The organism is Neobacillus soli NBRC 102451 (assembly GCF_001591665.1).
GTDB classification, from domain to species: Bacteria; Bacillota; Bacilli; order Bacillales; family Cytobacillaceae; genus Neobacillus; species Neobacillus soli.
This window is the reverse complement of the sequence record NZ_BCVI01000059.1, coordinates 1-80,950: the sequence shown is the minus strand read 5'-3', so window position 1 is coordinate 80,950 and position 80,950 is coordinate 1. Positions and strand designations below refer to the sequence as shown.

Genomic DNA, 80,950 nt, shown 5'->3' with positions numbered 1-80,950 from the left:
GGGCGCTGGAGCTAGACAGTTTTCAAAGCTGAAAACTTTATTTTGAAGAGCTAACATTTTTTATTCAAAAATGGTATTCTAGGCAGGAAGATATAATTTAGATAGAGAATAAGTAATAGGGAGTTTCCGTAAAGGTGGTGTTGGGGATGAAGCAATCGTTTACCCGCTTTTTTGGCCTCGGCGACAAGGGAGAACAAGAGGTTGAGCTTGAAAAAGAACTAAATATAGAAAAAAATGAGGAAATAAAAAAAATACCTATAGATCATATTGTAGCAAACCGTTTCCAACCTCGAACGGTATTTGATGAAGAGAAAATTGAAGAATTGGCGCGAACCATTCACATACATGGAATCATTCAACCGATCGTGGTTCGGGAGTTTGCTGTCGATCAATATGAAATTATTGCGGGGGAACGCCGCTGGAGGGCCATGAAAAGGCTCGGATGGGCTGAGGCGCCGGCAATCATCAAAAATTTATCGGATACCGAAACTGCATCTGTTGCTTTGATTGAGAATTTACAACGGGAAGAGCTATCTCCGATTGAAGAAGCAATTGCCTATGGAAAACTGCTTGAATTGCATAATTTGACGCAAGAGGCTCTGGCTCAACGGCTTGGTAAAGGGCAGTCTACGGTTGCAAACAAGCTGCGTTTACTTAAATTACCACAGCAAATCCAAGAGGCCTTATTAAATAAAATTATTACGGAACGGCATGCACGCGCTCTTATTCCTCTAAAACATCCAGAAAAACAAGTGGCAATGTTAGCGGAAATCATTGAAAGAAATTTCAATGTCAAGCAAACAGAGGAACGTGTCGTTAAGCTGCTTGAACAAAGGAATGAAAAGCCCAAACCGAAGCGAAAGGCATTCAGTAAAGACATGCGAATTGCCGTGAATACCATTCGCCAATCCTTAACAATGGTCACGGACAGCGGCATCAAGCTTGATGCTGCTGAAGAGGAATTTGACGAATTTTACCAATTTACGATTCGAATTCCGAAAAAAAGTAAATGATGAATAGAAAAATAGATTCTGGAACCAGACGTCCCTTCGTTTGGTTCTTTTTTTCCTTTCAGTCATAAAAAAAATTAATTGTGCCTGCAATTCATGTTAAAATAGAACAATGGAATTTTACTTTCCATGATGAATGAAAGATAATGACAAAATAGACGGAATTATTTTACTTAATAGATTTTGAGAATAAAATTTTTATAGAAATAAAGGGTAGGTGACATCGTGGGCAAAATTCTTGCAATCGCGAATCAAAAAGGCGGAGTCGGCAAAACGACTACCTCTGTCAACCTAGGTGCCTGCTTAGCATATATAGGCAAACGTGTCTTATTAGTTGACACTGATCCGCAGGGAAATGCAACAAGCGGAATTGGAATTGAAAAGGCAGAAGTTGAACAGTGTATCTATGATGTATTAGTAGACGATGTAGAAGCAAAGGATGTTATTAAACCGACATCTGTTGAAAATTTGTATGCTATACCAGCGACAATTCAACTCGCAGGGGCAGAGATTGAATTGGTTCCGACTATTTCAAGAGAGGTTCGCTTAAAGCGTGCGCTTGGAGAGGTCAAGGATCAATTCGACTATATTATTATCGATTGTCCGCCATCTTTAGGCTTATTAACGATCAATGCCTTAACGGCTTCGGATGCCGTGTTGATTCCTGTCCAATGCGAGTATTATGCCTTGGAAGGCTTAAGCCAATTATTAAATACGGTCAGGCTTGTCCAAAAGCATTTAAATCAAGATTTAAAAATTGAAGGTGTGCTCTTAACGATGCTTGATGCAAGAACAAATCTAGGCATCCAGGTAATCGAAGAAGTAAAGAAATATTTTCAAGATAAAGTCTATAAAACCATTATTCCAAGAAATGTGCGTCTAAGTGAAGCTCCGAGCCATGGTGAACCAATCATTACATATGATTCAAAATCCCGTGGGGCTGAAGTGTATTTAGATTTAGCAAAGGAAGTGGTCTCGAATGGCTAAAGGTTTAGGAAAAGGGCTTAACGCATTTTTTAATGAAGTAGGTAAGGAAGAGACAGTCCAAGAGGTCAAAATCAAGGATCTGCGCCCAAACCCTTACCAGCCTCGGAAAACCTTCCAACAAGAGACAATAGACGAATTAAAGGCTTCAATTATTGAACATGGAATCCTCCAGCCTCTTGTTGTTAGAAAAAGCATTAAAGGCTATGAAATTGTTGTGGGTGAAAGGCGTTGTCGTGCTGCTAAGGAAGCAAATCTTGAAACAGTGCCTGCTGTAGTGCGTGAGCTCTCAGAACAGCAAATGATGGAATTGGCCGTCCTCGAAAACCTACAAAGAGAAGATCTGAATCCCATTGAAGAGGGAATTGCCTATCAAATGTTAATGGAAAAGTTAAAGCTGACACAGGAAGAGGTGGCAAGGCGTCTAGGTAAAAGCCGACCGCATATTGCCAACCATATCCGGCTCCTTTCTCTCCCGCCGAAAATTCAGGAATTAATTTCAACAGGAAAAATAACGATGGGTCATGGACGTGCATTATTAGGACTCCGCCAAAAAGCAAAATTACCAATGGTAGTTGAAAAAATTATTAATGATGGCCTCAATGTTCGTCAATTGGAAAGGCTTATTCAACAATTAAATGAAAATGTTTCACGTGAAACAAAAAAGCCAGAGGTTAAAAGAGATGTATTCATAAAAGAACGGGAGCATTTCCTTCGGGAGCGATTTGGAACGAATGTAAATATTAAACAGAATAAAGACAAAGGCAAAATTGAGATTGAATTTTTCTCCAAAGAAGACCTAGAACGGATCCTAGAAATGCTAGATAAAGAAGAATCTATGTAAACCATCCTCTCGATGGTTTATTTTTTTACAGAAATTCCTTTTCAATGAAAATAAAACATGATAGGTTATAACTATTACTATTTCGAGAGGCGAAAAAAGGGTGAAATAACATGTTTTTATTAGGGACACTTGTTAATGGGCTGTTAATTATTATTGGAACTTTATTGGGGAAGCTCCTCCATCGTATCCCGGAAGGTATGAAAGTAACGGTTATGTATGCAATTGGCTTGTCTGTCATGGTTTTAGGCCTGCAAATGGGTTTAAAAAGTGAAAATTTTCCAATTGTTATTATTAGCTTAGTCGTTGGTGCAGTCGCAGGAGAGCTGCTAAAATTAGAGAATAAATTAAATGATTTGGGGCAATGGCTTGAAAGAAAAGTTGGCTCTAAAGGAGAACGCAGCATTTCAGAAGGCTTTGTGAACGCCACCTTAATCTTTGTCATTGGGGCAATGGCCATTATTGGTGCACTTAAGAGTGGAATTCACGGTGACCATCAAGTATTGTACACCAAATCATTGATAGATGGGTTTACCGCATTATTCCTAACAACCACATTAGGAATTGGTGTCATCTTTTCTGCTGTCCCTGTTGTTCTTTATGAAGGATTAATTGCCATGTTTGCCACCCAGATTGACCGCTTTGTTCCACAGGCATTAATGAACCAGTTTATTGTCGAAATGACAGCAACGGGTGGAATTATGATCTTTGCAATCGGCTTGAACTTAACAGGAATAACCAAAATTAAAGTGGCCAACCTGCTTCCGGGCATAGTCGTAATTGGAGTTATTGTAACCGCTATTTATATGTACCATCAATTCATACAATAAATAGGAAAACAAAAGAGCTAACGCTGCCGTTTGCTCTTTTAGTTTGTCTTCTCATCTTCTATCCAATTTAATTCCTTCCAATTTTGCTTTGGATAGCGCAGGCTTGCCTGATAAATCCCATTTGCTATTGTTTTAGCCATCCTCATGACAAGGTTAAGACGTGTATTTTGTAAGACAAAAAATTCCATAAAACCGCTCACGTTGACGATGCCTGTGATATGTATATCGCCCACGGCGGGAAGTTCCTTGTTTACCCCTGCTCCCGGCTTGACTGGGCCACTACCCACTTGAATGACACCGACGTTTTTGATCCTACCTAAGCAGGCATCAATACCAATCATAAAGGGATCCATATGCTTTGTTCTGATTTCCTTTAGCCGTTCGGCAAGATTAACTGCATGGATCGGCTCATCCAGAGTTCCGTACACATAAAACGATTGAAGGCCCCTTTCCTCCAATAAGGTTCCAATAAGCGGTCCTAATGAATCTCCTGTGGAGCGGTCGGTACCAATACAAATAAACACAATCGGGCGGCTTGTTAACCTAGGGATATTCGCCAGTAATTCCTCGGCGAGATTTTCCACCGCAAAGGCATCATCATGGATGATTCGTGTCTTGGTCCTCCTATCAAAAATGCTGGTCTTCAGATTCATTAAGCCCACTCCTTAACCGTAGTAAGTCTTAACATTATACGGAAAATTCAGGGAATCTATACATAAGTATGCAGAAAAGAAAAAATACACAATGCTATTATCTATATTGAAAAGTTGCTAAAATAGGTTTGAGGAAGGTGTAAAAATGAACCCTACTGAAAAGGAAATTCAAACAGGTCTTAGTAAATTTCAAAACGAAGATACATGGTTGCACCTTGGCGAAGGTCTGCTAAAAATTATTGCCATACTGGTTATTGCCAATATCCTCATTCGGATTGGCAAAGTAGCGATTCACAACATTTTTAAAATTAGAAACTTCTCTCCTCTTAGTACCTCGGTGCGCCGGGAAGAGACACTTTCAAAGCTGCTTGATAGTGTTCTTGTTTATGTCGTTTATTTCATTACGATTATGATGGTTCTTTCTGTTTTAGGAATTAATGTCCAGGCACTTATTGCCGGGGCTGGAGTTGTCGGCCTGGCAGTAGGATTTGGTGCACAAAGCCTAGTAAAGGATATTATTTCTGGCTTTTTTATCATTTTTGAGGATCAGTTCTCAGTCGGTGATCATATTCGGGTAGGACTATTTGAGGGGAATGTCGAAACAATAGGGTTAAGAACGACAAAGATTAAAAGTTGGACAGGTGAAGTCCATATTTTACCAAATGGGAGTATTACTCAGGTGACTAATTTTTCGCTAAATAATAGTCTGGCGATTATTGATATTGCCATTTCCTATGGAGAGGATATTGAAAAGGCGGAAAGGGTCATTGAAGAAGCCCTTAAAACGATGCCAAGTCAATATGAACAGTTAACAAAGGCCCCAGATTATTTAGGGATCCAATCAATGGGGACAACTGAGATTGTTTTACGGGTGGTTGCTGAAACATTACCGATGCAGCAATCAGGAGTTTCCCGTGCTATTCGGAAGGATATCAAGCTGTTATTAGATGAGAATGGAATAAAGGCTCCAGATCCAAGATTGTTTATGTACCAAGGTGGTTCTGACCAACCTAAATAATATGTATGGGAGGGGTAAAGATGGAAGAAAAGGATTTTGCCTTAAATGATGTCGTTGAAATGAAAAAGCAGCATCCATGCGGAACGAATCGCTGGAAGATCATTCGTCTTGGGATGGATATAAGGATAAAGTGTGAAGGCTGCGGTCATAGCGTCCTCATTCCAAGGAGAGAATTCTCAAGGAAAATGAAGAAGGTTTTGGTGAAGCATGAAGAATAATTTCATGCTTTTTATTTGAAAGGCGGAAGCGACCGTAGAAAGTAGATATAAAGTTTTGCATCTTGGGGGTGGACATTTTGGCACATGTACGAAAGACGGCTTGCCCGTTAAATTGCTGGGATAGCTGTGGATTCAATGTAACGATAGAGAATGACAAGGTTACGAAGGTAGAAGGAGACCCCACCCATCCAATTACACTAGGGAAAATTTGTGGTCGGGGCCGGATGCTTGAAACGAGAGCAAACTCATCAAAGCGGCTATTGCACCCTTTAAAAAAGGTTAACGGCAGCTTCGAGCAAATCACTTGGGAGCAGGCTCTTGATGAAATCGCCGCAAGATTACAAGAAGTTAAGGAACAACACGGATCTACAGCCGTTTTGCACAGTCATGATTATGCAAATAACGGGATATTGAAAAACCTCGACCAGCGATTTTTTAATAGCTATGGAGGAGTAACGGAGCTTTACGGATCTCTCTGCTGGGGGGCGGGAATTGAAGCACAAAAGTGGGACTTTGGTGAGGCTTGGAGTCATGAACCAAATGATATTTATAATAGTAAAAATATCATTGTTTGGGGTAGAAATGTTGCCCGGACAAATATGCACTTTTATGAAAAGTTGCTTGAGGCAAAAAAACAAGGGGCAAAATTAGTTGTCATCGATCCGCTTTATAATGCGACGGCAAAAATTGCTGATGAATATATAACGATTAAGCCGGGAATGGACGGATTACTAGCTGCTGGGATTATCAAGGAAATGTTCCGTTTAGGGTTAGAGGACCGGGAATTTATTGAGCAATTTACCCATGGTGTTGCTGATTTATCACAGCTTCTTGAGGAAATTTCCTTAGCTGAAATTAGTGAAATCACCGAAGTATCCTGTGAGGTCATGACGAAATTAGCGGTTGTATATGCGGATAAACCAACGGCAACTTATATGGGTTTAGGGATGCAGCGCTATAAAAACGGCGGAAATACGATTCGTTTCATTGATGCCCTTGTCGCCATCAGTGGAAATATCGGTATTGCTGGCGGCGGCGCCAACTATGCCAATCTCCAAGTAGGCCAAAGCTTTGCTTTCGAAGAGTTGACACTTTCCAAGCGCAAACAAAACCACAGACAATTTTCAATCATGAAGCAGGCAGAAGAAGTCTTAGCAGCAACGGACCCAGAAATAAAGATGATTGTCGTAACCTGCGGGAACCCGCTTACCCAGGTGCCTGACACCGAAGTGGTAGAAAAAGCCTTCACTAAGGTTCCAACACTGGTGGTCATCGAGCAATTTATGACGGATACAGCGATGCTCGCTGATTATGTTTTGCCGACAACGACAGCTTTTGAGGAAGAGGATTTTTATTATTCCTCAATGTATCATCATTATGTCAATTATGGTCCAAAGCTCGTCGCCTCTCCTGGTGAAACAAAGTCAGATTTATGGATATGGACACAATTGGCGAACAGGCTGGGTTTTGGTGAGGATTTTGATTTTACTAGAGAAGAATGGCTACAGATGACCTTGAAGCCATTGGAAGACAAAGGGATTACCCTTGAAAAATTACAGGCATTGCATACCATGGAACTGCCTGTGGAAAAAGTCCCGTGGTCTGACCGGAAGTTTAAAACACCAACGGGTAAGTTTGAGTTTACTTCCTTCGCTGTTCAACAAAAGGGCGATAATGGGAGATTAACATTAGCGGTTCCGGATGAATCGAAATGGAATAGCCCTAAGCTTGCAGAAAAATATCCCTACAGCCTGCTAACGATTCATCCCTTACGCTCCAATCACTCGCAGAACTATCATCTTTTAGGAGCGAATCTCAAGCTAAAGGTTGAGGTTGCACAGAATATTGCTGAGGAACAGGGATTGAAGAATGGGGATTACGTCAAGGTATGGAATGACCGCGGTGAAGTTAAAGGCTATATTTTTATTTTAGCAAAGGCCCACCCAAATACGATTAATATCGATGAAGGGATTTGGAAGCAGTTTGGCGGGTCTGTAAATAACCTGACCTCAAGCAGGGAATCCGATAACGGGCTAGGGAGTACCTTGTACGATTGTCTTGTGAATCTTGAAAAAGTAAACTAACTGCCGCTGCAAAAGCGGCAGTTGTCTTTTTTTAGATAAATGCCTATAATTGTGAAAGGCTTGCCACTTTGATGAATATAGAACTAATTTTTTTATTTAAACATAGATCAATTTTTTTAGAGGAGTGAAATAAATGGCTTTAACAGCTGGGATTGTAGGATTACCGAATGTTGGTAAGTCTACATTATTTAATGCAATTACACAGGCGGGGGCGGAATCGGCAAATTACCCGTTCTGTACAATCGACCCGAATGTCGGAATTGTCGAAGTACCTGACCACCGACTTCAAAAATTAACGGAGCTTGTCCAGCCGAAGAAAACCGTACCAACGGCGTTTGAATTTACGGATATTGCTGGAATTGTGAAAGGTGCAAGTAAGGGTGAAGGGCTTGGAAACAAGTTTCTGTCCCACATTCGCCAAGTGGATGCGATATGTCAAGTAGTTCGCTGCTTTGCAGACGATAATATTACCCATGTATCCGGTAAAGTGGACCCCATCGATGATATTGAAGTCATCAATCTGGAGTTAATTCTTGCTGATATGGAATCCGTCGAAAAGCGAATTGGCCGTGTTGAAAAATTAGCCAAACAGAAAGACAAAGATTCCGTTGCTGAATTTGAAATCCTTTCGATGCTGCGTGATGCATTTGAAGCAGAAAAACCTGCTCGTACGGTTGATTTCACGGAAGAACAAATGAAATTAGTTAAAGGATTGCATCTGTTAACCATCAAGCCTGTCCTTTATGTCGCAAACGTTAGCGAAGATGATATTGCGAATCCAACTGAAAACGAATATGTTCAAAAGGTTCGTGAATTTGCTGCTGCAGATAACGCTGAAGTTATCGTTATTTGTGCAAAGATTGAAGAGGAAATTTCGGAGCTTGAAGGGGAAGAAAAGCAAATGTTCCTTTCAGAGCTTGGGATTGAAGAGTCCGGCCTTGATCAATTAATTCGGGCAGCCTATAACTTACTTGGATTAGCTACTTACTTCACTGCCGGGGTTCAGGAAGTTCGTGCCTGGACATTCAGAAATGGCATGAAGGCGCCGCAATGTGCGGGAGTCATTCATTCCGATTTTGAACGTGGCTTTATACGTGCAGAAACAGTCTCCTATGAGGATTTACTAGCCGCTGGCAGCCATACTGCTGCTAAGGAAGCCGGCAAAGTTCGTTTAGAAGGCAAAGAATATGAAGTAAAAGACGGCGACGTCATCCATTTCCGTTTTAATGTTTAATTAGTTGGAGCTGACTCTGTAGTCAGTTTCCTTTTTATTAGTGGCTCTATTAAAGCCCAGCGTTGATTTTTGCCACTATGTTGATTGGAGCGGAAGGCACGAAGACTCCTGCGGGAGTACGGGGCCGAGGAGTCTCCCCGGCACGCCCGCGGAAAGCGAAGCTTCTTGAGCGCAAATCAACATACAAGTTTAACAGAGCTAATTTTTTTTAAAAGAGTAATTTACGGAATGAAATATGGCATTCATGTGAAGGACATTGCAATTCCATTCCAACTATGCTATACTTTCAACTTGTGAGTAATGAATAATTGCTCCTTGCCCAATAGGGCCGTTTAGACCAAAAGGAGGTGACTGTGATGAAAAAGTACGAAATTATGTACATCATCCGCCCAACGATTGAAGATGAAGCAAAGAAGGCTCTTGTAGAGCGTTTTAATACGATTCTTCTTGATAACGGTGCGGAGACTGCTGAAACAAAGGATTGGGGAAAACGCCGTCTTGCTTATGAAATCAACGATTTCCGTGACGGATACTACCAAATCGCTAAAACAACATCTTCAGCTGCTGCAGTACAAGAATTTTCTCGTCTTGCAAAGATCAGCGAAGATATCATTCGCCATATCGTAATTAAAGAAGAAGAATAAAAATAGATAAAAAAGTTTTTCTGGAGTAAATGTTTCACATGAAACATTTCTAGGAGAAAGGGAGTTGATTCTGATGATGAATCGTGTCGTGCTTGTTGGACGGTTAACGAAGGATCCTGATCTGCGTTATACACCAAATGGTGTTCCTGTGGCTACTTTTTCTTTAGCGGTTAATCGCCCATTTTCAAATCAGCAAGGTGAAAAAGAAACAGATTTTATTAATTGTGTTGTTTGGCGCCGTCCTGCTGAAAATGTGGCAAACTTTTTGAAAAAGGGCAGCCTGGCAGGCGTTGATGGTCGTGTTCAAACCCGCAACTATGAAGGACAAGATGGTAAACGTGTTTACGTTACAGAGGTTTTGGCAGAAAGTGTACAATTCCTAGAACCGAAAAGTTCATCTGGCGGCGGAAGAAGCGACAACGATCATCAATTCGGTGCTCCACCACGGGAACCGCAAGGCAGTTCTTATGGACAGAGCAATCAGAATCAACGCCCGAATCAGAACCAGAATCCAAATAAAGGTTTTACAAAAGTGGATGAAGATCCATTCGCGGGAAATGGCCAAATTGACATCTCTGATGATGATCTGCCATTTTAAAAAAACCTTTCTGAACATATAAATAAAAAAATATCAAAAAGGAGGGAATTTTCATGGCAGGAGGACGTAAAGGCGGTCGCGCAAAACGCCGTAAAGTGTGTTATTTCACATCCAATGGTATCACTCGCATCGACTATAAAGATGTGGATTTACTTAAAAAGTTTATCTCTGAGCGTGGAAAGATTTTACCACGTCGTGTAACTGGTACAAGCGCTAAATATCAGCGTAAATTGACAGTTGCTATCAAACGTTCACGTCAAATGGCATTATTACCATTTGTATCTGGAGAATAATATTAAGAAAGGCAGTAAGGGTTCGCCCCTGCTGCCTTTTTCTTATACTCTACAGTTGAATCGGACCACATATCTAGATAAAATAAGAGAGAGCTTTGAAAAACTTAGGGGTGAAGTAGTGAAGAATGTCAACAAACTAACAGAAGGTGCCATCCTATTGGCAGTTTTAGCTGCTCTTATCTTTATAACGATTTATGTTCCAGTTATTGGATCTATCCTTAACCTTGCCCTGCCGTTACCATTTATCATGTTTGCTGCAAAGAATAACGTAAAAAATATCTCAGCGTTCTTCCTAGCTGGCATATTTATCTCGTTTATTGCTGGCTCTTTTATAGGAATTGGATTAATGCTGATTTACGGCGCCGCAGGTGTGGTAATCGGCTATTTACTGCAGAAAAACAAGAGTCGGACCGCGATTTTTATTTCTAGCTCGCTCACATACATGGCTGGGTTTGTTATTTTTTATATTGTTGTGGTTGCCTTTTTAAAAATGGATATTATTCATGAGTTTACACTGATGTTAAATGAATCGTTCAAGAGTTCTCAAGTTTTGCTTAAAGCAATGGGGAATGAAGAGCAATTAAAACAATTGCAAGCGCAAAATGCAGCACTTATAAAAACAATTGAGACACTCGCGCCGAGCGCTTTGATTATGGCATCCTTTTTCGCTACCTTTCTCACCCAGTGGATCTGTTTTCCAATTGCCAAAAGATTCGGTGTCAAGGTTGAGCCGTGGGGCAATATCCGAAATATGATCCTGCCAAGAAGCCTTTTATGGTACTATTTAATTGTCATTGTGGCGAATATGCTGTTTCATCCTCAAGAAGGTACATATATATATACCGCCTTAATTAATCTTAAATCCATTTTAGAAATGTTTCTGATTGTTCAAGGCCTTTCCTTTTTGTTTTATATTTTCCATCAAAGGTCAGTTTCAAAGGGACTTCGTGCATTTATTGTAATTCTAGCTTTCATCATACCCATTTTTCGTACTATAATATTGATATTAGGTATTACTGATATGGGCTTTGAGTTTAGAAAGCGTATTGAAAAGAAAGAGTAGACTTCCGTTTAGGAGCTGAAAATCTTGCCTGCATTTCTAGAAAAGCGGTCAATTCGTTACCCCTTTTACGGGTTAATAGGCGTGACAGTGGTCCTGCTCATTGTCCTGTTTTTATATAATTGGATAGTAAGTGCAGCCGGGCTGTTATTAATGCTTTTTCCTATTTACTATATGTTTGTCATTGACCATCGCCAAAGGAAAGAGATGGAGGAGTATATCTCAACCCTTTCTTACCGGGTAAAAAAGGTCGGTGAAGAGGCCCTAATGGAGATGCCAATCGGGATTATGCTCATCAATGATGAGTATTATATTGAATGGACAAATCCCTATTTGTCTTCATGCTTCGATGAGGATACATTGGTCGGCAAATCGCTTTATGATGTGGCGGATACCCTGATTCCATTAATTAAGCAGGAAGTTGAAACAGAAATTATTAAGCTGCATGGGCGGAAGTTCCGTGTTATTCATAAACGTGAAGAGCGGCTGATCTACTTCTTCGATGTCACCGAACAAAAGGAAATCGAGAAAATGTATCAGGATGAACGGACGGTCATTTCTATTATCTTTTTAGATAATTATGATGATCTTACACAGGGGATGGATGATCAGATGCGTGGCAGCATCAATAATTTAGTAACGTCACTCCTGAATAAGTGGGCCCAGGATAATGGTATTTTTTTAAAAAGAATATCCTCGGAACGGTTTATTGCTGTTTTCAGCGAAGGGATTCTGCAAATGTTAGAAAAAGAGAAATTTTCTATCCTCGATGTGGTCAGGGAAATGACTTCAAAGCAAAATGTGGCGTTTACCTTGAGTATCGGCGTCGGAACAGGTGCTACCTCCTTACCTGAATTAGGAGCTTTAGCTCAATCAAGCCTTGATTTGGCCTTAGGCAGGGGTGGCGATCAAGTGGCCATTAAATTACCAAGCGGGAAGGTAAAATTCTTTGGCGGCAAAACAAATCCGGTTGAAAAACGGACAAGAGTCAGGGCTAGGGTCATCTCCCATGCATTAAGGGATTTAATTACGGCTAGTGATAAAGTAATCATTATGGGCCATAAAAACCCTGACATGGATTCGATTGGTTCAAGTATCGGCATTTATAAAGTCGCACAAATGAATCAGAAGGAAGCCTATATCGTATTGAACATGCAGGAAATTGACAACGGTGTGAAACGGCTTATGGATGAAATCCGCCAGCACGAACAGTTATTTTTGCATTTTATCGGGCCTGAGGAGGCACTTGAAATCTCCACGGACAAGACCTTGCTCGTCGTTGTTGATACCCATAAACCATCCATGGTCATGGAAGAACGACTGCTTAATAAAATTGATCATGTGGTTGTGATTGACCATCATCGCCGCGGTGAGGAATTTATTAGCAACCCATTACTTGTCTATATGGAGCCCTATGCGTCATCGACTGCGGAGCTTGTCACTGAATTTCTTGAATATCAGCCCAAGCGGGGGAAAATAGAAATGATTGAGGCTACCGCCCTGTTAGCGGGAATCATTGTCGATACCAAGAGTTTTTCATTAAGAACTGGCTCAAGGACATTTGATGCCGCCTCCTACCTTCGGGCCCATGGAGCCGATACCATTCTCGTCCAAAAGTTTCTCAAAGAAGATGTTGATACATATATAAAGAGAGCCAAGCTGATTGAGTCAGTTGCTTTTTACCGTGACGGGATTGCCATCGCAAAAGGAATGGAAGACGACCTTAATGACCAAGTCATTATTGCCCAAGCCGCAGATACGCTGTTAACTATGGATGGTGTGCTTGCTTCCTTTGTCATCTCAAAACGGAGCGAAGGAATCATTGGAATCAGTGCAAGGTCACTCGGGAATATCAATGTCCAAGTGATTATGGAAAGCTTAAAAGGCGGGGGTCACCTGACAAATGCAGCCACCCAATTAACTGGTTTATCGATAGCAGAAACAGAAGACAAATTAAAGTTAGCGATTGATGAATTTTTTGAAGGAGTGAAAAAGGAATGAAGGTTATTTTCTTAAAGGACGTTAAAGGTAAAGGAAAAAAAGGCGATGTGAAGAATGTAGCGGATGGTTATGCACATAACTTCTTAATCAAGCAGGGTTTAGCGATGGAAGCAAATAATGCCAGTATCAGTACATTGGATGCGCAAAAGAAGAAAGAAGAAAAGGCTGCGGCTGAAGAACTTGCCGAAGCGAAAAAGCTGAAAGAAACCTTGGATAAAATTACGGTTGAGTTATTTGCTAAAGCCGGTGAAGGCGGAAGACTGTTTGGTTCAATCACCACAAAGCAAATTGCCGAGGAACTGCAAAAGAAACACGGAATTAAAATTGATAAACGCAAAATGGAAATAGTGGATGCGATTCGTACGCTGGGCCACACAAAGGTTCCAGTCAAGCTTCATCATGAGGTTACTGCGATACTGACTGTTTCAGTGGTAGAGGTAAAATAAATACTGCTTTTGAATACTGGATAAAACTTTCCAGTACGAAATGGTTACAAAACATGATAAGATATAAAAGTTGTTAATGATGTGATCAGGTGTAACTGATCACTTTTTTCTTTATGGGATATGATATGATAATTAAAATGACCTTTGCTAAATTACCCTCTTCATGATAGGAGGTTTTTGATAGATGAATGATTTATACGCAGATCGCATGCCGCCGCAAAATATTGAAGCCGAACAGGCCGTTTTAGGGGCAATCTTTTTAGAGCCATCCGCACTCACCTTAGCTTCAGAAATACTAATTCCTGAGGATTTTTATCGTGCTTCGCATCAGAAAATTTTTAATGTGATGCAAAAGCTAAACGATGGAGGTAAAGCGGTTGACCTTGTTACCGTAACGGAGGAGCTGGCTGCAGCTAAACTGATTGAAGATACTGGCGGCGTCAGTTATTTAAGTGAGTTGGCGGGGTCTGTTCCGACGGCTGCCAATATTGAGTATTATGCGAGAATAGTAGAAGAAAAATCATTACTTAGAAGATTAATTCGCACGGCTACTGAGATTGCCTCTGATGGTTATTCCCGTGAGGATGAGGTCGAAGCACTCTTAAGCGAGGCGGAAAAAAATATTATGGCGGTGGCTCAAAGAAAGAATGCCGGAGCCTTCCATAATATTAAAGATGTCCTTGTCCGAACGTATGACAATATTGAGGAAATGCACAACCGCGTCGGCGATATAACGGGTATTTCCACAGGATTTGCTGAACTGGACCGAATGACGGCTGGATTCCAGCGTAATGATTTAATCATTGTCGGTGCCCGTCCTTCCGTGGGTAAAACAGCCTTTGCCTTGAATATTGCTGCAAATGTTGCCACGAAAACGAATGAAAATGTGGCGATTTTCAGTCTTGAGATGGGTGCGGAACAGCTTGTTATGCGGATGCTTTGTTCGGAAGGGAATATCGATGCGCAAAGGCTTCGGACCGGTTCCCTTACGGATGATGACTGGGGCAAGCTGACAATGGCGATGGGAAGTCTTTCGAATTCTGGGATCTTTATCGACGATACTCCTGGTGTTAGAGTCAATGAAATTCGTTCAAAATGCCGGCGTTTGCAGCAAGAGCACGGTTTAGGAATGATTTTAATTGATTATTTGCAGCTTATCTTAGGAAACGGCAGATCTGGCGAGAATCGTCAGCAGGAAGTATCGGAAATCTCACGTTCTCTTAAGCAGTTAGCTCGTGAGCTTAAAGTTCCGGTTATTGCCCTTTCACAGCTTTCCCGTGGTGTTGAGCAGCGTCAGGATAAGCGACCGATGATGTCTGATATTCGTGAATCAGGTAGTATTGAGCAGGATGCCGATATCGTCGCCTTCTTGTATCGTGATGATTACTATGATAAAGAATCAGAGAATAAGAATATTATCGAAATCATTATTGCAAAGCAGCGTAATGGTCCAACGGGGACGGTTTCGTTAGCCTTTGTAAAGGAATATAATAAATTCGTAAATTTAGAGACTCGGTATAATGATGCGCCGGGTGCATAATTTTTGGAGTCAGCCAGACTATTTGGCTGACTCTTTTTATATAGTTAGAGTTTGCTATTTATACGAACAAATACTATATTTTAATATAAAATGTTCGTGTTTAATTGATTTTTCGAGGCGTAATTGGTAAACTGAATTAGTGATGAATAAGTATTTACGGGAAGTTAAAAATTTTGGAGGTGCCTTTTATGTCATCAGTAGTGGTTGTTGGTACGCAATGGGGAGACGAAGGAAAAGGAAAAATTACGGACTTTCTTTCTGAAAATGCAGAGGTAATTGCACGTTATCAAGGTGGAAACAATGCAGGGCACACCATTAAATTTAACGGAGAAACCTACAAATTACATTTAATTCCTTCAGGGATTTTTAATAAAGAAAAAATTAGTGTCATCGGTAATGGCATGGTGGTTGATCCTAAAGCGCTTGTAACTGAGCTTGCTTACTTACATGAAAAAGGAGTTACTACCGAGAATCTTCGGATTAGTAATCGTGCCCATGTGATCCTTCCCTACCATTTGAAATTGGATGAAGTGGAAGAAGAAAGTAAGGGTGCTAATAAGATTGGTACCACGAAAAAGGGTATTGGCCCTGCCTATATGGACAAAGCTGCGCGTGTTGGGATTCGAATTGCCGATTTGCTAGAGCACGATGTGTTTGAGGAAAAATTGGAGCGGAACCTTGCTGAGAAAAACCGCTTATTTGAACGGATTTATGAGACTACCGGCTTTAAGAAGGAAGAAATATTAGATGAATACTTTGAGTATGGACAGCAGATTAAGCAATATGTCTGCGATACATCTGTAGTGTTGAATGATGCCCTGGATGACGGTAAGCGGGTCCTTTTTGAAGGTGCCCAGGGTGTTATGTTAGATATTGACCAAGGTACGTATCCGTTTGTTACATCATCTAACCCAGTTGCCGGAGGAGTAACGATTGGTTCAGGAGTTGGTCCATCTAAAATCACCCATGCCGTTGGCGTTTGTAAGGCCTACACTTCCCGTGTCGGTGACGGACCGTTCCCTACTGAATTACATGATGAAACAGGAAATCGCATTCGTGAGGTTGGGCGTGAATACGGTACTACAACAGGACGTCCGCGCCGTGTCGGCTGGTTTGATAGCGTCGTCGTGCGCCATGCCCGCCGTGTCAGCGGGTTAACGGATCTTTCTCTTAATTCAATTGACGTCTTAACCGGTATTGAAAGCTTGAAAATATGTACGGCCTATCGCTATAAAGGCGAACTCATTACAGAGTATCCGGCGAGCTTAAAGGTATTAGCGGAGTGTGAACCTGTATATGAAGAACTGCCAGGCTGGACTGAGGATATTACAGGCGTTAAATCATTAGACGAGCTGCCTGCCAATGCCCGCCATTATATTGAGCGCGTCACCCAGCTGACTGGAGTTCCGTTGACAACCTTCTCGGTCGGCCCTGACCGTAATCAAACAAATGTCGTTCGCAGCCCGTGGAGGCAAATCTAAATTATTTATGAGAAGCCCGTATTTTGGCGGGCTTTTCTCTTTGAACATGTAAGGTTTGCGAGGGATGGAAAGTGTTTGTTTTGACGATTCGCAAATAAAACGGAGTAATTCGCAAATAAAAGGCTTGGATTCGCAAATAAAACCAGGTAATTCGCAAATAAAGTGGATTTTTTCGCAAATAAAACTAGAATGCGTCCTTAAATAAGTGCTTATGACAGAACTTCTTGCCCCGAAGATGCATTTTCATATGCCGTTTTCCTGTTTTATCCGATAATCCGAACAAAATATCAACGAAAAGCGCATGTTTATTGGCAAAATGGGATCAAATTAAGTGGAAGTTTAAATAGAAACTATATTTTAATAACTATTTTTAAAAAAGGTATTGCTTAATGGGTATTAACCATGCTATTATAAAAAGCGTCGTCACAATACGACAAATTAAGTGCGAGCAATTAGCTCGATTAGTGAATCATCTTATGTACGAGCCATTAGCTCAGTTGGTAGAGCACGATCGAATAAGCTTCTTCGAAACAGCATCAGGGCACACGCCGAGCTGCTGCTTGCTTAAGCTTCCTGAGGCGTGGGCATCCGACGAAATAAAAGATTAGTGAATCATCTTATGTACGAGCCATTAGCTCAGTTGGTAGAGCATCTGACTTTTAATCAGAGGGTCGAAGGTTCGAGTCCTTCATGGCTCACCATTTATTTTTTTGTGGCCCCTTGGTCAAGCGGTTAAGACACCTCCCTTTCACGGAGGTAACACGGGTTCGAATCCCGTAGGGGTCACCATAGTTTGGTCTGGTAGTTCAGTTGGTTAGAATGCCTGCCTGTCACGCAGGAGGTCGCGGGTTCGAGTCCCGTCCAGACCGCCATTAGTTGGCTCAGTAGCTCAGTCGGTAGAGCAAAGGACTGAAAATCCTTGTGTCGGCGGTTCGATTCCGTCCTGAGCCATTCTATAAAAAAGGAAGCTTGCGTTTGCAAGCTTCCTTTTTTGTTATTGTAAAATTACTCTTGCCATCCCATTGAAATAAAGGTTCCTCCTTTTTACAAAAAAAGCATAAATAGTTTGTCCTATTTTGTAAAATAAAAGTCTACTACGCTAGAACTATTAAAAACCCTGTTTTAATAGGAATTTCCCCCTAATTTAAAAAACAAATAAGGGAAAAAACGACTAGAATATTTCAGTTAAATGTAGGGAAATGTCAGCTATTATACATTTTTGTTACATTATAAAGACTATTCCTCCATTTTCTAAATATTATGGTAAGGTAAAGAAGGTTAAAAAACTAGGGAATTCTTAGTAGTCAAAAGTACTAGATAAATAGAGTTTTATCGTGATTTGGGAGGAAGAAATGTTATTTTTGAATAGAATATCTAAATCAAAAAAGTTCTTAATACTGAAAACGACGGCGATTACTACTGTGGCTGCATCTGTCATTGCCTTTAGTAATGGTCCTGCAGCGTTTGCCGCTTCAGCAAAATCATCAACCATTTATCATGTCTATCTTAACGGTACATATATTGGCAACGTAACAAATAAAGATGTAGCCAATAAAATCATTGCTGAAAAAGCGGACGCTACGAAAGGCTCCTTCAAGGCAATGGATTTAAAAATTGGCCCGAAGGATCAATATATTTCTGAGCAGGCTCTCAGAACAGCATCAACAACTGAAGAAACCATCCCGACGATTAAGGACACCTTCTATATCGAAGCGGAGGCGACTGCCATTGTTATCGATGGCAAGCCGGTTGTTTACGTGGAAAACAAAGAGACTGCGGAAGAAGTCATGAAGAAGCTTAAACTGCGCTATGTCTCTCAGGATCAATTAAACGACCTTGAGGCAAGAAAAGCTTCAGAAAACATGTCATTACCGGAATTAAAAGAAAATGAGTCACGTCTATTAGACGTTCGCTTATCGAAAAATATTTCAATCGAAGCAGAAAATATTGCTCCGGAAAGAATCATGTCTGCTAACGAAGCAGTCACCTTTTTACAAAAAGGTACGTTAGAAGAAAAGAAATATGTCATTCAAGCGGGTGATGTGCTTGAAACCATTGCTAATAGCCACCATTTGAAGATGGTTGATATTTTGGCAATCAATCCGGGTTTAACAAAGGATACACTCTTAATGATTGGTCAAGAAATAAATATTACCGTTCCAAAACCATTTATTGAAGTGATTGTCGATAAAGAAGTAAAGAAAAAAGAGAAAATTGCCTTCACGAATGAAGTAATTAAAAACTCATCAATGCCAAAAGGCGAGACAAAAGAAAAACAAAAGGGTCAAAACGGCTCCCGATTGGTCACCTATTCCATTTCAGAACAAAATGGTGTATCCGTTAAGAAGGAGCAATTGAATGAACAAATTCAAAAGCAAGCTGTCAATCATATCGTCATAAAAGGAACAAAGGTTATTCCTTCTCGTGGTGATGGAAGCTTTGCTTGGCCAACAGTGGGCGGTTATATCTCTAGTAAACAAGGTCCGCGCTGGGGCAGAATGCACAAGGGGATTGATATTGCTGGACCAAATAACAGGTCAATAATGGCCGCTGATAATGGCGTTGTTGTCTTTGCCGGCTGGGGCGGCGGTTATGGGAACAAAATCATCATTGACCACCATAATGGTTATCGTACGCTCTATGGTCACATGTCATCGCTTAAGGTAAAAGCAGGCCAAACCGTTTCAAAGGGCACTAGTATTGGTGTTATGGGCGCTACAGGGGATGCAACAGGGATCCATTTACATTTTGAAGTATATAAAAATAGCGGCTTGGTCAATCCGCTTTCCTATCTAAGATAATAACATCTATCTAAGAGGTCTCTAGTCCAGCACTAGGGGCTTTTTCCTTTTGAAAGAAACAATTGGCTAAAAAGATAGTTATTCCAATCCTGCCAACTAGTTTTAGGTGAATTTAAGCGGATAAAATGGTACAGTAAACTAGTATAGTTATGACTTTAAGGAAAAGGGCGGAGCCACGCAAAAACGAATTAGTCTATCTATTTGCAGCGAAAATATACATTTTTCACTTTGTATTGGTGAAGCTTAGCACTAATCACACCCGCCTTTATTTTATATTGAATAGATCATCTTATTTATAAGGAGTGATGATATGGAGAAGAAAATTCTCGTTGTCGATGATGAAAAACCGATTGCAGATATCCTGCAGTTTAATCTTAAAAAAGAGGGCTATGTTGTCTATTGTGCCTATGATGGAAACGAAGCGCTAAGTCTGGTTGAAGAAATCCAGCCTGATTTAATCCTTTTAGATATTATGCTCCCATTAAGGGATGGTATGGAAGTTTGCCGCGAGGTCCGAAAGAAACATGAAATGCCAATTATTATGTTGACGGCCAAGGACTCTGAGATTGATAAAGTGTTAGGACTTGAGCTGGGTGCCGATGATTATGTGACGAAGCCATTCAGCACAAGAGAATTAATTGCCCGCGTAAAAGCCAACTTACGGCGTCACCAACAAATCTTGGCACAGCCAGATGCAGAGAACGAAACAAATGAAATAGAAATTGGTTCACTAACGATTCATCCCGATGCCTATGTTGTCTCAAAACGGGGTGAGACGATTGAATTGACACACCGCGAGTTTGAACTCCTCTACTATTTGGCCAAGCATATTGGTCAGGTAATGACGAGAGAACATTTATTGCAAACCGTCTGGGGTTATGACTATTACGGGGACGTAAGAACAGTGGATGTAACAGTCAGACGCCTGCGTGAAAAAATTGAGGATAGCCCCAGTCATCCAACTTGGATTGTTACGCGCCGCGGGGTTGGATATTATTTGCGGAATCCTGAACAGGAGTAATCTAATTGATTAAAAAAGTTGGTTTCTTTCGCTCAATACACGTAAAATTTGTTCTTATCTATGTCCTGCTTATTTTAGTGGCCATGCAAATTATCGGTGTATATTTTGTCAAACAGCTTGAGGAAACATTGAGGACAAATTTCCAGACATCATTAAAAGCCCGTGTTAATCTGCTGGCCTACAACATTGTTGAAGAAATGAAAAAAGAGAGAACGCCTGAAGATCCAACACTTGAAGATGATATTAAGAAAATCCTGAGGGATTTTGAAGCGGGTGATATTTCTGAAGTGCGGGTGATTGAAGGCAGATCCCTTAAAATTCTCGGGACTTCTCAACAAAATAATCAGGGTGTAGTCGGTCAAAGGACAACAGAGCTGCGGATCAAACAATCGATGGTTTTAGAAGAGGATCAAAGTGCAATAAAAATTGACCGGCAAACAGGCCATCGAATTTGGGTCCTCTCTACTCCGATTAAATCTGGGAAAAAGGTAATTGGTTCCATCGATCTTGTTGCAAAAATAGAAAATGTCTTTGAGCAAATGAAAACCATCAATGGAATCTTTGCAACAGGAACAGCGATTGCCTTATCGATTACGGCTCTTTTAGGTATTTTGTTGGCCCAAACAATCACCAGGCCGATTGCTGACATGAAAAAACAGGCCCTTGCGATGGCAAAGGGGAATTTTTCACGGAAAGTGAAAGTGTATGGCTATGATGAAATTGGGACGCTCGCCATTACCTTTAACAATTTAACAAAAAAACTGCAGGAAGCACAGGCAATGACAGAAGGAGAACGGCGAAAACTGTCATCGGTGTTGTCGTATATGACGGATGGAGTCATTGCTACTGACAGAAAGGGGCGGGTGATCTTAATCAATGAGCCCGCTGCGGAAATGCTGAATGTTTCACGTGAAACAGTCCTGACTCAGCCAATTGTATCCTTATTAGGTTTAGACGATACGAATTCATTTGAGGACTTACTTGAGGAAAAGGATTCGTTAATCTTAGATTATAGTACGAAAAAAGAGCGCTATTTCCTTCGTGCTAATTTTTCCGTCATTCAAAAAGAGACCGGCTTTGTTAATGGTTTAATTGCGGTCCTTCATGATATTACCGATCAGGAAAAAATTGATGTGGAAAGAAGAGAGTTTGTTGCCAATGTCTCGCATGAACTGAGGACCCCGTTAACCACGATGAGGAGTTACCTGGAGGCTCTCGCTGATGGCGCATGGCAGGACGCAGAAATTGCCCCTAATTTTTTAGAGGTCACACGGACGGAAACAGAAAGAATGATTCGTCTAGTCAATGATCTGCTCCAGCTATCAAAGATGGATAGTACCGATTACCGGCTTTCGATGGAGTGGGTAAATTTCGTTGATTTCTATCACCGTATCATCGATCGGTTCGAGATGTCGAAGGAGCAGAATGTATCCTTCAAAAGAATGCTGCCTGTCAATAAGATATTCGTAGAAATTGATGAAGATAAAATGACGCAGGTCTTATACAATATTATTTCCAACGCCTTGAAGTACTCTCCAGAAGGCGGCCAAGTCACTTTTTCGATGAAAGAAGAGGAAGATAAAATTATTGTTAGTGTTTCGGACCAAGGTGTGGGGATTCCAAAAGAGAATATTGGAAAAATCTTTGACCGTTTTTATCGTGTCGATAAGGCAAGAACCCGTAAATTGGGCGGGACAGGCCTAGGCCTTGCCATCGCAATGGAAATGGTCAAAGCTCACGGCGGGGCTATATGGGCATCAAGTAAAGAAGGAAAAGGAACGAAGATTTCCTTTTCACTTCCCTATGAGCGTTCGGAAGAGGATGAATGGTTATGAGATACGAAAATATTAAATCAGCAATTTTAACTATATTAGTGTTGGTTAGTATTCTTTTAACATGGAACCTTTGGACCTACCAGCCCAATTACGACACAATGGAAAAGAGTAAAACTGTCAAGGAAGTCGCTCTAAGTGAGAAACAGGAGGTTCAGAAAATTGTTCGACCTGATCGGGTCTTGTTTCATGTGAAGGGTGCGCATTACGGAACCAACAATACAGAAGACCTTGAAAAGATGATCAAGGAATTAAGCCAGTGGGCTTTTTATGATGTAAAGAAGTATCCCTATGATATGGATAACATCAAGGAATTAACTCATGGAAGCGGCAATGCTGAAATCACTTTCCCGGGGGAAGTTCCGATTGAGTTATTTCGCAGTGTTTTAACGATTGAAGGGAAAAAGGTCCCCTCTTTCGACTTCAATCAAATAATTATCAATGTGGAAGATTCAGAAAAGGAAAATGGAATTGTTTACTTTGTTTCCTCTGAAAATCAGCAAGTGTATATTAGCCATATCTCATCAATCAATTTAAGTGCGTTTAATCATAAATTTTATAAGAATGCAGCCCGTTATCCTCGCTTCTTTGCTTTTGAGTCCAATCAAAAGCGAACCATCTTTCTTCCAGAAGGGGAAACGGAAATGGTTTCTTATAAGTATATACCTGTTCCCCTTAATTCGGAGGAATTTAAAGAGGCACTCTTCAACGATCCTAGTTTTGTTCAAAAAAGCTTTATCCCACAAGGAGAAGAGTATACAAACGGTTCTAGTAAAATGACTGTAAATTATAATAGCAATATCCTTCTTTATGTCAACCCGACCGTGGAAGACACGTATAGTAACAGCTCCTATGATTTAGTGAAAAGAAGCATTGACTTTGTCAATGACCATGGTGGCTGGACGGATCCCTATCGCTTTGTTTCTAAAAATGAATATAGCCAATCCGTCACCTTCCGTTTATACAGTATGGATGGTTATCCGGTCTTTAACGATCGAGGCCTTTCGGAAATCGTTGAATTTTGGGGCCGAGATGAAATCAGTAAATATGTGCGCCCGAACATGGCCTTAGAGCTGCCTTTAACAACGGAAATGCAAAAGGTCACACGTCCATCGGGTCACAAGGCATTAGAGTTTTTAAAAAGTAAACAGAACTTTAAGCCAGCGCTTCTTGAAGAATTATTCTTGGGCTATCGAATGGAAAGGGATTCGGAGGAGAATAAAATAATTCTCTTAGAACCTGCCTGGTTCTATCGTTATGATAAATCATGGGGCCAGATTACGATGGACGACCTGGGAGGGTTGAAGCATGGACTGGAGTAAAATTAAAACTATTTTTATCTTAACGTTCTTAATTTTAGATGTTTATCTTTTATTTCAATTCATGAAGATCCGCGATGCCAATAAATTTGAAGTCACTACAGAGGTCAAGTTTGAAGATAAACTGAAGGCAGATGAAATTGAGTATAATGACCTCCCAAAGGCGCCCATTAAGGATCAATACCTTAGTGCGAGGCCAAAAATGTTTATGAAAGCGGATATTACCAAACTCAAAGGAAAGCCGGCAGCTTTTAAGGAACCCTCCGCAACGCTGCAAATAGTGCTTGAGAAGCCGTTCCAGTTAAGTTCCAAGTTTGAACCAGCGGAACTGTCGGCCTTTTTAAAGGAAAATGTTCTTTTCGGTGAACAGTATCAATTTTGGGAGAAGGACGACAAAAATAATACGATTACCTACTTTCAGCAATATGAGAATTTTACCTTGTTTCAAAATACTAAAGGGATGATTATCTTTAATTTGAATGCGGAACATCAAATTGTTTCTTATCAACAAACCTATCTTGAAGGTATTGAAATATTAACGGCTAAGGAAGAGATTCTCGCACCGTTAAAGGCGATTGAAACCTTGCATCAAAAAGGTGTGCTGAAGCCGAAGAGCAAAATCACCAAGATTGAGCTTGGCTATTCGACATTGATCCAGCTTGGCGCATCATCTCAAGTTTTAGCGCCAACCTGGCGCTTTGTAGTTAATGATAAGGAAAGTCTTTTTGTGAATGCATTTGAGGGACAGATTATTCAATTTAACAGCGATGAAAAAGATAAGGTGGAGTGAAATAGTATGTCATTGAGATTTAGTATCCTAGCGAGCGGCAGTACCGGGAATGCTCTGTACGTTGAGTCTGATGAACATTCCTTTCTAGTGGATGCTGGGTTTAGCGGCAAGCAGATGGAGTCTCTTTTTGGAGAAATTGACCGTGATATTAGTAAACTCTCCGGGATCTTTGTCACGCATGAACACAGTGATCATATTAAAGGGATCGGTGTTCTTGCCCGTAAATATCATTTGCCCGTGTACGCAAATGAAAAAACCTGGCGGGCGATGGAGAATTCTGTAGGCGTGATTCCAACCGAGCAAAAGTTTGTTTTCAATATGGAAACGGTGAAGAGCTTTGGCTCCACTGATATTGAGTCGTTTGGAGTTTCGCATGATGCAGCAGAACCGATGTTTTATGTTTTCCATCATTCCGGAAAGAAAATCGTCCTGATCACCGATACCGGCTATGTGAGTGACAGGATGAAAGGAACCATTGCGAATGCTGATGTGTATATTTTCGAGTCGAACCATGACGTGCAAATGCTGCGAATGGGCAGATATCCTTGGAATATTAAGCGGAGAATTCTCAGTGATGTGGGCCATGTTTCCAACGAGGATGCGGCACTTGCCATGAGTGATGTGATTGGGGACAGAACGAAGCGGGTTTATCTTGCCCATTTAAGTATGGATAATAACATGAAAGACTTAGCAAAAATGGCTGTCAGCCAGACCTTGGAGGGGCAAGGCCTAATTGTTGGCGAACAGTTTGGACTATACGATACAGACCCGAAAAAACCAACGGCGGTAACAGCGGTATAATGCTAATTAAAGAATGAAGATGCCTTTTTTAAGGAGTCTTCATTCTTTTTTTTTATAAGGGTGTTTTAGAGGTAGCTGTTGTTTTATTAAACTTAACTGCTCTCTTGATTAACTTAGCCGGATTGGAACCCTTTCTCCTAATTTTTCTGATGGATAGGGTTCCAATAAGCCGGATTGGCCCCCTTTTTCCAGATTTTCTTGATGGATAGGGCTCCAATAAATCAGATTTAATAAATATCCTCCGGCTTTTTGTGTTTCCTTTATTTCAGTTAGAGCGCTTCAGGCCTGTCGTGAGCTGACCAGGGCGCTTGCGCTTTTCTTATAAAAGTATGAATAATCCATGAACAAAGTCGTAAGTTTCTTGGATGGATGGGCAATTATTAGTAATTTAAGGATGAATGAGTATAATTGTTAGTATAAGCCAAAATAAATGATAACAATCTTTTCGGGAAGAGAGGAATGGTGTTAATTGGGTTACTATGATGATCATTCACAGGAACGCTATCAGGGACAGAAAGGTAAAAAGGGCGGGGTATTCCTTGCAAGTTTAGTCGGTGCCATACTTGGTGCATTTATAGTTATCCTTGCCATTCCGATCTTGTCCAATCGGGGGATACTGCCCTATCAAATGGATACGAATCAAAATACGGCAACGGGGACAAATAACACAAATCAGCAGAATACGGTAAAGCAAATCTCGTATGATGTGAACACAAACACCACGAAGGCTGTGGATAAAACTGGTGATGCGGTTGTGGGAATTAACAATATCCAGTCAACCAACTTTTGGTCAGATAATGATAGTAGTCCGGAGGATCCAGCCGGAACAGGATCAGGAGTCATTTATAAGCAGGAAGGCAATCGTGCCTATGTTGTTACCAACCATCACGTCGTTGAGGGGGCAACAAAGCTTGAGGTAAGCTTGACAGACGGAACAAAGATACCGGCAAAACTCTTAGGCAGTGATATTTGGACTGATTTAGCTGTTCTTGAGATTGATGCCAGTAAAGTAAAAAAGGTTGCCGAATTTGGTGATTCTGATCGTTTGAAAATGGGCGAACCGGTGATAGCGATTGGGAATCCACTCGGTGCCACCTTTTCCGGATCAGTCACCCAAGGGATAATTTCAGGTATTAAGCGGACGATTCCCGTTGATATCGATCAAGATGGGATTGTCGACTGGCAATCAGAGGTGCTGCAAACCGATGCTGCGATTAATCCAGGGAACAGCGGCGGTGCGTTAATCAATATTGCCGGCCAGGTGATTGGGATTAATTCGATGAAAATTGCCCAGAACGCGGTTGAAGGAATTGGCTTATCGATTCCAATCAATTCAGCCAAGCCTATTATTAATGATCTTGAGAAATTTGGCTCTGTCAAACGTCCATATATGGGTGTCGATTTAAAATCAGTAGCTGAAATCCCTGCGTACTATCAGGAAGAAGCCCTGAAGCTACCGCGTAATGTGAATTACGGTGTGGCACTAAGACAAGTGGTAGCCAATTCACCAGCGTCTAAGGCAGGACTTCAAGAGTTGGACGTCATCGTTGAAATGGACGGAAAAAAGATAAATGACGTCATTGACCTTCGCAAACACTTGTACCAGAAGAAGAAGATTGGCGAGCAGCTCAAGGTTAAATTTTATCGTGATGGAAAGTTAAAAGAGACAACGTTAACGTTATCGGGAGAAAGATTACAATGATTTTGTAAATGAAAGCAGGAAAGTGAATGTGGTGTTCACTCTCCTGCTTTTTAATATGGTATTATGTATGGGGCCATAAGTATGATTACGGCTGAAAAGGTAAAAAATAATGTGGATAATTGAGTTCGGGAAGGTGAATGGTTTGATTTATAGTTGTGAGGAACATATTGAAATTGCATTAGATGATATTGTGGATCAATATCAAACATATCCAGTATTATCACAAGTGCCTGTGGATAAGTCATCAACAGGCTGTGAATATTGCGAAAAACAAGCTGTATATATGGTGGCGAACAAATGATTCCATACAATATGTGGATAAAAAATGTGGACATGTGGATAACTGTTGGGGATAACTTGTTTGTAAGCTGTTTGTAATCTGTTTGTAATCAAGTGAAAAGGGTTGTGGATTGTGAATATCTCGATCATTACAGTTGGAAAATTGAAAGAGAAGTATTTAAAGCTTGGGATTGAAGAATATTTAAAAAGATTATCTGCCTACGCCAAGGTGGAAATGATTGAAGTAGCCGATGAAAAGGCCCCAGAGGAACTTAGCGAATTAGAAATGGTTCAAGTTAAGCAAAAAGAGGGCGAAAGAATCCTTGCGAAGATCAGCCAAGATACCTATGTGATTGCCTTAGCGATTCAAGGGAAACTAGGATCGTCCGAAGAGCTTGCTGATTCCTTAGATAAACTAGCTACATATGGAAAAAGCAAAATTGCTTTTGTGATTGGGGGGTCATTGGGGTTGAGTGATGAGGTATTGAAGAGGTCAAATGAGCAGCTAAGCTTTTCTCGGATGACATTCCCACATCAGCTGATGAGATTGATATTGGTTGAGCAGATCTACCGGGCTTATCGGATTAATCGGGGGGAACCTTACCATAAATAGAGGCAGTTTTTTACCTGAATTGCATTTATAGGTTGGGAAAATTTTACAAAAGTAATGGCTAAACAAGATACATTTTTTATGACATACCTGTTTAGCCTATCTTTTTTATTTTATGTGCTTTATATATTTGTACTCCAAACTAATGATTAACTGAATTAAAATAATTCAGTTAATCATTAGTCGCTAAAGGAATTGACTACAAGTTGCCAAAGAGAATAATCATGTATGTTATTCTAAAGTTGAGGCAATTTCAGAAATAGTGATTTCACTTCCCAAGATAGGTGAATCTTGTTCAGTGTCAGTTGGACCTGTATGGGCTTCTTTGAAAGCAGCGCTATTTTTCCAACGGGTAAAGTCTTCAATAGTCTTCCAATACATATTTACATTCAGTTCATCATATTCTGAAAGATTTTTAGTAATTAATACTTCGACTTTTACAAAACCGTCCATTGTTTGTAAGATGCCTGTTCTTGTGAATATTGGCGCCATTTTTGCCGCAAAACCTAATTTCGTTTTAATTCTATTTGTAACGATAATCATTGTTTATTCCTCCTTGGATATTCTCTCGGGCTATTCTATAATCATCCTCTAGAAGAGACTGTCTTCATTTCAAAAGATTGGTCAAGTTTAAGACGGCCATCTTCCATTCGATAGACTTGATCACAATATTCCAACAATCGTTCATCATGGGTTACCATAATAGCTGCTTTGTTCCTGGCCTTTGTTTCTCTGGCAATAAGTTGAACTACTTCATGTGCCCTTTTCGAATCCAGACTTGCTGTTGGTTCATCTGCTAGAATGATGGAGGGATTGTTTATAAAAGCGCGGGCAATCGCCGTACGCTGGCGTTCGCCTCCAGACAACTGATCAGGTAATTTTTTTAATTTTACTGCTAAACCCAGATTTTCTAATAGTTCTTTTGCATTTTCCTTATCTTCTTTTGTCACTTTACCTGCCATTTTTTTCACTACTAGTAATTGTTCTAGTACATTTAAATAGGGTACTAGATTACTTGTTTGCAAAATAAATCCTATTTCCTCTAACCGCAATCGCGCTAAATCCTTAGGGTTTAACTGATTAAGGCTCTTTCCGTTAAGAATAACCTCGCCTTTAGATGATTGGAGTAAGGCGCCTGCTATTGCGAGAAAGGTACTCTTACCCGAACCTGATGGGCCAATGACAGCAATAAACTCCCCTTGTTCCACCGTTAGCGAGACATCATCAAGGGCTAGAACTTGATTTTCACCCTGTTGGTACAGTTTAGAGACACTGTTGAATTGTATTCCTGACATTACTCCAACCTCCCAATTGCTTGAAGCGGGTCTATTTTTGTAACTTTTCGAACGGATATCACAGAACTTAAAATTGAAATGACAAGCAATAAAAGTGAGTAAATGATAACTAGTTTAAAGTCGAGTGAAAATGGCATTCCATCTGGAAGAATTAGGGCTGTCCCATATGTTAACAAGATTCCCACCACTATACTAACAAATGATAAGAGAAATACCTGGGCTACAATGGCTTTTCCAAGGAACCGATTGCTGGCACCAATGGCTTTCAATATCCCAAATTGATTTGATTTTTGCAGGGTAAGGACATAAAAGAATACACCCAGTACAAATGTTGAGATGGCCAAAAGGAATGCGAGCATCATCATAATAGTGCCATTTTCTTCTTTATAACCGGGCATTCCCTGGACGGCAGTGCTTTTGGTTACTGTTTCCGTGTCTTTGAAAAACTTATTTAGTTTTTCAGAATCGATATTTTCACCTTGCATCATAATCGCATTTACAGGATTCTTAATCCCTTTATCAGAACCTGGAGCTGCAAATTGAATGGTGCGCCATTTATCCAAAGTAGTAAAAATGGCAGGTAAATGATTGTAGGTTTCATTTTCTACAAACCCGACAATTTTCATTTTTTCTAAAGATCCTTCTATCTTAAGGGTATCACCGAACTTAAATCCCTTTTTCTTTAACGTATCATTGGCGATAACTTCTAATGGTTCGTTTGCTTCAAGAGGCTTTCCTTCTATCACATCTGGTTCAAGAAAATTACCAGGTGTTATTCCTAAGATGGCGACATCTACTTTTTCTTTATCAGCAGAAGCAGATTCCTTTAGTACGGTTCCCATTGTTGCACCCATTCCGGTTGCTGCAGAAACATCATTTGCTTTTTCCAGTTCCGCTGCCAATGATTCATTTAAAAGTGACCTGCTCATGGAGGCTCTTGATCCTTCTTCGAATGTCACATAATGCGCATCCATATTTTTAAAGGTTGCTGCGCTTAGCGTTGATAGGCCATTGCCTAGTCCAGATAGGATAAAGACCAGCCAAGCAATCAGGACAGTTATAACACCAATCATTAGAAACCGTAATTTACCATGCTTTAACTCTTTTAAAGCAAGAAACAATTTATGTCACTCCTTTATTGTAGATAATATTAGTCACGCGTGATTAATAAAAGTATATTAGTTATTTGCTGAATAGTCAACTGTGATTATATGATTAAAATATGGTCATTTTTTTGAAATTCAAATAAAAAAGGAACCCTCAGTGGGTTCCTTTGAATCATCTGATTAAAAAATTTAATCCGAATAAAGAAGATGATGAATGGTTTTTTCAAGAAAGGTAACTTCTGCTTCTAACATTGTAATTTTATGTTCGACTGCAAGATTGACACCGGTTCGTATTCCATGTGCTGGGGTCTGGTTAAATAGATCTATTAATTTCTTGTTTTTCATTAATCGTTCTTTCAAGGCCGGTATTGCTTTATCCATCGGGAGAAAATCAATAAACATTAACCCAATATCTCCTTGGTAATTAACACTTTCTGCAGAAGATAGATTATCCAATAATAATTTATAAAAATAGTTTCGGCCATTTTCATTTATAGAGTACACTTTTCGGGTGGGTCTATTTCCTTCTTGCTCTAGCTGAATATCTATAAGACCCTTTTGATTTAGTTTATCCAGAGTTGCATATGCAGTAGGCTTTTTCATATCTGTAACTGTACTTAAGTTTCTTTCGATAAATTCATTAATTTGATATCCATGTTGACTTTGTCCCATGAGTAATCCAAGCAGAATTAGTGAGCGATGTTCCACTGAAATCCTCCCTTCTTTCATACATTCTTTATATATTCTCTCGTAAATCTTATTTGTAGTCAATTGAGGACTTACCACAAACTGATTTGTAAAAAAACTGCCGGTTAAATAGGTGCGGTGAACCTTACCATAAATAGGGGCAGTTTTAATTAGGATTTCCAAGAAATGCCAAAAAAAGGGAGATGCATTTCAATTTAAATTGAAATGTATCTCCCTTTTTTAACCTTATTAATAAATGAAACATTTCTAGGAAAACTTTGCTTTGTGTTCTGAGCTTCTCCCTTTGCGATTGAAACTATTTCTAGCAATACCGATATAACCAATACCTCCTAAGATAGATAAAGTGGGCATTAAATTCCCCAGCTACCCTTCTAATCCGGTTCTGTCACAACCCGTATCTTGTCGAATTTATCGACATATTTCGGGGCGTGACTGTTCTTTAGATTGAAGCTTCGTAAATAGATTCAACTGCTTTTGAAAGTGCAGCATTAAATTCTTCATCTGTTTGTTTGACATTCAAATCCTGGCTTAAAGCCCTGGAGAAGCTAGCAATTAGTCCTTCATTAACTTTTAGCTTTTCATTCGCTTCTTCTCTTGAATAACCACCGGATAGTGCAACGACACGAACAACCTTTGGATGGTCGATAAGCTCTTTGTACGTGTTTGCTTGTGTAGGAATCGTTAATTTTAACATCACAAATTCATTTTCACTCAAATTATTGAGATGATTTAGAATTTCTACTTTTAATAGCTGCTCACACTTTTCTTTTTCGGTGCTGTTAATATCCACTTCTGGTTCGATAATTGGAATCAGACCTGCATTGATAATCTGTTTACCAACCTCAAATTGTTGATCAACAACGTCTTTTATTCCTGCTGTATTGGCTTTTTTTATAACTGAACGCATTTTTGTACCAAATATATGACGTTCCTTCGCACGCTTTAATGTTTCGTCCAAATCGGCAATTGGCTTCATCATTTGTACGCCATTGTTCTCCTCAGCAAGCCCTTTGTCCACTTTTAAAAAAGGTACAATGCCTTTTACTTCAGCAAGAAAATCACCTGTATATTTACCCTCGATTTTGCGATCCATCGTTTCTTCAAACAGAATAGCACCCAAAATTTTACTCGAATCAAAAGCGGGTGATGTGATGATTCTTGTGCGCATTTCATGTACAAGATTGAACATTTCTTCCTCGTCCCTATACGCATCCTTTAAGACACCGTAAGCAGCTAGTGCTTTAGGTGTACTTCCACCACTTTGGTCCAGTGCTGCAATAAATCCTTTTCCGTTTTTCATCTTTTCAAATTGATTTTGTTGCATCTACTTTCACTCCTTTTCCTTAATCGTACCAAACTCCATTGGCATCGTAAGAAATATGTTGAAGCAATTGTATCTTTCATTATAGCGTTAATAAGGATGAGGTTTAATCATAATGATTGGCAAATGGAAACTTACCAAATGGAGCTGTTATTAGTAACATACCCTTTTCTCATCTATTATTTCAAATTTCCAACTTTCTCCTCTTTGAAATAAGCGCCTGCCACCACCCGATTTTTATAGAAAATAAAATGCGGGGGGTGACTAGGCACTGCTCTTAATCATTCTTATTTAAGTGTGTGCTAATATCTCGCTGCTTTGTTTTCTTGAAGATATGGAAGCTATGGCAGAATCATTGAATCCTTTCATGATGAGCCATACTGCTAAAATCATCTCATTGGCTGCTACTGGCAGTGCCAAAATAGCACCCCAAACAGAAATTTGTTGAATGACACCGAACATAACTAATAAGGAACAAAGGAAAACAAGTGTTGCCCCCGTCATACCCAAGATAGAGATAAACCTGGGTACGAGCTTGGATTTATAAAATATATAACTGTACATCATTGTATTGATGCCCAGCATGAAAAGAGGACCAAGCATAAATGTCCAGTCATGTATGGCTTTTAATAAAATTCCTGAAGCTTGAAAAGAGGAGGAATCCGGGGCACCTGATGCAACAAATTCCTGGCTTAAGGTCAGAAGGGACAGTACGCTGATTACGCCAACAGTAATGATAATTGCTTCAAGAAACCTGAAGCAAACATGCCATAGAGCGATCGTTTCATTATATTTTCTTAAAATGGGAAACATCGTCGTTGCCGTACCAATCGCTGAAACGACAAGCATTAACTCCATAAGCGCTCCCAATATCACTTGGTTGGCGTGTTTGGAGCCATTTATCAAGTAATCGGGACCCTTTAGGATCGGATCATATAAGGTAAGACCAATTACTGCCGTAACGGCTGCAAGTAAAAACAGTACTCCCACAATTCTTGCTGCCTTTTTGGCAGATAGGAAAGTATAAACTTTCCGATCACGCATAAGTGCAGCTACGCCTCTGTCTTCGCCTAACGGCTCGCCAATCTGCGAGTTTTCTTTATTTGAATTCATCTTTTTATCCCCTTTTTAATAAATTCAAAAACGGTAAAGCAAAAAACAATCCGAGTTCTTACTTCTTGGTGTTTTCTCCATAAAAGAATACCTCTTCCAACGGTAAGTTAAAGACGTGAGCTATCCGAAAAGCCAATTCTAGAGATGGGGAGTAGTTTCCTTTTTCGAGAGCCACGATTGTTTGTCTTGTTACACCTGCCTTGTCAGCCAATTGCTGCTGAGTCATTTCATCATGGTTGAATCGTAATTTTCTGATATGATTGCCGACAAGATTTTTTCCCATTGTTAAACTCCTTTCCGATAGTGATAAAGTTTTGTAACGGAGCCAGTCACATCGGATACGAATCCTGAAGTGATTAGAATCAAGAACATCAACTGTGACGGCTGAGAGATGACCAGCGAACCCATTGCAAGAAGAAAACCAATGATAAACATAAAAAAGGAATTTCTATTCGCTTTCAGAGCAATTAACTTATCCAGTTCATCTTCAAAAGATGGTTCCTTTTCATTGGTCGTTATTCTAAAGACGATGTTAAAAATAATGCTGATCAGAATGTGAGCGACAATTGAAACCAAAGTCAAGATGAGGACGAAGGAACCCCAAAAGCGATAGGTTTCGGTCGCCTCCAGCCCCCCCTGGGGATAATGCGGGTACATGTATAAACAAAAAGATCCGAAAATGAGAATAGCACTGATCAACGATACGATGCTTTTCTTTTCTTGATAAGTCATTTTCCACACCCTCTTTACACTTATTTTCACTTATAGTGAAGTTTGTTATACAAAATGTAATATAAACTATACATGAAGTCAAGTGAAATTTACAAAATTGGGCCGAATCCCATTTTAGAGCATATTGTGCCAACCTTTGAAGAGAAGCAACTGATTTTAAATAATCTTGGATATTGAAAATGAACCATACGTCATTTATTATTATAGAGAATTCATTGATAGGGAGTGATAGGGTTATGCCAAAAGTGTCTGACGAACACAAGGAGCTTCGGATTCAACAAATTCTGCTGGCAGCATCTGAGGTGTTCAAAAGTAAAGGGTATGAACAAGCGACATTGAAGGATATTGTTGAGGAAGCAGGGATGAGCCGGGGATGGATCTATTTATATTTCAAGGATAAAACTACCATTTTCATGGCTTTAATTGATTATTTAGATGCGCAACTAGAGGAGCGGATATCGACTTTATTAAAAGAAAATAAAGGATCCGCCCACGGGGTATTAATAAGTTATTTTCAAGAGACTAGCCAATCGATTGATCGTCTAAAAGACAGCGTTGTGCCTGCCATCTATGAGTTTTGTACCACAGGCTGGAGAGTGCAGCAAGTGCGTGATTATTTTGTGAATCGATATATTCGTGTGACTGCGATATTTATTGATGTGATTGGTAAGGGGGTGGAAAATGGGGAATTCAAACCAACCCGATCTGTGGATGAAATTGGGAAATATATGATTTCTAGTCTTGACGGTATTATGCTGCATAGTTTGGCGTTTGGTTCACAACAAATTAATGCCGTGCAACAAGTTAACCTATTGATTAATCAGTTAATGGAAATGCTTTCAGTAAATTTTTTAAAAATAATGGGAAAAAATTCTTGAAAATGAACTCCGTGTCATTTATTATTAATGACATGGAGTTCATTTATTTTTTCGGGTAGTGATAAGTAAGGGGGGGTTGATGTGGCAAATGACATCATTAAAGTGGAAGGTTTATGTAAAGAAATGAAAGGCAAGGAAATCGTGAAAAATGTATCATTTTCAGTGAAGGAGGGAAGTATCACAGGACTTCTCGGTCCAAACGGATCTGGAAAAAAACCATCATCCGATTGTTAAGCGGGGTCATTGAACCTTCAAGTGGAGACATCCGGGTAATGGATCAGAATCCTTTAACAAATGGGGAGGAAATTAGGAAGAATTCAGGCATTGTCACTGAAACCACTAGTTTATATGAAGAAATGACAGCTTGGGAGAATCTAATGTTTTTCTCTAAAATTTACGGCATCCATGATTCAAAAAGAGCAGAAGAACTGCTGGAAGCGTTTGGTATGTGGGAGCACAAGGACAGTACGATAAGTACCTTTTCTACAGGAATGAAGAAACGTGTTTCCCTTGCTAAAGCTTTGCTTCAAAAACCAAGAATCCTATTTTTAGATGAGCCTACAAACGGACTGGATCCTGAAGGAATTCATCTCGTTCTCGACTATCTGAAAGTTCTGTGTGAGAAAGAAGGTGTTACGGTCATTATCTGTTCCCACGTGCTGCAGCAACTCGAGGGTATTTGCGATACGTATCTGTTTATCAAACACGGTGTATTAATGGAAGGCGGTTCGATGGAAGAAATTGAAAAGCGCCACCTCAAAAAAATACGTGTAGACGTCGTAACGGGGTTAACGGTGGAGGAAACAGTCTTCGCTGGCTATCCGTTTCAAACAATCCGCAAGAATACATTAAGATTTGAGCTGAATAGCAAGGAAGACATCTCTCCACTACTTGCTGCATTGCTTGAACGGACATGGGTGCACGGTTGCACGCTTATAAATAATACGTTAGAAGATTATTATTTTCTCATTGGAGGTGGAATAAATGAATAAGGAAATGATCAAGGCAATTGCTCTTAAAGACATAAACATTGTGATGAAAAGCTCGAAAACATGGGTGCCGATCTTTGTCGTTACATTTTTGTTTTGTGTCCTGTTTCCTGCCATTCTTGCTTATCTTGGTTTTCGTACGGAGGTTATTTCAGTTGAAACCGATGGGGATATCAAGAAAATGACCGAAAAAGTAATGGGAATGCCGTCAGCTGGGGAGATGAAGGACACGTTGCTCGCGCTGGGCAGCACAGGAAAACAGCTCTCGTATTACTTTTTAAATTTCACCTTTATCTCTTTATTTTTAATGGTCGCAGTCATAAATTCCACAGTGACTTCTACCAGTAGTTTTGCGACGGAGAAAGAGAGAGGGACGTTAGAAACTTTGCTGTTTTCGCCTATCTCTATTCGAGATCTGTTTATCGGGAAAACAATGGCTTCGTTTATCCCAACACTTGGAATCACATACGCGGCCTACATCGTGTGCGTTATCATTGTCAATGCTATTACCTATCCGGTATATTCCAAACTGATCATGTTCAATGAGATGTGGTTTGTGATGATGTTTTGGGTCACCCCAGCTCTCATTTTACTCGTCATTTTGTTCAATGTGTTGGTTTCAGCACGTTCGAAAACATTGCAAGAAGCCCAGCAGCTTGGAGGAATCATCATTCTTCCCGCAGTAGGTTTCTTTATTTCTCAAACGGCCGGTCTTTTTCTACTAACTGTATGGATTTGTTTTCTGATTGGCTTGTTTTTGTTTGGCATGGTCGCCCTTTTGTTAGTCTTAACGGCCAAATACAATAATCGCAATGTCTTGTTTGAGAGTCAGATTCGATAGAAAAGGAGCTTGTAGATGGATACGCAACGAGTTAAGTACCCAAACCAACGTATAGCCGGACTTTGGTTTATCTGGATAGGCATCATCATCATTCTTTCAGCTGTTTTCAGTAACGGTTTACTTATCCAGCCAGCTCTTTTTGCAGGGGGATTTACAATCGGCTTCTTACTCCTCTATATTCTTCCTTTTAGTAAAAAAAAGCTTTCCTACGGCGAATCCACAAAGGTTCAAAAAATGACAAGTAATGCTTCCTTACATTAATGGTCGGATTAATAATGGCAAGTGTTCAGTGGATCGGCCATTCTGACCTTAGGAAATTGTGGTTGAGTATTTTTTTGGCCGTCGGAATTCACTTTGTTCCCTTTTTTATTGTACATGGTAAATCATTATTGGTATTGGCATTCCTGACGATCCTATGTTCCATTCTTGGGCTGGCTCATACATCCGTTCCCTTTCATAACTTTACCTATATCGACGCCTTCATCAAAATTTGCTTTGGTATCCACCTATTCACTAGGAGTCCCGAAGTGAATGTTGATTTGTTCCGAAAAGGAACGTGAAATAGGATCCAAACGAAAATAACACAAGCTGGCGGAAAAATGGTTTGCATAGCTTACTGGATGTTGTAGGGACAATCGTTGTCCTGTTCGTTGCACTTCTTAATTAAAAAGAGCGATGTTTAATTAGCTCCTTTCGTTTTAAATGACGTAAATTTTATAAAAAAGGGGAATTTAATTGACGCTCAGATCGTCCAAGGAATATTAATTAATTTATCATAGTAAAGGAGTACAGCGGGTTTTATCCCCGCTGTTTTGTATTCAATAAGTTTTTTAGAAAATTACCTTCATTTTTTGTTCTTAAAGTGCTGGTTGATAGTCTTACAAGTGTGGAGAAGGGCAGCTGCTAGCTTTTCTTCATTGCCATAAAAACGGGTGGATGGGAGCGGAATGGAGACAGCACTTAAATTCCCCATACGGTCCTTAATAGCTGCACCTACTGCGCAAATTCCATCAATATGCTCTTCCCTTGTAAATGCAACTCCCTTTTTACGAACCATTTCTAACTCCTTTAACAGCTCATCCCGGCTTGTAATTGTGTGATCATTATACTGTTGCAGGTGCTCTGGTAACAGTTTCTCAACCTCATTTATAGGCATGGAGGCGAGTATGGCTTTTCCGTTTGCCGTGCAATGTAATGGGAAAGATGCACCGGGCTGGGAAGTTGCTTGTAATGGATGCGGAGCGATAATTTGATCGACAAAAAGCACCTTACCGTTATCCAAAATAGATAAATCTACTGTTTCATTGACTTGCTGCGATAATTTTACTAAAAATGGCCTGATTTCTTCTCTTAAATCACTGTGAACAGCAGAAGCAAGCATTGCTATCTCAGGCCCCAGACGGTAACCGCCATTAATAGAAGCTGGCGCCACAAACCTCTCCTGTTCTAGTGTCGTAACAATTCTTTGAACCGTAGACCTGGCCATGCCAACCTCTTTGGCAATTTGCGATAAGCTCAATCCTTTTGGATGAACTCTAAGAGCCCTTAATATATTAGCCGCCCGAGAGATCACCTGAACATTAGATGTTTTCGTTTGTTCCTGTCTATCGTTGTTCATAGGTATGTCTCCTCCCTCCATATCTCCATTTTATAATAACAGCTGAAAGTCGCAAAGGTAATCTATTGACAAGTGATTTTAACATTCATTATAATAAAATTAACCATTATATGATACAATTGTACCACAATGTGGTTAACTAGTGAAGTCATTATTAGCAAAAATGTGATAAATGATTAATGAAAGTTTCCAAATGATTTCTTTATATAAACCATTAAACAATACGTCAAAAATCGATGAGGGATTTAGATGAGTTTAGTTAAAATTGGTGTAATAGGGATAGGAAATATGGGTAGTTTACATGTTCAAATGTTGAATAAAGGACAAATTGAAGGAGCTATGTTAACGGCGGTTTGCAGCAGTAATGAAAGCCGAATAGCATGGGTGAAGGCCCATACAAACGGAGATGTAAAAATTTTCAAGGAGGAAGAGGCCTTTTTCACTGAATCAGGAATCGATGCTGTACTTATTGCAACACCGCATTACAGTCATCCGGTATTAGCCAAAAAGGCCTTTGCAAAAGGGAAACATGTCCTTATAGAAAAACCGGCTGGCGTCTTTACCAAAAATGTACTGGAAATGAATGCTGCAGCGAAATCTTGCGGGAAAGTGTTCGGCATTATGTATAATCAAAGGGCAAATCCGCTTTATCAAAAAGTTCGGGACCTTATTCAATCAGGTCAGTTAGGGGAAATAAAAAGGACGAATTGGATTATTACGGATATGTATCGCCCACAAAGCTATTATGATTCGAGTAAATGGAGAGCCACATGGAAAGGAGAAGGCGGAGGTGTTTTATTAAATCAGGCACTTCACCAATTAGATCTTTTGCAGTGGACAACGGGGTGTATGCCAAAGCGCATCCGATCAATGAGTAGTTCCGGAAGGTATCATGATATTGAAGTAGAAGATGATGTAACCGCATTTTTGGAATATGAAAATGGAGCAACAGGTGTGATTACTGCTTCGACGGGAGAGGCACCAGGTACGAATCGCTATGAGATTGTCGGAGACCGCGGGAAAATCGTCGTTGAAAATGAGGAACTTATTTTTTACCAATTAACACAATCTGAACGCGAATTTAATTCTTCATATGAAGGAGGATTCGGCCAGCCTGATTGCCAAAGAATCGAAATTCCTGTGAAAAGTGAAAATGCCAATCATGCCATCATTATTCAAAACTGGATTGATGCAATTGTTAAGGATTCACCCTTACTTTCACCAGGTGAAGAGGGTGTGAAAGCACTAGAAATTTCAAATGCCATCTATTTATCCTCCTGGTTAAATGAAACGGTACTATTGCCAATCGACCCAGACCTATATTATAAAAAGTTGCAAGAAAATATCAACGATTCCACATTTGTGAAAAAGAATGTAACAAACACGACATTAGATGTCAGCGGGACGCATTAGTACAGCAAATCAAAGGGGTCAGTCCCCCGCCGCCTTAATACTTTAATGCAGCGGGGGACTGACCCTTTTGACCCTATTTAACTACTTTAATATAAAAATAGATATCCTGCCTGACTCTTTGCGGCTCTGTTAGGAGCTTGTAGCCATGTTTGACAGCCTCTTCGGGGACGCTTCGAAAGGATTGCGGACAGTCCGCGATGACCTGTAAGACTTCCCCAATTTTCATGTTTTTTAGCGCATCCAGCGCATAAATGACTGGGTATGGTCAAGGCTCCCCGCGAATATCTAAAGTGTAGTTCACATCCATCACTTGCGACATACATTATACCTCCTTCGTAACGTGAGAAATTCTTTCCATTTTTTTATGTTTGATACCCGTTCCGTAACGGAACCGTTTTTCCCACCAGTTTGATAGTAAGAACCAAGCGGCAAGCATGGCTATTGTTCCAAATAGTGCTCCCATAGGTCCCCATTGTTCCATTAAGTTTACTTTCGACCAATTTTCTACAAGGGCATGATAGATGCCAAGATGATCCCAGCCATAGGCGAGGGCTGTAGCGCCGATGATATTACCTGCACCTACTACCCAGAATAACAATTGGCCTTCCATTGCCCGATACATCATGCCTGTCTCACAGCCGCCGGCAAGTACAATACCAAACCCAAAAAGCAGACCGCCAATTACCGTGCTTGGAGCTGCCACTTTAATAATGGAAGCAGAGCCGCTTTGAATATAGAAAAATGTAACCACAACACTGATCAGCATCCCAACGGCAATCGCCTTGGACATGACCGCACGGCCGCTGACCCATAAATCACGGAAAGCGGAAGTGAAACAAATTTGCCCGCGTTCAATAAGAATCCCAAACAGCGCTCCAGCAATACAGGCAACTGCGAGCATTGATTTGCCTGCCGCGAAAAAGTAAAGAATAAGTGCGAGGTATAGAAGGGCAAAAATGAGACCTATGACTGGCTGAACTTTTCTTTTCTCAACATGCTGAGTGCCAGCCGGGTTCATCGAGCCTTTCATCAAGGTCGGTTTTCCCCGCCACCATTTGGTATTGACGATTTTAACACCAAAGTAGCTACCGATGGCAGTGGTCACCATAAAAATCCAAGAGTGGAAGGAGAACTGCGGTACACCCGTGAAAAAGGCAGCCAAGTTGCACCCAAGGGCAAGGCGTGCGCCAAAACCGGCGATGATTCCGCCAATAAATCCTTGGATTAAACGCCGCTTTTGCTTCGGTACGCGGATTTTAAAGCTATTGCTTAGTAAAATCGTAATCAGTGCGCCAGCTAGCATTCCAATGACAATCCAGCCATCAGTCCGGCTGATGGGAGTCCCTTCAAGGCCCACAAGCTGAAAATACGCCCATTGCGACACATCGACCCCGAACCATCCGAGGACGTGCCCGCCTAACCTGGTGAATTCCCCGGTAACCGCCCAAACTGTACCGGTGATTCCAAAGTACAATGCACTAGCAAGACCAGCTATACCAACGGCGATATAGGGATTCCAGTATTCTTTGAAGATTTTTTGATATAGATTCATGAAGCTTAATCCCCTCCCTTTTACTTAAAGGCCATGTCCTAAACTGTTTAAACACAAAAAATGCCCAGGGGTTTCTAGGCATTTTAAAAGTTCTTTTATTTAGTAGTGTAACGATTATTTGGTTTCAAAGCAATTGGATTTATCGATAAGTTAGATTGATAACCATCGCAATGATAAATACAAGAGGTGTGGTGACTGCCCCTTTTTATCCGCGAATATTTGCTGCAACCTGTGTGGCCTGGTAACAAATCGATTGGCTGATTATGATATTTCCCTAAAAGCTGGTGAAGCAATCCTTGCCGGCGCGCTTTCCGGCATGGTCGCTGCAAAGCCAGGCGACAATTTTACAGCAAGATTTGCTCATCTTGGGCAAGTATGCGATAACTTTAAATAATTGGGTTTAATTAGATCATTGACTCATATCTAAGGAGGAAAAGAGATGGCTAGTGAAATCATTAAGCAAATTGCTGATTACTTGGTTGCTGCAGAAGTAGAAAAACGAGAAGTTTTCAAGGTAACAAAGACAATCAAACCTGATTTAACAGTGGAGGAAGCCTATCAGGCCCAGGAAATACTCGTGCAGAAAAAATTAGATGAGGGACACAGAATCGTTGGCCCTAAAATGGGTTTAACAAGTAAGGCAAAGTGGGATCAAATGGGCGTATCGGAGCCAATTTACGGTTATGTATTTGATTATATGCTGATCGATAATGGCGGTGTACTCCCTTTTTCAGATCTAATCCATCCGAAGGTTGAGGCAGAAATTGCATTCCTGATTGGAGAAGATATCGAGGGACCTGGAATTACGGGTGCTCAGGTATTGGCTAAAACGGAGTATGTTTTACCTGCACTTGAAATCATCGATAGCCGTTATGAAAACTTTAACTTTACACATATGGATGTTATTGCAGATAATGCTTCTACTTCTAGAGTAGTATTTGGAAATACACTTAGAAAACCAAGTGAATTTGACCTGGAATTAGTAGGAGCGACATTATCGATTAATGGCCAAATTAAGGAACTTGGGGCTGGGGCAGCTGTTTTAGGCCATCCTGCCAATGCAATTGCTGTATTAGCAAATATGCTTGCAAGGAAAGGGGAGAAAATTAAAAAAGGCGAAATTATTTTATCTGGTGCCTTAACAAGTGCTGTACTGTTGAGAGTTGGAGATTTTATTTCTGGTAAATTTGATGGTTTAGGGGAAGTTACTTTCTCCGTAGGAGAATAAAACATTTATCAATAGGAAAATCAATTTAAGAGGAGGGAATTACTATGCCAATTATTCAAGTAAATCTTATAGAAGGAAGACCGCCTGAAAAAATAAAAGCACTAATTGAAAATATTACAGATACAGTTGTTGAAACGTTAGATGCACCAAGACAAAGTGTAAGAGTATTGGTGACAGAATTGCCAAAAACCCATTGGGGAAAGGCAGGAGTACCAGCTTCGGAGAGCAAATAATCAAAAAAAGGATGGCTCTTGTTCTTCCATGGCAGGAAGCTCGAGAGCCATCTTTCTTAGTAAATTACAACCGGATCGTAAGTACTGAGATTATCGTATACGGCTTTCATCATGCTAGGGGGCGTGTTGACGCAGCCGCCTGAGCCTGCTGTTAGATAGGCATTACTTGCCCAGTTTGTCCGCCAGCTGGCATCGTGAAACCCTTGTCCGCTGTTTGTAAACGGAGCCCAGTAATTGACCTTAACAGCATAATCAGCTTTACCAACTGCACTGCCCCTGAGTGTATACTGTGGTCGTTTATAGAGGATATACCACACTCCCGGTGATGTATCTTCACTGGTGCTGTGTTTGCCGGTTACTACATTCGTGGTGAGTGCCAACTTTCCATCCGTGTATATCCAAATCCGCTGTTGGGCAATCGACACTTCCGCATACGTACCGCCAATGCCGTTATTCGTTGTTGTTTCATAGCCGATACCTTCATTGCTCCAGCCATTTCCGTAAATATTGGAAGCAGAAATTGATTTCTCTCCTTTGACAAAGGCTTCCTGAATCATCGCCGTTTCTTTCTCAACATTAATTGCCCAGCCGTAGCCTTGTCCTTTTACCGAAATAACCGATCCTGAATGGGTCTTAAAGGTGAAATTTTTATTTAATGTGGATTGAGAACGATTAATTTCATCAATCTTGGTCTTAATGTCACTCACACTGATGGTAACCTTGATATCTTTTGATACAGAGGCATTTTTAATTAATTCACTTGCCTTTAAAGGATACACTTTGTTCTGTACCTTATAATCAATGGTTCGTTGAAGGAGTTCCTGCAGTGCTATCTCTTCATTTTTTACAATGGAACTGTCTTCTTTGATGGGCTGTTTGTATACAGGTTTCAGATGAATATCACTTTTATAATCCTGCTTTTCGTAATCCTTCAATAGACTAGCAACATCATACTTTTCTCCATTTATGCTTCGGGAGATTACAATTTTGCCGTGTTCCAATTTCGCCTTCGCATCTTTGGGTGCTTTTAAGCGCTTATTCATTGAAAGGAGCTTCTCTTCTATCTGCTTTTTCATCGTTTGGCTTCGAAACTGATCCGCCTTTTTGGGTATCAACGAATAAGTTTTTTCTTTTAAGGAAGGAAAAAACGACCACTGTTTTTTTAGTAATTTCTTAACCTCAGGAAGATCCTTGTCCGTAAATGCCATCGTTGTATCTTTTTCATCTAAAATTTGTTGTTTTCCGACATAGACTCTGTTTGTTAATTTAGATGTTTTTAATTTAGTTATTACCTGATCAGCTGTCAGCCCACCGACCTTTGTGTCATTAATCATAATCTTCGAATTGAACCGGGTTGCCTGATAATAGCTAATTCCCGCAAGTATGAGTGCAATAATAACGATGATGCCTATCGTGATAAACTTCCAACTCTTAAACCATTTGGTTGAGCTCCTCTGCCTTTTATCCATTCTATTAATTGGTTCATTTATCGTGCTCATAATATTCCCCCGCTATTACTTTTAAGTTACTACTATTATACTACTAGATTTCATATTATGGAATTTTTCAAAAATCAAATTATTTAAAATTTCGGTGCCTGGCACGCCCCGAAATTTGTCGATTTACTTGGTTTTATTGAATTTCTATTATAACCGGTTTATCATTTAACTTGTGGATTTTAAATTATTAGATTTTTATTGAATTGGAAAGAAGGAAATAGATAAAATTGAAAACGTATAAAGGTATTTTTATCTTACTGTTACTATTACTTGTCTTCGGATTGGCTGGCTGTGGGGATGAAAAAACAGTAACAAATGTGGGGAAGCTGCACTTTGAAAATCCGTTGAAAATTCCGCAGCTTCTCGAGCCTACAATTGGAAACGATGGTACAAAACATTTCACCTTAACGATGCAATCAGGCACTACAGAATTTTTACCAGGGAAAATGGCAGATACATGGGGAATCAATGGTTCCTATCTTGGTCCGACCATTAAGGCTTCACGCGGTGACAAAGTTGCTTTTGATGTAGTGAATCACTTGGACGTGGCCTCAACGATCCACTGGCATGGGATGAAATTACCGGCAGTGATGGATGGAGGACCGCATCAAATGATTGAAGCAGGAGAAACATGGTCGCCCAATTGGACGATTGACCAACCGGCAGCAACCGACTGGTACCATCCCCACGTACATGGTAAAACAGCACAACATGTGTACCGAGGACTTGCTGGCCTGTTTCTTATCGATGATAAGGATTCCAAAAAGTTACCTTCTGATTACGGTGTCGATGATATCCCACTCATTGTTCAAGATAAATTGTTTACTAGTGATGGTCAGTTATCAGAGAAAGATGATACGACTTTTGGCACACTTGGCAATGAAATCCTTGTAAATGGAACGTATGACCCATTTCTTAAAGTAACAGCAAGTCAAGTTCGGTTTCGATTGCTAAATGCCTCAAATGCAAGAGCCTATCATTTTGGTTTTACTGATGGTCGGTCATTTCAATTGGTAGCAAATGATGCCGGCCTCCTCCAAAAGCCGGTTACATTGAATCGTGTTATGCTAAGTCCAGGAGAACGGGCAGAGATGGTTGTTACATTTAAACCGGGAGAGGAAACGATCCTTCGCAGTTACAGCGAAGGCAGTGGTATTGAAAATGGTGAATTTGATTTATTAAAAATTGTTGCAGCTTCTAAATTAACAGCGTCAACTCCAGTAGCCGGGCAGCTTTCTACCGTACCGCCAATAGAGGTTCCCAAGGATGCTAGGGTCCGTCAATTTAAAATGACGATGGAGTCGATGATTAATGACAAAAAGATGAAAATGAACCGAATTGATGAGGTTGTGCCGGCGGGTACACGAGAAATATGGGAAATAGACAATTTTGGCTGGTCTCATAACTTTCATATTCATGATGCGGCATTCCAAGTGTTGGATATAAACGGTAAGAAGCCTCCAGAGTACGAAAGAGGAAGAAAAGATACTGTGTTTATTCCTAATGGTTCAACGGTTAGACTCGCGGTGGAATTTGGAAACTATCCCGATCCTTCTCACCCACTTATGTATCACTGCCATATATTACGGCATGAAGATGACGGGATGATGGGACAATTCTTACTTGTAGAACCTGGTACAGAATCCCAAGTATCAACCCAGCTGCCTAAAAACAATCATGAATATCAACATACTAATCATCATTAATAAACATGATTTCAAAAAGTGACCAACTCGAAGGAAAAGAGCTGGTCGCTTTTTTTGATTCGTGGTGTTTGAATAGTCAGAAATATGTCTACACTGTTGAAGAAAATTATTTTACGTTGAGGTGGTATTTTGAAAAAGGTTGTATTTTTTAGTGTGCTGGGGATTGTCCTGGCAGCGGGGATTGTATTTACGTTGTTTTGGGATAAAAAGGATGAGGCGAATGATGTGGGTAAGAAACAAGATTCCGTTCAGCAGGATGCAAAAGAGGTAATGAAAAAGTCAGTAGAGGTATCGGTTTCGAATGATGGGAATGTCAATGCGAATCATTTGTATATCCCATGGACCATAAACAAGAATGGCAGCTCGTTTTTCTTAAGTCAGCGGGAAGGCTCAGTTATTCAAATCGACGGAGACTTTGGCCTAGTAAAAGTAGAGGATGTAAAGGTTTCAAAGGCTATTTTCCATGAAGGTGAAGGTGGTTTTCTCGGGTTTACACTAGCACCAGACTTTAATCAAACAAAGATGGCCTATGCGTATCATACTTATCAAAAAGATGGTAAACCCTTGAACAGAATTGTTTCATTGAAGCTCGAAAAAGATACATGGAAAGAAAACAAAGTTCTTTTAGAAGGAATCCCTGGCGGAAAGTCAAATAGCGGCGGCCGGATTAAGGTTGGGCCAGATGGAATGCTTTATGCCACCACAGGTGATGTTGGCAAGTCGGATAACGCCCAAAATCTTAAGAGCTTAGCTGGAAAAATTTTAAGAATGACGGTAACTGGCGCTATTCCTAAGGATAACCCATTTAAAGACTCGTATGTTTATTCCTATGGTCATCGTAATCCTCAGGGACTAGCCTGGGATAATAAGGGGAATCTTTATAGCTCCGAGCATGGAGAATCAGGGCATGATGAGATTAACCTCATTCAATCGGGAAAAAATTATGGCTGGCCAGTTATTCAAGGAAATGAAGAGGCAAAAGGTATGGTGAAGCCGATTATTCAATCAGGTGATTCCACTTGGGCGCCATCTGGAATGGCCTTTAAAGATGGAAAGCTCTATGTTGCTTCATTAGCCGGTAAGAAGATTTTTTCGTATGATGTCACAAGTAAGAAACTCCATGAGTTTTATGCAGAAGCAGGCCGATTAAGAGATGTACTGGTAGATAACAATGAGTTGTATACGATAACCAGTAACCGAGATAAACGCGGGAAAGCAACAGAAAAAGATGATCGATTAATCCATCTTTCTTTAACTGAAGAGGCATCGACTAAACAAGATTAGCAAAAAAGGTAATCATCCATGTGGATGATTACCTTTTTGCATTACAAGACGGGGGCATTATCCGCCGCTTAAACTCTTAACATATTTGGCTACAGCTTTGATCTCATCTGCTGATAATGTATCCTTAAATGCAGGCATTCCGCCTCCGCCATTTTGCACCTGATGAATGACACCATTGAGGTCCATTTTTGTCTTCTGTAAATTTGGACCATTGTGGCCACCAGCGCCTTGATCACCATGGCAGGCTAGGCAATTATTTTTATAGATACCTTCTCCAGCTGCCGTGTCGGTTGTTTCTTTATTGGTTTTATTCTTATTATTATCGGCCTCTTGCTGTTTTGTTTCAGTGCCTTTATCCTTGACCGGTGAAACATTGATTTTATCCTTAGGAATATCGTTTACAGACTTATATTTACCTTCTAATGAGAAGGTATAGATTCTATCCCCATGCTTAGAACCAGCCAATGTATTTCCGGCCGCAAAGATAGAAATATACTGCTTCCCATCGACTTCATACGTGATTGGCGGAGCATTTGCTCCTGCATCCATTTTAAACTCCCATAATTGGTTGCCCTTGGTTGCATCGTACGAAATAATTCGGCCGTCATTATGTCCGGTAAAAATCAGATTCCCTTTTGTTGTTAAAATGCCGCTATAGGCAATTGTATCCCAATTTTTTTGCCAAACAATTTTATTTGTTTTAATATCGAGTGCGGTTACAGTACCCTTGTGAGGGGACTTTTCCACCGGCTGCCAGACGCTTCCGATATACTCTTTTCCTTCTTTAAAACGCTCATCTTTATCTTCGCCGTAATGGGCATAGGCAAAATAGTTATCATTCCCTAACACATAAAAATACTCAGTGTCTGGGTTATATGCCGATGGCGGCCAGTTTGCTCCGCCTTGAGGTGACGGTTTAAGGGTAACGGGCTTATCCCAGAAGGGAGTGAAAATATTTCCAAATTTCCCCTTAAAGTCTTTTGGTAAATCGCGTTTAACATCTTCCTCAGTAATTTTTTGTGGCACAAAGGCATCCCCGACAGGGACCGGCTGGGTAGGGGAGGTCTTTTGGTTTTTATCTTGCGGGACAGGTTTTTCATTGATGCCAATTAACGGTTTCCCGTTTGTTCGGTCTAGGATATAAAGCCATCCTGTTTTCCCAGCTTGTACGATTCCCTTACGCATCTTGTCCTTTATTTTTACATCAAATAATACAACGGGATTTGCGGGGTCTAAATCCCATATATCATGATGCACTTCTTGGAAATGCCATTTATATTTTCCTGTATTGGCGTCCAGTGCTAGAATCGAGTCGGAGAATAAATTATCTCCATCTCTTTTGCTGCCATCCAGGTCTGGGGATGTATTTCCAGCTGCAAAATAAATCATTCCCAACTCCGGGTCAACGGCTGGCGTCTGCCAAACCGGCGCTCCGCCGGTTAACCAGTTTCTGCTCCCTTTAGGCCAAGTTTCGCTTCCTTTATCGCCCGCGGCAGGCAGGGTATAGGTCCGCCATATTTGGCGCCCGATTTCCGCATCGTATGCAGCAACAAATCCTCTAATTTGATACTCACCGCCGGCAATCCCTGTATAGACTTTTCCGTCATAATAGAGGGGAGCACTTGTAATGGTATATCCTTTTTCCCAGCTTTCAACCTGTGTTTCCCATTCCACTTTTCCTGTCTTTTGATTTAGGGCAACCAGTCTTGCATCCAGAAGGCCGACAAATACCTTTCCGTCTCCGATTGCTACCCCGCGGCTTGTCCAGCCGCAGCAGACAGTGTTCAGCCCATTAGCCAGTTGCGGCTTATATTCCCAAATCATCTTTCCAGTTTTAGCATCGAGTGCTTGGACCTCATTTGCCCCGGTAATGGTGAACATGACCCCATCGTAGACAAGTGGTGTTGCCTCACCTGAATATTTAAATTCCTTACCAGAGCCTAGGCTCGTGACCCATTCCAACTTCAAATTCTTTACGTTCGACGCCTTGATTTTGTTTAGTGGAGAATATCTTCCGTTGTTGATATCTCCGCCATTTGTTACCCAATTCCCTGCAGGGGGTTTGGCCAGCTCAGCAGCTGCAAACTTTGGTGCAACCTTCGCATTGTAATCCATATGCTGATAGGAGCGATAGTTGGTGTCAGCCAATTGCTCCTTCGGCTTTTTTTCAGCAGCATTTGGCTTGCTGTCTTCCCCCTTGGCATCTTGCTTTTCCGTCTTCGTTTCATTTTTCGCATTCTTCTCAGGCTTGTGCGTAGTACTACATCCGCCAGCAATTAAAAACAATAAAATAATAGTAATCCAAAAAGACTTTTTCACCCATTCAACATCCTTTCCATTTCTTTTACTGTAATTTACCCGGATATTAAGAAAATAATCTAAAAGATGAATGGAGTGTTTATATACGGTTGAAAATTTTTATCAACAAAAAAAGCCAGCTCATAGATTGAGCTGGCACTTTACCGGTTCGAGAAGTAAAGCTATGTGGTCTCGACAATTTCCGACATAAATCGGGTGGTGCCAGGCACTTAGTTTTCTTCTATTTCTCTCCGGTTTTTCTTGAATAGTTTTGATAATAGTTCGTAAACGATTGGAACGACAATTAACGTTAATAACGTTGAACTTGTTAACCCGCCGATGACGGTAATACCGAGTCCTTTCGAGATTAAACCGCCGCCGCCTTGGCCAATGGCTAATGGGATTAACGCGCCGATGGTAGCGATAGCCGTCATCAGGATCGGACGCAGCCGGGTTGCACCTGCTTCGAGAACTGCGTCACGCATCGTCAGCCCATCTCGTTCCATATGAATGATCCGGTCCACAAGTACGATGGCGTTCGTGACGACAATACCGATGAGCATTAATAGCCCCATCATAACCGAAACAGAAATGGTTTCACCGCCAATTAATAAGCCGACAAATGACCCAATTACTGCAAAAGGTAACGAGAAGAGAATCGCAAACGGTGCCACACCTTCACGGAAGGTTACCACGAGAATGAAGTAGACGATGGCAATCGCCGCTGCCATGGCTAGACCCAGCTTTGTAAAGGTTTCATTCATGTCTGCTGTTACACCTGCAACATCGACGGTAACACCTTTTGGTAAAGCTAATTTATTCACTGCTTTATCTACTTTCGATGATACTTTGGAAATATCTGCACCTTTGACTTTTCCTGAAACAGTTGCGTAGTATTCCCCTTTATTACGCGCTAGCGTATTTAGGGTTGTTCCTTTCTTCACTGTGACAAGCTCGGATAGAGGCATGGTTGTACCAAGTGCTGTTGGTACTTTTTTTGCTAAAATATCATCAATTGATTTTGGCTGTGCGGCTTGTTCTTGCTGAACAATAACATCTAATGATTGACCATTCTTTTCAACAGTCGTTAACACATTTTCTGTTTTAGCCGGGCTTAACATCATTACGAGCTGACCTGTTGTTAAACCATACTGGATCAATTTATCTTGAGCAACTTTAAATGTATATTCAACATAAGCATCCTCTGCCGTTGAGGTAACATCCTTTAAACCGTTATTTTTCTTCAAAACGCCTTCGACCATTTTGACAGATTTATTTAGTTTATCTAAATTTTCACTGTGGAAGGAGTAGCTGACTTCATTTGTCGAACCCGACATTGATGAGAAGTTCTGGCTTTTCCATTTGCCTGTTTGACCAAGGCCTGCCACATACTTTTCTACCTTATCACGAACTTCAGAGAAATTGTCCATTTTTGGATCGAAAATCAGGTACATCAAGGCACCGCCGCCAGAACCGCCCATCATCGCTGCTGACGTATCACCAGCTTTCGTTACAGATACTTGAACGATATTAATATCATCCCGTTTTAGCATCTTATCTTCGACGACTTTAATGTTTGCTAACGTATCTTCCGGCAGCTCGCCTGCTTTTGGTGTGTACGTTAAGTACATTACTTTATCTTCTTCACTGCCCATGAAGCTAAAACCGATGAATGGCGTTAACGCCAAACTGCCGGCTAACAAAATAACAGCAAGTAGCGAGGTAATCACTTTATGGTTAAGGGCCTTATTAAGGAAGCCTTTGTACCAGTTAGCTAATTTACCGGCCTCTTTATGATTGCTTTCTGTCTTTTCACGATATAACTTCTTTCTAAATAAGAAGTGAGAAAGGGCAGGAACAATGGTAATCGCAACTAGGAGGGAAGCCACTAGCGCAAATGCCATCGTTAAGGCGAACGGCATGAACAACTCGCCGACCATGCCGCCAACGAAGATTAGTGGTGCAAATACTGCAATCGTCACTAATGTGGAGGACATAATCGGTTTGAACATTTCAATCGTCGCTTCGCGTACTAAGGCGCGGCCTGTTAATTTCTCTTCTTTTAAATGCAAGCGCCGATAAATATTTTCCACGACGACAATCGAGTCATCGATGACCCGGCCGATGGCCACGGTAATCGCCCCAAGCGTCATAATATTCAAGGTAATATTCATCCAGTTTAAGAGCAGTAACGCCATGAAAATTGAAACGGGAATCGATATAATCGAAATAATTGTTGATTTAAAACTGCGCAAAAACAGAAGAATGATGAGCACAGCAATTAAACCGCCAAATAACGCCTTTTCAATCATCGTTGAAACGGATTCTTCAATCGGTTTACCTTGGTCAAGAGTGACATCAATGACAAGACCGTCGACTTTTGCCTTTTCTTCTTTTACTACCTTTTTCACCTTGTTAACAACATCCACCGTATTGGCCTGCTGACCTTTGACAATTTGAATTGCAATCGCTTCTTTCCCATTTGTCCGGGAAATCGATTGTACTTTACCAACCGTCTTAATCGTCGCAATGTCGCCAAGTTTTACAAGCGGGGATGGATTAGCTGCTGATGGGGTAACAGGAATCAGCATATTTTTTAATTCGTTTGCCGTCATGAACTTGCCATCAATCGCAACAGCTTGTTCACCTTTCTTAAACTCATAAAGTCCTAAGGAAACAGCCATGTTACTGGCTTGAATCATTTGCTTGACCTTATCTTCAGTTAAGCCCAATTCAGCCATTTTTGCTTTGTTATAGGTAAGGTCAACTTCTTCAATATGCTGACCTGTAATCGTTGCCGAGGCAACACCTTCGATTTTCTCGATTTTTGGAAGTAGGCTTTCTTCTACAGTTGACGTTAATTCAACAATATCATCTTTTGAACTACTTACACTTAGGGCCACAACGGGCATCATGTTCATGCTAATCGCTGTCGTTGTCGGCTTCTGTGCCCCTTCAGGCAATTTCACGTCATCCAACACCGATTTTAATTCACGTTTTGCCTCGTCCATATCTGTACCATATTCGTATTCCACTTGAATATTGGCCATGTTGGAATAGGAATTGGAATTAACGGATTTCACGTGTTCAAGGCCTTCTACTGCCTTCTCTAATGGCATGGACACATCTTCCATCACTTTCTCAGGAGTTGCTCCTGGATATACATCCATTACCATTAAAAAGGGAATCGAAATATTAGGAATCGTCTCCATATTCATTCGGGTACCTGAATAAATACCAGATACCGTAATGATGATTGTCAGCAACCAAACTGCTAGTTTATTCTTCAAGACAAAATTGACTAACCCTTTCACTATTACACCTACCCTAGATTGACTTATTACACTCAATTTCTTATAATAGTGACTATTGAGTCATTTGTCAACGAAAGACCATAGGAGCGATTATGTAAAATGATGAAAAAACAACTAATTATGGAGAAGGCGTTAGAGCTTTTTGCAAAGCATGGTTTCGAAGCCACCTCTGTTCAGCAAATAACCGAGCATTGTGGGATTTCTAAAGGTGCATTTTACTTATCCTTCAAGTCAAAGGACGAATTGATTTTAGCGTTGATTGATCATTTTATGATGCAGATTACCTCTGATATTGACTACATAGTCAGAAACACAAAGGATGACAAGGAACTTTTATATCAATTTTATTATGCTACATTTGATTCTTTTCATAAGCATTCTGATTTCGCCAAAATCCTCATCAAAGAGCAAACACAAACATTTAATCAAGAATTCATGTTAAAAATGCATTACTATAATCGATTAATCCAGAACATCATCTTATCGTTGCTGGAACGTTTATATGGCGACGAAGTCAAACAGACAAAGTTTGATTTAATTTATTGTATTAAAGGCTTCATGAGCACCTATTCAGAGTTATTTTTATTCTATAACGCACCGTTAGATTTGGACTTATTGTCGAAGTCGCTTGTGGAAAAGACCAATTTACTGGCGAGGCATACCACCATCCCGTTTGTTTCACAAGAGCTGATCCAAATGATTAAGCAACCGTTGAATGAAGAAGTAACCAAGGAACAGATCCTCAAAATTATCGAGCAAAGAATAGCGGAAATGGATGAACCAATTGAAAAGGAATCGTTAATCCTGCTAAAACAGCAGCTGCTCGACCCGACGCTGCCGCGAGCTATTGTGAAGGGGTTACTAGAAAATATCAGTAATCACCCACATTGTAAATGGATATCATATTTACTGCGATGCTATTTTGAATTTTAAAAAGCCAACTCACCCGAGTTGGCTTTTGCTGTTGGGAAGGACGATTGGCATTTCGACAATATCTGACAAACTTCGGGTGGTGCCAGGCACCTATGTGAGGGCACTTATATGTGGTATTTTTTGTACCAGTCTACAAATTGGGTTAGGCCGTTTTCGATTGTTGTTGCAGGCTGGAACCCGATATCAGCTTGTAAATCGGAAATGTCGGCATAGGTTTCTTTCATGTCTCCAGGCTGCATGGGTAAATATTCTATTCTTGCCTTTTTACCAATTAACTTCTCTAGTGTTTGAATAAAATCCATTAATTTCACGGGATTATTGTTACCAATATTATAGATTTTGTAGGGGGCACTACTTGAACTTGGATCTGGATTGTTTCTATCCCAGTCCATATTATAGAGCGGCGGGTGACCTAGCAGGCGGATTATTCCTTCAACGATATCATCAATATAGGTGAAATCGCGGCGCATGTCCCCATTATTAAAGACCTTGATTGTATTCCCTTCAATAATCTGTTTGGTAAAAGTGTAATAAGCCATATCCGGTCTCCCCCAGGGGCCATAGACAGTAAAGAAACGAAGACCTGTGGTTGGAATATTAAATAAATGACTATACGTATGGGCCATAAGTTCATTAGCCTTCTTTGTCGCGGCATAGATGCTTACCGGGTGGTCGACAGCGTCTTTCGTCGAATAGGGAATCGACGTATTGGCGCCATAAACGGAACTTGATGATGCATAAATCAGATGCTCGATATGATAGTGTCTGCATGCCTCTAAAATATTGGTAAACCCAACCAGGTTTGAGTTAACATAAGAGTGTGGATTGTCGATGCTATAACGGACACCGGCTTGTGCGGCAAGGTTTATGACAATGGTAATCGTATAAGCTTCAAAAATCGGTTTTAATTCTTCGTCATTCGACAAATTCATTTTATAAAAATCAAAGTTGCCGCTTTTTTCCAATATATTTAAACGCTCTTTCTTTAATGCAATATCATAATAGTCATTAAGATTATCAATACCGATTACATGATATCCTAAGGCTGCCAAACGTTTGGAGAGATGGAAACCAATAAAACCTGCTGCACCTGTAACTAAAATGCTCATGGGAAAAATTCCGCCCCTTCACTATTTAGCGGAATAGGTGTCTTAGTCCATGCTCTATAGGTCTTGGAATCGATGGAACGTACTTGTCCTAAAAAGGCATCCAAAAATCCCCTTTCATGCAGGTCTTTAAATAACTCGAGCGGCCGATTTTGCTCCCGTTTGAACGAGTACACATGATCAACTAACTTAAAGCCGTTTCTTGTTACAATGATATGCCTCAGCGGGGCATCAATCTGCTTGAAGCCTGATTCTTTCATTGTTTTTAGAATATCTAGTAACCGCTGTGTTATTTCTTCTGAAAGTGTTGGTTGTTTTTTCAAAAACGTATTTAAATCTGGTCCGGAAAGATACTCCATTAACGTGTAATGGGGCCCAGTTTCATAAACTTTGGGGATAAAGGCTAAATTCTGACTTGATAAAAGAACTTCTTGTTCTTGTTTGGCATGATTCAGTTTTCCATAAATTTTCACGCATTGATCTTCAGTGACTCGATAAACAGCACCCTGATGTCCTTTCCCAATCAATGTTTGAGAAATCGTACTATCAATTTTTACCGCATTCCCTGATCCCCCATGAGTGACGGAAATCGTTCTGAAGTCGAATCTGTTATGGCTGAAATTGTTCTCCCACTCAGTGTAGGTGTCCGGTTCGAGCCTTTTCACCTGGGCGAGGAAGGAATCTTTTAATTGGATGGTTTTTAAATCTCTTAAAAGGCGATAGGGTACAGGGTTATCTTTTTTAAAGGAATTTACGTGGTCAATTACCTTAAGTTCTTCCTTTTGGACGACAAAAATATGCCGGAGTGAGGCATCAATCATCGTGAATTTCCCCTTTTTTAACTCTCTTAAAAGATTGAGAAGTTTCCTTGCGATGGATTCAGGCATATACGTACAGTTCCTTAGATACTCTATTAGCGTTGGGGCATTAAAATATTCCATGACCACATAGTTTGGTCCTGAATCATATAATTTGGGCATGAAGGATAAGTGCTGCCCTGCCTTAAGGGCAAATGCCTCCATTTTGGCCTGTTCCGGCTCAGCATAGACTTTTACACATTTAGCTTCTGAAAGTTTAAAGACGGCGCCTTGAGCGCCCATCGCAATCAGTGGGAATTTAGTAGGGTTATCAATCGCTAAAGTTTTTCCTCCTTTGGTTACAGTAATCGCTTTGAAATTCTTCATTGCCCTCCCCCTAACAGTTCATCATAATATTGAGCTTGCTTGAGAAGCTGTTGATTTAGATCAAAGTTTTGTTCCACTTTTTTACGCGCTGCTGCAGAAAATGTTTCCCACAAAGCCCTGTTTGTCAGCATAAATCCAAGGGCATCGGCAAGTTCATCCACATTGTTTTCCTGTACCAATAGTCCGTCCTGTTTGTGGGTAATTAATTCGGGAATTCCGGCATGATTGGTCGAGATCACTGGTACACCGGTTGCCATCGCTTCTTTTAATGTATTAGGTATACCTTCTACATCTCCATTAGATGCTTCTAAGCTGGCTGCACAAAATAGATCAGCATTGGTCATTTGTTCCCGGACTTTGTTTTTAGGGAGCTGATTTAAGAGACGGAAGGAATCTCCCAACTGAAGTTGATTGGCTAAATCTTTAAGGTAATCCTCAAGTGGACCTTTCCCAATAATCGTTAGTGTAGCATCTGGGAAGTTATCTTTTATTTTTTGAAAGGCTTGCATTAAGATATGGTGTCCCTTTTTTTCTACTAATCTACCCATGGATAAAATCCTTTTGGAGCCGCTGTTCTGTGGTGTCCGGTACGTGAATTGGCCAAGGTCGACACCGCCGTATAACACTTTGATTTTTTCCGAAGGGCAGCCCCATTCACGAATCCTGTCTGCTAAATACTGACAAACTGGAAAAAAACACTCCCCTTGGTTAAATAGAAGTTTCATATGTTCTAAGTAGCCAATTGGCTGATTAGCTAAGGTTGCATCCCGGCCCCTAATACTGGTGACTAACGGTAGATTGGTTTCCTCCTTAAAAGGAAGGAACAATACCCCTAATTGGCCATGGTGGGCATGTAGGAGGGAGATTTCCCGTTTTTCTATAAATTCTTTTGGTGAGAAAATTCCATCAAGATAATAAACCTTTTCATTAAGCAGAGAAATATCAACCATATACTTTGGCTGCCGGACCAAATGAATATAATCATATCCAGGAACTTCACGAATCTGTGAGATATATTGGGTGGGGTCAACCCTTAAATTTAAATGCATGGCTGTTGGCAAATTAATCTACTCCTTTCGACATAGACTGTGGATCTTTTATCCCTTTTTAAATAAATTATGCTCAATGGGATAGGAGGCTTGGACAAATAAGCATTTTAATTGTAAAAAAAGAGGATGAGCCGAAACTGTTGCTTATGTTTCGACCCATCCTCTATTTTTTCACCATTGCTTCGGTTCATAGTTTAAATCACTAAATAATTGCTGGCGTTCCTTCTTAGATAGATCCCGCCACTGTCCAATCGGAAGGCTGCCCAACTGGATATTCATGATACGCGTTCGCTGCAGCCTGACAATGCCGTAGCCAAGGGCCGAACACATCCGGCGGATTTGCCGATTCAGACCCTGTGTTAAAGTGATTTGAAAAACATATTTGGACATCTGTACGACCTTACAGGGAAGTGTCCTTGTGTTTAAAATTTCTACTCCTGCTGCCATTTTTTTTAAAAAGTCAGCAGTAATTGGTTTGTCAACAGTGACAATATATTCCTTTTCGTGCTTATTTTCAGCCCGTAAAATTTCGTTGACGATGTCTCCGTCATTCGTAAGCAGGATTAGCCCGTCTGAATCCTTATCAAGTCGGCCAATATGGAAGATTCGTAACGGATGATTCACAAAATCAACGATATTCCCCTTTATATGCCTTTCGGTAGTGCTAGTAATCCCAACAGGTTTATTTAAGGCGATATAGACGTAATTTTTTGCCACCCGAATCGTGCTGCCGTTAACAGTTACCTCATCACCGGGTTCAACCTGACTGCCGATTACGGCTATTTTCCCATTGATTGAGACCCTTCCTTCACTAACTAACTTATCTGCCCCTCTTCTAGAGGCTATTCCAGACTCGCTAATAAACTTATTAATACGCATATCAAACACACCCTTAAGTGGACAATTCTAATGTTAAGAATACCCAACCTCCGCCATATTTTCAAGCCGGTGCCTGACACCATCAGAAGACGGCTGATGTTACCGAGGGTTTAATGGATTGCATGGTAATCTTTTTTAGGGGGTGCCTTGGTTATTGTGTGGCATGTAAATGATTGTTTACAAAAATGTATACATGTTTACTGTTTGTAAACGTGATGTATACAAAAATGTTTACGTGTATACAAACTCGTACACATCCCGGTTTGACACTATGTGTACAGCTTTGTATTCCTTGTATACAAAATTGTTTACATGATTACCGAAGTTTACAAATTTGTTTACACTTTTACACTTATATTTCATTTTTTCAGGATCATTGAAGAATCTAGTAAACTTCTATAACATTAAGGAGAGTGCTAGATACTACATAACTACCTTTATAAATAAATCTATTAAATGAAAAGGAATGATGTTAATGACTAAGAATAGAATTGCAGCTGTTGATGTTGGAAATGACTCCATTAAGGCCATTTTTGGGGAATTAGAGTATGAATTGAATATTCCTAATATCATAGCGCGGGATACGGAAGACCGCCCCGTGATTGGTATAGAAGAACTTGATAACAAAAACCCATTAGACGGGATTCATATCAAGGTCCACTCCCCTGCCCTGAAAGAGAATAATGTGATTTATCGTATCGGTAATTTAGCAACAAAAAGTAATAATGCCACCGAATTGGATCCAGGCAGCAGCAAGTCTGAGGAAGACCAAACGTTAATTATGCTGTTTGCGACATTGGCATTAGATGCAGTAAAGGAAGAGAATTCGCAGATTTTTCCTCGAATGAAAAATGTCATTGATGCCAGCTATACACTTGGAACCGGTCTCCCCCTTCGCGAGGTAAAGGAAGGTAAAGACGCTGGATATCGCTCAAAATTAATAGGGTCTGTACATCAGGTTGAATTTTTGGTAACTCCCAAATATCAAGGTTTAAAGGTGAATATAAAATTTAATGAAGTAAAGGTGTATCCTGAGGGATTTGCCGCGTACATTAACCTGGTTATGGACAACAATGCAAAAATTATCAATAAGGATTTAATCGATAAACGCATTTTAATTCAGGATATCGGCGGATTATCAACTGATATCGCTGTTATTAAAAATCGCAATGTCGATGATGATAAAGCGCAAGGGTTTAATTTAGGTGTTTCGGAATCATTAGAAGCTATTCGTGAAGAGATTCGATCAAAGCATGGTGTGGAACTGGACAGCCGTCGTGATGTCGTCGAAATAATTACCAAGAAAAATGACCGCAATCATATTATGGTTAAAGGAAGCCGGACAAGTGTTCACGATATCACCGACCGAATTCTGCTTGATTTAGCCAAAAAACAATATCGTTTATTACGAAATGTCTGGCAAAAGAACTCACAAACAGAAATCTGTTATTTTGTTGGCGGCGGCGCCAATGTCTTAAAGGATTATCTTAAAACATTAAATAATAATTTAGATGGCTATAATATTGATTTCTTTGAAGATGAAAAGGAAAGTATTTGGATGATGGCCAATGCTTATTATAAGCTAATCAACGATTATGTAAGAAAGTCAGAAAAGCAAAAACCAGATAAAGAGCCTGTAAAAAGCTAAATAAGGTGATAATATGAAAAATGCTTCCGCGAATGAGGTAAAGAGGGGCCAAGCGATATCGTTCCGCATCCCTTCCGACACACCTGACCATATCCTAAAACATATCCAAAGGTTAAAGGAAACAGAGAGAAGAAATTTTTCCAGCAAAATTGCTGAATTCGTGATGCAAGGGGTGAGTCATTCTCATTCGAGGGAAAAGGAGACGATTACAATCCCCCTCCCCAAGAAATTAACAAAGGCGCAGCGGGATTGGTTAAAGCATGAGCACTCAGAGGCATTGTTGGGAAGTATTCTCTATCAGCTGATCTCTGACCCGGTTCGTTCGACTTCCTTGCTTGCCTCTTTAAATAGTCATTCTTTAGATATTGACGAGGCTCTATACCTGCAAGAGGAAGTATTTCCCGAGCAACAGTCTGCCCGTCAAACGGAGGATAACCCTTATCAGGAAATGGCCGCTGCAGTCGAGGTTCCATCTTCTTCTATCGATGTAAATGACTTGGAGGACGATTTGAGTGAGTTTGATTGGGAAAGTGCAAGGAACAAGAAGCCGCATGTTGTGGAAGAGAAAGACGAAGCTGAACCTGATATAGAGGATCTGCTTGGCGGATTTCTAGCAAATATGAATAAATAATGAAATAGGGCCAACCCTCACACACCGTCTATTGTGGCTGCGAGGATTGGCCTTTTTTTCTCGTATGAATTAATGCTGTTTGTTCGGTAATCTTTGGCTCTTTTGACCTGTAGCCTGCCGTTCTTTATTCTTATCGTCTTTTGCCTGGTTTTTATGAAGCTCTTCTACAAATTCATGTGTGCTTTTATTATCCATGCCGATGCACCTCCTTGAAAAATAGAACCGTTGTTATTGTGACCCTTCGCCATGAAAAATATGTAATGTCTGATGTCCCGGCAATAAACAAAAAAACCTCCTGAAAAGGAGATTTTTAAATAACGCCTTGCGTGATCATCGCGTCGGCCACTTTAATAAACCCAGCGATATTGGCGCCAACGACTAAATTGCCTGGGAAGCCGTATTCTTCAGCGGCTTTTACGCTATTCCTGTAAATATTAACCATAATGTGGTGCAGTTTGGCATCGACTTTTTCAAACGACCAAGATAATTTCGCACTGTTTTGGGCCATTTCTAAGGCTGAAACTGCGACACCGCCGGCATTGGCAGCCTTTCCAGGGCCAAACAGGACTTCGCTATTAAGGAATATATCGATTGCTGCCAATGTGGATGGCATATTTGCCCCTTCACCGACGGCCTTTACGCCATTGGAGACAAGAATCTGGGCAGATGTTTCATCAATTTCATTTTGAGTGGCACAAGGTAAGGCGATGTCACATGGAATGGACCAGATGCCTGAGCATCCTTCAAAATATTGTGCATGAGGGTGGAAGTTCACGTATTCGCTGATTCTCTTCCGCTCGACTTCTTTCAATTGTTTGACTGTCTCCAAATTAATACCGTTTTCGTCATAAATATAGCCGCCCGAATCACTGCAGGCAACGACCCTTGCACCGAACTGTGTAGCTTTTTCTATCGCATAAATGGACACATTGCCAGAGCCAGAAACAACGACGGTACTGCCGCTAAAGCTAAGACCCCGGTCCTTTAACATTTCATCAACAAAATAAACTACGCCATAGCCTGTTGCCTCGGTGCGTGCTAAGCTGCCGCCGTATCCTAAACCTTTTCCAGTCAATATCCCGGCCTCAAAGTTACCGTGCAGTTTTTTATACATCCCAAACATATAGCCGATTTCCCTTGCCCCTACCCCGATATCCCCTGCTGGTACATCGACATCAGGTCCGATATGGCGGTAAAGCTCGCTCATAAAGCTTTGTGTAAAGCGCATCACTTCAAGGTCAGATTTCCCCTTCGGATCGAAGTCTGAGCCTCCTTTGCCGCCGCCGATGGGCTGGCCGGTCAAGGAGTTTTTTAAAATTTGTTCAAAGCCCAAAAATTTAATAATGCTGGCATTCACAGATGGATGGAAGCGCAAGCCCCCTTTATAAGGCCCAATGGCACTGTTAAACTGGACCCGGAATCCGCGGTTTACCTGGACCCGGCCACAATCGTCCACCCATGGGACCCGAAAGGTAATCACTCTTTCTGGCTCGACAAGTCGCTCTAGTATCCCTTGCTCCATATATTTTGGGTGTTTGGCAAAAACAGGGACGAGGGAATCAAAAATTTCTTTCGTTGCTTGATGAAATTCGCTTTCAAACGGATTTCGATTTTTCACCGTCTCAAACACTTCGTTGACATAATCCCTGGCCGCCTTTGTCCCCGATTGTTTCACATCCTCTATTGTTTGCATAAAATCACTCCTTCTTGAAGATAAATAATTGTATATATAGACTGAATATTCTTTGAAATATTATCGTTTTATTTTATAATTGATTAATAATCTAAGCAATATGAAAAATAGATAAGATTAATGCTGAAATTAGATGAATAGAAAGTGGTGGGGAAAAGTGGAGCTAAGGCAGATAAAATATTTCATTGAGGTCGCAAAAAGAGAGCATGTGACTGAAGCGGCCCACGCCTTGCATGTTGCTCAATCTGCGGTGAGCAGGCAGATTGTAAATTTGGAGGTTGAGTTGGGAGTCGATTTGTTCATCCGCGAAGGGCGAAATGTGAAGCTGACGCCGATTGGCATCATGTTTTTAGAGCAAATGGAGCAGGCGATTAAGCTGATTGACAATGCTAAGCGGGAAGTGGAGGAATTTTTAGACCCAGAGAAAGGAACGATTCGAATTGGCTTTCCGAGCAGCCTGGCGGCTTATACATTACCCACAGCTATTTCTGCCTTTCGCGAGCGCTACCCGTTTGTAAAATTTCAGTTAAACCAGGGCTCCTACCGTTATTTAATTGATGGTGTTGTCAAAGGGGAATTCAATCTAGCGCTGCTCGGCCCTGTTCCTAAAAAGGAAAAAAAGATTATCGGAAAAACCTTATTTACGGAAAATATCGTTGCCTTACTCCCACACGATCATCCCCTGGCACACAAACGGATTTTAAATTTAAGCGAATTAAGAGATGATTCCTTTATTCTATTTCCTGATGGCTTTGTGTTACGTGAAATCATCGTCACTGCCTGCGGGCAGCTGGGCTTTCAACCGCAGGTTTCCTTTGAGGGGGAGGATATTGATGCCATTAAAGGCTTAGTTTCTGCTGGACTTGGTGTAACGCTTATTCCAGAAATCACCTTAATCGACGGCCTCCCGCGTTCAACCGTAAAAATCCCGATTACTGAACCTAATGTCACCCGGACCGTTGGAGTCATTATTCCCAGTGAACGGGAGCTGCTACCGACAGAAAAGCTTTTTAATGAATTTTTAAGTGAATTTTTTAGCATCCTAGACAGGTTCCAGCATTAATAACCGCCTTCACCAAAAGTTGGAAGCGATTATTTGTTGTGCTAAAATTAAGATTAAAAGATTACTATCTTATATATGTTAGTTAAGTGATTTTTGGTGCCTGACACCAAAGGGGGCTGTGAATTTGTTATTGACGGTTTTGATTATTTTATTGATTGTTTTTATTGGTGGTCCGCTTTGTTTGTTTATTTGGCTCCATTTTATGGCGAAGAAGCCGCAGCATTCGATTATCCGCGCTCACCCGTATTTGGGCTGGATGCGTTATCTCTTGGAAAAAATGGGTCCTGAACTGAGGCAATACTGGTTTGACGGAGATAATGGCAGCGGTCCGTTTTCGCGCGCTGACTTTTTGGGAATTGTCTTTTCAGCTAAATACAGGAGCGACCTGCTCAGCTTTGGTTCCAAACGTGACTTTGAAAAATCAGGTTATTATATCGCCAATGGGTTGTTTCCGCTTTTAAATGAGGAATTAAAGGTAGACAATCAGGAAAAAATCCATGCGATGAAATATAAAATTGACCATGAGGGCTTGTTTACACGGCGTGAACATCTTGAAAAGGATCAGGTCACACGCTGGCTTTATCCTGAGGAAGACGCCATTGTCGTTGGTCCTGAACGGGAGATTCCCTGGCGGCTGTGCGGACCGTTTGGCGCATCGGCTACCTCTTACGGGGCTGTAGGGGAACATTATATTCTCTCGACAGGCAGGGGCAGCGGTATGGCTGGCGGTTCTTGGATCAATACGGGTGAAGGCGGGATTGCACCTGAACATTTAGAAAGCGGTGCCGATGTGGTCGCCCAAATTGGGCCTGGTTTGTTTGGTTACCGTGACATTGACGGGAATTTCTCGCTGGCAGAATTTAAGTTGAAGGCTCAAGAAGTACATGTTAAAGCCTTTGAACTTAAATTTGGGCAAGGGGCAAAAATTCGCGGCGGGCACCTGGAAGGCTCAAAGGTCACACCAAAAGTGGCCAGCATTCGAAAGGTTCCTGTCGGTCAAACCATCAATTCACCCAACCGCTTTCCATTTTTGCGGAATTCATATGATACACTTCAGTTTATTAAAACATTACAGGATGAAGGCGGCAAACCTGTCGGAATCAAGATTGTACTCGGCTACCATTCTAATCTGGATGAATTTTTTGATGCCATGAATCGACTGCAAATCTTTCCTGACTTTATCACTGTGGATGGCGGTGAAGGCGGCACCGGTGCTACCTTTAAATCGATGGCGGACAGCATGGGGCTCCCGCTTTTTCCAGCCTTAATTGCGGTTGTCGACAAAGCCCATCAGTTCGGTGTTCGTGATAAGCTGAAAATCTTCGCGTCAGGAAAGCTAATCTCTGCCGATAAAATTGCGATTGCCTTAGGAATTGGCGCTGATGCAGTCAATTCTGCCCGAGGCTTTATGATTGCTAATGGCTGTATTATGGCGATGCAATGCCATACCGGTAAGTGCCCGGCCGGTGTAACGACGACCGACCCTAAATATCAAGAAGCACTGGTGCCGGAGGAGAAGCAATGGCGGGTGATGAACTATATCATCAATGTCCGCCAAGGGCTGTTTGCCTTGGGAGCCGCTTGTGGAATTGATACGCCTCGTAAATTCACACGGGACCATATTGTTTATAAGGGCGCGGATGGCCAAGTGAAAAGATTGTCGGAACTGTTTCCCCTTCCAGATTCCGTGGAGGATAAACCGAAAAGACATCTACTAGCTGAAGATACAAATTTAGATGTCGGTTAAAAAGAAACTATTAACCTATGAATAGGTGGTGAGGGGCTCCATGAAGATGCCTGCAAATATTGTCCTCGCCGACGGTACCTTAAATAATGAATTAATCGTGAAAAAAGAAACCCTTTATCAAGGGATGAATGGGAGATTTGTAGAAAGATTCTATCTGTCTCCTTCAGAAAGCTATATTTTTAAACCCTTAACGAATAATGGCCAATTGGGCAAAGAAGTCTGGGTCCATGAGCATGTGCTCCCCTTATTCCCGGCCATTTTTCCAAAAATTATTTCTTATAGGATTAGTGACACTTCAATGCTAAATTGGATGATTCTTGAGGACCTTGGCCCGCTTACACATGACTTTGATGAAGCGACTGTGTTGGGCGTGGTGAAGTGGGCAGCCTGGTGGCATTCGCTCCCGATTGAAAAATTGGCAAATGTTCCGATATCAGGGCTGAAACCAGGAATTGGGGAAATGGTGTCGGATATTTGTGGGAGGAAGGATGAATTTTTTCGTTTATTGCCGGGCCTAGGGGTAGAGGAGTGGCTTATTCAGTCCGTATATTCAGAGCTTAATGGAAAGAGATTTTCGGAGCGGCTCGTCTTATCACACGGAGATTTGCATGCGGGGAATTTTGCCGTTGCAAATAAGCAGCTGATGATATTGGACTGGGAACATACCCATTTAAGCTCACCCTACTGGGATTTGTACCATCTCATCGATCTGTCGCATCCCGATTTCCCGAAACAAGTGACGGACCAGCTTCGAGAGCGGGCATTGAAGTCGTATCTTGAGCAGGTGGATGTTGAGATTGATGGGGAGGACTTCATAAAGGAGTATTATTTGTTTGCTGCGGTGTTTTCGATCTGGATGATTTTATTGATTCAAAAGGACTTACAGATGAACGGTGGGAAATGGTCTGTAGGGCAGCTGAATACCCAGCTCGAGGAGACGGTTTCTAGCCTGAAGCAGTGTGCAGCAGCACTTTTTAAAAAGAAAAGCTAACCCCGCGCTCTGCAGGGTTAGCCTTTTTATAAAATTAAGCCTTTTGTTCAGTCAGTTTGATGGTTTCAATGACCGTTTGCGTTGCTTTAATCATATTATCGACGGAAATAAACTCAAATTTCCCGTGGAAGTTTTCGCCGCCGGTAAAAATATTTGGTGTGGGCAGACCCATATAAGACAGCTGTGAGCCGTCCGTGCCGCCGCGGATAGGCTTGACGATTGGCTTGATGTCCAAGCTCACCATCGCCTCATGGGCAATGTCAACAATTTCCATAACAGGTTTAATTTTTTCACCCATATTGTAATATTGGTCGTTCAATTCAAGGTTAAGATTGTCATGGCCGTATTTCTCTTTGAATTCAGTGACAATGTTTTCAAGCATCGCCTTGCGGGCATTGAATTTTTCCATGTCATGGTCCCTGATAATATAGTGGAGATTTGTTTGTTCGACATCACCATTGAACGAAAGCAGATGGAAAAAGCCTTCGTAGCCCTCGGTGTGTTCCGGAACTTCTTTGGCTGGCAGCTGGCTATGTAATTCCATCGCAATTTTCATGGAATTAACCATCTTGTCTTTCGCTGAACCGGGGTGGATGTTGTTTCCTTTGATAGTGATTTTGGCTGCAGCGGCGTTGAAGCTTTCGTATTCCAACTCCCCTAGCGGACCGCCGTCAACAGTGTAGGCGTGGTGCGCAGCGAAGGCCGCAACGTCGAACTTATGTGGTCCTCTGCCAATTTCCTCATCCGGTGTGAACGCAACGCGGACCTTGCCGTGCTTAATTTCCGGATGTTTTATTAGCTGGGCCATTGCGGTCATGATTTCAGTGACGCCGGCTTTGTTGTCGGCACCAAGCAGTGTCGTGCCGTCAGTTGTGATTAAGGTATGGCCTTGATAATCCGGCAGGCTTGGGAAATCCTTCGGTGACATGACCACCTTTAGTGATTTGTTTAGGACGATTTCATTTCCATCATAGTTTTCAACGATTTGCGGGTTAACATTGGTGCCTGTGAAATCAGTTGCTGTATCAACGTGGGCAAGGAAGCCGATTGTTGGCACAGTTTTGTTGGTATTAGACGGCAGGGTCGCCATCAAATACCCGTTTTCATCTAGTGTTACCTCATCCATGCCAATTTGTTTTAATTCTTTTTCCAGCATGTGCAGCAGTGTCCACTGGCCTTCGGTCGATGGACAGGTCTCGCTGCTTTCATCAGACTGCGTGTCCACTTTTACATAGGAAGTAAATCTTTCAATTAGTTCGTCTTTCAATTTGCGTGCACTCCCCTTTTTTAAGTTAATTTCATGATTATCATATCACTTTGGGAGAGCGGTTACACGTTTTCAGGAAACAGGTGAGTTTGGAGGAGCTTAATTTGCGTATAGCGCGATCCAACTTGCGGATAAAGGTCTCCAACTTGCGTATAGCGTCCTCCAACTTGCGGATAGAGCGCTCTAACTTGCGAAAAGCAATCCAACTTGCGTATAGTGCCTTCCAACTTGCGGATAAAGCGCCCCAACTTGCGTATAGCGAAATATCACTTGTTTAGACTAAAATCCATTTTATAAGTGCGATAGCGATATGCCCCTTCACTCGACAAGTTTCTGCTTTGCAAAATACGATTGGCAGTATAGATATCATCAACCCCCAAAAACGCACGGCATTCCCTATTCGTAATCGTCCGTTTAAAAATTAAAAACCACTCACGTAATGCCCTTTGATGGGCGAGATGGTCTGTCGCCTTACAAAAAGGACACTGCCAAGTTCTCGGAAGTTTAATCATCCCAAACCGATCGCAGACCACACACCATACCCCTGTTCGAAAATCACCAAATGGGATCCGAAAAGACTCACATATCGGCCTTGGAATATAACGTTGATGACTGTTAACGAGCTCAGCAGAAAGCCAATTAAAAGTGTCTATATCCAACTTTTTTGCAGGTTGTGGGATGCTTCGAATGTAGGAGGGAATCAAGTTGGGGAACAGAAGCTTTGTTTTAGCAGGAGGAACAGCGACAATTTGTTTCGGATAAGCCAGTACAACGGCACCATAAATGGGGAGATGGATGTTTCGGCTCTTAAGCCAAGCGGTCAATAAGTCGCGATTTCGCTCCAATTGGACGACTGGGCTTTCATAACCATCTTTGTGCCCGTCATCCCGGGTACGAACAAGCTGCGGGGGATTCTCTTTGAATTCCAAGATCCCGCCAATATTTTTAACCTCTAAGACAACACCATACCAAGGTGTCAACACATTGGTGTCCATTTGGAATTTTTCATCCGACGTGGGGGATAAATCGTGAAAAATATGGTGGTCAAATGAAAAGGAATGCTTCCGGAAGATCTCTGTCACCCTTTCTTCGCCTCCAATCCCCGCTTCTACCGACCCCTGCTTAGCCGCTAATACGGGGAGAATGGAATGGCCAACAGCCAACCGTTTTTGTGCGGCGATTAATCCTTCTAACTTCAATGACTTATCCCTGTTTTTAACTGTATTAATGATTCTTCACCTCCATAAAATAACCCTACAACATGCATCGTAGCACACTTCGAAATGTCCTACTATAGAGTTCATATTTTTGTAAAAAATATAGCTTGATTGCTATTGACCACACAAGTCAATGGGATTACAATGACTCCATTGACTCATGTGGTCAACTAATTTAAAAAGGAGTTCCGCAAGCATGTTTTCAAAATTTCTCAACTTAGATAAAGAAAAACAAGACCGAATCATCAATGCTGCCATAAAGGAATTCGCCCAGAAAGGATACAACAATGCCTCGACAAATGAAATCATCAAAGAGGCAGGTATTTCAAAAGGGTTGCTGTTTCATTATTTCGGCAATAAAAAGCAGCTGTTTTTATTTCTGTTCGACTATTGTTATGAGCTGATTGCTGAACAGTTTTATCAAAAGATTAACTTTACTGAAACGGACTTTTTTACAAGAATTCGCCAAGCGGTCATGGTCAAAATGGAACTTCTCGCAGCTTATCCAGACCTCTTTAAGTTTATGGAAGAGGCTTATTTAGAGGACTCAGCTGAAGTAAAAATAGAGGTAGACAAAAAGGTAAAGGAACTGAACGATGTCAATTTCGGTAAAATTTACGAGGGCATTGATTTTTCAAAATTCCGCGCTGATATGGATATCAAAAAGGTCTTAAAGATTATCACTTGGACCTTTGAAAAATTGAGTGAAGAGGAGCTTTATAAGGCAAAGCTTTCACCCACCCATCATATTGATTATGAAAAAGTATTCCTGCAGTCAGAAGACTATTTTGAGATTTTAATGAAAGCTTTTTATAAGGGGGATCAGCCACAATGAACGTGATTGAAATTAAAAACCTTACAAAAACGTATGGTAAAGCACGTGGAATTACCGACATTAGCTTTAATGTCGAAGAAGGTGAGATATTCGGCTTCATTGGCCCAAACGGGGCTGGTAAATCAACGACAATCCGTACACTGCTTTCGCTTATCTACCCAACGAGCGGCAGTGCGGCGATTTTTGGCAAGGACTGCATTCAATTTGCCCCAGAAATCAAAAAGGAAATCGGCTACCTGCCTTCTGAAGTTTTTTACTATGACAATATGAAAGTGAAAGACCTATTAAACTATTCAGCTAGTTTTTATAAAAAGGATTGCAGGAAGAGAATCATAGAATTAGCCAACATCATGGACCTTGATCTTAATAAGAAAATTGATGATCTCTCCCTGGGAAATAAAAAGAAGGTTGGGATTGTGCAGGGGCTGCTTCATGAACCGAAGTTGATTATACTTGATGAACCAACAAGCGGCCTTGACCCGCTGATCCAGCAAAAATTCTTTGAACTCTTAGAGGAAGAGAATAAAAAAGGCGCAACAATCCTATTTTCATCGCATATCCTTAGCGAGGTTCAACGCCTATGCAACCGTGTTGCCATCATTAAAGAGGGTAAGATTGTTACTGTTGAAAAGATTAGTACATTACAAGAAAATAACTATAAAAAGTTCAAAATGGAAACGAAATCAGCGCTTGAGGCGAATTATTTCCAAATAAGCGGCGTCAATAATTTAGAGATAAGGGGCAACCTAACGAGCTTTTTATTCAGGGGAAATATCAACACAGTCATGAGAAAAATCGCCGACATAGAAATCACCAATCTTTGGATTGAAGAGCCGGACCTTGAGGAGATCTTTATGCATTACTACGAAAAGGAGGCGTAACCAAGCCATGAATATATTTTTGCATGAGTTGAAGGCATATCGAAAATCACTGATCATTTGGTCGCTGTCCTTACTGTTGATCGTGGTCTTGTTTATGTCTTTTTATCCTTCCTTTGCAAAGGATTCAGAGGAGTTTACAAAAATAATGGCTGGTTATCCCGAGGCGATTAGAAATGCATTAGGGGTAAACCTAGGAAATTTCTTTACCATCCTAGGCTTCTATTGCTTCCCACTATCATTTATTACGCTGTGTGGTGCGATCCAGGCAATGAATCTAGGAACCGGCATTGTCAGTAAGGAAGTCCGTGAAAAAACAGCAGATTTTCTGTTAACAAAACCAGTTACCCGGACAACGGTGTTGACTTCTAAGCTGCTAGCCGCATTCAGCGTGCTTGTCATTACGACTATCGTTTATATAACGGCTGCAAGCATCATGGCGTTTCAAGTCAAGACGGACGACTTTAGCTTTAAACTATTTATCATGCTTTCACTGACGATGTTCTTTGTCCAGTTAATTTTTCTAGCCTTTGGAATCATCATTTCTGTGGTTGTTCCAAAAATTAAATCGGTGCTGACGGTCTCGCTGGCAACCGTCTTTGCCTTCTACTTTCTAGGGATGTTCACAGAGGGGGCGAAACGATATTTTTCACCGTTTAACTATTTTGACACGGCCTTTATCATCAAAAATAAAAGCTATGAGGCCTCCTTTTTAATTGCTGGCGCCATCATTATTATTCTGGCGATAGCGGCGAGTTATTTCGTTTATGCAAAAAAGGATATCCATTCTGTATAACGTGTTAATTGGAGGGGTTTGGTCATGAATATATTTTTACATGAATTAAAGTCCCATCGAAAGTCGCTCCTGTTTTGGAGCATCGGTGTCTTCCTCATGGTGGTATCTGGTATGGCCAAATATGCTGCCTACTCATCAGCAGGCCAATCGATGAATGATCTGATCGCGGATTTACCCAAATCATTAAGGGCTGTATTGGGTTTCAATGCGTTGGATGTATCAAAGATCAGCGGCTATTATGGAATGCTGTTTCTTTATTTGTTATTAATGGCAACAATCCACGCAGCAATGCTCGGGGCAACGATTATTGCCAAGGAAGAGCGCGACAAAACGTCGGAATTTTTATTCGTCAAGCCCGTATCAAGAACGACGATTATTACCGCAAAGTTATTAGCAGCCTTCACGAATATCGTCGTCTTTAATGTCGTCACCTTCGTTTCGTTACTTTTCTTTATAGGGAAATACAACAGCGATGGTGAAGCGGTTAATGGTGATATCGCCCTTACAATGGCGGGAATGTTTATTTTACAAATCCTGTTTATGGTCATCGGCAGCGCGCTTGCTTCTGTAAAAAGGAAGACAAAGACGGCTCCATCACTTGCAGCCAGCATCCTCCTGCTTTCGTATATGTTATCGATTGTGATTGACTTAAACGAGCGTATGGAAGGACTAAAATATCTGACCCCATTTAAGTATTTTGAGGCAAAGAATGTTATGTTAGGCGGCGGGTTTGAGCGGGTTTATATAATCATATCAATTGTATTAATCATTGCTTTTTCGACAATAACCTATGTTTTTTATAAAAAAAGAGATCTAAATGTGTAAAAAAGACCGAGATGCCCGGTCTTTTTTTGTTGAAAAATAGCGCGGATTTACAGCGTTTACTTCGGTTTCCGAATGGTTCTGAGTAGTTTACCTTTTTTTAATATAATTAATATATTGACTATTCATCTAATTCTAAATAAACTAGAACTGAAACTGAAAATTAAATAAGGGGGAAAAAATATTGAAAAAGAGAAGTTTACCGTTACTACTGATTTTGTTAATGGTATTCTCTAGCGTTGCACAAGCTGCTACTCTATCAGGTCCACAAAGCAGTAAAGCTAAGCAGTTAGCTAAAGTAACGCAGAGTCTACATAAACCTTCAAAATCAGTAACTGTTAAGGATGCAGAAAAGAGTTATAAAAAGACGGACAAGGTTCGTGTAATTGTCGAGGTTGATGGAGATCCGGCTATTACATATGCAACAAAAGAAGGAAAAAAGTATACTGAACTATCAAAGTCAGTAAAAACGCAACTGCAAACCAAAGTATTAGACAAACAACAGGCTGTAAAAAACCAGTTTGCTAAGAAATCTATTAATATGAAATTTAAACAAAATTTCACGACCACGTTTAATGGATTTAGCGGTACTGTGGAATATGGTCAAGTTCCTGCTATTAAGGCTGTTGATGGCGTAACAAATGTAACGATTGCCAATGAATATCAACGACCTAAAACCGAGCCAAATATGAAATATAGTAAAGAAATGATTGAGGCTCAAAAGGCTTGGGATTCTTATGGCTATAAGGGTGAAGGGATGATTATTGGTGTTATTGATACCGGTATTGACCCTAGTCATAAAGATATGATTTTAACAGACAAATCAAAAGAAGCACTTACAAAGGATAAAGTAGCTTCTCTAGTTACTGACAAAGGACTGCCGGGTAAATTCTATACTGATAAAGTTCCCTATGGTTATAACTACTACGATGAAAATGACCAAATTCTTGATCTTGGTCCAGGTGCATCGATGCACGGAATGCACGTATCAGGTACCGTTGCAGCAAACGGTGACGAGGATAAGGGCGGCATTAAAGGGGTAGCACCAGAAGCGCAATTACTTGCCCTTAAAGTATTTGGTAATGACCCAGAGATGCCTTCAACATGGAGTGACATTGAAATTAAGGCCATTGATGATGCAATCAAACTAGGTGCAGATGTAGTAAATATGAGCTTAGGTTCGACAGCAGCATTTGTTGACCAGGATGCGCCAGAGCAATTGGCTATTCAAAGAGCTGTTGATAACGGTGTGTTAATGTCTATTTCAGCGGGTAACTCCAACCATATTGGTGATGGCTACTCTAATCCGCTGGCACAAAATCCGGATTATGGTGTAGTAGGCGGACCTGGTAATGCAAACAGTTCATTACAGGTTGCTTCCATTGAGAATAACTTTATGGACTTAGCTGCAATTACGTATTCCTTTGATGGTACTGAGAATGGGAAAGCTCCATTCTTATCTGCTGGCAGCGCAGACCCATTAAAGCAAAATAAAAAATCATTTGAAATTTTAGATGCTGGTATTGGACAAGTGTCCGATTTTGAAGGCAAAGATTTCACAGGTAAATACGCATTAATTAAACGTGGAACTCTCGATTTTGTTACAAAAACAAAAAATGCACAGGCTGTAGGCGCTGCAGGGGTTATCGTTTACAACAATGCAGATGGCTTTGTAAGCATGGCATCAGAAACAGCGATTACAATACCACAATTATTCATGTTAAAACCTGATGGAGACAAACTTCATGATGAGTTAGCTAAAGGAACGAAAGTAACACTAGAATTTAAAGGCGATAAGGTAACATCGCCGAACCCAACTGCTGGAAAAATGTCTGATTTCACCTCTTGGGGTGTGACATCAAACTTGGATTTCAAACCAGAAATCACAGCGCCGGGTGGAAATATCTACTCAACATTAAATAACAATCAATATGGTGTGATGAGTGGTACATCAATGGCTGCGCCACATGTTTCCGGTGGTTCAGCACTTGTTCTTGAACGAGTGAAAAAGGATTTCTCAGCCCTAACAGGTTCGGCACGAGTAAATATGGCGAAAAACCTGTTAATGAATACAAGCCAGGTTATTGAGGATAAGGGAGCTTATAATGCAGCTTATATGCATAATCCATATTCTCCACGCCGCCAAGGTGCAGGGATAATGCAATTACACGCTGCTTTAAGCTCACCAATTGTTGTAACAAATACTGTAACAAATGAAGCAAAGGTTGCCTTAAAAGAAATTAAAGGAAATAAGGCGACATTTACGCTAAAGGCACAAAACTTCTCCGATAAAGAAGTAACCTATGCAGTAGATGGAAATGTACAAACGGATCTAGCCATTTTTGATAAGAAAAGTGGATTATTCATAGACCAGCTTGAATCTCAAGGGATTTATAAGGATGGTACCATTTCAGATGATGAACCATATGTTGGCGAGTATCCAATTTCATTTACTAAAGAGAACCTGACCATTCCTGCCAATGGCAGCGCAACGGTTGATGTAACTGTTGACCTAAATAATACAGTTGATTGGTATTACAACGCTCCATTAAATGAAATTTTTGAAAATGGTTATTTTGTTGAAGGTTTTGTTACATTAACAGATGTTAATGATCAAAACCCAGTGGTTTCTGTTCCATATGTAGGCTTTAATGGTGATTGGAATAAGGCATCAATCGTAGATTCAATGATTTATGACGGTAAAGATGCTGATTCCTTCTATGGATATACAGGACTTCTCACATCTGCCGGTAAAGACAAAGATGGCAATAACAATTATGACTATCTAGGTGTTAATCCAGCTGATGAATCTGCTAAGTCTAGCAAAATTGCCATTTCGCCAAATGGTGATGGTCAAAATGATAATGCAATTCCGATTCTATCATTCCTGCGAAATGCAAAAACGGTAGAATACAAGATTGTCGATAAAGATGGAAAAGTTCTTCGTAAAATTAAATCCGATACGGATGTCCTTAAAAACTATAATAATGGCGGAAGAGGTTTACAGTATTATCTAACGACTGCTGCTGCATGGGACGGAAAGATCAAGAACAAAGTAGTGGCAGACGGTCAATACTATTATGAAGTGAGCTCTACTATTGATTACCCTGGAAAAGAACCGCAAAAAGTGAAATTCCCTGTCCTTGTAGACACGGTTGCACCAAAGGTAAGTGCTAGTGTGGATGGTGATAAATTAACACTTGCATCAAGTGATGAAAATGGATCCGGTGTCGCTTATTATGATATTTCCGTAAATGGGAAATCTGTATATGGTGAAAAAGACAAGCCATTATCCGGTGAAAAAACAGAGTATACATTCAAAGAAGCACCTGCTGTTGATGCTACGGTAGAAGTTGTTGCCCATGACTTTGCTGGAAACACTAGTAAAGTAGTTTTAGAAGCGGCAAACGACAAATCGATTCCTTTTGTCCATGTTACTTCCATTGGAGCAACTGGAGTGTACACATCTCATGAGTTACCTGTTTCTGGATATCTTACAGATAATACAAAGATTCGTGAGTTAACTGTAAATGGCAGTCCGGTAGACTTTACATGGAATGCCGAGAAGTCACGTTACGATTTCAGCACAAAAGTGACTGTGGAAAAGGATGGAGTTTACAATATCCCTGTTTCCGCTACAGATGTAGCTGGTAATACGTATAAATATCTTGTTCGAGATCTTAGAGTTGATACAACTGCGCCACAAATCAATGTAGACGTCCCTACTAAGGTGAAAAAAGATGTAGATTCTGTAGAGCTTAAAGTAACGATTTCTGATAACTTTGACGAGCTTCAATATTTCGTGGATGGAAATGAGGAGTTTTTCAAAAAGGCCCCAGATTCCTATAATGAAATGAATAGCTTTAGTAAAGAAGTTACAACAAAGCTTGACCTTGAGCCTGGTAACAACACATTCATCCTTGAACTTGTTGATATTGCCGGCAACAAAACAACAAAAGAAATCACCATCTTCCGCGGTGAGTCTAAGTACAAGGTAAATTTCTACAACGGCAGCGCGGTTGTGAAAACAACTGAAGTTGTTGAGGATTCAAAAGTAACAGCTCCAACGGCTCCAACGAAGTCAGGTTATACGTTTATCGGCTGGTATAAAGATGCAGCCTTCAAAACAAAGTTTGATTTCACTAAGCCAATTGTTGCTGATACAAATGTATATGCACGATTTGCAAAAAATCTTTCGGCACCAGCATCTGTTAAAGCAGCTTCTGCTGACTATAACAAAGTAAATGTTAGCTGGAATAAGGTAACGGGTGCTTCAAGTTATGAAGTTTACCGTGCGACTTCTAAAACTGGTAAGTACAGTAAAGTAGCTACGGTTACAAACGGAAGCTATGCAAATAGCGGCTTAACAACTGGCCAAACTTACTACTATAAAGTAGTTGGTTCAAGCACAGTTGAAGGAAAGAAACTTTCAAGTCCATATTCAAGTGTTGTCAGTGCAAAGCCTGCCCTTAAAACACCAACAGGTGTCAAAGCGGCAGTTGCAAGCAAAACTTCAATTAAGGTTTCTTGGAGTAAAGTCAGCGGTGCAAACGGTTATGAAGTGTATCGTGCCACTTCAAAATCCGGAAAATATTCAAAGGTAAAAACAGTTACTTCAGGGTCATCTGTAAGCTATACCAATACTAAATTAACGAAGGGTAAAACTTATTATTATAAAGTGAAATCCTATCGTACGGTAAGTGGTAAAAAAGTTTACAGCTCCTATTCAAGTGTCGTATCAAAAGGCTTGAAGAAGTAATAAAAGAATAAAAGGAACGCTCGGATTTTGAATTGAAAATCCGAGCGTTTTTTTGTTGCTTTCAAGTTCTATTGAAAGGTCACTTTAAAAAAAGGCGCCTTTTTATTTTTGGATAAGAGAACGTTGGACGCTTGGCCTTTCTTATTATTCCGCCATTTTTACAAGTTTGATGATATCACTTGAGAGCCGATTATAATTGGGAGAATCGGATTTCATAGCTGTCTTAATGCCGTCAATCAGCGGCAATGCCTTTGGATTGGTAATCGTTAATATTTTTACCTGACCATTAAAGGCTTTCCCCATCAAATCTTTGGCCTGCTCTAAATTATCATCGTTTTTCAGCTTGGATGGGTCCACCCCATCAAGATTACCCTTTCCAGATGCACCGGAGGTATTTTTTAAAACCTTGCTTTGCAATTCATCATACCGTGTGGAGGTAGCTTCCTGTTGGGCCCGAGCCAGAATAATCGTGTCATCAATAACAAATACCTTGATTCCAGGAATACCTTCCCCTGATAGCCTTGATTCTAAGTGGGAGGAAATTCCGCCATCATGGAGGCTGGAGCTGCCGATTAGACTATAGACATTGGTGCCGACCCCGCCTGTTGTTTGATTATTTCTGTTGGTTGTTTTTTTCTTTGCTCGATCAACGCTTGGAATAACATTGACACTATTCTGCCCCCCATGCACAGTACCATTCCCCTTTTTATTAACAGATGGATCATGATTTTCTGCTGCCCCTACCCTATTTTCTTTCATACTTTGTTGTCCTGTACATGCTGAAAGGACTAATAACGCACCAAAGATAGGTATGCCCCAAATTTTCCATTTCCGTTTAAGCATATTTGTGCCCCCTTTTTTAAAAGTATTGTTCCCTTTTATTTTCTTAGTATGATTGGTTTATTTTGGGAACATAATGAAGGTAGATAAATGGCAATAATTGTCGAAAATTTGGAGGTTGGAAAATGGCTGAAGAAAATAAAGGGAATCCAGAATCCTTATCAAGAAGGAAATTTATTCGAAATACCGGTTTTACCGTGGGCGGATTGGCTGTTGGTGGTGTCTTAGGGAGCCTGCTGCCAAGAACCCGTGAAAAGGACAAAAACGAAACTCCTGTAAAGGCAGAAAACTTTAATCAGGCATTGATGTATTTTACACCAGAGCAATTTCGAATTACCGAAGCGGCAACCGAACGAATTTTTCCAAAGGATGAGCTTGGACCAGGTGCAAAGGCAGTTGGAGTGGCTTTTTATATCGACCATCAGTTAGCTGGCGACTGGGGCTTTAATGCGCGTGAATATATGCAGGCGCCCTTTTTCAAAGGTGAAAAAGTTCAAGGCTATCAAGGGCGGCTAAAGCGCAGAGACATTTTTGATATTGGCCTGCGTGAAATTCAAAATCACAGTATGGCGGTTTATAAGAAAGACTTCACAAAGTTAACAGATGAAGAGCAGGATGCGATTCTTAAGGATTTTGAGGGAGATAAAGTGAACTTAACAACCATTTCTCCGAGTGGGTTTTTTCAAATGCTCCGGAGCGCCACGCTCGAAGGAACGTATAGTGACCCATTGTATGGAGGCAATAAAAATATGGATGGCTGGAAGATGAGGAAATATCCAGGCAGCCAAATGGCCTATACCGACATAATTGACAAGGATTTCAAGAAAATTAACCCGCAAAGTTTAAAATCACATATGAATCATTAGGAAAGCGGAAGCGACCGTTTAGTGACGTATGGACTGGAGCGGTTCGACTGAGATAAAGGAAACACGGAGAGCGATAGCGAGCCGATGTTGACTTATCGTAGGGAGGAGCGCGAAGTACACTAGTCACTGGGAGCTGGAGCTAGACAGTTATCGAATTTCAAAGATTAAATTCTGATTAATTTATTAGAATGAGGTGGAAGCATGGCAAGGAAGTTACCGAAAGTTGATGTGGTGATCATTGGCGTCGGCTGGGCTGGTGGAATCATCGCCTCTGAATTGACGAAAAAGGGGCTAAAAGTGGTTGGGTTGGAAAGAGGAAAGGAACGAAAAACAGAAGATTACTTCATGGTTCATGATGAACTGCGGTATGCCTTGCGTTATGAGATGATGCAGGATTTGTCAAAAGAAACGATTACCTTCCGCAGTAATGAAAAGTTCCGCGCGCTGCCAATGCGGCAATATGGGTCATTTTTAATTGGTGATGGATTAGGAGGTTCAGGTGTCCACTGGAATGGGCAGACCTTCCGTTTCCTCCCCTATGATTTTCAAATTCGCAGCCAAACGATTGAAAAGTATGGAAAAAATAAAATCCCGGCAGAAATGACGATTCAGGATTGGGGCATTACTTATGATGAACTGGAGCCCTATTATGATACTTTTGAAAAAATGGCTGGTATATCCGGGGAGGAAAATCCGCTGGCGGGGAAACGATCAAGCAAATACCCTACCCCGCCGTTAAAGAAGACGAAAGCGATGGAACTATTTACGGATTCGGCTAAAAGAATGAAGCTCCATCCTTATGTTCAACCGGCAGCCAATTTATCGGAGTCCTATAGTAATCCAGATGGTATTTCACGCGCTGGCTGTCAATATTGCGGCTTTTGTGAGCGATTTGGCTGTGAATACGGGGCCAAGGCAGACCCGGTTGTGACCGTCATTCCGGTGGCACAGAAAACAGGAAACTTTGAAATAAGAACCCATTCGAATGTAAGAAGAATCTTAAAAACGGGGAAGAAGGCAACAGGTGTGTTATACACGGACGTGACAACGGGCGAGGAAATTGAACAGCCTGCTGATATTGTCGTACTCACTGGATTTGTCTTCAATAATGTCCGTCTCCTGTTATTATCGAATATCGGCACGCCGTATAATCCTAATACCGGCACAGGGTCCGTCGGAAAAAATTACGCCTATCAGGTGCGAAAAGGAAATGCGGTGGGCTTTTTTGACAAAAAGGAATTTAATAATTTTGCCGGTGCGGGCGCACTGGGAATGATTTTAGACGATTATAACGGGGATAACTTTGACCACTCCAAGCTGAATTTCATTCACGGTGGAATGATTATCCTAGGGCAGACAGGACAACGGCCCATTCAAAACAATGCCGTTCCAAAAGGGACGCCAACCTGGGGGGCAGACTTTAAAAAGGCCTCGCTTAAGTATGCCAATAGCACCCTGACAGTTGGCGGTGAAGGTTCATCAATGGCCTTCAGGCATCATTTTTTGGATTTAGACCCAACCTACAAAGATGCCTACGGTGACCCGTTGATTCGAATTACCTTTGACTTTGAGGATCAGGACCGGGAGATGTCCAAATACCTCGCTAGTAAATGTGCCGATATCTTAAAGGAAATGGGCGCTGATCATGTGGACTATATGCAGGATTTAGGGCCATATGATGTGTCTACCTATCAATCCACACACAATACCGGCGGCGTTATTATGGGCAGTGACCCTAGTACATCTGCAGTGAATAGCTACTTACAAATGTGGGATGTTGATAACCTTTTTGTTGTTGGTGCATCGGCATTTCCGCAAAATGCCGGCTACAATCCAACCGGTACTGTGGGTGCTTTATCCTACCGCGCGGCGGAGGGTATTTTAAAGTACCATGATAAGGGCGGTCAGGTCGTTTAAGGGCAGCAAGTTGTTTTTAAAATAGTTCAAGGTAATGGATTTTATCATAACAACAATGTTAATATGAAAACATAAATCGAATAAGGAGGAGAACGAATATGACAACCCAAAATGAAAACAATACATTGCCGCCAAAGACATGTTCCGTTGAACGTTTAATAACAATGGAAGATGATGTTAAGAAGGTCCTTGCAGGAGAAAAAACAGCAACACGCAGGAATGGCAGATATGCCGATCCGGGTGAAATTATGACGCTGGAAGGCCGAGAGTTTGTAGTTGAAAATGTCTATTCGCAAAGTTTAGGTGAGTTAACAGATGAGGATGTCCGTCGCGAGGGCTTCGACTCGGTGGAAGCGTATAAACAATCGATTCTTGCCTATCATCCGGGCATGCCATGGCTGCCGCAAATGCGTGTGTGGGTTCATGAATTCCGCCCTGTTCAAGAATAGAAAATAAGTGAGTGTTCTTGGTCCATGTTCGTATATGGGCCATTTTTTTATTTTATAGGAAATTATAAAATAATTTAGTGTGGATAACTTTGAATTAGTTATCTGAATCCAGCCCCAGCACCCAGTGGACTTCGCTCTTTTCCCTACGATAAGTCAACATCG

General features: G+C 40.8%; 71 protein-coding genes, 4 tRNA genes and 2 pseudogenes. 53 read left to right on the top strand and 24 right to left on the bottom strand.

Translation table 11 applies throughout. The features are described from left to right. The first annotated feature begins 146 nt into the window (after positions 1-146). The 4 genes from noc (at position 147) to BSO02S_RS20525 (ending at position 3,665) form a co-directional block, all read left to right on the top strand. On the top strand, positions 147-1,013 hold the full coding sequence (gene noc, locus BSO02S_RS20540) for a nucleoid occlusion protein (protein WP_066071994.1): 867 nt from the start codon (positions 147-149) through the stop codon (positions 1,011-1,013). Between the two features lie 222 nt (positions 1,014-1,235). Then, on the top strand, positions 1,236-1,997 hold the full coding sequence (locus BSO02S_RS20535; protein WP_066071991.1) for a ParA family protein: 762 nt from the start codon (positions 1,236-1,238) through the stop codon (positions 1,995-1,997). Further along, on the top strand, positions 1,990-2,838 hold the full coding sequence (locus BSO02S_RS20530) for a ParB/RepB/Spo0J family partition protein (protein ID WP_066071988.1): 849 nt from the start codon (positions 1,990-1,992) through the stop codon (positions 2,836-2,838). Before BSO02S_RS20535 ends, BSO02S_RS20530 begins: the two co-directional genes overlap by 8 nt. A gap of 110 nt (positions 2,839-2,948) precedes the next feature. Continuing rightward, positions 2,949-3,665: a DUF554 domain-containing protein gene (locus BSO02S_RS20525; RefSeq protein WP_066071985.1), complete on the top strand. Its 717-nt coding sequence runs from the start codon at positions 2,949-2,951 to the stop codon at positions 3,663-3,665. 38 nt (positions 3,666-3,703) lie between these two features. Here the strand turns inward: BSO02S_RS20525 and yyaC are convergent, their stop codons facing one another. Next, positions 3,704-4,318 (bottom strand): spore protease YyaC, encoded by a 615-nt coding sequence (gene yyaC, locus BSO02S_RS20520; protein WP_066071982.1) that lies wholly within the window; start codon positions 4,316-4,318, stop codon positions 3,704-3,706. Between the two features lie 145 nt (positions 4,319-4,463). Between yyaC and BSO02S_RS20515 the strand changes: the two genes are divergently transcribed. The 25 genes from BSO02S_RS20515 (at position 4,464) to rlmH (ending at position 28,093) form a co-directional block, all read left to right on the top strand. Then, positions 4,464-5,336, top strand: a complete 873-nt coding sequence (locus BSO02S_RS20515; RefSeq protein WP_066071980.1) for a mechanosensitive ion channel family protein — start codon at positions 4,464-4,466, stop codon at positions 5,334-5,336. A gap of 20 nt (positions 5,337-5,356) precedes the next feature. Continuing rightward, entirely contained in the window at positions 5,357-5,554 is a 198-nt protein-coding gene (locus BSO02S_RS20510) for a DUF951 domain-containing protein (protein ID WP_066071978.1), read from the top strand. Positions 5,555-5,631: 77 nt separating this feature from the next. Beyond that, positions 5,632-7,638, top strand: a complete 2,007-nt coding sequence (locus BSO02S_RS20505; RefSeq protein ID WP_066071975.1) for a molybdopterin-dependent oxidoreductase — start codon at positions 5,632-5,634, stop codon at positions 7,636-7,638. 133 nt (positions 7,639-7,771) lie between these two features. Continuing rightward, a complete protein-coding gene (gene ychF, locus BSO02S_RS20500; RefSeq protein WP_066071971.1) occupies positions 7,772-8,872 on the top strand; it encodes a redox-regulated ATPase YchF in 1,101 nt (366 codons plus the stop codon). A gap of 356 nt (positions 8,873-9,228) precedes the next feature. Further along, complete coding sequence (gene rpsF / locus BSO02S_RS20495; protein WP_066071968.1) at positions 9,229-9,516, top strand: 30S ribosomal protein S6; 288 nt, start codon at positions 9,229-9,231, stop codon at positions 9,514-9,516. A gap of 73 nt (positions 9,517-9,589) precedes the next feature. Then, on the top strand, positions 9,590-10,114 hold the full coding sequence (gene ssb / locus BSO02S_RS20490) for a single-stranded DNA-binding protein (RefSeq protein ID WP_066072008.1): 525 nt from the start codon (positions 9,590-9,592) through the stop codon (positions 10,112-10,114). 53 nt (positions 10,115-10,167) lie between these two features. Beyond that, complete coding sequence (rpsR, locus tag BSO02S_RS20485) at positions 10,168-10,407, top strand: 30S ribosomal protein S18 (protein ID WP_066071965.1); 240 nt, start codon at positions 10,168-10,170, stop codon at positions 10,405-10,407. 118 nt (positions 10,408-10,525) lie between these two features. Continuing rightward, positions 10,526-11,470, top strand: a complete 945-nt coding sequence (locus BSO02S_RS20480) for a YybS family protein (RefSeq protein ID WP_066071962.1) — start codon at positions 10,526-10,528, stop codon at positions 11,468-11,470. 24 nt (positions 11,471-11,494) lie between these two features. Then, the gene (locus BSO02S_RS20475; RefSeq protein ID WP_066071959.1) at positions 11,495-13,468 is read left to right on the top strand and encodes a DHH family phosphoesterase; all 1,974 of its coding nucleotides are present in this window, start codon (positions 11,495-11,497) and stop codon (positions 13,466-13,468) included. Then, positions 13,465-13,914, top strand: coding sequence for a 50S ribosomal protein L9 (gene rplI / locus BSO02S_RS20470; protein WP_066071956.1), 450 nt, complete (start codon positions 13,465-13,467; stop codon positions 13,912-13,914). Before BSO02S_RS20475 ends, rplI begins: the two co-directional genes overlap by 4 nt. A gap of 184 nt (positions 13,915-14,098) precedes the next feature. Beyond that, positions 14,099-15,454, top strand: coding sequence for a replicative DNA helicase (dnaB, locus tag BSO02S_RS20465; protein WP_066071953.1), 1,356 nt, complete (start codon positions 14,099-14,101; stop codon positions 15,452-15,454). A 188-nt stretch (positions 15,455-15,642) separates the two neighbouring features. Then, the gene (locus BSO02S_RS20460; protein WP_066071949.1) at positions 15,643-16,935 is read left to right on the top strand and encodes an adenylosuccinate synthase; all 1,293 of its coding nucleotides are present in this window, start codon (positions 15,643-15,645) and stop codon (positions 16,933-16,935) included. Between the two features lie 625 nt (positions 16,936-17,560). Beyond that, positions 17,561-17,636, top strand: a tRNA-Lys gene (locus BSO02S_RS20450). Positions 17,637-17,649: 13 nt separating this feature from the next. Continuing rightward, positions 17,650-17,724 (top strand) — tRNA-Glu (locus tag BSO02S_RS20445). A gap of 6 nt (positions 17,725-17,730) precedes the next feature. Next, positions 17,731-17,807 (top strand) — tRNA-Asp (locus tag BSO02S_RS20440). Positions 17,808-17,813: 6 nt separating this feature from the next. Next, positions 17,814-17,886 (top strand) — tRNA-Phe (locus BSO02S_RS20435). Between the two features lie 401 nt (positions 17,887-18,287). Then, complete coding sequence (locus BSO02S_RS20430) at positions 18,288-19,736, top strand: peptidoglycan DD-metalloendopeptidase family protein (protein WP_066071944.1); 1,449 nt, start codon at positions 18,288-18,290, stop codon at positions 19,734-19,736. Positions 19,737-20,046: 310 nt separating this feature from the next. Further along, positions 20,047-20,757 carry a response regulator YycF gene (gene yycF / locus BSO02S_RS20425; protein WP_066071941.1) on the top strand — a complete coding sequence of 237 codons (711 nt, stop codon included), beginning with the start codon at positions 20,047-20,049 and terminating at the stop codon, positions 20,755-20,757. Between the two features lie 8 nt (positions 20,758-20,765). After that, complete coding sequence (gene walK, locus BSO02S_RS20420; protein WP_066072005.1) at positions 20,766-22,592, top strand: cell wall metabolism sensor histidine kinase WalK; 1,827 nt, start codon at positions 20,766-20,768, stop codon at positions 22,590-22,592. Then, on the top strand, positions 22,589-23,911 hold the full coding sequence (locus BSO02S_RS20415) for a YycH family regulatory protein (protein ID WP_066071937.1): 1,323 nt from the start codon (positions 22,589-22,591) through the stop codon (positions 23,909-23,911). Before walK ends, BSO02S_RS20415 begins: the two co-directional genes overlap by 4 nt. Continuing rightward, positions 23,898-24,698: a two-component system regulatory protein YycI gene (locus BSO02S_RS20410; RefSeq protein WP_066071934.1), complete on the top strand. Its 801-nt coding sequence runs from the start codon at positions 23,898-23,900 to the stop codon at positions 24,696-24,698. The genes BSO02S_RS20415 and BSO02S_RS20410 overlap by 14 nt, the downstream gene beginning before the upstream one ends. A gap of 6 nt (positions 24,699-24,704) precedes the next feature. Further along, positions 24,705-25,499, top strand: coding sequence for an MBL fold metallo-hydrolase (locus BSO02S_RS20405; protein WP_066071929.1), 795 nt, complete (start codon positions 24,705-24,707; stop codon positions 25,497-25,499). Between the two features lie 469 nt (positions 25,500-25,968). Beyond that, positions 25,969-27,201: a S1C family serine protease gene (locus BSO02S_RS20400; RefSeq protein ID WP_066071927.1), complete on the top strand. Its 1,233-nt coding sequence runs from the start codon at positions 25,969-25,971 to the stop codon at positions 27,199-27,201. Between the two features lie 109 nt (positions 27,202-27,310). Beyond that, positions 27,311-27,502: a CxxH/CxxC protein gene (locus BSO02S_RS20395; protein WP_066071924.1), complete on the top strand. Its 192-nt coding sequence runs from the start codon at positions 27,311-27,313 to the stop codon at positions 27,500-27,502. A 111-nt stretch (positions 27,503-27,613) separates the two neighbouring features. Then, on the top strand, positions 27,614-28,093 hold the full coding sequence (rlmH, locus tag BSO02S_RS20390) for a 23S rRNA (pseudouridine(1915)-N(3))-methyltransferase RlmH (RefSeq protein WP_066071921.1): 480 nt from the start codon (positions 27,614-27,616) through the stop codon (positions 28,091-28,093). Positions 28,094-28,321: 228 nt separating this feature from the next. Here the strand turns inward: rlmH and BSO02S_RS20385 are convergent, their stop codons facing one another. The 8 genes from BSO02S_RS20385 to BSO02S_RS20350 all read right to left on the bottom strand — a co-directional run bounded on the left by BSO02S_RS20385 (position 28,322) and on the right by BSO02S_RS20350 (position 34,365). Then, positions 28,322-28,633, bottom strand: coding sequence for a heme oxygenase (locus BSO02S_RS20385; protein WP_066071918.1), 312 nt, complete (start codon positions 28,631-28,633; stop codon positions 28,322-28,324). Positions 28,634-28,674: 41 nt separating this feature from the next. Next, on the bottom strand, positions 28,675-29,385 hold the full coding sequence (locus tag BSO02S_RS20380; RefSeq protein ID WP_066071914.1) for an ABC transporter ATP-binding protein: 711 nt from the start codon (positions 29,383-29,385) through the stop codon (positions 28,675-28,677). Then, positions 29,385-30,506 (bottom strand): ABC transporter permease, encoded by a 1,122-nt coding sequence (locus tag BSO02S_RS20375; RefSeq protein ID WP_066071913.1) that lies wholly within the window; start codon positions 30,504-30,506, stop codon positions 29,385-29,387. Before BSO02S_RS20375 ends, BSO02S_RS20380 begins: the two co-directional genes overlap by 1 nt. Before the next feature lie 174 nt (positions 30,507-30,680). Continuing rightward, positions 30,681-31,199 carry a PadR family transcriptional regulator gene (locus BSO02S_RS20370; protein WP_066071911.1) on the bottom strand — a complete coding sequence of 173 codons (519 nt, stop codon included), beginning with the start codon at positions 31,197-31,199 and terminating at the stop codon, positions 30,681-30,683. Between the two features lie 439 nt (positions 31,200-31,638). Beyond that, complete coding sequence (locus tag BSO02S_RS20365; RefSeq protein ID WP_066071909.1) at positions 31,639-32,523, bottom strand: fructose bisphosphate aldolase; 885 nt, start codon at positions 32,521-32,523, stop codon at positions 31,639-31,641. Positions 32,524-32,811: 288 nt separating this feature from the next. Then, positions 32,812-33,633 (bottom strand): DUF4386 domain-containing protein, encoded by an 822-nt coding sequence (locus tag BSO02S_RS20360; RefSeq protein ID WP_235846975.1) that lies wholly within the window; start codon positions 33,631-33,633, stop codon positions 32,812-32,814. A gap of 58 nt (positions 33,634-33,691) precedes the next feature. Next, positions 33,692-33,916, bottom strand: a complete 225-nt coding sequence (locus BSO02S_RS20355) for a helix-turn-helix transcriptional regulator (RefSeq protein ID WP_066071903.1) — start codon at positions 33,914-33,916, stop codon at positions 33,692-33,694. 2 nt (positions 33,917-33,918) lie between these two features. After that, positions 33,919-34,365 carry a hypothetical protein gene (locus tag BSO02S_RS20350; protein ID WP_066071899.1) on the bottom strand — a complete coding sequence of 149 codons (447 nt, stop codon included), beginning with the start codon at positions 34,363-34,365 and terminating at the stop codon, positions 33,919-33,921. Between the two features lie 236 nt (positions 34,366-34,601). Here BSO02S_RS20350 and BSO02S_RS20345 point away from each other — a divergent pair, with 236 nt between their 5' ends. The 4 genes and pseudogenes from BSO02S_RS20345 (at position 34,602) to BSO02S_RS28565 (ending at position 37,633) form a co-directional block, all read left to right on the top strand. Next, entirely contained in the window at positions 34,602-35,243 is a 642-nt protein-coding gene (locus tag BSO02S_RS20345; RefSeq protein WP_066071896.1) for a TetR/AcrR family transcriptional regulator, read from the top strand. Between the two features lie 123 nt (positions 35,244-35,366). After that, positions 35,367-36,235: pseudogene (locus BSO02S_RS20340) on the top strand (ABC transporter ATP-binding protein). Then, positions 36,228-37,073, top strand: coding sequence for an ABC transporter permease subunit (locus BSO02S_RS20335; RefSeq protein ID WP_066071889.1), 846 nt, complete (start codon positions 36,228-36,230; stop codon positions 37,071-37,073). The pseudogene BSO02S_RS20340 and the gene BSO02S_RS20335 overlap by 8 nt, the downstream one beginning before the upstream one ends. Positions 37,074-37,088: 15 nt before the next feature. Then, positions 37,089-37,633, top strand: a pseudogene (locus tag BSO02S_RS28565) (DUF6609 family protein). A 284-nt stretch (positions 37,634-37,917) separates the two neighbouring features. Here BSO02S_RS28565 and BSO02S_RS20325 read toward each other — a convergent pair. Then, on the bottom strand, positions 37,918-38,691 hold the full coding sequence (locus BSO02S_RS20325; RefSeq protein WP_066071883.1) for an IclR family transcriptional regulator: 774 nt from the start codon (positions 38,689-38,691) through the stop codon (positions 37,918-37,920). 249 nt (positions 38,692-38,940) lie between these two features. Here BSO02S_RS20325 and BSO02S_RS20320 point away from each other — a divergent pair, with 249 nt between their 5' ends. Beyond that, the gene (locus tag BSO02S_RS20320) at positions 38,941-40,104 is read left to right on the top strand and encodes a Gfo/Idh/MocA family protein (protein WP_066071880.1); all 1,164 of its coding nucleotides are present in this window, start codon (positions 38,941-38,943) and stop codon (positions 40,102-40,104) included. A gap of 73 nt (positions 40,105-40,177) precedes the next feature. On the opposite strand, the gene BSO02S_RS20315 is transcribed toward BSO02S_RS20320, so the two are convergent. Continuing rightward, a complete protein-coding gene (locus BSO02S_RS20315; protein ID WP_268876017.1) occupies positions 40,178-40,357 on the bottom strand; it encodes a sulfurtransferase TusA family protein in 180 nt (59 codons plus the stop codon). Between the two features lie 69 nt (positions 40,358-40,426). Next, entirely contained in the window at positions 40,427-41,656 is a 1,230-nt protein-coding gene (yedE, locus tag BSO02S_RS20310; RefSeq protein ID WP_066071874.1) for a selenium metabolism membrane protein YedE/FdhT, read from the bottom strand. 253 nt (positions 41,657-41,909) lie between these two features. Between yedE and BSO02S_RS26590 the strand changes: the two genes are divergently transcribed. From BSO02S_RS26590 to BSO02S_RS20300, 3 genes are read left to right on the top strand one after another with little or no spacing between them, the layout of a single operon-like run. Next, complete coding sequence (locus BSO02S_RS26590; protein WP_235846974.1) at positions 41,910-42,050, top strand: hypothetical protein; 141 nt, start codon at positions 41,910-41,912, stop codon at positions 42,048-42,050. A gap of 45 nt (positions 42,051-42,095) precedes the next feature. Then, positions 42,096-42,884 (top strand): 2-keto-4-pentenoate hydratase, encoded by a 789-nt coding sequence (locus BSO02S_RS20305; protein WP_066071871.1) that lies wholly within the window; start codon positions 42,096-42,098, stop codon positions 42,882-42,884. Between the two features lie 44 nt (positions 42,885-42,928). After that, the gene (locus tag BSO02S_RS20300; RefSeq protein WP_066071868.1) at positions 42,929-43,117 is read left to right on the top strand and encodes a 4-oxalocrotonate tautomerase; all 189 of its coding nucleotides are present in this window, start codon (positions 42,929-42,931) and stop codon (positions 43,115-43,117) included. A gap of 56 nt (positions 43,118-43,173) precedes the next feature. Here BSO02S_RS20300 and BSO02S_RS20295 read toward each other — a convergent pair whose 3' ends face one another. Next, positions 43,174-44,586 (bottom strand): L,D-transpeptidase family protein, encoded by a 1,413-nt coding sequence (locus BSO02S_RS20295; protein ID WP_425320389.1) that lies wholly within the window; start codon positions 44,584-44,586, stop codon positions 43,174-43,176. A gap of 257 nt (positions 44,587-44,843) precedes the next feature. Here BSO02S_RS20295 and BSO02S_RS20290 point away from each other — a divergent pair, with 257 nt between their 5' ends. Beyond that, entirely contained in the window at positions 44,844-46,322 is a 1,479-nt protein-coding gene (locus tag BSO02S_RS20290; protein ID WP_066071863.1) for a multicopper oxidase family protein, read from the top strand. 129 nt (positions 46,323-46,451) lie between these two features. Further along, the gene (locus BSO02S_RS20285) at positions 46,452-47,606 is read left to right on the top strand and encodes a PQQ-dependent sugar dehydrogenase (protein WP_066071859.1); all 1,155 of its coding nucleotides are present in this window, start codon (positions 46,452-46,454) and stop codon (positions 47,604-47,606) included. A gap of 57 nt (positions 47,607-47,663) precedes the next feature. Here the strand turns inward: BSO02S_RS20285 and BSO02S_RS20280 are convergent, their stop codons facing one another. Continuing rightward, entirely contained in the window at positions 47,664-49,925 is a 2,262-nt protein-coding gene (locus BSO02S_RS20280) for an outer membrane protein assembly factor BamB family protein (protein ID WP_066071856.1), read from the bottom strand. Between the two features lie 209 nt (positions 49,926-50,134). Beyond that, complete coding sequence (locus tag BSO02S_RS20275) at positions 50,135-53,218, bottom strand: efflux RND transporter permease subunit (RefSeq protein ID WP_066071853.1); 3,084 nt, start codon at positions 53,216-53,218, stop codon at positions 50,135-50,137. Between the two features lie 99 nt (positions 53,219-53,317). Here BSO02S_RS20275 and BSO02S_RS20270 point away from each other — a divergent pair, with 99 nt between their 5' ends. Continuing rightward, positions 53,318-54,151: a TetR/AcrR family transcriptional regulator gene (locus tag BSO02S_RS20270; RefSeq protein WP_066071850.1), complete on the top strand. Its 834-nt coding sequence runs from the start codon at positions 53,318-53,320 to the stop codon at positions 54,149-54,151. Positions 54,152-54,255: 104 nt separating this feature from the next. Here the strand turns inward: BSO02S_RS20270 and BSO02S_RS20265 are convergent, their stop codons facing one another. From BSO02S_RS20265 to rluF, 4 genes are all read right to left on the bottom strand, one after another. After that, positions 54,256-55,260, bottom strand: coding sequence for an NAD-dependent epimerase (locus tag BSO02S_RS20265; RefSeq protein WP_066071847.1), 1,005 nt, complete (start codon positions 55,258-55,260; stop codon positions 54,256-54,258). After that, entirely contained in the window at positions 55,257-56,441 is a 1,185-nt protein-coding gene (locus BSO02S_RS20260) for a protein kinase family protein (protein WP_066071844.1), read from the bottom strand. The genes BSO02S_RS20265 and BSO02S_RS20260 overlap by 4 nt, the downstream gene beginning before the upstream one ends. Continuing rightward, the gene (locus BSO02S_RS20255) at positions 56,438-57,502 is read right to left on the bottom strand and encodes a glycosyltransferase (protein WP_066071841.1); all 1,065 of its coding nucleotides are present in this window, start codon (positions 57,500-57,502) and stop codon (positions 56,438-56,440) included. The genes BSO02S_RS20260 and BSO02S_RS20255 overlap by 4 nt, the downstream gene beginning before the upstream one ends. 159 nt (positions 57,503-57,661) lie before the next feature. Then, positions 57,662-58,369, bottom strand: a complete 708-nt coding sequence (gene rluF / locus BSO02S_RS20250; protein ID WP_066071838.1) for a 23S rRNA pseudouridine(2604) synthase RluF — start codon at positions 58,367-58,369, stop codon at positions 57,662-57,664. A 475-nt stretch (positions 58,370-58,844) separates the two neighbouring features. Between rluF and BSO02S_RS20245 the strand changes: the two genes are divergently transcribed. Together BSO02S_RS20245 and BSO02S_RS20240 are read left to right on the top strand one after the other, a co-directional pair. Beyond that, complete coding sequence (locus tag BSO02S_RS20245; protein WP_066071835.1) at positions 58,845-60,017, top strand: ParM/StbA family protein; 1,173 nt, start codon at positions 58,845-58,847, stop codon at positions 60,015-60,017. 13 nt (positions 60,018-60,030) lie between these two features. Further along, a complete protein-coding gene (locus BSO02S_RS20240; protein ID WP_066071832.1) occupies positions 60,031-60,648 on the top strand; it encodes a hypothetical protein in 618 nt (205 codons plus the stop codon). A gap of 69 nt (positions 60,649-60,717) precedes the next feature. Here BSO02S_RS20240 and BSO02S_RS26585 read toward each other — a convergent pair whose 3' ends face one another. Continuing rightward, complete coding sequence (locus tag BSO02S_RS26585; protein ID WP_084375115.1) at positions 60,718-60,843, bottom strand: DUF4023 domain-containing protein; 126 nt, start codon at positions 60,841-60,843, stop codon at positions 60,718-60,720. 115 nt (positions 60,844-60,958) lie between these two features. Then, positions 60,959-62,341 carry an NADP-specific glutamate dehydrogenase gene (gene gdhA / locus BSO02S_RS20235; RefSeq protein ID WP_066071829.1) on the bottom strand — a complete coding sequence of 461 codons (1,383 nt, stop codon included), beginning with the start codon at positions 62,339-62,341 and terminating at the stop codon, positions 60,959-60,961. Between the two features lie 157 nt (positions 62,342-62,498). Here gdhA and gltC point away from each other — a divergent pair, with 157 nt between their 5' ends. The 3 genes from gltC (at position 62,499) to BSO02S_RS20220 (ending at position 66,142) form a co-directional block, all read left to right on the top strand. Further along, the gene (gltC, locus tag BSO02S_RS20230) at positions 62,499-63,404 is read left to right on the top strand and encodes a glutamate biosynthesis transcriptional regulator GltC (protein ID WP_066071826.1); all 906 of its coding nucleotides are present in this window, start codon (positions 62,499-62,501) and stop codon (positions 63,402-63,404) included. Positions 63,405-63,528: 124 nt separating this feature from the next. Next, on the top strand, positions 63,529-65,151 hold the full coding sequence (locus tag BSO02S_RS20225; RefSeq protein WP_066071823.1) for an FMN-binding glutamate synthase family protein: 1,623 nt from the start codon (positions 63,529-63,531) through the stop codon (positions 65,149-65,151). 40 nt (positions 65,152-65,191) lie between these two features. Next, on the top strand, positions 65,192-66,142 hold the full coding sequence (locus BSO02S_RS20220) for a phosphotransferase (RefSeq protein ID WP_066071820.1): 951 nt from the start codon (positions 65,192-65,194) through the stop codon (positions 66,140-66,142). A gap of 34 nt (positions 66,143-66,176) precedes the next feature. On the opposite strand, the gene pepT is transcribed toward BSO02S_RS20220, so the two are convergent. After that, positions 66,177-67,409 (bottom strand): peptidase T, encoded by a 1,233-nt coding sequence (gene pepT, locus BSO02S_RS20215; protein WP_066071817.1) that lies wholly within the window; start codon positions 67,407-67,409, stop codon positions 66,177-66,179. A gap of 266 nt (positions 67,410-67,675) precedes the next feature. After that, the gene (locus BSO02S_RS20210) at positions 67,676-68,608 is read right to left on the bottom strand and encodes a nuclease-related domain-containing protein (protein ID WP_235846973.1); all 933 of its coding nucleotides are present in this window, start codon (positions 68,606-68,608) and stop codon (positions 67,676-67,678) included. A 214-nt stretch (positions 68,609-68,822) separates the two neighbouring features. On the opposite strand from BSO02S_RS20210, the gene BSO02S_RS20205 reads away from it, so the two are divergent. The 5 genes from BSO02S_RS20205 to BSO02S_RS20185 all read left to right on the top strand — a co-directional run bounded on the left by BSO02S_RS20205 (position 68,823) and on the right by BSO02S_RS20185 (position 76,716). Next, entirely contained in the window at positions 68,823-69,461 is a 639-nt protein-coding gene (locus BSO02S_RS20205; protein WP_066071812.1) for a TetR/AcrR family transcriptional regulator, read from the top strand. Beyond that, positions 69,458-70,342 carry an ABC transporter ATP-binding protein gene (locus BSO02S_RS20200; RefSeq protein WP_066071809.1) on the top strand — a complete coding sequence of 295 codons (885 nt, stop codon included), beginning with the start codon at positions 69,458-69,460 and terminating at the stop codon, positions 70,340-70,342. Before BSO02S_RS20205 ends, BSO02S_RS20200 begins: the two co-directional genes overlap by 4 nt. A 7-nt stretch (positions 70,343-70,349) precedes the next feature. Then, a complete protein-coding gene (locus BSO02S_RS20195; protein WP_066071806.1) occupies positions 70,350-71,135 on the top strand; it encodes an ABC transporter permease in 786 nt (261 codons plus the stop codon). A gap of 24 nt (positions 71,136-71,159) precedes the next feature. After that, a complete protein-coding gene (locus BSO02S_RS20190) occupies positions 71,160-71,960 on the top strand; it encodes a DUF2705 family protein (protein WP_066071803.1) in 801 nt (266 codons plus the stop codon). A gap of 181 nt (positions 71,961-72,141) precedes the next feature. Further along, positions 72,142-76,716 carry a S8 family serine peptidase gene (locus tag BSO02S_RS20185; protein ID WP_084375114.1) on the top strand — a complete coding sequence of 1,525 codons (4,575 nt, stop codon included), beginning with the start codon at positions 72,142-72,144 and terminating at the stop codon, positions 76,714-76,716. Between the two features lie 144 nt (positions 76,717-76,860). Here the strand turns inward: BSO02S_RS20185 and BSO02S_RS20180 are convergent, their stop codons facing one another. Next, on the bottom strand, positions 76,861-77,559 hold the full coding sequence (locus BSO02S_RS20180) for a hypothetical protein (protein ID WP_066071800.1): 699 nt from the start codon (positions 77,557-77,559) through the stop codon (positions 76,861-76,863). A 122-nt stretch (positions 77,560-77,681) separates the two neighbouring features. Between BSO02S_RS20180 and BSO02S_RS20175 the strand changes: the two genes are divergently transcribed. The 3 genes from BSO02S_RS20175 to BSO02S_RS20165 all read left to right on the top strand — a co-directional run bounded on the left by BSO02S_RS20175 (position 77,682) and on the right by BSO02S_RS20165 (position 80,788). Further along, a complete protein-coding gene (locus tag BSO02S_RS20175) occupies positions 77,682-78,422 on the top strand; it encodes a gluconate 2-dehydrogenase subunit 3 family protein (protein WP_066071797.1) in 741 nt (246 codons plus the stop codon). Between the two features lie 201 nt (positions 78,423-78,623). Continuing rightward, positions 78,624-80,339: a GMC family oxidoreductase gene (locus BSO02S_RS20170; RefSeq protein WP_066071793.1), complete on the top strand. Its 1,716-nt coding sequence runs from the start codon at positions 78,624-78,626 to the stop codon at positions 80,337-80,339. A gap of 98 nt (positions 80,340-80,437) precedes the next feature. Next, positions 80,438-80,788, top strand: coding sequence for an ASCH domain-containing protein (locus BSO02S_RS20165; protein ID WP_066071790.1), 351 nt, complete (start codon positions 80,438-80,440; stop codon positions 80,786-80,788). The last annotated feature ends 162 nt before the right edge of the window (positions 80,789-80,950 follow it).

Coding starts and splice junctions, on each gene's coding strand:
- BSO02S_RS20170 (WP_066071793.1), top strand. CDS start 78,624: ATGGCAAGGAAGTTACCGAAAGTTGATGTGGTGATCATTGGCGTCGGC.
- BSO02S_RS20515 (WP_066071980.1), top strand. CDS start 4,464: ATGAACCCTACTGAAAAGGAAATTCAAACAGGTCTTAGTAAATTTCAA.
- BSO02S_RS20385 (WP_066071918.1), bottom strand. CDS start 28,633: ATGATTATCGTTACAAATAGAATTAAAACGAAATTAGGTTTTGCGGCA.
- rpsR (WP_066071965.1), top strand. CDS start 10,168: ATGGCAGGAGGACGTAAAGGCGGTCGCGCAAAACGCCGTAAAGTGTGT.
- BSO02S_RS20205 (WP_066071812.1), top strand. CDS start 68,823: ATGTTTTCAAAATTTCTCAACTTAGATAAAGAAAAACAAGACCGAATC.
- BSO02S_RS20295 (WP_425320389.1), bottom strand. CDS start 44,586: ATGGATAAAAGGCAGAGGAGCTCAACCAAATGGTTTAAGAGTTGGAAG.
- BSO02S_RS20325 (WP_066071883.1), bottom strand. CDS start 38,691: ATGAACAACGATAGACAGGAACAAACGAAAACATCTAATGTTCAGGTG.
- dnaB (WP_066071953.1), top strand. CDS start 14,099: ATGAATGATTTATACGCAGATCGCATGCCGCCGCAAAATATTGAAGCC.
- BSO02S_RS20380 (WP_066071914.1), bottom strand. CDS start 29,385: ATGTCAGGAATACAATTCAACAGTGTCTCTAAACTGTACCAACAGGGT.
- rluF (WP_066071838.1), bottom strand. CDS start 58,369: ATGCGTATTAATAAGTTTATTAGCGAGTCTGGAATAGCCTCTAGAAGA.
- BSO02S_RS20320 (WP_066071880.1), top strand. CDS start 38,941: ATGAGTTTAGTTAAAATTGGTGTAATAGGGATAGGAAATATGGGTAGT.
- BSO02S_RS20245 (WP_066071835.1), top strand. CDS start 58,845: ATGACTAAGAATAGAATTGCAGCTGTTGATGTTGGAAATGACTCCATT.
- BSO02S_RS20175 (WP_066071797.1), top strand. CDS start 77,682: ATGGCTGAAGAAAATAAAGGGAATCCAGAATCCTTATCAAGAAGGAAA.
- BSO02S_RS20165 (WP_066071790.1), top strand. CDS start 80,438: ATGACAACCCAAAATGAAAACAATACATTGCCGCCAAAGACATGTTCC.
- ychF (WP_066071971.1), top strand. CDS start 7,772: ATGGCTTTAACAGCTGGGATTGTAGGATTACCGAATGTTGGTAAGTCT.
- BSO02S_RS20365 (WP_066071909.1), bottom strand. CDS start 32,523: ATGCAACAAAATCAATTTGAAAAGATGAAAAACGGAAAAGGATTTATT.
- BSO02S_RS20265 (WP_066071847.1), bottom strand. CDS start 55,260: ATGAGCATTTTAGTTACAGGTGCAGCAGGTTTTATTGGTTTCCATCTC.
- yycF (WP_066071941.1), top strand. CDS start 20,047: ATGGAGAAGAAAATTCTCGTTGTCGATGATGAAAAACCGATTGCAGAT.
- BSO02S_RS20345 (WP_066071896.1), top strand. CDS start 34,602: ATGCCAAAAGTGTCTGACGAACACAAGGAGCTTCGGATTCAACAAATT.
- BSO02S_RS20415 (WP_066071937.1), top strand. CDS start 22,589: ATGAGATACGAAAATATTAAATCAGCAATTTTAACTATATTAGTGTTG.
- BSO02S_RS26585 (WP_084375115.1), bottom strand. CDS start 60,843: ATGGATAATAAAAGCACACATGAATTTGTAGAAGAGCTTCATAAAAAC.
- BSO02S_RS20195 (WP_066071806.1), top strand. CDS start 70,350: ATGAATATATTTTTGCATGAGTTGAAGGCATATCGAAAATCACTGATC.
- BSO02S_RS20220 (WP_066071820.1), top strand. CDS start 65,192: ATGAAGATGCCTGCAAATATTGTCCTCGCCGACGGTACCTTAAATAAT.
- BSO02S_RS20395 (WP_066071924.1), top strand. CDS start 27,311: ATGTGGATAATTGAGTTCGGGAAGGTGAATGGTTTGATTTATAGTTGT.
- BSO02S_RS20460 (WP_066071949.1), top strand. CDS start 15,643: ATGTCATCAGTAGTGGTTGTTGGTACGCAATGGGGAGACGAAGGAAAA.
- BSO02S_RS20530 (WP_066071988.1), top strand. CDS start 1,990: ATGGCTAAAGGTTTAGGAAAAGGGCTTAACGCATTTTTTAATGAAGTA.
- rplI (WP_066071956.1), top strand. CDS start 13,465: ATGAAGGTTATTTTCTTAAAGGACGTTAAAGGTAAAGGAAAAAAAGGC.
- BSO02S_RS20190 (WP_066071803.1), top strand. CDS start 71,160: ATGAATATATTTTTACATGAATTAAAGTCCCATCGAAAGTCGCTCCTG.
- BSO02S_RS20180 (WP_066071800.1), bottom strand. CDS start 77,559: ATGCTTAAACGGAAATGGAAAATTTGGGGCATACCTATCTTTGGTGCG.
- BSO02S_RS20350 (WP_066071899.1), bottom strand. CDS start 34,365: ATGACTTATCAAGAAAAGAAAAGCATCGTATCGTTGATCAGTGCTATT.
- ssb (WP_066072008.1), top strand. CDS start 9,590: ATGATGAATCGTGTCGTGCTTGTTGGACGGTTAACGAAGGATCCTGAT.
- BSO02S_RS20410 (WP_066071934.1), top strand. CDS start 23,898: ATGGACTGGAGTAAAATTAAAACTATTTTTATCTTAACGTTCTTAATT.
- BSO02S_RS20360 (WP_235846975.1), bottom strand. CDS start 33,633: ATGAATTCAAATAAAGAAAACTCGCAGATTGGCGAGCCGTTAGGCGAA.
- BSO02S_RS20430 (WP_066071944.1), top strand. CDS start 18,288: ATGTTATTTTTGAATAGAATATCTAAATCAAAAAAGTTCTTAATACTG.
- BSO02S_RS20300 (WP_066071868.1), top strand. CDS start 42,929: ATGCCAATTATTCAAGTAAATCTTATAGAAGGAAGACCGCCTGAAAAA.
- BSO02S_RS20510 (WP_066071978.1), top strand. CDS start 5,357: ATGGAAGAAAAGGATTTTGCCTTAAATGATGTCGTTGAAATGAAAAAG.
- BSO02S_RS20335 (WP_066071889.1), top strand. CDS start 36,228: ATGAATAAGGAAATGATCAAGGCAATTGCTCTTAAAGACATAAACATT.
- BSO02S_RS20240 (WP_066071832.1), top strand. CDS start 60,031: ATGAAAAATGCTTCCGCGAATGAGGTAAAGAGGGGCCAAGCGATATCG.
- yyaC (WP_066071982.1), bottom strand. CDS start 4,318: ATGAATCTGAAGACCAGCATTTTTGATAGGAGGACCAAGACACGAATC.
- BSO02S_RS20405 (WP_066071929.1), top strand. CDS start 24,705: ATGTCATTGAGATTTAGTATCCTAGCGAGCGGCAGTACCGGGAATGCT.
- BSO02S_RS20305 (WP_066071871.1), top strand. CDS start 42,096: ATGGCTAGTGAAATCATTAAGCAAATTGCTGATTACTTGGTTGCTGCA.
- BSO02S_RS20270 (WP_066071850.1), top strand. CDS start 53,318: ATGATGAAAAAACAACTAATTATGGAGAAGGCGTTAGAGCTTTTTGCA.
- rpsF (WP_066071968.1), top strand. CDS start 9,229: ATGAAAAAGTACGAAATTATGTACATCATCCGCCCAACGATTGAAGAT.
- gdhA (WP_066071829.1), bottom strand. CDS start 62,341: ATGCAAACAATAGAGGATGTGAAACAATCGGGGACAAAGGCGGCCAGG.
- noc (WP_066071994.1), top strand. CDS start 147: ATGAAGCAATCGTTTACCCGCTTTTTTGGCCTCGGCGACAAGGGAGAA.
- BSO02S_RS20260 (WP_066071844.1), bottom strand. CDS start 56,441: ATGAAGAATTTCAAAGCGATTACTGTAACCAAAGGAGGAAAAACTTTA.
- BSO02S_RS20355 (WP_066071903.1), bottom strand. CDS start 33,916: ATGGGAAAAAATCTTGTCGGCAATCATATCAGAAAATTACGATTCAAC.
- yedE (WP_066071874.1), bottom strand. CDS start 41,656: ATGAATCTATATCAAAAAATCTTCAAAGAATACTGGAATCCCTATATC.
- BSO02S_RS20200 (WP_066071809.1), top strand. CDS start 69,458: ATGAACGTGATTGAAATTAAAAACCTTACAAAAACGTATGGTAAAGCA.
- BSO02S_RS20525 (WP_066071985.1), top strand. CDS start 2,949: ATGTTTTTATTAGGGACACTTGTTAATGGGCTGTTAATTATTATTGGA.